104 protein-coding genes and 1 pseudogene (1 of these 105 cut by a window edge) are annotated in these 101,480 nt (G+C 68.5%); 60 read left to right on the forward strand and 45 right to left on the reverse strand.

The features are described 5' to 3' along the window. A protein-coding gene (locus AC3A6G_RS15150; RefSeq protein WP_487860087.1) for a YihY/virulence factor BrkB family protein crosses the window boundary here: on the reverse strand, nucleotides 1-48 show its start. Its footprint begins 945 nt before the window's first position; 48 of the gene's 993 nt are visible here — the first part of the coding sequence; its start codon is at nucleotides 46-48; the stop codon falls past the left edge of the window. A 541-nt stretch (nucleotides 49-589) separates the two neighbouring features. Between AC3A6G_RS15150 and AC3A6G_RS15155 the strand changes: the two genes are divergently transcribed. Continuing rightward, nucleotides 590-1,132, forward strand: coding sequence for an SLOG cluster 4 domain-containing protein (locus tag AC3A6G_RS15155; RefSeq protein ID WP_487860086.1), 543 nt, complete (start codon nucleotides 590-592; stop codon nucleotides 1,130-1,132). An 88-nt stretch (nucleotides 1,133-1,220) separates the two neighbouring features. On the opposite strand, the gene AC3A6G_RS15160 is transcribed toward AC3A6G_RS15155, so the two are convergent. The 4 genes from AC3A6G_RS15160 to AC3A6G_RS15175 all read right to left on the reverse strand — a co-directional run bounded on the left by AC3A6G_RS15160 (nucleotide 1,221) and on the right by AC3A6G_RS15175 (nucleotide 6,094). Beyond that, nucleotides 1,221-2,012: a DUF3750 domain-containing protein gene (locus tag AC3A6G_RS15160; RefSeq protein WP_487860085.1), complete on the reverse strand. Its 792-nt coding sequence runs from the start codon at nucleotides 2,010-2,012 to the stop codon at nucleotides 1,221-1,223. A gap of 85 nt (nucleotides 2,013-2,097) precedes the next feature. Beyond that, a complete protein-coding gene (locus tag AC3A6G_RS15165) occupies nucleotides 2,098-3,849 on the reverse strand; it encodes a carboxylesterase/lipase family protein (protein WP_487860084.1) in 1,752 nt (583 codons plus the stop codon). 13 nt (nucleotides 3,850-3,862) lie between these two features. Then, a complete protein-coding gene (locus tag AC3A6G_RS15170; protein ID WP_487860083.1) occupies nucleotides 3,863-4,843 on the reverse strand; it encodes a Bug family tripartite tricarboxylate transporter substrate binding protein in 981 nt (326 codons plus the stop codon). A 33-nt stretch (nucleotides 4,844-4,876) separates the two neighbouring features. Beyond that, nucleotides 4,877-6,094 (reverse strand): CaiB/BaiF CoA transferase family protein, encoded by a 1,218-nt coding sequence (locus AC3A6G_RS15175; protein ID WP_487865547.1) that lies wholly within the window; start codon nucleotides 6,092-6,094, stop codon nucleotides 4,877-4,879. 88 nt (nucleotides 6,095-6,182) lie between these two features. On the opposite strand from AC3A6G_RS15175, the gene AC3A6G_RS15180 reads away from it, so the two are divergent. Then, on the forward strand, nucleotides 6,183-7,118 hold the full coding sequence (locus AC3A6G_RS15180) for a LysR substrate-binding domain-containing protein (protein ID WP_487873935.1): 936 nt from the start codon (nucleotides 6,183-6,185) through the stop codon (nucleotides 7,116-7,118). Between the two features lie 28 nt (nucleotides 7,119-7,146). Here AC3A6G_RS15180 and AC3A6G_RS15185 read toward each other — a convergent pair whose 3' ends face one another. Genes AC3A6G_RS15185 through AC3A6G_RS15200 form a run of 4 tightly spaced genes read right to left on the reverse strand, consistent with a single transcriptional unit; the run spans nucleotide 7,147 to nucleotide 9,675 of the window. Then, nucleotides 7,147-7,575 carry a hypothetical protein gene (locus tag AC3A6G_RS15185; RefSeq protein WP_487860080.1) on the reverse strand — a complete coding sequence of 143 codons (429 nt, stop codon included), beginning with the start codon at nucleotides 7,573-7,575 and terminating at the stop codon, nucleotides 7,147-7,149. Further along, the gene (locus AC3A6G_RS15190) at nucleotides 7,572-7,913 is read right to left on the reverse strand and encodes a DUF3817 domain-containing protein (protein WP_487860079.1); all 342 of its coding nucleotides are present in this window, start codon (nucleotides 7,911-7,913) and stop codon (nucleotides 7,572-7,574) included. Before AC3A6G_RS15190 ends, AC3A6G_RS15185 begins: the two co-directional genes overlap by 4 nt. Then, a complete protein-coding gene (locus AC3A6G_RS15195; protein WP_487860078.1) occupies nucleotides 7,910-8,695 on the reverse strand; it encodes a creatininase family protein in 786 nt (261 codons plus the stop codon). Before AC3A6G_RS15195 ends, AC3A6G_RS15190 begins: the two co-directional genes overlap by 4 nt. Then, nucleotides 8,692-9,675: a tripartite tricarboxylate transporter substrate-binding protein gene (locus AC3A6G_RS15200; protein WP_487860077.1), complete on the reverse strand. Its 984-nt coding sequence runs from the start codon at nucleotides 9,673-9,675 to the stop codon at nucleotides 8,692-8,694. The genes AC3A6G_RS15195 and AC3A6G_RS15200 overlap by 4 nt, the downstream gene beginning before the upstream one ends. Before the next feature lie 221 nt (nucleotides 9,676-9,896). Here AC3A6G_RS15200 and AC3A6G_RS15205 point away from each other — a divergent pair, with 221 nt between their 5' ends. The 9 genes from AC3A6G_RS15205 (at nucleotide 9,897) to AC3A6G_RS15245 (ending at nucleotide 18,482) form a co-directional block, all read left to right on the forward strand. Then, the gene (locus AC3A6G_RS15205) at nucleotides 9,897-10,856 is read left to right on the forward strand and encodes an AraC family transcriptional regulator (protein ID WP_487865549.1); all 960 of its coding nucleotides are present in this window, start codon (nucleotides 9,897-9,899) and stop codon (nucleotides 10,854-10,856) included. 11 nt (nucleotides 10,857-10,867) lie between these two features. Beyond that, nucleotides 10,868-11,260, forward strand: coding sequence for a RidA family protein (locus AC3A6G_RS15210; RefSeq protein WP_487873936.1), 393 nt, complete (start codon nucleotides 10,868-10,870; stop codon nucleotides 11,258-11,260). Next, a complete protein-coding gene (locus AC3A6G_RS15215; RefSeq protein WP_487873937.1) occupies nucleotides 11,257-11,982 on the forward strand; it encodes a DJ-1/PfpI family protein in 726 nt (241 codons plus the stop codon). The genes AC3A6G_RS15210 and AC3A6G_RS15215 overlap by 4 nt, the downstream gene beginning before the upstream one ends. Nucleotides 11,983-12,097: 115 nt before the next feature. Then, the gene (locus AC3A6G_RS15220) at nucleotides 12,098-12,400 is read left to right on the forward strand and encodes a YlcI/YnfO family protein (protein ID WP_487874008.1); all 303 of its coding nucleotides are present in this window, start codon (nucleotides 12,098-12,100) and stop codon (nucleotides 12,398-12,400) included. Next, on the forward strand, nucleotides 12,397-12,708 hold the full coding sequence (locus AC3A6G_RS15225; protein ID WP_487873938.1) for a type II toxin-antitoxin system RelE/ParE family toxin: 312 nt from the start codon (nucleotides 12,397-12,399) through the stop codon (nucleotides 12,706-12,708). The genes AC3A6G_RS15220 and AC3A6G_RS15225 overlap by 4 nt, the downstream gene beginning before the upstream one ends. Nucleotides 12,709-12,855: 147 nt before the next feature. After that, a complete protein-coding gene (locus tag AC3A6G_RS15230; RefSeq protein ID WP_487873939.1) occupies nucleotides 12,856-13,362 on the forward strand; it encodes a sigma-70 family RNA polymerase sigma factor in 507 nt (168 codons plus the stop codon). Nucleotides 13,363-13,381: 19 nt separating this feature from the next. Next, nucleotides 13,382-14,368: a FecR domain-containing protein gene (locus AC3A6G_RS15235; RefSeq protein ID WP_487865552.1), complete on the forward strand. Its 987-nt coding sequence runs from the start codon at nucleotides 13,382-13,384 to the stop codon at nucleotides 14,366-14,368. A gap of 135 nt (nucleotides 14,369-14,503) precedes the next feature. Next, nucleotides 14,504-16,969: a TonB-dependent siderophore receptor gene (locus AC3A6G_RS15240; RefSeq protein WP_487873940.1), complete on the forward strand. Its 2,466-nt coding sequence runs from the start codon at nucleotides 14,504-14,506 to the stop codon at nucleotides 16,967-16,969. 55 nt (nucleotides 16,970-17,024) lie between these two features. Next, nucleotides 17,025-18,482, forward strand: coding sequence for a PepSY-associated TM helix domain-containing protein (locus AC3A6G_RS15245; protein WP_487865554.1), 1,458 nt, complete (start codon nucleotides 17,025-17,027; stop codon nucleotides 18,480-18,482). A 53-nt stretch (nucleotides 18,483-18,535) separates the two neighbouring features. On the opposite strand, the gene AC3A6G_RS15250 is transcribed toward AC3A6G_RS15245, so the two are convergent. The 3 genes from AC3A6G_RS15250 to AC3A6G_RS15260 form a co-directional block, all read right to left on the reverse strand. Beyond that, a complete protein-coding gene (locus AC3A6G_RS15250) occupies nucleotides 18,536-18,892 on the reverse strand; it encodes a helix-turn-helix domain-containing protein (RefSeq protein ID WP_487860067.1) in 357 nt (118 codons plus the stop codon). Beyond that, nucleotides 18,885-20,237, reverse strand: coding sequence for a type II toxin-antitoxin system HipA family toxin (locus AC3A6G_RS15255; protein WP_487860066.1), 1,353 nt, complete (start codon nucleotides 20,235-20,237; stop codon nucleotides 18,885-18,887). The genes AC3A6G_RS15250 and AC3A6G_RS15255 overlap by 8 nt, the downstream gene beginning before the upstream one ends. Nucleotides 20,238-20,329: 92 nt before the next feature. Beyond that, on the reverse strand, nucleotides 20,330-22,552 hold the full coding sequence (locus tag AC3A6G_RS15260) for a TonB-dependent receptor (RefSeq protein ID WP_487873941.1): 2,223 nt from the start codon (nucleotides 22,550-22,552) through the stop codon (nucleotides 20,330-20,332). Between the two features lie 268 nt (nucleotides 22,553-22,820). On the opposite strand from AC3A6G_RS15260, the gene AC3A6G_RS15265 reads away from it, so the two are divergent. Then, on the forward strand, nucleotides 22,821-23,960 hold the full coding sequence (locus AC3A6G_RS15265) for a hypothetical protein (protein WP_487873942.1): 1,140 nt from the start codon (nucleotides 22,821-22,823) through the stop codon (nucleotides 23,958-23,960). 127 nt (nucleotides 23,961-24,087) lie between these two features. On the opposite strand, the gene AC3A6G_RS15270 is transcribed toward AC3A6G_RS15265, so the two are convergent. Then, a complete protein-coding gene (locus tag AC3A6G_RS15270) occupies nucleotides 24,088-24,888 on the reverse strand; it encodes an extracellular solute-binding protein (protein WP_487873943.1) in 801 nt (266 codons plus the stop codon). A gap of 449 nt (nucleotides 24,889-25,337) precedes the next feature. Here AC3A6G_RS15270 and AC3A6G_RS15275 point away from each other — a divergent pair, with 449 nt between their 5' ends. Both AC3A6G_RS15275 and AC3A6G_RS15280 read left to right on the forward strand, forming a co-directional pair. Continuing rightward, complete coding sequence (locus tag AC3A6G_RS15275) at nucleotides 25,338-25,733, forward strand: GNAT family N-acetyltransferase (RefSeq protein ID WP_487873944.1); 396 nt, start codon at nucleotides 25,338-25,340, stop codon at nucleotides 25,731-25,733. A 20-nt stretch (nucleotides 25,734-25,753) separates the two neighbouring features. Beyond that, the gene (locus tag AC3A6G_RS15280; protein WP_487873945.1) at nucleotides 25,754-26,374 is read left to right on the forward strand and encodes a hypothetical protein; all 621 of its coding nucleotides are present in this window, start codon (nucleotides 25,754-25,756) and stop codon (nucleotides 26,372-26,374) included. Between the two features lie 116 nt (nucleotides 26,375-26,490). On the opposite strand, the gene AC3A6G_RS15285 is transcribed toward AC3A6G_RS15280, so the two are convergent. Together AC3A6G_RS15285 and AC3A6G_RS15290 are read right to left on the reverse strand one after the other, a co-directional pair. Next, the gene (locus AC3A6G_RS15285; protein WP_487873946.1) at nucleotides 26,491-26,880 is read right to left on the reverse strand and encodes a DUF1428 domain-containing protein; all 390 of its coding nucleotides are present in this window, start codon (nucleotides 26,878-26,880) and stop codon (nucleotides 26,491-26,493) included. A 36-nt stretch (nucleotides 26,881-26,916) separates the two neighbouring features. Continuing rightward, nucleotides 26,917-27,603 carry a peptidoglycan DD-metalloendopeptidase family protein gene (locus tag AC3A6G_RS15290; RefSeq protein WP_487873947.1) on the reverse strand — a complete coding sequence of 229 codons (687 nt, stop codon included), beginning with the start codon at nucleotides 27,601-27,603 and terminating at the stop codon, nucleotides 26,917-26,919. Between the two features lie 611 nt (nucleotides 27,604-28,214). Between AC3A6G_RS15290 and AC3A6G_RS15295 the strand changes: the two genes are divergently transcribed. The 11 genes from AC3A6G_RS15295 (at nucleotide 28,215) to AC3A6G_RS15345 (ending at nucleotide 38,497) form a co-directional block, all read left to right on the forward strand. Beyond that, nucleotides 28,215-28,697, forward strand: a complete 483-nt coding sequence (locus AC3A6G_RS15295; RefSeq protein ID WP_487865560.1) for an Hcp family type VI secretion system effector — start codon at nucleotides 28,215-28,217, stop codon at nucleotides 28,695-28,697. Between the two features lie 5 nt (nucleotides 28,698-28,702). Then, nucleotides 28,703-30,961 (forward strand): type VI secretion system Vgr family protein, encoded by a 2,259-nt coding sequence (locus tag AC3A6G_RS15300; protein ID WP_487873948.1) that lies wholly within the window; start codon nucleotides 28,703-28,705, stop codon nucleotides 30,959-30,961. A 6-nt stretch (nucleotides 30,962-30,967) separates the two neighbouring features. Continuing rightward, a complete protein-coding gene (locus AC3A6G_RS15305) occupies nucleotides 30,968-32,293 on the forward strand; it encodes a DUF2169 family type VI secretion system accessory protein (protein WP_487873949.1) in 1,326 nt (441 codons plus the stop codon). Beyond that, complete coding sequence (locus AC3A6G_RS15310; RefSeq protein ID WP_487862981.1) at nucleotides 32,293-32,649, forward strand: DUF4150 domain-containing protein; 357 nt, start codon at nucleotides 32,293-32,295, stop codon at nucleotides 32,647-32,649. Before AC3A6G_RS15305 ends, AC3A6G_RS15310 begins: the two co-directional genes overlap by 1 nt. A gap of 7 nt (nucleotides 32,650-32,656) precedes the next feature. Further along, on the forward strand, nucleotides 32,657-33,844 hold the full coding sequence (locus AC3A6G_RS15315) for a hypothetical protein (protein ID WP_487862980.1): 1,188 nt from the start codon (nucleotides 32,657-32,659) through the stop codon (nucleotides 33,842-33,844). A gap of 26 nt (nucleotides 33,845-33,870) precedes the next feature. Continuing rightward, nucleotides 33,871-34,353, forward strand: coding sequence for a hypothetical protein (locus AC3A6G_RS15320; RefSeq protein ID WP_487862979.1), 483 nt, complete (start codon nucleotides 33,871-33,873; stop codon nucleotides 34,351-34,353). A 16-nt stretch (nucleotides 34,354-34,369) separates the two neighbouring features. Beyond that, nucleotides 34,370-35,359, forward strand: a complete 990-nt coding sequence (locus AC3A6G_RS15325) for a hypothetical protein (protein ID WP_487873950.1) — start codon at nucleotides 34,370-34,372, stop codon at nucleotides 35,357-35,359. Continuing rightward, nucleotides 35,352-36,884, forward strand: a complete 1,533-nt coding sequence (locus AC3A6G_RS15330) for a S8 family serine peptidase (RefSeq protein ID WP_487873951.1) — start codon at nucleotides 35,352-35,354, stop codon at nucleotides 36,882-36,884. The genes AC3A6G_RS15325 and AC3A6G_RS15330 overlap by 8 nt, the downstream gene beginning before the upstream one ends. 11 nt (nucleotides 36,885-36,895) lie before the next feature. After that, nucleotides 36,896-37,132 carry a hypothetical protein gene (locus AC3A6G_RS15335; protein WP_487862976.1) on the forward strand — a complete coding sequence of 79 codons (237 nt, stop codon included), beginning with the start codon at nucleotides 36,896-36,898 and terminating at the stop codon, nucleotides 37,130-37,132. Between the two features lie 53 nt (nucleotides 37,133-37,185). After that, nucleotides 37,186-38,100: a DNA/RNA non-specific endonuclease gene (locus AC3A6G_RS15340; protein ID WP_487873952.1), complete on the forward strand. Its 915-nt coding sequence runs from the start codon at nucleotides 37,186-37,188 to the stop codon at nucleotides 38,098-38,100. A 145-nt stretch (nucleotides 38,101-38,245) separates the two neighbouring features. Next, on the forward strand, nucleotides 38,246-38,497 hold the full coding sequence (locus AC3A6G_RS15345) for a DUF378 domain-containing protein (protein ID WP_487862974.1): 252 nt from the start codon (nucleotides 38,246-38,248) through the stop codon (nucleotides 38,495-38,497). Nucleotides 38,498-38,542: 45 nt separating this feature from the next. Here the strand turns inward: AC3A6G_RS15345 and AC3A6G_RS15350 are convergent, their stop codons facing one another. From AC3A6G_RS15350 to AC3A6G_RS15390, 9 genes are all read right to left on the reverse strand, one after another. Beyond that, a complete protein-coding gene (locus AC3A6G_RS15350; protein ID WP_487873953.1) occupies nucleotides 38,543-40,312 on the reverse strand; it encodes a tannase/feruloyl esterase family alpha/beta hydrolase in 1,770 nt (589 codons plus the stop codon). 144 nt (nucleotides 40,313-40,456) lie between these two features. Continuing rightward, complete coding sequence (locus AC3A6G_RS15355) at nucleotides 40,457-41,359, reverse strand: SDR family NAD(P)-dependent oxidoreductase (RefSeq protein ID WP_487873954.1); 903 nt, start codon at nucleotides 41,357-41,359, stop codon at nucleotides 40,457-40,459. 38 nt (nucleotides 41,360-41,397) lie between these two features. Further along, nucleotides 41,398-42,339: a 3,5-dioxohexanoate:acetyl-CoA acetone transferase gene (gene kce, locus AC3A6G_RS15360; protein ID WP_487862971.1), complete on the reverse strand. Its 942-nt coding sequence runs from the start codon at nucleotides 42,337-42,339 to the stop codon at nucleotides 41,398-41,400. Nucleotides 42,340-42,387: 48 nt separating this feature from the next. Beyond that, nucleotides 42,388-43,122 carry an ABC transporter ATP-binding protein gene (locus tag AC3A6G_RS15365; RefSeq protein WP_487873955.1) on the reverse strand — a complete coding sequence of 245 codons (735 nt, stop codon included), beginning with the start codon at nucleotides 43,120-43,122 and terminating at the stop codon, nucleotides 42,388-42,390. Further along, complete coding sequence (locus AC3A6G_RS15370; RefSeq protein ID WP_487873956.1) at nucleotides 43,119-43,877, reverse strand: ABC transporter ATP-binding protein; 759 nt, start codon at nucleotides 43,875-43,877, stop codon at nucleotides 43,119-43,121. Before AC3A6G_RS15370 ends, AC3A6G_RS15365 begins: the two co-directional genes overlap by 4 nt. Beyond that, nucleotides 43,874-45,157, reverse strand: a complete 1,284-nt coding sequence (locus tag AC3A6G_RS15375; protein ID WP_487873957.1) for a branched-chain amino acid ABC transporter permease — start codon at nucleotides 45,155-45,157, stop codon at nucleotides 43,874-43,876. The genes AC3A6G_RS15370 and AC3A6G_RS15375 overlap by 4 nt, the downstream gene beginning before the upstream one ends. A gap of 4 nt (nucleotides 45,158-45,161) precedes the next feature. After that, the gene (locus AC3A6G_RS15380) at nucleotides 45,162-46,103 is read right to left on the reverse strand and encodes a branched-chain amino acid ABC transporter permease (protein ID WP_487873958.1); all 942 of its coding nucleotides are present in this window, start codon (nucleotides 46,101-46,103) and stop codon (nucleotides 45,162-45,164) included. A gap of 5 nt (nucleotides 46,104-46,108) precedes the next feature. Further along, nucleotides 46,109-47,359, reverse strand: coding sequence for a branched-chain amino acid ABC transporter substrate-binding protein (locus tag AC3A6G_RS15385; protein WP_487873959.1), 1,251 nt, complete (start codon nucleotides 47,357-47,359; stop codon nucleotides 46,109-46,111). Between the two features lie 41 nt (nucleotides 47,360-47,400). Further along, entirely contained in the window at nucleotides 47,401-48,192 is a 792-nt protein-coding gene (locus AC3A6G_RS15390; protein WP_487873960.1) for an SDR family oxidoreductase, read from the reverse strand. 160 nt (nucleotides 48,193-48,352) lie between these two features. Here AC3A6G_RS15390 and AC3A6G_RS15395 point away from each other — a divergent pair, with 160 nt between their 5' ends. The 4 genes from AC3A6G_RS15395 (at nucleotide 48,353) to AC3A6G_RS15410 (ending at nucleotide 52,249) form a co-directional block, all read left to right on the forward strand. Next, nucleotides 48,353-50,359: a helix-turn-helix domain-containing protein gene (locus AC3A6G_RS15395; protein WP_487873961.1), complete on the forward strand. Its 2,007-nt coding sequence runs from the start codon at nucleotides 48,353-48,355 to the stop codon at nucleotides 50,357-50,359. Between the two features lie 98 nt (nucleotides 50,360-50,457). Continuing rightward, nucleotides 50,458-50,919 carry a surface-adhesin E family protein gene (locus AC3A6G_RS15400; RefSeq protein ID WP_487873962.1) on the forward strand — a complete coding sequence of 154 codons (462 nt, stop codon included), beginning with the start codon at nucleotides 50,458-50,460 and terminating at the stop codon, nucleotides 50,917-50,919. Nucleotides 50,920-51,077: 158 nt separating this feature from the next. Beyond that, nucleotides 51,078-51,950, forward strand: coding sequence for an SDR family oxidoreductase (locus tag AC3A6G_RS15405; protein ID WP_487862962.1), 873 nt, complete (start codon nucleotides 51,078-51,080; stop codon nucleotides 51,948-51,950). 92 nt (nucleotides 51,951-52,042) lie between these two features. Then, complete coding sequence (locus AC3A6G_RS15410) at nucleotides 52,043-52,249, forward strand: DUF3606 domain-containing protein (protein WP_487862961.1); 207 nt, start codon at nucleotides 52,043-52,045, stop codon at nucleotides 52,247-52,249. Here AC3A6G_RS15410 and AC3A6G_RS15415 read toward each other — a convergent pair. The 4 genes from AC3A6G_RS15415 to AC3A6G_RS15430 all read right to left on the reverse strand — a co-directional run bounded on the left by AC3A6G_RS15415 (nucleotide 52,238) and on the right by AC3A6G_RS15430 (nucleotide 55,909). After that, nucleotides 52,238-53,287 carry an SDR family oxidoreductase gene (locus tag AC3A6G_RS15415; protein ID WP_487873963.1) on the reverse strand — a complete coding sequence of 350 codons (1,050 nt, stop codon included), beginning with the start codon at nucleotides 53,285-53,287 and terminating at the stop codon, nucleotides 52,238-52,240. The genes AC3A6G_RS15410 and AC3A6G_RS15415 overlap by 12 nt on opposite strands. A 122-nt stretch (nucleotides 53,288-53,409) precedes the next feature. Continuing rightward, complete coding sequence (locus AC3A6G_RS15420) at nucleotides 53,410-53,871, reverse strand: DUF1810 domain-containing protein (RefSeq protein ID WP_487862959.1); 462 nt, start codon at nucleotides 53,869-53,871, stop codon at nucleotides 53,410-53,412. Between the two features lie 9 nt (nucleotides 53,872-53,880). Then, on the reverse strand, nucleotides 53,881-55,077 hold the full coding sequence (locus tag AC3A6G_RS15425) for an acyl-CoA dehydrogenase family protein (RefSeq protein ID WP_487862958.1): 1,197 nt from the start codon (nucleotides 55,075-55,077) through the stop codon (nucleotides 53,881-53,883). Between the two features lie 13 nt (nucleotides 55,078-55,090). Further along, the gene (locus tag AC3A6G_RS15430; protein WP_487873964.1) at nucleotides 55,091-55,909 is read right to left on the reverse strand and encodes a VOC family protein; all 819 of its coding nucleotides are present in this window, start codon (nucleotides 55,907-55,909) and stop codon (nucleotides 55,091-55,093) included. Nucleotides 55,910-56,002: 93 nt separating this feature from the next. Between AC3A6G_RS15430 and AC3A6G_RS15435 the strand changes: the two genes are divergently transcribed. The 6 genes from AC3A6G_RS15435 to AC3A6G_RS15460 all read left to right on the forward strand — a co-directional run bounded on the left by AC3A6G_RS15435 (nucleotide 56,003) and on the right by AC3A6G_RS15460 (nucleotide 62,276). After that, nucleotides 56,003-57,187 (forward strand): CaiB/BaiF CoA transferase family protein, encoded by a 1,185-nt coding sequence (locus tag AC3A6G_RS15435; RefSeq protein WP_487873965.1) that lies wholly within the window; start codon nucleotides 56,003-56,005, stop codon nucleotides 57,185-57,187. Between the two features lie 45 nt (nucleotides 57,188-57,232). Further along, nucleotides 57,233-58,030, forward strand: a complete 798-nt coding sequence (locus AC3A6G_RS15440; RefSeq protein ID WP_487862955.1) for an enoyl-CoA hydratase-related protein — start codon at nucleotides 57,233-57,235, stop codon at nucleotides 58,028-58,030. A gap of 13 nt (nucleotides 58,031-58,043) precedes the next feature. After that, entirely contained in the window at nucleotides 58,044-58,814 is a 771-nt protein-coding gene (locus AC3A6G_RS15445; RefSeq protein WP_487862954.1) for an SDR family NAD(P)-dependent oxidoreductase, read from the forward strand. A gap of 17 nt (nucleotides 58,815-58,831) precedes the next feature. Continuing rightward, entirely contained in the window at nucleotides 58,832-59,650 is an 819-nt protein-coding gene (locus AC3A6G_RS15450) for an enoyl-CoA hydratase (protein ID WP_487873966.1), read from the forward strand. Between the two features lie 72 nt (nucleotides 59,651-59,722). Beyond that, entirely contained in the window at nucleotides 59,723-60,445 is a 723-nt protein-coding gene (locus AC3A6G_RS15455) for a GntR family transcriptional regulator (protein ID WP_487873967.1), read from the forward strand. Nucleotides 60,446-60,608: 163 nt separating this feature from the next. Next, nucleotides 60,609-62,276 carry an AMP-binding protein gene (locus AC3A6G_RS15460; RefSeq protein WP_487873968.1) on the forward strand — a complete coding sequence of 556 codons (1,668 nt, stop codon included), beginning with the start codon at nucleotides 60,609-60,611 and terminating at the stop codon, nucleotides 62,274-62,276. Nucleotides 62,277-62,297: 21 nt separating this feature from the next. Here AC3A6G_RS15460 and AC3A6G_RS15465 read toward each other — a convergent pair whose 3' ends face one another. Then, nucleotides 62,298-63,542, reverse strand: coding sequence for an acyl-CoA dehydrogenase family protein (locus AC3A6G_RS15465; protein WP_487873969.1), 1,245 nt, complete (start codon nucleotides 63,540-63,542; stop codon nucleotides 62,298-62,300). 38 nt (nucleotides 63,543-63,580) lie between these two features. Continuing rightward, nucleotides 63,581-64,039 carry a MaoC family dehydratase gene (locus AC3A6G_RS15470; protein WP_487873970.1) on the reverse strand — a complete coding sequence of 153 codons (459 nt, stop codon included), beginning with the start codon at nucleotides 64,037-64,039 and terminating at the stop codon, nucleotides 63,581-63,583. A 172-nt stretch (nucleotides 64,040-64,211) separates the two neighbouring features. Here AC3A6G_RS15470 and AC3A6G_RS15475 point away from each other — a divergent pair, with 172 nt between their 5' ends. Then, complete coding sequence (locus AC3A6G_RS15475; protein WP_487873971.1) at nucleotides 64,212-65,435, forward strand: enoyl-CoA hydratase-related protein; 1,224 nt, start codon at nucleotides 64,212-64,214, stop codon at nucleotides 65,433-65,435. A 33-nt stretch (nucleotides 65,436-65,468) separates the two neighbouring features. Here AC3A6G_RS15475 and AC3A6G_RS15480 read toward each other — a convergent pair whose 3' ends face one another. The 4 genes from AC3A6G_RS15480 to AC3A6G_RS15495 all read right to left on the reverse strand — a co-directional run bounded on the left by AC3A6G_RS15480 (nucleotide 65,469) and on the right by AC3A6G_RS15495 (nucleotide 69,715). Continuing rightward, complete coding sequence (locus AC3A6G_RS15480; protein ID WP_487873972.1) at nucleotides 65,469-66,473, reverse strand: metal-dependent hydrolase; 1,005 nt, start codon at nucleotides 66,471-66,473, stop codon at nucleotides 65,469-65,471. Between the two features lie 9 nt (nucleotides 66,474-66,482). Further along, nucleotides 66,483-67,856: a HipA domain-containing protein gene (locus AC3A6G_RS15485; protein ID WP_487873973.1), complete on the reverse strand. Its 1,374-nt coding sequence runs from the start codon at nucleotides 67,854-67,856 to the stop codon at nucleotides 66,483-66,485. A gap of 69 nt (nucleotides 67,857-67,925) precedes the next feature. After that, nucleotides 67,926-68,624, reverse strand: coding sequence for a hypothetical protein (locus tag AC3A6G_RS15490; protein WP_487873974.1), 699 nt, complete (start codon nucleotides 68,622-68,624; stop codon nucleotides 67,926-67,928). Between the two features lie 17 nt (nucleotides 68,625-68,641). Next, nucleotides 68,642-69,715, reverse strand: coding sequence for a phosphotransferase (locus AC3A6G_RS15495; protein WP_487873975.1), 1,074 nt, complete (start codon nucleotides 69,713-69,715; stop codon nucleotides 68,642-68,644). 136 nt (nucleotides 69,716-69,851) lie between these two features. Here AC3A6G_RS15495 and AC3A6G_RS15500 point away from each other — a divergent pair, with 136 nt between their 5' ends. The 4 genes from AC3A6G_RS15500 to AC3A6G_RS15515 all read left to right on the forward strand — a co-directional run bounded on the left by AC3A6G_RS15500 (nucleotide 69,852) and on the right by AC3A6G_RS15515 (nucleotide 73,936). Further along, on the forward strand, nucleotides 69,852-70,757 hold the full coding sequence (locus tag AC3A6G_RS15500) for a LysR family transcriptional regulator (protein ID WP_487862943.1): 906 nt from the start codon (nucleotides 69,852-69,854) through the stop codon (nucleotides 70,755-70,757). Nucleotides 70,758-70,789: 32 nt separating this feature from the next. Next, nucleotides 70,790-71,749, forward strand: a complete 960-nt coding sequence (locus tag AC3A6G_RS15505) for a LysR family transcriptional regulator (RefSeq protein ID WP_487873976.1) — start codon at nucleotides 70,790-70,792, stop codon at nucleotides 71,747-71,749. Nucleotides 71,750-71,819: 70 nt separating this feature from the next. Beyond that, nucleotides 71,820-72,905 (forward strand): adenosine deaminase family protein, encoded by a 1,086-nt coding sequence (locus tag AC3A6G_RS15510; protein ID WP_487873977.1) that lies wholly within the window; start codon nucleotides 71,820-71,822, stop codon nucleotides 72,903-72,905. Between the two features lie 20 nt (nucleotides 72,906-72,925). Beyond that, nucleotides 72,926-73,936 carry a Bug family tripartite tricarboxylate transporter substrate binding protein gene (locus tag AC3A6G_RS15515; RefSeq protein ID WP_487873978.1) on the forward strand — a complete coding sequence of 337 codons (1,011 nt, stop codon included), beginning with the start codon at nucleotides 72,926-72,928 and terminating at the stop codon, nucleotides 73,934-73,936. On the opposite strand, the gene AC3A6G_RS15520 is transcribed toward AC3A6G_RS15515, so the two are convergent. Then, nucleotides 73,923-76,082: a tetratricopeptide repeat protein gene (locus AC3A6G_RS15520; RefSeq protein WP_487873979.1), complete on the reverse strand. Its 2,160-nt coding sequence runs from the start codon at nucleotides 76,080-76,082 to the stop codon at nucleotides 73,923-73,925. The genes AC3A6G_RS15515 and AC3A6G_RS15520 overlap by 14 nt on opposite strands. A gap of 267 nt (nucleotides 76,083-76,349) precedes the next feature. On the opposite strand from AC3A6G_RS15520, the gene AC3A6G_RS15525 reads away from it, so the two are divergent. From AC3A6G_RS15525 to AC3A6G_RS15565, 9 genes and pseudogenes are all read left to right on the forward strand, one after another. Continuing rightward, complete coding sequence (locus tag AC3A6G_RS15525) at nucleotides 76,350-77,603, forward strand: ABC transporter substrate-binding protein (protein WP_487873980.1); 1,254 nt, start codon at nucleotides 76,350-76,352, stop codon at nucleotides 77,601-77,603. Between the two features lie 16 nt (nucleotides 77,604-77,619). Beyond that, nucleotides 77,620-78,873, forward strand: coding sequence for an ABC transporter substrate-binding protein (locus tag AC3A6G_RS15530; protein WP_487873981.1), 1,254 nt, complete (start codon nucleotides 77,620-77,622; stop codon nucleotides 78,871-78,873). Between the two features lie 2 nt (nucleotides 78,874-78,875). Continuing rightward, a complete protein-coding gene (locus AC3A6G_RS15535) occupies nucleotides 78,876-80,834 on the forward strand; it encodes an ABC transporter permease (protein WP_487873982.1) in 1,959 nt (652 codons plus the stop codon). Further along, nucleotides 80,831-81,361 (forward strand): annotated as a pseudogene (locus tag AC3A6G_RS15540) (ABC transporter ATP-binding protein); the annotation flags it as partial. The gene AC3A6G_RS15535 and the pseudogene AC3A6G_RS15540, both read left to right, overlap by 4 nt. A 144-nt stretch (nucleotides 81,362-81,505) precedes the next feature. Continuing rightward, nucleotides 81,506-81,607, forward strand: coding sequence for an ABC transporter ATP-binding protein C-terminal domain-containing protein (locus tag AC3A6G_RS15545; protein WP_487874009.1), 102 nt, complete (start codon nucleotides 81,506-81,508; stop codon nucleotides 81,605-81,607). Beyond that, nucleotides 81,600-82,304 (forward strand): ABC transporter ATP-binding protein, encoded by a 705-nt coding sequence (locus tag AC3A6G_RS15550; RefSeq protein ID WP_487873983.1) that lies wholly within the window; start codon nucleotides 81,600-81,602, stop codon nucleotides 82,302-82,304. The genes AC3A6G_RS15545 and AC3A6G_RS15550 overlap by 8 nt, the downstream gene beginning before the upstream one ends. Before the next feature lie 43 nt (nucleotides 82,305-82,347). Continuing rightward, a complete protein-coding gene (locus tag AC3A6G_RS15555) occupies nucleotides 82,348-83,496 on the forward strand; it encodes an acyl-CoA dehydrogenase family protein (protein ID WP_487873984.1) in 1,149 nt (382 codons plus the stop codon). Further along, a complete protein-coding gene (locus tag AC3A6G_RS15560) occupies nucleotides 83,493-84,701 on the forward strand; it encodes an acyl-CoA dehydrogenase family protein (RefSeq protein WP_487873985.1) in 1,209 nt (402 codons plus the stop codon). Before AC3A6G_RS15555 ends, AC3A6G_RS15560 begins: the two co-directional genes overlap by 4 nt. Before the next feature lie 20 nt (nucleotides 84,702-84,721). Further along, complete coding sequence (locus AC3A6G_RS15565; RefSeq protein WP_487873986.1) at nucleotides 84,722-86,347, forward strand: AMP-binding protein; 1,626 nt, start codon at nucleotides 84,722-84,724, stop codon at nucleotides 86,345-86,347. 6 nt (nucleotides 86,348-86,353) lie between these two features. Here AC3A6G_RS15565 and AC3A6G_RS15570 read toward each other — a convergent pair whose 3' ends face one another. The 3 genes from AC3A6G_RS15570 to AC3A6G_RS15580 all read right to left on the reverse strand — a co-directional run bounded on the left by AC3A6G_RS15570 (nucleotide 86,354) and on the right by AC3A6G_RS15580 (nucleotide 87,258). Next, nucleotides 86,354-86,647 (reverse strand): type II toxin-antitoxin system RelE/ParE family toxin, encoded by a 294-nt coding sequence (locus AC3A6G_RS15570; protein WP_487873987.1) that lies wholly within the window; start codon nucleotides 86,645-86,647, stop codon nucleotides 86,354-86,356. A 3-nt stretch (nucleotides 86,648-86,650) separates the two neighbouring features. After that, nucleotides 86,651-86,935 (reverse strand): CopG family transcriptional regulator, encoded by a 285-nt coding sequence (locus AC3A6G_RS15575; RefSeq protein WP_487873988.1) that lies wholly within the window; start codon nucleotides 86,933-86,935, stop codon nucleotides 86,651-86,653. An 86-nt stretch (nucleotides 86,936-87,021) separates the two neighbouring features. Further along, nucleotides 87,022-87,258, reverse strand: coding sequence for a hypothetical protein (locus AC3A6G_RS15580; RefSeq protein ID WP_487873989.1), 237 nt, complete (start codon nucleotides 87,256-87,258; stop codon nucleotides 87,022-87,024). A gap of 121 nt (nucleotides 87,259-87,379) precedes the next feature. On the opposite strand from AC3A6G_RS15580, the gene AC3A6G_RS15585 reads away from it, so the two are divergent. Both AC3A6G_RS15585 and AC3A6G_RS15590 read left to right on the forward strand, forming a co-directional pair. Then, a complete protein-coding gene (locus AC3A6G_RS15585) occupies nucleotides 87,380-87,721 on the forward strand; it encodes a hypothetical protein (RefSeq protein ID WP_487865808.1) in 342 nt (113 codons plus the stop codon). Nucleotides 87,722-87,873: 152 nt separating this feature from the next. Beyond that, the gene (locus tag AC3A6G_RS15590) at nucleotides 87,874-88,248 is read left to right on the forward strand and encodes a response regulator (protein WP_487873990.1); all 375 of its coding nucleotides are present in this window, start codon (nucleotides 87,874-87,876) and stop codon (nucleotides 88,246-88,248) included. A 32-nt stretch (nucleotides 88,249-88,280) separates the two neighbouring features. Here the strand turns inward: AC3A6G_RS15590 and AC3A6G_RS15595 are convergent, their stop codons facing one another. Further along, nucleotides 88,281-89,108, reverse strand: coding sequence for an HDOD domain-containing protein (locus AC3A6G_RS15595; protein ID WP_487873991.1), 828 nt, complete (start codon nucleotides 89,106-89,108; stop codon nucleotides 88,281-88,283). A gap of 316 nt (nucleotides 89,109-89,424) precedes the next feature. On the opposite strand from AC3A6G_RS15595, the gene AC3A6G_RS15600 reads away from it, so the two are divergent. Then, complete coding sequence (locus tag AC3A6G_RS15600) at nucleotides 89,425-89,814, forward strand: response regulator (protein ID WP_487873992.1); 390 nt, start codon at nucleotides 89,425-89,427, stop codon at nucleotides 89,812-89,814. 63 nt (nucleotides 89,815-89,877) lie between these two features. Here AC3A6G_RS15600 and AC3A6G_RS15605 read toward each other — a convergent pair whose 3' ends face one another. After that, nucleotides 89,878-90,138 (reverse strand): hypothetical protein, encoded by a 261-nt coding sequence (locus tag AC3A6G_RS15605; protein ID WP_487873993.1) that lies wholly within the window; start codon nucleotides 90,136-90,138, stop codon nucleotides 89,878-89,880. A gap of 131 nt (nucleotides 90,139-90,269) precedes the next feature. Here AC3A6G_RS15605 and AC3A6G_RS15610 point away from each other — a divergent pair, with 131 nt between their 5' ends. Continuing rightward, the gene (locus AC3A6G_RS15610) at nucleotides 90,270-90,866 is read left to right on the forward strand and encodes a GNAT family N-acetyltransferase (RefSeq protein ID WP_487862923.1); all 597 of its coding nucleotides are present in this window, start codon (nucleotides 90,270-90,272) and stop codon (nucleotides 90,864-90,866) included. A gap of 36 nt (nucleotides 90,867-90,902) precedes the next feature. Here the strand turns inward: AC3A6G_RS15610 and AC3A6G_RS15615 are convergent, their stop codons facing one another. Continuing rightward, nucleotides 90,903-91,511: a hypothetical protein gene (locus AC3A6G_RS15615; protein ID WP_487873994.1), complete on the reverse strand. Its 609-nt coding sequence runs from the start codon at nucleotides 91,509-91,511 to the stop codon at nucleotides 90,903-90,905. A 166-nt stretch (nucleotides 91,512-91,677) separates the two neighbouring features. Here AC3A6G_RS15615 and AC3A6G_RS15620 point away from each other — a divergent pair, with 166 nt between their 5' ends. Beyond that, nucleotides 91,678-92,055 (forward strand): hypothetical protein, encoded by a 378-nt coding sequence (locus AC3A6G_RS15620; protein WP_487873995.1) that lies wholly within the window; start codon nucleotides 91,678-91,680, stop codon nucleotides 92,053-92,055. Beyond that, nucleotides 92,055-92,714, forward strand: a complete 660-nt coding sequence (locus tag AC3A6G_RS15625) for an ATPase (protein ID WP_487873996.1) — start codon at nucleotides 92,055-92,057, stop codon at nucleotides 92,712-92,714. The genes AC3A6G_RS15620 and AC3A6G_RS15625 overlap by 1 nt, the downstream gene beginning before the upstream one ends. Nucleotides 92,715-92,805: 91 nt before the next feature. Here AC3A6G_RS15625 and AC3A6G_RS15630 read toward each other — a convergent pair whose 3' ends face one another. Beyond that, nucleotides 92,806-92,994 (reverse strand): hypothetical protein, encoded by a 189-nt coding sequence (locus tag AC3A6G_RS15630; protein ID WP_487865818.1) that lies wholly within the window; start codon nucleotides 92,992-92,994, stop codon nucleotides 92,806-92,808. Nucleotides 92,995-93,175: 181 nt separating this feature from the next. Here AC3A6G_RS15630 and AC3A6G_RS15635 point away from each other — a divergent pair, with 181 nt between their 5' ends. The 3 genes from AC3A6G_RS15635 to AC3A6G_RS15645 all read left to right on the forward strand — a co-directional run bounded on the left by AC3A6G_RS15635 (nucleotide 93,176) and on the right by AC3A6G_RS15645 (nucleotide 94,928). After that, on the forward strand, nucleotides 93,176-94,015 hold the full coding sequence (locus tag AC3A6G_RS15635; protein ID WP_487873997.1) for an oxidoreductase: 840 nt from the start codon (nucleotides 93,176-93,178) through the stop codon (nucleotides 94,013-94,015). A gap of 75 nt (nucleotides 94,016-94,090) precedes the next feature. After that, nucleotides 94,091-94,549, forward strand: coding sequence for a carboxymuconolactone decarboxylase family protein (locus AC3A6G_RS15640; RefSeq protein ID WP_487873998.1), 459 nt, complete (start codon nucleotides 94,091-94,093; stop codon nucleotides 94,547-94,549). Between the two features lie 112 nt (nucleotides 94,550-94,661). Beyond that, nucleotides 94,662-94,928 (forward strand): hypothetical protein, encoded by a 267-nt coding sequence (locus tag AC3A6G_RS15645; RefSeq protein ID WP_487865821.1) that lies wholly within the window; start codon nucleotides 94,662-94,664, stop codon nucleotides 94,926-94,928. Here the strand turns inward: AC3A6G_RS15645 and AC3A6G_RS15650 are convergent. The 3 genes from AC3A6G_RS15650 to cml form a co-directional block, all read right to left on the reverse strand. Then, the gene (locus AC3A6G_RS15650; RefSeq protein ID WP_487873999.1) at nucleotides 94,925-95,887 is read right to left on the reverse strand and encodes an AraC family transcriptional regulator; all 963 of its coding nucleotides are present in this window, start codon (nucleotides 95,885-95,887) and stop codon (nucleotides 94,925-94,927) included. The two genes, AC3A6G_RS15645 and AC3A6G_RS15650, sit on opposite strands and share 4 nt — an antisense overlap. Before the next feature lie 68 nt (nucleotides 95,888-95,955). Next, complete coding sequence (locus AC3A6G_RS15655; protein ID WP_487862913.1) at nucleotides 95,956-96,468, reverse strand: hypothetical protein; 513 nt, start codon at nucleotides 96,466-96,468, stop codon at nucleotides 95,956-95,958. 196 nt (nucleotides 96,469-96,664) lie between these two features. Then, nucleotides 96,665-97,864 carry a CmlA/FloR family chloramphenicol efflux MFS transporter gene (cml, locus tag AC3A6G_RS15660; protein WP_487874000.1) on the reverse strand — a complete coding sequence of 400 codons (1,200 nt, stop codon included), beginning with the start codon at nucleotides 97,862-97,864 and terminating at the stop codon, nucleotides 96,665-96,667. 298 nt (nucleotides 97,865-98,162) lie between these two features. On the opposite strand from cml, the gene AC3A6G_RS15665 reads away from it, so the two are divergent. Both AC3A6G_RS15665 and AC3A6G_RS15670 read left to right on the forward strand, forming a co-directional pair. Further along, complete coding sequence (locus AC3A6G_RS15665; RefSeq protein WP_487874001.1) at nucleotides 98,163-98,534, forward strand: DUF4440 domain-containing protein; 372 nt, start codon at nucleotides 98,163-98,165, stop codon at nucleotides 98,532-98,534. 1,942 nt (nucleotides 98,535-100,476) lie between these two features. Further along, the coding region (locus tag AC3A6G_RS15670) for an Ig-like domain-containing protein (protein ID WP_487874002.1) at nucleotides 100,477-101,480 on the forward strand (1,004 nt) is incomplete at its 3' end.

The raw sequence follows: 101,480 nt of genomic DNA on the forward strand, positions 1-101,480 counted from the left end.
CTTGGACGGCGCAGAAGAAGAGGAAGAGGACGACGTGGTCTTGTCCAAGAGATCGCTCCAGAGCACCGCCACTCTGGCACCTTGGCGGCGCGCTGTCGTGCGCGTGCGCCGTCCGAAAGGGTAGCCGCGAACCTACAGAAAGCCCGGCCACCTGCGCAGCGGCAGCGCGTGAGCGTCGTCCGCTGAATACGCATGCTGGGCCGGATCATCGCGGCGCCGCCCGACCGCCTCAACTACCTCGCAGGTCATTGCCGGCGCTGATCCGCCGGCGTAGGCCACTGCCCGCCGAGCTTGTACGATTTGCGTCACCCCAGGGACGTACGCTCCTGCGCGGCACCAGCAAGAAGGAATCCACGTTGAACCAGAGTACGGACCCTGCCGCGCGCTGTACGTCGCCAAGCGCGACGGCCGCAACCGCGTGCGCCACGTCGAGGGCTGGTCCTGATCATCGGCAGCGTATGCGCACTGACCGCTTGGAACTGGCTAATATTTCTTTCATCCTTCGACGCACTCCGAAGTCAAAGAATTCTCGGTGCACCACCTTGTTTCCGTACTTGCCCCCCATCCTCAAGAGACCTGACGCTCGACCATGACACCACAAGTATCTCGACGCCCTCAAATCTGCGTACTTGGCAGCGCCGAATCGGGCTCTTCGGCGTACGAATGCGCCGCGGAGGCGGGTGAGCTGTTGGCTTCACTTGGCATGACCCTGGTGAGCGGTTGCGGCAGCCCCGCAACGAGGGTCGCTGCAGAGCGTGCAATGGCGGCGGGCGGCCTGGTATTGAGCATCGTCCCGCCTGATCACATGCCGCCCCCGGATTGGCCTGCAACGGTGGTTGTGCCTTGCGGCATGGGTGATGCCCGTAACTTGCTGATGGCCTTGTCCGGCGATGCCTGCATCGTCATCGGCGGGAGAGCCGGCACTATTTCGGAGGTTTGCCTTGCGTGGCTGCATGGCCGTCCACTGCTGCCCCTCGTAGGTCACGGAGGATGGTCTGACGGTCTGCCGTCGAATCCGCCGGACGAGCGCAAGAAATCTCAGATCTTGCCTTGGACCAACATGGCAGAGCTCGAGGCGCAATTGCGAAACCTCGGGTTGGTGCCAGGCGCAGGGTGGCTTCCTCAAGGATAAATGAGGATGTGCAGGAGTTGACGCAGCCCCAGAGTCGCATTCAATCCAAGCACCAGAACACGTCCAACGACTTTGAATGCGAACGACATCACGGCAGCCGGCCAAAACCTGGCAACCGCAAGGCCTGATCGTCGACGTCGATTCCGAAGCCAAGGCCCAGCAGGTTCAATTCCAAGCCCTCATCGCGGGCCACCGTCACACCGACCAGCCCCGCCAGCGACAACTGCCAGCCCGTGCCGCTGGGCGCATGGTCGATGAACGTGGTCGCGCCCAGATAGTCCTTGCCGATCGCGGTGGGTGGCAGGTCCAATCGCAGCGCAGGCACCTGCCGGGCCACCCAGGCCACGAACGTATTGCTGTTGGGGCCGGGCCAAAGGCGGTAAGACTCGCGCCATGGGTAGGCCGCCACGGCCGATTCGATCTGCTCGATCATGGCTTCTGCCTGGATGCCCCGGTGGTCCGCAAGCAATTGCGGATAGGCGCCATACCAAAGCATGTCCGGCGCGTGCACTTCGCTGGTGACCAAGGCATCTCCGCCGCGGCGGGCCCGCCAGCCGACGATGTGATAGGTGGTGTAAAGCTCCGAGCCAGCGCGTTTCACCGCGATCCAGGGATGGATGCCGAAGGCGCCGCGCCATCGAACGATCCGGGCGCCGTAGACCTGCACCACCGCACCGCGCTCGACCGAAGGGTCGGGTGCTTGCCCGGTGCTGTCCCGACTCCTCATGTGCCATGGCGTGTCGAGATCCAAGCTACCGGAGGCCAGCACGCCGATCGGGCCGAGCATCAGCATCGCAAGCAGGCACAACAATCCCAGTGGCCAACGCGCCCAGCGAGGCACGCGCTTGCGGACCAGGAGAGAAGACGGTGCATCGGTCATTGCGCCAGTATGCCCGCGGCGCACCCGCCATCCAGGCGATGCGCAGCGATGAGGAGCTTGGCGACGACTTCGAGGCGCGGCTGCGCTACTTCGCCGATACGCGCGCGTTCGCGTCGTCCGCATCGAACACGATGCGTGACGGCCAAGGCGCCCACGTGGCGCCGAGCCCCGGGTGCACGGGGCTGCCGTCGCGCGCGAACGCGCCGAGGCTGCGCATCATCTGCGCAGACAGCGCCAGCCGGCCGGGCCGGTTCTGCGCCGTGAAGAGGATGTTCGCGTAGAGCGACGGCCCGAAGTTGCCGAACACGAACGGCAGGTCGAAGGTGTGGGCAGCGCCGAAGACCATGTCGAACGGCGGCGGCAGGCGGTCCCAGTCGAAGTCGTAGGCCCAGACTGCCTGCTGGCGCGAACGCAGCGCATCGAGCACGTCGTTGCGCATCGCGTCGAACCAGAGGCGGTCGAGCGCTGCGGTGCGCGCGATGAAGCCGGTGCCGGGCCGGTCGACCGGCAGGTAGGCCTGCGGAATCCACTGCCCAATCGACGTGGCGGGTGGCGCGTCGGGCGCGTAGCGCGACACCAGCGCGAACACCGCCGCATCGTCGAGCAGCCGCCCGCTCACGCCGCCGAACGCGGGGCGCATGGCGAGCAGTTGCGGGAACAGGCGGGTCTCGTCGCGCGTCTTGCCCGCGAGCACGGGCACCGCGAGGTAGCGTCCGTCGCGGATGGCGTGGATCGGGTCCTGCGCGACGACCCAGCCGTCGGGAATGGGGTTCGATGCGGCCATGCCCTTGGACGCGAGGCGGGTGCGCACGACCGACAGCAGTGCGTCGGCCGGGCGGCCGCGCAGGTGGGCGGCCATGGCGGGCGTGCCGCGCGCGGCGCTCACGCGCTCGCGGGCGGCCGCTTCATCGGCGGCCACGCCATCGGCGATGAGCGACTGCAGCAGCAGCTGTTCACCGCGCTCGGCCCAGAGGGCCCGGGGCTGGATCGCGGCGATGGCGCCCGCGGGCAGCGTGGCGGGCGTGGAGATGCCGCCGCTCAATGCGACGAGCCGGTGGAACAGCGGCGGCGCGGGGCGCGCCACGAGCATCGGCGAGGTGAGGAGCGCATACACGTTCACCGCGCCGGCGGACTGGCCCATCAGGGTGACGCGCGACGGGTCGCCGCCGAAGGCCGCGATGTGACGCTGGACGAACTCGAGCGCCTTCACGATGTCGAGCAGCGCGAAGTTGCCGGCGTCCTCCCCGGCGTTGCCGGTCTTGAGCGCGGCGAGGTCGAGGAAGCCGAAGATGCCGAGGCGGTAGTTGACCGAGACCACCACCGCGTCCTGGCCGCGCGCGAGCGCGGCGCCGTCGTACACCGGGTCGGCGGTGTAGCCCGTGATGTTGCTGCCGCCATGCACCCAGACGATCACCGGCCGCGGTGCGGCTGCGGCAGCAGCGCGCGAGGCCGGCGCCCAGATGTTCAGGTAGAGGCAGTCCTCGGCGCCGAGCGTCTGCCCGAGCGTCTCGCCGATGGTCTCGTCGTAGCGGTTGTGGCGCCCGGGGCCGTAGAGGCGGCCGGTCTGGACGCAGGCCGGTGCGAAGTCGAGCGCCTGCCGCGGCGCCGTCCAGCGTTCAGGGTCCGCGGGCGCCTTCCAGCGCAGTTCGCCCACGGGCGGCTTCGCGAACGGAATGCCCTTCCAGCTGAGCGTGCCGGCGCCGTCGTCGCGGCCCACGACCGGGCCGAGCGCGGTCTCGCGCACCACGCCTGCGGGCGCTTTTGTCGCAACGCCGACGCAACCCTGGAGCAGCACGAGCGCGATGGCTGCGGCAAGGCCGTAGTGAAATCGGTTCATGTTCGGCTGGCGTTCATTCGGCCGTGATGTTCGCGGCCTTGATGATCTGCGCCCACTTGCGCGTCTCGCCCGCGATGAAATCGGCGAAGGCCTGCGCCGTGCCGCCGCGCAGTTCCAGCCCCGCGGCCTCGGCCTTCTTGCGGATCTCGGGGTCCGCGAGCGCGGCATTGATCTCGGTATTGAGCCGCTCGAGGATGGCCGCCGGCGTGCCCGCGGGCGCCATCAGCCCGTACCAGCCATAGCCGACCACGTTGGCGAGCCCGAGTTCGCGCAGCGTCGGCGCGCTCGGGTAGACCGGCGTGCGTGCCTCGGTGCTGACCGCGAGCACGCGCAGCTTGCCGGCCTGAATGTGCGGTACCGCGGTCGACACGGCGGTGAGCGTGGCGTCGATGCGCCCGGCCAGCAGTTCAGCATAGGCGGGCGCGTCGCCGCGGTACTGCACCACGATGCCCGGCGTGCCCGATTGCCGAAGCAGCATCTCGGCCGTCAGGTGAGGGGCTGAGCCGGCGCCCGGCGAGCCGAAGGTCAGCCCCTTGGACGAGGCCTTGCCGTGGCGGATGAACTCGGCCAGCGTCTTGTACGGCGCCGCGGTGTTCGTGACGAGGAACAGCGGCGCGATGGCGGTGCTCACGATCGGCGCGAAGTTCTTCTTCACGTCATAGGGCAGCTTGGGGTACAGCGCCTCGCCGATCGCGATCGGTGCGGCCGCATGCAGCAGCGTGTAGCCGTCGGGCGGTGCGTGCGCGATGTACTCGTTGGCGATGCGCGTGCCCGCGCCGGCCTTGTTCTCGATGACCACGCCCTGGCCGAGACGGCGCGCCAGATGGTCGCCGAGCAGCCGCGTGAGGATGTCGTTGGAGCCGCCCGGGCCGTAGGGAGACACCAGGCGCACCGGCCGCGCGGGCCAGGCCTGGGCGTAGGCCGGCAGGCCGGCGATGGAAGCCGCAAGGCCCGCGGCTGCGGCGCCGAGCATCCGCCTTCTTTGGGGAATCATGGGGTGTCTCCTTCTTTTCGGGTTCGATGGTCGTCAGGCCACGGCGCCGGCGCTGCGCATCGCTGCGACCTGCGCCGCGTTGTAGCCGAGTTCGGCCAGCACCGCATCGCTGTCGGCGCCGCAGGCCGGTGCGGCCGGTGGCGCTGCAGGGGGCGCGTCGCCGAGCCGATAGGGCAGGCCGAGCGCCTGGTAGCGCGCACCGTCGGCGCCCACCGCGTCGACCAGCAGCCCGCATTCGTTGAAGTCGGGCGATGCGCGCACCTGGCTGTAGCTGCGCACCGCGCCCGAGACGATCTGCTCGCGCCCGAGCAGCGCCACGCACTGCTCGCTGCTCAGGCCCGAGAGGCACTCGCGCAGCACCGCACGCAGCGCAGGCCGGTTCGCGACGCGCAGCGCATTGGTGGCAAAGCGCGCGTCGGCCACCAGCGCCTCGCGGCCGACCACGCGGCAGAAGCGGGCCCAATGTTCCTCGGCGTAGGCCGACAGCACGATGTGGCCGTCGCGCGTGGGCACGACCTCGGCCGCCGGTGCGTTGTGCGGCTGCCCGTCGCCCCGGCGCACGGGTTCGGGCGCGCCGCCGAGGTAGTCGCTCCAGCTGGTCGCCTGCAGGTGCAGCGCCACCTCGAACAGCGAGGTCTCGAGGGTCTCGCCGATGCCGCTGCGCTCGCGACCGTACAGCGCGGCCAGCACCGCCTGCGCGCCGAGGTGCGCGGCGGCCGCGTCGACGATCGGCACGCCGACCTTCTGCGGCGGCCGGTCGGGCTCGCCCGTGACCGACATCAGGCCGCTTTCGGCCTGCGCCGCGATGTCGTAGCCCGGTCGGTCGCGCGACGGGCTGCGCGCCGGAAAGCCCGAGATCGAGAGGTACACGATGCGCGGAAAGCGCTCGCGCACCGCGCGCGGGCCCAGCCCGAGCGTGTCGACCACGCCGGGGCGCAGGTTCTGGATCACCACGTCGCTGGCAGCGACCAGGCGCCAGGCGGCTTCCTTGCCGGCGTCGCTGCGCAGGTCGAGCGCGATCGACCGCTTGCCGCGGTTGTAGGCACGGATCATCGATTCGCCGTAGCGGCCGATGTGCCGCGCCTGGTCGCCCGCGAGCGGCTCGACCTTGGTGACGGCGGCGCCGAGCTCGCGCAGCACCATCGCCGCGCCGGGGCCGGCGATGTACTGCCCGAGGTCGAGCACGCGCACGCCCTGCAGGGGCGGTATCGCGTGCGCCGTTGCGGAAACCTTGTCTTGCGCCATGTTCATGCGACGGACAATAGCGCCCGGCAGTATTCCTGAAAATTCAAAAATCGTGAGGTGGCGATCACTCAACGTGATCGCCCTGGAGACACATATGGCCCCTGGCACCGACTATCTGCTGCGCCGCCTTCGGTTGCGGCACCTCGAACTGCTGGTCACGCTCGGCGATGCCGGCACCGTGCGCGGCACCGCGACGCGCCTCAGCCTGAGCCAGCCCGCCATCAGCAAGATGCTCGGCGAGATCGAGGGCGCCCTCGGCGCGCGGCTCTTCGAGCGCAGCCACCAGGGCGTGCGTGCCAATGCGCTCGGCCTGGCGGCGATCTACCGTGCGCGCGTGGTGCTGAACGAACTCGGCCGCATCGGCGACGACCTGGCGGCGCTTGGCGACGGCGCCACCGCGGTGCTGCGCCTGGGCGCGCCGTCGGTCACGGCGACCGTGCCCGCCGCCATCGTGCAGCTGCGCGCGCGCATGCCCGGCACCGCGGTGCGCATCACCGAGGGCCGCGTGCGCGAGCTGATCCAGCGCCTGCTCGACGGCGAGCTCGACTGCGTCTTCGGCGCCATCACGCCCGAGCTCATGGCCGGCGACCAGCTGCCGCTGCTGCAGTCGGAGGTGCTGGTGGAAGACCAGCTCTGCGTGCTGGCGGCCGCGTCCAACCCGCTCGCGCGGCGGCGCGGCCTGCGCTGGTCCGAGCTGCGCGCCGCCGCCTGGGTGGCACCGCCGAAGGAGACGCTGGTGCGCCAGGCCTTCATGACCGCGTTCCTCAACGAAGGCGTCGATCCGCCCGAAGCGGCCGTCGAGGCGATGTCGTCGGTCACCATCGGCGCGCTGCTGCGCCTTGACGCGACGCTGCTCTGCGCGGTGCGCCTCGACCATGCCCGCGACGAGGTCGCGCGCGGCGACGTGCGGCGCCTGCGCGTGGGGCCGGTCGTGGCGCTGCCGTCGCTGGGGCTCTTCACGCGGCGCGGTGCGGGCCCGCAGCCGGCGGTGGTGCAGGCGTTTGCGCGGGCGGTGCGGAAGGTGGGTTGATCGCTCCAACCTTCGCATGTGCAGACTGCTAGCGCGGCTTGATGACCGCCAGGCCGATGGCGCATGCAGCCAGCACAAGAACGGCAATGGAGAGCAGCGGCGACCCCTCGTCGGCCGCCGATGCAACCGCTTTCCGGAGCTTCCCGGTGAAATAGCCGTAGAGGCCGGCCAGGGCGAGCGCCAGCACGACCTTGGCCAGCAGCCATGGCGCGGGCGGCCATTCGCCGAGCCGCGCCAGTGTCAGCCCCAGCAGCCATGCCAGCGCGAGCCCCGGCGTTGTCACGAAGCGATTCCAGCGCACAACCGACAGCACGAACCGCCTTGCCGCGGGATCGAGCGTGGCCCCAGGCTGTCCGACCCGCAGCGCCCATGCGGCCAGCAGCGTGCCGCTGAGCCAGGTGAACACCGCCGCCAGATGCGCGGCCTTCAGCGCCATGTAGTACGAACCCGCGATCATCGTTGCACCGGCGAAAGCGCCCACAGGCGTGCTCGGATGAGGCCATCGTTGAGCCACGCGCCGAACGGCAGCAAGGCCCCTGCGGCCAGGCGCCATGCTTGCCGCTTTGCCCAGAGGCCTGCCCCGATGGACTGCACCAGCGTCCAGGCGTACACGAGGAAGGCAACCCCATGCAGCGGCCCGACGAGGGAAACGAGTCGCGGCTCATCTGCCAAGTGCTTCAACGGCACGGCCAGCAGCACCAGCACGACGAGCGTGGCGCCTTCGAACAGGCCGGCCCAGCGCAATCGCGACAGCAGCGCCAGGTGGAGCTTGGCCGTCTCGTCGGCAGGGCTCATGCAGCGCTTCCTTCAGGCCAGAGCGAGCCGTCGCTGACGGCGGCCGCGAGCGCATCGCCGGCCGCATCGAGCAGGCGCTCGCCCTTTTCTGCCGAGGCCGAGCGCGGTGTGCCCACCACGCCGCTGCAGGACCAGTGCCCGATGGGCCGCCAGCGGTGTGTCCCGAGCGGCTCCAGGAAACCGCGTGCGGGCGCACGCACCGCCTGCGCCGCGGACGCATCGACCAGATCGGGGCGCAGATGCATGAGCATCGAGGTCTCTGCCTCGCAGGCATGCAGCAGGTTGTCCTGCGAGGTGAGGATGCGGCCGAACGCGGCTGCCGCCACCATCCAGTAGGTTGCGCTCGCCACGGGGAGCGAGGTCTCGATGGCCAGCAAGTCGACGATGGTGTTCAGTGCCGAGATGTTGCCGCCATGCCCGTTGAGCAGCAGCACGCGCCGATAGCCTTGCCGCTGCAGCGACACCACGACACAGCGCACAAAGGCGTGCAGCGTGGCGAAGTCGAGCGTGAGGCTGCCGGCCATTCCCATGTGGTGCTCGGCGAGCGAGATCCACAAGGGCGGAAGGACCAGCACTGGCGTGGATGCAGGCACACGGCGCGCCGTGCGCAGCGCAACCTCCGAAGCGAGCAGCGTATCGACCTGCACGGGCAGGTGCGGCCCGTGCTGCTCGGTCGAGCCGATCGGCAAGATCACCACGCAGCGCTCACGCGCTTCGGCAGGAAAGTCCGGCGTCTTCAGGTCGCTCCACAGAACCGGGCGCCCGTTCGCTGCCGCGCTCATTGGGGCTTGTACCCGACTGCGGCGATCAACTGCCGGACCTGCGCGGCGGATTCGCGGTAGCGCGCATCCATCTGCTCGGGCGTGCCCGAGCGCGGCTGCAGGCCATGGGCGCGGATCTTCTCGATCACGGCGGGCATCGCCAGCACCTGCCGGATCGCATCGTTGTAGCGTTGCACGTTGGCATCATTCATCCTGGCCGGCGCGTAGACCGCGAGAAAGTCGCTGGCCGCGAGCTCCGGCAGCCCGAGGTCGCCGAACGCCGGCACGCCCGGCAGCAACGGCGTCGGGCGGGTGACGGCCAGCGCCGTGATGCGCCCGGCCTTCTGGTACGGCAGCACATCGCCGACCGGCAACACCGCCGCGACCACCTGGCCGCCCAGCAGGTCCTGCACCGCGGGCGCCGCGCCGCGGTAGGGCACCGGCTGCACGTCGGCCTCGAGCAGCTGGGCCATGCGCCCCACGATGAACTCCGGTGTGCTGCCCGGTGCGGGCACGGCGATGAGGCGTGCGGTGGGCGTGCGGGCGAAATGCGCCATCAGGTCGCGCAGGCTTTTCGCGCCGGAGGCTGGATGGGCCACGAGCGCGAGCTCGAAGTCGGCGACCTGCGCCACCGGGCGCAGATCGGCCGCGGTGTCGAATCCGGCCGACTTCAGCACCTGGGGCACGGTGACGACCGTGTGGCCGTTGGTGAGGAAGAGCACCGATCCGTCGGGCTTCGCAGCCTTGACGTGGCGCGCGGCGATCTGCCCGCCGGCCCCGGCACGGTTGTCGACGATGACCGGCTGCCCCAGCAAGGGTGACAGCTTTTCCGCGAGGATGCGCGCGCCGAGATCGGCAGTGCCGCCGGCGGGAAAGCCGACCACCAGGGTGATCGCTCCGGTGTGCGCCTGCGCCGACGCAGGACTGTGCAGCAGCATCAGCAGCAGCGCGGTCGCGATCAGCAGGCGGGCAAGGATGGAAGTGGCGTTTAAGTGGTGCATGGAGCCTCCGTACGAGTCGCGCTGGGGATGTGTCGACTCGCGGTGGACTCTAGGTTTCGCATGCGCGGGCGCTGCCTGATGCGTGCGAAGCCGATCCGGTTTCGGCAGCGCTTTCGCTCGTTCGAAGCATGCGGCTGCCGATCGGCGGCCTTGTCTGCCGATTCGGGCATGCCCCGGCGGCAGCCGGCGCAGAATTGCGCCAGCTGCACAAGGAGTCGCGAATGCACTACCGCACTTACACCAGTTCGTCGCTCGAAGAAGGTTCGGGCATCCTGAACCGGGAGTGGTCCGCCCACTCGGTGACGCTGGCGCGTGGCGAGGCGCTGCGCCTGCGGTTCTCCATCCGCAACCTCACGGACGATGTGTCCGTGAGCCAGCTGGCCTATGGTGCGTCGGCACTCGTGCGTCCCGAGGAACGGGCCGAGGTGCTGCTGGTGCAGATGCCGCAGGCCGGCAGCGGTGTCGCCAGCTATGCATGGGGCAACAACCCGCTCGACGGGCGCCACTTCGGCCTCGTCGACGTGCGGCGGGTGAGGCAGCTGCAATGCAGTCCGCACCTGGACGCGCTGGTGCTGCGCGTGCGGATCTCCAGGCTGCTCTCCTGGCTGGAGCAAGCCCTGGGCCGCAAGCCGGTGCGCGAACTCGTGTTCCAGCCATCGATCGACGAGGGAACCCCGGCATGGGCTGCGTGGGCGCCCGTCGCCGGGGCGCTGGAGGCGCTGCAGCGCCACCCGCAGGGCGAGGTCCCCGCGCCCGCGCTGAAGGCGCTCGAGGAGATGGCGGTGGCTACCATGCTGCTGGCCCTGCCCAACAGCTACAGCGACGAACTCCGGCGGCCCGCTGCGCCTGGCGCGCCGCGGCACGTGCGTCTGGCCGAAGAGCTTGTCCAGCGCTCGCTCACGCGCGCTGTCAGCGTCGAGGAAATGGCGCGCCATGCCCAGGTGAGCGTGCGCACCCTGTTCGACGGCTTCCGGCAGTATCGCCAGACCACGCCGGCCGCCTATGTGCGGCAGGCGCGCCTTGCCGCCGCGCGGGAGGATCTCCGCAAGGGCCACGACAGTGTGGGCGACGTCGCACGGCGCTGGGGCTTCCTCCATGCGGGGCACTTCGCCGCGCAGTACCAGCGCCAGCACGGCGAGACGCCGGCGCAGACGCTGCGATCGTTTTTTTCCACCCTCTAGAAACCTTCACCATGCCAACCATCGAGTACTTCCCGGCTGCGGCCGACATGCCCACACCGCCCCTGTCCGCTGCCGCGCGGGTGGGCGACCTGTTGTTCGTCTCCGGCACGCCCGGATACCACCCGGGAGGCGGCATCGACACGGGCGACTTCGGCAAGCAGTTCGATCAGGCGGTAGCGAACCTGCAGCAGATCCTGGCGCGCGGCGGCGCCTCGATGCGCTCCATCGTCAAGGTCAACATGCTCCTGACGCGCGCGGAGGATGTACCGGAAATGAACGAGCGCTACGCAAAGGCGTTCGGCCCTGCACCGTACCCTGCGCGCACCACCTGCGTGGTGGCGGCGCTGCCCGATCCCAGGATGCTGCTCGAGATCGAGTGCGTGGCTGCGGCGGAGGGCGCGTGAGCAGCGAGGCTCACCAGCCGGGCGCCGGGTCCCCGGCATTCCAGATCGGCATGGTGATCTTCGAGGGCATGACGGCGCTCGACTTCGCGGCGCCGCTCGATGTGTTCGCCCGCATGCCGGGCGCACAGGTCCATGTCATCGGCAAGACGCTGGCACCGGTGAAGACCGATCTCGGCTTTCAGGAAACGCCGACGACCACCTTGGCTGGCGCGCCGAAGCTCGATCTTCTGTTCATCGGCGGCGGACCGGGCGTCACTGCGCTGATGGAGGACGAGGAGGTGCTGCAATTCTTCGCCAGCCGGGCGTCCGAGGCGCAATGGGTCACTTCGGTGTGCACCGGCGCGCTGGTGCTCGGGGCGGCCGGGCTCCTGCGCGGCTACAAGGCCGCCACCCACTGGGCTGCGATGGAGGTGCTGCCCCTGCTGGGCGCCGAGCCGGTCGACGAGCGCGTCGTGATCGACCGCAACCGCATCACGGGCGGCGGCGTGACCGCGGGCCTGGACTTCGGCCTTGTGGTAGCCGAGCAGCTGCATGGCAGCGGCCTTGCGCAGGCCATGCAGCTGGCGATGGAATATGACCCGCATCCGCCCCACAACGTCGGCTCGCCGAGGCTTGCGCCGCCCGAACTGGTTGCCGGCGTCCGCGAGAAGCTGAGGCCCGCCACGCAGGCGAGGCTGGCTGCGGCGAGGCGTGCGGTGCAGAAGGCGGGCTGGTCGGCATGATGCGGCCGGGCGCGTCAGCCACTGCTGAGGATCACCTCTTTCAGGATCCTCGAATGCCCAGCGCGCGCGGAGCCGGGCAGGCGGAGAAGCATAGCAATTGCTATACAATTTGCCGATGAAGACCGCTCAACTTCCTCCGGTTCGCGTGACGGCTGCGGTTCGAGCAGAGATCGAGGGCGTGCTGCTCGAAGGCGAAACGCTGTCGCATTTCGTCGAGCAGGCCGCGACGGATGCCGCTCGGCGTCGCAAGGCACAACAAGATTTCGTGGCGCGTGGCCGTGCCTCGCTCGCCCGCGCACTCGAATCGGGCGAGTTCTATGCGGCAGACGAGGTTCTCGAGGCGATGAAATCCCGGCTCGACACCGCGCGCGAGGCGGCCGGGCAGAGCGGCAGTGATCTCTCCAAACGGGCCGCGTGACTTATGCCGTGCGCTTGACGCGCGAGGCGTTGGAAGACCTCCAGCGTCTTGAAGCCTTTCTCCTGGAAGCTGCTCTCAAGCACGCAGACTGGGATCTGCCGGACCGCGCACTGCAGGCCATCCGAAGAGAGTTCCGCATCTTGGAGTCCAACCCTTTCACGTGTCGAATTGCCTTCGACGACCGCTTGGAGCGAGAACTCGTGATCCCATACGGCGCCTCGGGCTACGTCGCCTTGTTCCATATCGTCAGTGAGCGGGAGATCGTGGTGTCGGCCATCCGGCATCAGCGAGAGGACGACTATCACTGAGGGAGGCCGGAGCGAGGGCCCGGCCCGATGGAACACGGGGCAGAGAAGTGCCGCCTGATCGCCGGATCCGATGAAATCCCGAGTCGCGCAATATAATTGCAAACGATTCTCATCCACTTTCACGGGACCGCCTCGCGGAACCCCTCCATGTCCGCGGCGCGCCCACCCCTCGAGCCCATCGAAGTTCTCTACAGCGACCACCATGGCTGGCTGCTCGCGTGGCTGCGCCGCCGGCTCGGCGATGCGTGCGATGCGGCCGACCTGGCGCACGACACCTTCGTGCGGCTGATGTCGTCCTCGCGCAGCAGCGCGAGCCTCGGCGATGAACCGCGCGCCTTCCTGACCCATGTCGCCAAGGGGCTGGTGGCGGACCACTGGCGCCGCCGCGAGGTGGAGCGGGCGTATCTCGAAGCGATTGCACACCTGCCCGAGCCCGAGGCGCCGTCGCCCGAGGCGCGGCTGCTGATCGTTGAATCGCTGCTGCGCATCGAGGCGATGCTTGCGAGCCTGCCGGAGCGCACGCGCCAGGTCTTCCTGCTCGCGCAGTTCGACGAACTCACGCTGCAGCAGATTTCGGAGCGCATGGCCATGCCCGTGATCACGGTGCGGCGCCATGTCCACAAGGCGCTCGTCGCCTGCATGTCGGTCGCGTGAGCGCCGGCCGCATTCCACGATGAAGGACCCGCAGCCGTCGAACGCGCCGGACCCTGCGCTCATCGGCGAGGCCGCCGACTGGGTGATGACGCTGCGCTATGGCGGCGATGCCGCGAAGGTGAACGGCGACTTCGAACGCTGGCGCCGGCAGAGTCCCGCGCACGCCGAGGCCTGGTCGCGGGCCGAGGCGACGCTCGGGGTGTTTGCGCAAGTGCCGCCGGCCATCGGCAAGGATGCGTTTCGCGCATTGCAGCGGCCCGGACGCCGCCGTGCGCTCGGCGCGCTGGGGCCGCTGCTGCTGCTCGCCGTGCCGGCCGGCTGGCTCGCGTGGCAGCGCATGCCCTGGCAGGAGTGGACGGCGGATGTCGCCACGGCCCGCGGCGAGCGCCGGTCGATGACGCTGGCGGATGGCTCGCGGCTGGTGCTCAACACCGCGAGCGCGGTGGACATCGTCTTCTCGGCTGCCGAACGGCGCATCCGGCTGCATGCGGGCGAAGTGCTGGTCAGCACGCATGCCGATCCGTCGCCAGTCACGCGGCCGTTCCTGGTGCAGACGCCGCAAGGCACGGTGCGCGCGATGGGCACCCGCTTCAGCGTGCGCCGGCTCGACGACAGCACCACACGCGTGGCGGTGTTCGAGAAGGCCGTCGAGATCCGCGCCGCGGATGGCGCGACGCGCGTGCTGCGTGCCGGCGGGCAGGCCGACTTCGATGCCGGGCGCATCGGTACTGAAGCGCCCGTCGACGACAGCGCCGCGCTCTGGGAGCGCGGCATGCTGCTCGCCAGGAACATGCGCCTGGCCGATGTGCTGGCCGAGATGAGCCGACACCGCAGCGGCGTGCTGCGCTGCGACCCGGCGGTGGCCGAGCTGCGAGTGTCCGGTGCCGTGTCGCTGGCCGACACCGACGCCGGCCTGGACCTGCTCGCGCGCTCGCTGCCGCTGCGCATCGAGCGGACCACGCGCTACTGGGTCACGGTGGGGCCGCGCCCGGCGTCCGCCGAATGAATGAAAGCGCAGGCAGATAAAAAAATGCCGCGAGGGTGATCACTTTTCCTGTCTCGTCCGGTGAGTGAGGGAATGACGCATCGAGGCCGATGCGTCTCACCACCACCGCAGACATCGTTACAGGAGTCAGACGCCATGGGAGCGCAGCACGCAGGCCGCAAGCGGCACATCGAGAAATTCACAGCCGCCATCGCGGGCACGGCCTTGCGCGCGGTGGTGCTGGGCGCGGCCGGTGCGGGCGCGCTGGCGGTGGCACCGGCCGTGTTCGCCGCCGAGCCGGCGGGCGCTGCCGCGCGGTCGTATGCCATTGCAGGCGGCATGCTGGCCGACGTGCTGGCGCAGTACGCCGCCGACACCGGCGTGCAGCTGGTCTTCGAGCCCGGCATGCTCGCCGGGTTGCGCAGCAATGGCCTGCGCGGGCGCTACACGGTGCAGCAGGGCTTCGCGCAGGTGCTGCGCGGCAGCGGCTACGAAGCGGTGGGGCAGGGCAGCGGCGCCTACGCCCTGCGCCCGTCGGCCGCACCGGTGGCGCGCGACGCCGCTGCCGGCGCGGCCACGCTCGCACCCGTCACGGTGACCGCCGCGGTCGAGCGCGAGACCCCCACCGGCCGCGTCGACGGCTACGTGGCCAGGCGCAGCGCGACCGCGACCAAGACCGACACCGCGCTGATCGAGAACCCGCAATCGGTCTCGGTCATCACCGCCGACGAGATCGGCGACCGCAAGGCGGAGTCGCTCGACGAAGTGCTGCGCTACACCGCCGGCGTCACGCCGAACCTGAAGCCGTGGGCGGTCGACGAGTTCTCGCTGCTGCGCGGCTTCGAGCTCGGAACGGGCGGCGTCTTCCTGGATGGGCTGCTGACCTCCGGGCGCTCGTATGCAGCGCCGATCGAGCCCTACGGCCTCGAGCGCCTCGAAGTGCTGCGCGGCCCCGCATCGGTGCTCTACGGCAAGATGCCGCCCGGCGGCATGGTCAACGCCGTGAGCAAGCGGCCCACGGCCGAGACGCTGCGCGAGATCGGCGTCGAGTACGGCTCGTACAACCGCAAGCAGCTGAAGGCCGACCTCGCGGGCGCGTTCGATGCCGAGGGCGAATGGACCTACCGCCTCACGATGCTGGGCCGCGAAGCGGGCACCCGGCTTGACGATGACCGCGACAACCGGCTCTACATCGCGCCGGCGCTCACCTGGCGGCCCAGTGCCGACACCCGCCTCACGCTGCTCGGGCGTTACCAGAAGGACAACCAGGCCTATGCCTGGCAGAACCAGTTCGAACAGCCCGGCGTCTTCGGCCAGGCCAGCCCGCGCGTGAACGTCGGCGGCCACGACAACCGCTGGCGTCGCGACAACAAGATGCTCGGCTACGAGTTCGAGCACCGCTTCGACGACACCTGGACGGTCCAGCAGAGCATGCGCTACAGCGACTTCGACCGCGCCGAGACCAACGTGTTTCCGCGCGGGCTGCGTGCCGACGGCTACACCCTCGAGCGCAGCTTCTCGCCGCGCGAGACCCACTGGAAGGGCCTGCAGCTCGACACGCGCGTGCAGGCGCGCTTCGACACCGGCGCGCTGGCGCACACGCTGCTCGCGGGCGTCGACTACACGAGGGCGCGCACCACCGACGAATTTCCCTATGCCCGCCCCGCGCTCTCGCCGCTGAACCTGCTGACGCCCGCGTACCTGCACGAGCGGCCCACGCCCTCGAACAATCCGTATGTCTACCGGGTGCCATCGAAGCAGCTCGGCCTCTACCTGCAGGACCAGGCCAAGTGGAACCGCTGGGTCGTCACGGCTGGCGTGCGCCACGACAAGGCGGATGCGTCCGGCACGAGCACGTTCGGCCTCACGGGCAGGCGCAGCACCGACTACGACACCTCGGCCAGTGCCACCACGGGCCGCATCGGCGTGGTGTACCTCTTCGACAGCGGATGGGCGCCCTATGCGAACTACGCGACCTCGTTCTCGCCGGAGATCGGCAACGACCTGAACGGCAACCCGCTGAAGCCCTCCAAGGGCCGGCAGGTCGAGGCGGGCCTGCGCTTCCAGCCGGCTGCGGGCGACGCGAGCTACACCGCGTCGGTGTTCGACATCGTGCGCAGCAACGTCACCACGGCCGCGCCAAATGCGCCCGGCGAGGTGATCCAGACCGGCGAGGTCCGCGCGCGCGGGCTCGAGCTCGAGGCGCGTGCCGAACTGACGACCTGGCTCAGCATGGTCGCCCAGTACACCTACCTCGACACCCGCATCACGCGCAGCAACGACGGCGACCTGGGCCTTCAGCAGATGAGCGCGCCGCGGCACAGCGCCTCGGTGTGGGCGCGCTACGCGTTCCCGGTCGGCGAGTCGGCGCGCGGCTTTGCCGCGCTCGGCGTGCGCCACCTCGGCAAGTCCCGCTCGGCCTGGGACACCGGCAATGCCAACCTCATGAACCCCGGCATCACCATGGTCGACCTGGCGCTCGGCTTCGACCGCGGTCCGTGGCGCTTCACGTTCAATATCAACAACCTGCTCGACAAGCAGGTGCTGACGGATTGCAACGGCGGCCTCTGCTACCGCAGCGCCGAGCGCACGGCCAACGTCAGCGCGCTCTACCGTTTCTGATGCACGCAGGCATCGGCCAGTGACCGGCGAAGCGCCCCGGCGCTTGCGGCCGGCCATGGCCCGGCTCCACACCTGGACCGGGCTGTTGTTCGGCTGGATGCTCTACGCGATGTTCCTCACCGGCGCCGTGAGTTACTTCCGCGAAGAAATCTCGCAGTGGATGCGGCCCGAGATCCTCACGCTTGCGCAGCCGCCCGACAGCGCCACGAGCGCTGCGCTGGCCATCGCTGGCTTGCAGCAGCTCGCGCCCGGCGCGTCGCAGTGGGTGATCGACCTCGTCGACGAACGCGACAACACCGTCGGCGTGTCATGGCGCGCGGGCGACGCGCAGGGTCGCGCGATGCTGGACCCGCTCACCGGCAAGCAAGTGCGCGCGCGCGAAACTCACGGCGGCGAGTTCTTCTACTACTTCCATTTCTCGCTGCACTACCTGCCGCGCACGGCAGCGCGCTGGCTCGTGGGGCTGGCAACGATGTTCATGCTGGTCGCGATCGTCAGCGGCGTGCTCACGCACAAGAAGATCTTCGCCAGCTTCTTCACCTTCCGTCCCGGCAAGGGCCAGCGCTCATGGCTGGATGCGCACAACCTGCTGTCGGTGACCGCGCTACCGTTCTACTTGATGATCACCTACACCGGCCTGGTCACGCTGATGACGCTGTACATGCCTTGGGGTGCCGACAGCGCCTCGGCGTCGCAGCCGATGCAGCGCCAGCTGCTGCGCGCGGAGATGACGGCGCTGGTGCCGCCCGCGCCGGCGAGCGGCATCGCGGCGCCGCTGCCCGAGGTGGCGCCGATGCTGCACGAGGCCGAGCGGCGCTGGGGCACCGGGCGCGTGGCGCGGCTGATCGTCGACAACCCCGGCGACGCCGCATCGCGTGTGCGCGTGGTGCGCGGCGACGAGGGCCGTGTCTCCGTCAGCCCGCGCTACCTGGTGTTCGATGCGCACAATGGCGCCTTGCGCGAGGCCAGGGATCGTTCGCCGCCCGTGGCCGAGACTTGGGGCGTGCTCTATGGCTTGCACGTGGCGCGCTTCGCCGGTCCCGCGGCGCGCTGGTTGTTCTTTCTGTCGAGCCTGGCGGGTGCCGCGATGGTCGCGACGGGGCTCGTGCTGTGGACGACGAAGCGGCACGAGAAGCAGGCCCGCGATGGGCGGCGTTCATGGTTCGTGCTGCTGGTTGCACGACTCAACGTCGCGGCCGTGGCGGGGCTCCCCGTGGCGATGGCCGCGTTCCTCTGGGGCAACCGGCTGCTGCCGGTCGGGTTGGCCGATCGCAGCGCGTGGGAGGTTCACGTGTTCTTCATCGCCTGGGGGCTCATGGTGCTGCATGCGATCGCGCGCCCCGTCCATCGCGCGTGGCGCGAGCAGTTCTCGATCGCCGCTGTGCTGTGCGCGGCGCTGCCGCTGTGGAACATGCTGGCGGGGCATCGTCTTGCGGGCTTCGAATTGACGCTGCTTGCAGTGGCGGCGGTCCTGGCCTTCGTGGCATTCAAAGCGCGACGGCACGGCGCATGACGCCCTGGCGGTGATGCGCCGCCGTGCAATGTCGCCATCGGCATGGGAGCGGACTATTCTGCACCCGATCCGGATTGGGAAGAGGCCGCAGCCTGTGTCTTCTGCGCGAGATCGCGCCACGACACCTGCTCGTCGCTGTGGGGCACGAAGCCGACATGCAGCCCGAAGATGTGCGCGATCTTGTTCAGTGTGTCGACGGTCGGGTTGGCCTTGTCCGCTTCGATCAGCCGCAGGCTCTGCACGCTGAGGCCACGATGCTTCGCGAACTCCGGTTGCGTCAGCTTGCTGATGCGGCGCATCGCCGCGACGGCCTGGCCCACGGACATGCTGCCCGAGGCGATGGCCGCGTAGAACTCGCCGCGGAGCCGGCGCTCGAGCTCGGGGTCGGTATGCCTGCGCCGTTTATCCACGACCGCGCTCCCTCGTTGGGTTGCGGGGGACGAGATCGGCAAGCGCCAGCAGCTGGTCAGCCTGTTTGTCGATGGTCGCGCGACATGCCTCGATCACGTTGGACTCGATCCCGCAGTCCCGGGCGAACTCGGGCAGGTTGGCGACGATCGGCGCAAAGTCGTGCAGGGCCGTGGCAATGGCGCCGCGCTCGGGGTCGTCCACCTCGAGGCTTTCCAGCACGGCCGTCCAGTTGTCCTGGGTCTTTCCGACGGCATCGCGCCAGTGGCAGCCGCGGACGACGACCTCGCTGTCGAGGAACATGGGTGCAAAGTCGAACACCGGCGTGAGCTGCACGGTGCCGTCGACGAGCCGCTGCACGGCCGTGTTGCGCGCGTGGTTGTCGGTGTTGCGCATCGCCAGGTTCAATACGTCGCGCCGGATGAACTCGATGGTCTCGCCGAGCGGATCGAAGACGACGCGGCGCAGCCCCTTCAGCAGCGCTTGTTGGCTTCTGGGGATGCCGAATCCCCGCAGATCGCAGAGGCTCGCGAGGCTCTCCTGGTGAAGCCTGTGGACATGACCGTCGATGACCTGGCGATCGAAGCGCCGGACGAACAGGAGCTCGCCATGCAGGTCGGGTGCCGCGAAGGTTCGCATGCCGCAGGCGGCGGCGAGCCGCAGGTAGCCTGCCTCGTTGCGGAGGACGGCACGGTCTTCTTCGCTCCTGCCGCGGGGAAGCTTCACGAGCCAGTGGGCCTGGGCGCGGTCGTCGGCCAGCGCCATGTCGGCAAACCATCGTTCATCATGGTCGACGCTCAGCAGGAACTTCGGCGCGACCCCCTGCACACCCGTCGTGCCCGACGCGAGCATCGCGTGCAGTGAAAGGTGGTCGAGAAAGTCCTGACTGCGCTCGAGCACGTCGCCGATGTCGAAACCCCGAGCCGTTGCGGGGTCGGGATTCTTGCGGGCCTGGTCCACGAAGAAGGCGAGGGCGCTCTCGAAGCGCAGGCTGCCGATCGGGTTGAATGCGCCGGCCATCACCAGCGGCACGACCAGGTTGTCGCTGTCCGCGAGGCTCAGCGCCTCGAGCAGGTACCTGCGGCCCTTGCCCTGCGGCACGAGGTCATAGAGAAACGCCGGCGCGCGACGATCCACCTCGCGGCCGGTAGGCCCTTCGATGAACCGGTCCGGCGCCATGCCGATGGGCAAGCCCAGCGCGACCGGCCAGGGATCCGGCGCACCGAAGACATATTCGGGCAGGTACTCGAAGCGGCATTTGTCGGCGCCGAGCGGCTGGAGGGTCGCAGCGGGATGCCACGCGCCATCGCGGTGGATCTGGATGGTGGTGGCGGCCGAAGTGGTCATGAATTGACCATCATGGTACCCAAAAAGCCAGCTTGTAGGTCGCTATTTGGTTAGTTTGATAGACAGATCGACGGACGCCCTCGCACCGCTGCTCAGAAGTCGATGCTCGCCGAAAGGCTCACCGTGCGCGGCGACCCGACGAACAGGTAGCCCGCCGTCGACGTGCCCCAGTAGTTCTTGTCGAGCAGGTTCTCCACGTTCATGCGAAAGGTGACGGGCTTTCCGCCGATACGCGTCGCGTAGCGCGCACCCGCGTCGAAGCGGTTCCAGCCGGGGATGTGCAGCGTGTTGGCGGGATCGACGGCACTCCTGCCGGTGTGGATCATCCGGCCCGTGAGCGTCAGCCCGGGCGCGAACGGCAGGTCCCATTCGGCGCCGAGATTCAATTGCCAGTCGGGCACGCCGATGGCCTTCTTCCCTTCGAGTGCAGCCGTCGCCGCCTTGGTGATCTCGCCGTCGAGGTAGGTGACGCCGCCCAGCACGCGCACGCCGCGCGTTACCTCGCCGGCCAGCGTGGCTTCGACGCCGCGGTTGCGCTGCTCGCCGAAGACACCGAAGGTCGAACCCGAAACGCCTGCGCTGGGTTTTGTCAGCTCGAAGAGGCTGACCGCCGCCACCATGCCGCCGTCGAGTTCGAACTTGACGCCGACTTCCTTCTGCTTCGACTTGTAGGGCGGCATGACCGCGCCCGGGTTGCTGATCGCCGCGCTGATGGGCGCGACGTCCCCGCGCGACAGGCCCTCGATGTAGCTCGCATAGAGAGAGATGTCGGGCCGCAGTTTGTAGACCACGCCGGCCACGGGCGTGACCGCGCTCTCGTCGTAGGCGTCGCCGCTCGGCCTGCCGGTGGAGAAGTCGTAGTCCTGGCCGGCCACCTGCTGCCGGCGCAGGCCCAGCGTCACGCGCAGCCGGTCGTCCATGAACGACAGCGTATCGGCGAGCGCTACGCTCGTGAGCTTGGTGTCGAGGTACGGGCGCAGCGGGTTGCTGATGCCGGCGGTGGATGGCGTCGGGAACAGCAGGCCGGCATAGAGGTTCGAACTGCCGCCCGGGTAGCCCGTGTAGAAGCCCAGGCCCTGTTCCTGTTCGAGGCGCGAGAGGCTCAATGCCACTTCATGCTTCACGGGACCGGTCGAGAAACGGCCTCGGAGGCCCGCGTCGAGCGACTTGCTTTCCACCGACATGCGCTGCCAGCCGCCGAAGAAGGCGTAGTCGCCCGCGGTGTTCAGGATCACCGGGTTCGACGCGATCGCGTCCCAGTTCAGCTTGCGCTGGCCGTAGCTTGCATAGGCGGTGAGATTGTCGCTGAAGTCGTACTCGGCCTTGAACACTGCCGAGCCGTTGCGCCCATCGGTCCAGCCCAGGCCCGGGTACGGGTAGGTGTTGTCCGGCGCGCGCGGCACGGCAGTGAGCGCCGGACCCGCCTGGAACTGCCGCACCACGTTGTCGATGCGCTCCTGCTGCGCCAGCAGGTCGAGCGAGGCGCGCAGCGCGCGGCCGCGGTAGTCGAGCGCGACGGCGCCCAGGCTCTCGCGCGTGGACTGGCCCTTGATGGCCGTGTCGCCTTCGCGCTGCACCGCATTGACGCGCACGCCGAAGGCGCCGTCCGGCCCGAAGCGGCGGCCGATGTCGACATGCGCGCCGAAGACCGCGTCGGACGAGAAGCTGCCGGTGATGCGCGTGATCGGTTCGCTTTCCGCGCGCTTGGGCACGAGGTTGACCACGCCGCCCACGCTGCCGCCGGGCGTCATGCCGAACAGCGACGCCGACGGCCCCTTGATGACCTCGACGCGCTCGACGGCTTCCAGCGGGGCGCGCCAGTAGGGCGTGACGCCGAACACGCCGTTCAGCGCGAAGTCGCTGCTGGGCACGCTGAAGCCGCGGATCGTGACGTCTTCGTTGATGTTCGATCGCGCACTGCCCATGCGCACCGATGGGTCGGCCGCCAGCACGTCGGCGACCGAGCGTGCCTGGTCGTTCTCGATCGTCTGGGCGGTGTAGCTGGTGACGCTGAAGGGCGTTTCCATGACCGCGGCGTTGCCGAGGATGCCCATGCGCGCGCCACGGCCCACCTGGCCGCCCTGGATCGCGGGGGGTGGCGCGTCGATCGAATCGCGTTGCTCGGTGGCCGTGACGAGCGGCAGCGTCGCGGCGGACGGCGCGGGGTCGTTCGCCGCTGCGTTCGGATTCCCGGTCTGCGCCAGTGCTGCGCCTGCGCCCCACACCGCGCTGGCGGCAAAGGCGGCCTGCACAGCCGCGGCCAGCCTGGTTTTCTGTCTTGCCCCGCGCGGGGCTTTCCACTGAAGGTCGGTCATAAACACGCGATCGTTAATGTAATGAGAATTGTTTGCATCCGCATCGCAAAATGTCAAGCGCCAGACGGCGAGCAGCGGCCTCGCCAGCGGAGGTGGGACACCGCGCTTGATGCGGTGGAAGCGACCGGCTACATTGCGCCAGAAGCGGCTGTGGCCGAGTGAACAAGTGATGAATCGGCTTGATCAGACGTTCTGAATTCCGCTGAGGTCAAGTGCTGCCGAGCACGGGAGGAATGATCCGGCGACAAGACACGAGAGGGAATCTTCTATGGTCAACCGGTCCCTGTTCACCGACGTGGAGAACCTGTTTCTCAAGCGATCGGTCGCCCTCAAGGAGCACGAGCGGCAGCTGAAGTCGGAGGTTGGGCTGCCGGGCGAACACAAACCACACGCTTACGCACGCCATGGCCACCAAGCGGGCTGGGAGCAGCAGGTCATCCGGGCGGCGACAGGCATCACGCCCGACCAGTCGTTCGACCCGACAGGAACGGGCGCCAGCATCCGCACATGGCGGCTTGCCTCCCTCGGCGGCGTGTTCGGGTCGGTCTACACGAGCCTGCCGCCCATCGGCGAATACAAGACCGGAGGTGGCAACGTCGCCGGTGGGTTTGCCACGCCCGAGGCGCAACAGGATGCCGTCCTCAAGGTGAAGACCAAGCTGGCTGTTGTCGGCCAGAACACCTGGGCCGAGTTCAAAGACAAGACGACCAACAAGAAGGGCATGTTTCCCATTGGCTGCGTGGTGCTCGTGGAGCCGGCTGGAGCGGCTGGGGACGGCAGATTCTTCGGCCTGGGATTCGCCCGGCGCAACGCCGACCATTACACGCCTACGAGCCGGGAGTGTGTCGACGCCCTGATCGCCGCTTACCGCGCCGGCACCACGGTTGCCGCCATGAGGAATCAGCTCGCCGCGTTGAACCCACCGGTCCGGGTGCGGATGGTGTTGCTGAACAGGGCGCCCACCAAGCCGCTGTGCGAGTCCGTCGATGAATTGCTCGATCTGCTCAGCCTGGACGTGGTATCACAGAAGGCGGTGTCGGGCGTGTTTCGCCGCGCGTACAGCTATGGCCGCAAGGGGCAGGCGAAGGTGGACCCGATCCCTTACAACAGGGCGACGGGCCAGAAATTCGTGCCAGGCACGCCCGAGATCGTGCCGGTGGCGCCCGAGTTCAACAGCCCCTGGGGGCAGATCACCATGTTCCCCAGCACCGACGAGCCAGGCTGGGCCCCACAGCTCCCCAAGTCCTTTCAAGAGACGGTCTCCTCGGGCCTGATCACGGTGGACCCGAAGGATGCCCTGAAGACGGCGGGCATGAGCTGTGACGTGAACAACTATGTGTGGACAGGCCGAACCAGGGACACCGCGCGGGTCGTCAGGACGCATGTGGTGCCTGCCTGGGCGAAATAGCCGTGGCCCCCAGGCGGTCGCCGAGCGCGCCCACCGCCGTGACGATTGACTCCTGTTCCGAGCATCGCAGCTCAACACCGCGGTCGGCGAAGCCTGCGTGAGGTCGGCTCGACGCGCGCCCCTGGGATCACGGCGGAAGAAAACCCGCCTGGCGCAGCGCGCTCTGGCCCGCGCCGCTCACCAGCGAATCCGCGAAAACCAGTGCCTCAGGGGCAGCGCCTTGCCGAGCAGTGAGGCCGTACTCGGCGCTCACGTTGATGCGCGAGGGCACTTCGATCACCTGCAACGCCGGCGCTTCGGCAACGGCCGCGGCGGCGCCGGTGCAGTAGGTCAGAAAAACGTCGGCCTGGCCGGAGGCCACCAGCATGCCGTAAACATTCCGGCCGGGCGGTGGCGGCGGCGAGTTCGGCCCCCCGGTCAGTTGCAATGCCTTGGCAGCCAAGGCATTGGCTGAACCAGGCGCCGCGGCGCCCGTGCGTTCGACCTTGTCGAACAGTTCGAACGCATAGTCGCCCGACGGATCGGCCTTCGGTGTCGACGTCCCGAGCTTGACGCCTGGATCCAAGAGGGTGGCTACCAGCGTTTCGCGCGTGATGGCAAGACCCGGTCGCGCCAACGCGCAGAGTGCATTGCGGGCGAACGCCCGGGTACTTCCATAGCCGCCTTCGGTGCTGAGAGACTGGGGATGCGCCATGTTCGCGGAGGCGAAGACATCGGCCTTGTGGCCGGCCGCGATGCGGTCGCGCAGCAAGCCCGATGCACCAAAGCTCAATACGACGCGCGTGCCGGGGTGCGCCTGCTCGAATGCCCGCGCTGCCTGCGTTATCGGGCCGCGCAGGCTGCCAGCCGCAAAGACCGTGACCGTCGACTCCTGTGCCACCGCCGATATGGAAGATGCTGCGGATGCGAGCGTCAGCGTCAATTCCACTCCACGGCTTGTCCGACTATTTCGTTGCATTTGGAGAGCTGAAGGAGCCCCGTCCCACGACGTGCCAAGTTCTTGGAGAGCCTCAAGCGGAGGAATAAAGGTGAGCGAAGACCAAGCGACCGACATGCGCGACAGAAGGCATCGGTTGGGGCGCAGGCAATGCACGACCAGCCCTCCAACTCGCCGATCGTTGTCGCGTTGCATGTCGTCCCGAATCGAAGTACTGTGCGGACCTTCAACGATTTTGGGGCAGACCTCATGACAATACCTGGCATCCAGATTGTCGAGGCGGCCGATGAAGCCCGCGCCGTTGCTGCCGTGGTGCTGGCGTTCGGCTCGGACCCGGCGGCGCGCTGGACATGGCCTGAACCCGAGCAGTACCTCCGGCACTTCCCGGCGTTCGTCCATGCCCTCGGGGGCAAGGCATTTCCCATAGGAGCGCCTATTGCATGGACGACCATGCAGGCGCGGCGCTGTGGCTGCCACCGGGAGTCAGTCCGGACGAAGAAGCGCCAATGGCCCTGCTGCAGCGCACGGGCTCGGCGGGCTTCAGACGGGACGGCCCGGCGGTTTTCGAGCAGATGGGGCAGTATCACCCGCAAGAGCCGCATTGGTATCTCCCGTTCATCGGGGTCGATCCCTCCCGTCAGGGCGAGGGGTTCGGTGCGGCCCTGATGAAACACACGCTCGCTCCGTGCGACCGTGAGGGCGGGTTGGCTTACCTCGAATCGTCCAACCCGAAGAACATTCGGCTGTATGAGCGGTATGGGTTCAAGTTGCTGGGTACGATCCAGGTGGGAACCTCGCCTCCCATCTTCCCGATGCTGCGCACGCCGCGGCGGTGAGCGCACCCAAGGAGTGCCGCATGGATGAACGGTCCGAGCGATCCGATCTGCTGGCGGCCCTGACGACGGAGCATTTCGTGCTGCAGACGGCGAACAACTCGACGTACTCGGAGGCCGCCGCCCGAAGCACGCTTTATGTCATGGCGCTTTCGAGCTCGCTGGTGGGCATCGGTTTTGTCGCCGGCTCCACGGACCTGCTGATCCCGTTCGCTGCGATCGTGCTCCCCGTGGTGTTCCTGCTGGGCATCTTCACCGTCGTGAGGCTCGTGGAAACCGCCCTCGACAGCATGGACTGCATGCAGGGTATCGCGCGGATCCGTGGCTACTACCGCAGCCTGGGCCCGGAGGCAGCCCACTTTTTCGCAGTCGAACACGGCCGTTGGCCCGAAACGGAAGGTTCCGCGCTCAGACAGGGGTTGGTGTTGGCCTGCTTCGGCACCACGGCGAGCATGATTGCGGTTATCAACAATGCGGTCGCCGGCGCAGGCGTCGCATTCCTCCTGCGCTTCCTGCTGCCCTCGGCGTCCTACTGGGTCACCGGCTTGTCCGGCATCTTCACCGCTGTGGTGCTGACGTTGCTGTTTTACGCGTACCAGCGCTGGCGCATCGAGGAGCGGTATGGAACGCGGCCGTCCGAGTGACCACATGAATGGTATGCGGTCAATGAACCCCGTCCTTGAGCCGCAGGCTCGGCGCCGCGTACAAGGGCGTTGATCTAGCTGCAGGTGACATCTGATGCGGACCGAGGACGACGGCTCTACAGCATTGGAAGAAATCCGCCGGCAATCAGGCGTGAGCCATCGAATACAGGCGCTTGCCCGTCGAACTGCATTCGCGGGTCGGCCGTCAACTTTGCCATTCCCGCATCCCTCGTGGCTTTGTCTGGCCATTCGACCCAGGACATCACTACGGTTTCGCCGTCGTGGACGCCGGCTGCTTCGAAGAAGCCGCTGTATCCATGTTCTTCAAGACGGGCAGTTTCACCATGGTACGAGGATGCCTGCGGCCCGCTTTCATCCAGCCAACACTCCATGGTGCGCAGTGCACCATGTTCCCGCAGCACCTGGGCGGACAGCCTAGCCATCTGTTGGTACGCCGCCTTGTTCGCCCGTGGCACAGGCACTAGATAGCAGTCGATGTAGTTCACTTGGGATTGGCCCGGGGAAAGCGCGTGTGGGGCCGGCTATTTTGTCGGCAGATAGAGCCGCGGATCGACGGCCTTGCCGCGGTAGCGAATCTCGAAGTGCAGCTTGGCGCGGCCGCCCTGCTCCGGGCCGATCTCCGCGATCTTCTGGCCGCGCTGCACGCGCTGACCCTGCTTCACGCCGACAGTGCCCACGTTGGTGTAGATCGACATGTAGGAGCCGCCGTGGTCGACCATGATGACGCTGCCGTAGCCGCGCATGTTTTCGGTCGCGGCCACCGACCCGGCGCCGATCGCCTGCACGGCCTCGCCGGGGCTGCCGCCGATGTCCAGGCCCTTGTTGCTGTTGCCGTTGAAGCCGGCGATGACCGGGCCCTGGGACGGCCAGCCCCAGTCGCTGCGCCGCGAGGCGGGCGGGACCACGGGGTCGGGCTCGCGGGGTGCGGGCGCAGGCCGGGCTTTTCCGGTACTGCTGCTGCTGCGCGGCGGAGAGGCCGCAGCCGCCGAGCCAGCACCGCCGGGCGGCACCATGCGCAGCACCTGGCCCACTTCGAGCTGGTCGGGGTTCCTGATCTGGTTCCAGCGCGCGATCTCGGCCGTCGTCCGGCCGGCACGCTGCGCGATGCGGTAGAGCGTATCGCCCGGCTGCACGACGTATTCACCGGGGCCCGCCACCGGCGTCCCGGGCGTGGTGGTGGAGCATGCGCCCACCAGCAATGCCGCCATCAACGCGGCGCATGCGCCCCTCCTTCTCCCGATCAAAACCACGCGTTGGTCCTTTCCTGAATCATCCGAATCGCGCCACCTCGCAGTCCGAGGCGCGCATCGACAACCCGGCAAGGCTACCAGCCTGCCTAGCGTGGATCGGCCCGGTCCTCGCGCGGCAATCGGGCGTCGAAGGCCGCATGCTGCGAAATGAGCTGCGGCTTGCCGCATTTGCCGCAGCGGTAGAAGCGCAGCCAGGGCAGCATGCGCATCCAGGGCCGGCGACGCACGCGCGCCAGGTGATGAGCGTCGCAGGTACACGCGGAAAAAAGGGATGGCATGGGTTCGTCCGATTCGATAGGCGTCGTTCGTGCCCCGCTGCCAGTCGCCGCGTGGGGTCTTGCATCGAGGATGCAAGGTGCAATTTTGTCAACGAATTGTGACCAGCGCATTCTTTGGCTCGAAAAATAGAACTTATGAACTGTTTTTTTGTTGCACCTGGGAGCCCGAAGAGCACGAGCACAAGAAATTGCGCGACGTTGCGCCGAATTCCATCGACTTGTCACAGTGGGGTCTGAACATCGCCTCTCCAAGCCGCCCGTCGGGCTGCAACCACAGAGGAACGATCCACCATGGCAGTAGACATGTTCATGCGCGTCGAAGGCGCGAACGGCGAATCCAAGGACGCGAACCACAAGGAGTGGACCGACATCAGGTCGTTCGCCTGGGGCGCCACGCAGCCCGGCAACATGGTCAGCGGCGGCGGCGGCGGCGTCGGCAAGGCCAGCTTCAACGACCTGCAGGTGGTCGCGCGCATCGACAAGGCCGCCCCGCCCGTGCTCAAGAACTGCGCGAGCGGCAAGCACCTGAGCAAGATCGAGGTCTCGGTGTGCAAGGCCGGCGGCGCGCAGGTCGAGTACACGCGCATCACGCTCGAGGAAGTGCTGGTCACCTCGGTGCAGTACACGGCCGACCAGGACAGCGACGCCGTGCTGGTGCAGTACGCGTTCCAGGCCGCCAAGGTCAAGCAACAGTACTGGGAGCAGACCGACAAGGGCGGCAAGGGCGCCGAGACCGTGCTGGGCTGGAACATCAAGGAAAACCGCGAAGGCTGATCCCGATGCTCCCCGGCGCTGCGCTTGCGCGCGTGCTGAGCGTCTCGTCGCCGGCCATGCCCGCGCTGGGCGGCGAGCCGGCGCTCGAGCCCGTCGCGATCGAGGGCGACGAGGGGCTGAGCACGCTGTTTCGCTACACCCTCACCCTGGCCACCCCCGAGCAGCCCGGCTACAACGAGCGCCAGGCCGCCAACGTCGCCATCAAGCAGCTCGTGGGCGAGCCGCTCACCGCGCACATCGTGCTCGACGGGCGCCCGGGCAGCGGCCCGGCCCAGCGCCATCTCTCGGGCCTCGTCACGCGCGTGCGCTTCCTGCGCCTGGAGAACCGGCGCGCGCTGTACGAAGCCGTGATCGAGCCCTGGCTCACGCTGGCCACGCGCACCAGCGACTACCGCATCTTCCAGAACCAGAACGTGCTGGACATCGTGCGCGAGGTGCTCGGCAAGTACGGGTTGGCGTTCGATGTGCGCGCCACGCGCAGCTACCCGCCGCGCGAGTTCCAGGTGCAGTACGGCGAGACCGACCACGACTTCGTCGCGCGCCTGCTGCACGAGTGGGGCCTGTACTACTACTTCGAGCATGCGCAAGACAGCCACCGGCTGGTGATCGTCGACGACATGGCCTCGCACCAGCCCTTCGCGCATGCGGGCTACCAGCGCATTCCGTTCCACGCGGCGGAAGCCACCGTGCGCGAGGAGCACTGCGACCGCTTCAATGCCTGCGAAGAGCTGCAGAGCGGCCGCTGGGTGACCGACGACTTCGACTTCCAGCGCCCGCGCGCCGAGCTGCAGCAGGTCAGCGCGATGCCGCGCAAGACGGCGCAGGCCAGTTGGGAGCGCTATGGCTGGCCTGGCGACTACGTGGTGGAGTCCGAAGGCGAGCAGCTGGTGCGCACGCGCATGGAAGAGACCGGCAGCCAGGGCGAGCGCGCGAGCGGCGCGGGCAACCTGCGTGCGGTGGTGCCCGGCTGCCTGGTCGCGCTGGAGCGCCATCCGCACAACGAGTCGAACCGCCAGTACCTGGTGACCGCAGCGCACCTGCGGCTGCAGGACGTGGGCGACGCGAGCGCGCAGCAGCCGTTCGAGTGCCGGGTCGATTTCGAGGTGATCCCCGCGAGCAAGGTGTTCCGCGCGACAGCGCCGCCGGTGCCCAGGCCGCGCACCACGGGGCCGCAGACGGCGATCGTCACGGGCCCGGCGGGCCGCGAGATCTGGACCGACGAATACGGCCGCGTGAAGCTGAGCTTCCACTGGAACCGCTACTGCACGAAGGACGAGAACAGCTCGTGCTGGGTGCGCGTGTCCTCGCCGTGGGCCGGCACCCAGTTCGGCGGCATTCAGGTGCCGCGCATCGGCCAGGAGGTGGTCGTCGACTTCGAGCACGGCGACCCGGACCGGCCGATCGTGACGGGGCGGGTCTACAACGCCGACAACATGCCGCCCTGGAAGCTGCCGGACAACGCCACGCAGAGCGGCATGCTCACGCGCAGTTCCGAAGGCGGCAGCGGCGAGAACGCCAACGCGCTGCGCTTCGAGGACAAGAGGGGCCAGGAGCAGGTGTGGCTGCATGCCGAGCGCAACCAGGACATCGAGGTCGAGCGCGACGAGACGCACTGGGTGGGGAACGACCGCAGCAAGACCATCGACCACGACGAGACCGTGCATGTGAAGCACGACCGCACCGAGACCGTCGACCATGACGAAACCATCACGGTGCACAACGACCGCACCGAGACGGTCGATGGCAACGAGACGATCACCATCCACAAGAACCGCACCGAGACCGTGGACCTCGACGAGACCATCACGGTGCACCAGAACCGGAGCGAGACGGTCGATCTCGACGAGACCATCCGCATCGGCATGAACCGCAGCGAGCAGGTGGGGCTCGACGAGACCATCGACATCGGCAAGCACCGCACCGTGACCATCGGCGGCGCGAAGATGGAGACCGTGGCGCTGGCCAAGGCCGAGACCATCGGCCTGGCCAAGGCGCTGACCATCGGCCTCGGCTACCAGGTCAGCGTGGGTGCGGCCATGAACACCAGCGTGGCGCTGATGCAGACCGAGCAGGTGGGGCACTCCAAGCGCGTGGACGTGGGCCGGACGCTGACCCTGCAGGCCGGCGACCGCATCGAACTGGTGTGCGGCAGGAGTTCGCTGGTCATGACCTCGGATGGCGCGGTCAGCATCCAGGGCGCGTCGTTCGATTTCACGGCCAGCGGCCCCGTGCAGATCAGCGGCAACGACATCGACCTCAACTGAGAAGCCGTGGCGTTTCGCAACCTCACGCCTTTCGACGCGATGTGCTTTCGCGCCGCGACGCCGAACGACCGCGAGTACCGCGTGGTTGCGATGAAGGTCGGCTACCGGCTCGTGCGCGGGCGTCACGGCCAGTGGCAGGCCGAGGTGAACGACCGTGACCCGGTGCCCCTGACGCTGGCCGACGCGTACTGGGGCGAGGAGGGCGCTTCGAGCCCGCGCGAGGAGAGCGACCTCGCACCCTTCAAGCCGCGCTGCGACGTGATCGTGAATGCCACGGCCCATGCGCCCGGCGGTGCGCCTGCGGCCGAATGGGAGGTGCGCGTGAAGGTGACGGCCGGCCGGCAGTGGCTGCAGCCGCCCGAGCCGCCCAGACCGGTGCACCCCGGTGCGCGGCTGACGCCGCGGCAGCAGGCCGCGTGGCATGCCGAGCAGCAGCGCGCCGAGGCCCTGGCCGCGCCGCGCGCGGTGCTCGACAAGCGGCTGTGCATCAGCGGCCCCTCGGTGCTCCATCTGCGCAACGGGCGCGAATGGACGCGCACGGCATCGCAGCCCATCGCGAGCCTGCCGGTGCGCTGGGAACATGCGCTCGGCGGCCGCAGCATCGTGCGCCGACCGGATGCGCAGGCAGACGCGCCACCGTGGCTCGACGAGGTCTGCTTCTCCAACCCGTTGGGCTGCGGCTGGATCGAGCAGCGCGAACTCGAACAGGCGCGCGGTGCAGGCCGGCCCGCGATCGAACGCATCGCAGCGCCGCAGATCGAAGCGGCCGGAACCCGCATTGCGCAGCCGGTGATTGCGCGGCACGCGCGCGCCGGCCTCGATGCGCGCGCCATGGGCGAGGCGGCCTGCAGCTACGGCGCGACGCCCGCCGGGCTGGGCGTGGTCGGCCGCGCCTGGGCGCCGCGGCTGGCGCTGGCCGGCACCTACGACGATGCCTGGCTGGCGCAGCGCCATCCGTGGCTGCCGACCGATTTCGACTTCGGCTACTGGAATGCCGCCCCGATCGACCAGCAGATCCCTTACCTGCCCCCCGATGCGTGCATCGCGCTCTGGAACCTGAGCGATCCCGCATCGACGCCCGACGGGCATTTGTCGGTCACGCTGCCGGGACACCGTGCGCTGGTGCTCGCCAGGCTCGACAACGGCGCGCTCCTGCCGCTGCCGATGGTCACCGACACGCTGCTCGTCGACGCCGAGGCCCTCACGCTGTCGCTGGTGCACCGTATCTGGATCCCGTCGGACGCGCCCGTGCGCGTCGTCGAGGCGCGCTTCGAGACCGATCCGCAGGCGCCGCTGGTGCGGCCCGTGCGTGCGGCATCAGGGGTGCATTGATGAGCGCGAACGTCGCGGCCCGCAAGGAAGGCAGCTGGCGCGTGGTGAGCCTCGCGCCCGACGTGTGCAAGACGCCGATGGGAAGCGCGGTGCCGCCCGTGCCGTACCCGGTCACTGCGCAGCTGCAGACCACCACCGCGGTGGCGAACAGCGTGCGCGCCAACGGCCATCCGGTGGTGGTCTACGACATGAGCGTGGTGCCCACCACGCTCGGCGATGCGGCAGGCGTGGCCAAGGGCGTGAAGAGCGGCACCGTGCAGGGCAAGTGCTACCCCAAGGACCACAGCGGCACCGTGCGCGCCGAGGGCAAGCTGCTCGTGCGCCATGACGATCTGTTCTGGATGAACGGGAAGTAGGGCGCAGATGGCGGTCACCATCGACATCACACCGGCCTTCACCCGGCAGGTCGGCGGGGGCGGGCGGCTGGTCGGCTACAACCATGCCGACGCCGTGTCGATGCACTACTTTGCGTCCGAACTCGGCCCGGCGGAGCAGACATGGCATATGTCGCACGAGCAGTACGACGAACTCCGGGCCGCCCAGCCGACGCTCGAACTGCCCGAGCTCAAGCCGCGCAAGCCGGGCACGAACGCCAACGGCAACACGCTCGGCGCCGTGGTCGGCGAAACGCCCTCGGCCGCCGCCAGCGCGAAGCAGGCCAACCCCGAGGTGAAGCCCGAGACGCCCAAGGAAGAGGGCTGGTGGAGCAGCTGGGGCAGTGCCGTGGTGCACACGGTGCTCGATGTCGGCGGCGTCATTCCGGTGGTGGGCATTTTCTCGGACGGCCTCAACGCGGGCATCTACGCGGCCGAAGGCGACATGACCAATGCCGCGATCTCGGGCGCGTCGGCCGCCGCCAACCTGATCCCGGGCGGCGGGGCCGCCACCAAGGCCGGCAAGCTGGCCTACCGCGGCGGCAAGATGGCGCTCGAGGCGGCCGAGAAGGAAGTGGCCGAGAAATTGCTGAAGGAGCGCCTCGAGAAAGAGGCCGCGGAAAGGCTGGCCAGGGAGAAGCTCGAGAAGGACACCGCGCGCAAGGCCGAACCTGGCGGCGGCGGTTCGAAGAAAAAGGATTCGCAGGTCAAGAAGAAGGTCAAGCCCAAGCCCAAGTGCGGGCAGAAGGGGCCCTACAAGGACCGCTCGCAACACGACAACGAAGGGATGAACTGGGACCACATCCCGTCGCAGAAGGCGCTGCTCGAGCGGGCCGCCGAGATCAAGGGCGCGCCGCTCACCAAGGCAGAGAAGGGCGCCATCGTCGACAGCGCGCCGACCATCGCGACGCCGACCGCGCTGCACCGCGACCACAGCGAGTCCTTCGGCGGGCGGCAGCACCAGAAGGTCGATGGCATCCGGCGCCCGACGCGGGATGCACAGGACTTGCAGCGCGCGGCGAAGGAGAACACCGACAAGATCCTCGAGCACATCGACAAGTACGACCCCGGCTGCAAGGGAAAGTACCGCGAGGCCGCCGAGGAGATCACCCGGATGACGCACGACGAATGGACCAAGTGGCTGAAGCAGGCCATGAAATCGGCTAGAAAGAAGTGACTGAAAGAAAGCACAGGAGCACACGCATGACACTGAACGACCTCTTGCCCTTCCTGGGACATTCCGAACTCGACGCGAACTTCGAGCAGCTCCTGAAATCCGCGGGCGCCAGCATGCAGTCGCTGTCGGCCAAGACGCTGCGCGCCGAAGGCTCCGACGCCATCGAGCTCAAGCCGCTGGGGCTCGAACTGGCGTTCTGGGAGCGCGAAGGCTATGAGCAGAAGATGGGCGCACCGAAGGACGCAGGCCAGGCGATCCTCGCGGCGGTGTTCGCCTACGGCCCGGGCGGCAAGCGCTTCAAGCCCTACACGGGGCCGATCCCCTTCGGCAGCGGCCCGATCGCCGGGCGCGAGGAGGCGCTGGCCGCATTCGGCCTGCCGGAGACGACCGAAGAGGACGACGATGTCGTCGAGTGGGACCAGTGGACCCGGGACGGGCTGCAGGTGCGCGCCACCTACAACGACGATGGTTCGCTGTGGAACCTCTCTTACTCGGTGCCCTTCAAATGACTGCCTGCGCGACGTGATGATCGACACCCCGGCGCACGCCTTCGACACCGGCAGCCATCTGCTGGGCCACGCCTGGGAGAGCGAGCGGGTGCAGGCGCTGGTCGACGGCTGGGAACAACGCGAATGGATCGACCCTGAGGCACTGAAGCAGGCGCGGGCGGACCACCGCCTGTCACTCATCAACCGCGCGCAGGGGATCTACCTGTTCTTCACCGATGCGGACAGCTATGCGGCGCGCTACGGCAAGCCGTTTAGCCAGGGCAGCCTCGTGCTGAGCCGGGTTTCGCTGCTGCTGCACGTCGGTTCGCCATGGACGCCGTATGCCGGAACCCTGCCGCTCGGGCTGCACGCGGACGACCGGGCCGGCGACGTATTGCAGCGACTCGGGCCGGCCGCGGACCTGTGGCGTGCCGGCGCGGAGGTCTCGAAGGCGCGCTGGTCGTCGCCCGAGGCCGAGATCGACGTGGGCTTCGAGCGCGGCACGGGCCGGCTCAGGCTCGTGACGATGGCACGGCCCGCGGTGGTGCCGCCGGTGTCCGCCGTCGCCGTGCCCTCGCCCGAACAGCTCGCCAGCCACTTCGGCCACCCGCTCGAACAACTGGCGGCGGATGCCGCCTTCGCGCCCTTTGCGCTGGGCAGCAAGGCGCGCGAGATCGCAGCGTACGGCGAGGCCGACTGTTCACGCGAGCTCGGCATCGAGCTCTACTTCAAGCACGGCGCCGAGATGGCCGATGCCGCGCCCTGCCTGAGCGGCGTGCGCTACCGTGCCGACCTCGATTTCCAGAGCAGCGGCTACACAGGTCCGCTGCCGTGGGGCCTGCGCATGAGCGACACGATGGATGTCGCGATGGCGAAGGCTGCATCGCGCCCGTTGAAGGAGGCGCTGGACGGCGACGACGGCTATCAGCTCTGGCGTACCGCGCTCTGCGACGTGCATGTGCTCTACAGCTTTCTGGAAGACCGGATCTACCGCGTCACCTTGCTGGCGCACGGATGCCATGACTAGAACCCCCGGGTCCGACGGCGAGAAGATCGCTCGTTTGCTGCAGCAGCTGCGCCTGCGCCGCATCGCTGCGGAGGCGCGGTTTTCCGACGACCTCATCGTCTGGCCGCCCAAGGGCGCCGCATCCGGCAGCGCCGAGCTGGCGGCGCTGGGCGCCATGCAGGGCGTGCCAGGCCGCGGTGCGCCCCGGATGGATCTCGTCAGGCAGCTCGACGGCGCGTCGGTGATGAAGGCCAACGCATCCGCCTTGCTCGCGCTGCGCCGGAACACGCCGGGCCTGCGGGTTGCGCCCGCCGCATGGGCCTACCTTCAATACACGCGGCCGCTCGGCGACGAACTGGACGCCAGTGCAATCCAGGTGGCGGCCGGCGCCAAGGTGCGGCGCTTCGAGTTGCGCCTTGCCGATCCGCAGGGCCATCCCGTGCCGGGCGTCCGGGTCAAGGCGCTCGTCGACTGGGACGGCGCGCACGTGCCTGGGGTGACCGACGCCCGCGGCATCGCCGCGCTCGGAATCCCGGTGCTCTATCCGCGCGTGGAAATGATCCTGGTCGAGCCGGAGCACACGCACTGGTCGGTCTTCGTGAAGGGATTCGACCGCGTCGCGGCACCGAAGCGCCTCGAGGTCCGTGCCATGCCGCTGGTGCCCGATGCGTTCCGGCTGCTGTCGCACTACGCGCCCTGGGCTCCGAAGGCGGGCGCCGGCGTCACCGTCGGCGTGATCGACAGCGGCGTCGGGCCGCATGCCGACATCGCCGTGGCGGGTGGCGGCTGCTTCGTCACCGGCGAAGACGCGGCGGACTTCCTCGACAACGGCATCGGGCATGGCACGCACGTCGCGGGCATCATCGCGGGCAGGATGGCCGCGGGAACCGGCATCCATGGCCTGGCGCCGGCCTGCCGGCTGCTGGCCTACCGCGTGTGCGCGAGGACCGGCGACCGCGGGCGCGCGAAATCGAGCGACATCGCCAGCGCGCTCGAACGCGCGATCAGCGACGGCTGCCACATCGTCAACATCAGCATGGGCAGCCTCGAGCCCATGCCGGAAATGCCCGACATTCTCGACAAGGCGCGCAACGCCGGCATGGCCGTGTTCGCGGCCACCGGCAACGACGGGCAATCGCTGCTGCGCTATCCGGCCCGGTACAGCCACACCCTGGGTGTCGGCGCGCTCGGCCGCGACGCGACCTTCCCGGCGGATTGCCCCGAGAGCTTCCAGGAGAGCGAGATCCGCCGCAAGAAGGAGTTCGTCGCGGAGTTTTCGAACCACGGGGTGTCGACCGATTTCATCGGCCCCGGCGTCGCCGTGCTGTCGGCGTTTCCCGGCGACCGGTACGCGATGATGTCGGGCACCTCGATGGCCACGCCGTTCACTTCGGGCATGGCGGCCCGTCTGTTGTCAGGGAATCCGAAGCTGCTTAACATGCCCCCGGGTTCTGAAAAGGCCGACGCCATCGTCCAGATGCTGTCGCAGGGCGCCCGCAAGGTGGGCTGGCCCGCCGAGTACGAAGGGTTCGGAGTTCTGAAGTGACAAGCGTGGTATTGACCTACATGGGCAGTCCAGACCGGCAATCGTCCGCCGAGGCGCGCCTGCGGCGCTGCGTGCCCGGCGCGGTCCTGACGCCCAAGACGGGCACCCTGGTCGAGGCCCAGGTCGACGATGCGCAACTGGCCGCACTCGAACGCAACCCCGAATGGGCCGTGTCCCGAGCGGCCTTTGCGGAAATCCGCAAACCTGTCTTCAATCTGAAAAACGCACGCGCCAAGCTCGGCAAGTAGCCGAGAGGCGCCCCCGGCCGATGGCGGCCACGGGTTTTTCGGAGAGAAGTTCCATGTCCGATGCAGACATCCAGGTCGTGAGCAGCTCCTGGGCGGGAATCCAGCGCGTGGCGACCACGCCCAAGCCGCTGGAATTCTTCAGGGGCCGGCGCGGCTACGCGCCCGATTTCCTTGGCAGCGACGCCAGTGTGGACCTGCCGTCGATCAACGATGCGATCGCGCTGGACGACATCGCAGCGCTCGAAGACGGCTCCATCGAGCTCAAGTACCAGCACTTCAGCACGGTGCAGTGCATCTCGCGGCGCATGCCGCTCTATTCCGCCTGCAATGTCGATGGCGCCACATCGAAGAACGTGCCGCGCCACGACACCTGGAACTACGACGGCCGCATCCGCAAGGACTACCAGATGCTGCGCGAGGCGTATGGGCCCGGACAGGACGGGAAGTTCTCCCGCGGCCACATGACGCGCCGGCAGGACCCGAACTGGGGCTCGCTCGCGACGGCGCAGCGCGCCAACATCGACACCTTCTTCGCGACCAATGCGTGCCCGCAGTGGCAGCCCTTCAACGAAGGGCTGTGGGGCGACCTGGAGGACTACATCCTCGGCCATGCCAAGGGCGACGACAAGCGCATCAGCGTCTTCACCGGGCCCGTGCTCCGACCGGACGATCCCGAGCGCTTCGGCATCCGGATCCCGCGCGATTTCTGGAAGGTGGTTGCCTTCCTCAGCGAGGCCACGGGCGAACTGACCGCCATCGCCTACGTGATGACCCAGGGCACCTACCTCGATGCGGGCGTCGCGCGCGACCTGGAGGACTTCGGCACCTCGCAGCGACCGCTTGCGTTCATCGAGGCGGAGATCGGGCTCCGGTTCGACAGCCTCCAGGGCCGCGACGTGCTCGACGGCGCTGACATCGCCTTCGTGCAGCCGATCCGGCGCTTCACCGACACCCGGCTCGCGGGCTGAGCTGCGCCGGCAGACGCCTGCGTGCCAACTCTGCAGTTGCCTGCGAGCGTGGGGCATCGCCTACAGCCCTTTGCGAATTCGCCCGGGTCCGCGCACCCGGGTGCTCCCGAGACTCGGGCTCTTCGTCAACCTTCAGGAGCCCGGCATGGCCACACTCAGTTCGAACACTTCCACCTCGCACGTGCAAGCCACGGGCTTCAATGCGCTCGACTGGATCGCATGGGCGCTCGTCGTCATCGGTGCGATCAACTGGGGCCTCGTGGGCGCATTCGGGTTCGACCTGGTCGCGGCCCTGCTTGGTGAGATGACGATGGCGAGCCGCATCGTCTATGTCCTCGTGGGCCTCTCGGGGCTCTATTGCATCAGCATTCCGTTTCGCAAGCGCGGCGTGCATTGAGTGGGCAGCGCAGCACCTGGCGAAACGGCCCGGCCGGGCCGGGTGTCAAAAGACGCACTGGAACGAAGCTGCCAGGTTGACGTCGCCCGTGCCCTTGTATTGCGGCCACTTCGGGTAGTCGCACAGCGGCCGGGTGCGCCCGGGCACGCCCGCGGTGTCGGTCGTGACCTGCGCGCTCGGCGCGCTGCCCTGCTCGGCCCAGGCCTCGAGCGCGGTCAGCGAGTCCCAGGTCGCGTTGAACACGCTGCTGATGGCATGGCCCAGGCCGGCCACTTCGTAGTAGCGCACGAAGGTATCGACCTCGGCCGGCCCCATCTGCGACTGCAGCCGCTGGTAGTACTGCTCGGTGGCGCGGGCGCTGACCAGCACGTCGGCGAGGCCGTGCGCGAGCAGCAGCTTGCCGCCGCGCGCCTTGAATGCCGAGATGTCGGTGCTCGCGTCGAGCTGCGTGCTCAGCGCGCTGATGCGGCTGGCCCACGGCCCCGGGTCTTCCGGATCGAGCGAGAGCGAATCGAAGCTCGGATCGCGCGTGACGGAATACTTGATCCACTGGTCGGTCAGCACGCTGATGTAGGGCGCGGTAGCGGGCATCGGGTTCGCGGGCTGCGTGGTGCCGAAGGCCAGGAAGGTCACGACCGGCTCGAGCGGCGAGGTCCAGGTGGTGATGCCGGGATCGGCGCCCCAGATGTTGTAGCCCGGGTACTGGGTCTCGCCGCTCGCTAGCGGAAAGCGGAACTGGGTCGCGGTGTCGATGCTCTTCATCGCGGCGATCTGCGCATCCGACAGGCAGCTGTCGCCGAGCTCGGCGCCGCCCGCGCAGCGCAGGGGCGCGCCCTTGACCATGGCGGTGGCCGGATCGAAGCGCGCATTGCACAGCGTCTGGTGGCTGATGAGCCCGTCGGCCACGCCGTCGAGCGCGTCGCAGGCTTCCATCGCGGCGTTGTAGAGCAGTTCGCGCTTGGCCGAATTCGGGTATGCGCCGGGCTGCGCGAGCGCGCGGCTCATGCGGTGGCCGCCGAGCAGCGCGGCGGCATCGTTCCAAGCCGGGTACCAGGCGATGGCGCCGTCCCAGTCGGCGGGCCAGCGCTGGACTGCGGTGACCGCCTCGCGCCCGCCCGTCGAGCCGCCCGCGAAGTAGGCCTTGCGCGGGCGCTCGGCGTAGCGTGCCTCGACGATCGCGAGAGCGGTGTCGTGCGTCTTCTTGAGCGCATCGCCGCCGAAGTTGCGCACGGCCTCATCGTTGAGGCCGAAGCGGCCGTCCTGCGAGCCGAGCGCATTGGCCTGGTGACCCGAGTCGCTCGCGAAGGTGGCATAGCCGCGGCCCAGCGGCGTGGGCCGGTCGACAGGGCCGTTGGACACGTTGCCCTTGACGTTGGGAATACTGCCGTTGAAGCCGCCGCCGCCGAGCATCATGACCTTCTGGTTCCAGGCCGTGGGCAGCGCGACCGCAAAGCGGATGTCGGGCGCGGTGGCATCGATCGGCGCGATCTTGCCCGCGACCTCGCAGTGTTCGGGCACGGCCGCTGCGCCGGTGCCGCTGGCGGCGACCGTCTTTGCGGCCGTGACGGTGGCGCCCATGGTGGGCAGGCCGATCGCCGATGCGGGCACGGCCATGCCGACCAATTGCTCGCAGGTGAGCGCAGCGCTGGGTGGTGGGGGCGCGGGCGGTGGTGGGGGAGGCTGTCCGGCCGAAGGCGGGGGCAGGAACGGAAAGCCGCTGCCGCCGCCACTCCCGCCGCCGCAAGCGACGAGCGTGGCGCTCACGGCGAGGCAGGCAGCGACGGTCAGGGCGAAATCTCGATGGCTGGATGTCATAGGTCTCCGATGTCGTTCGTTGTGGATGCGTGCGTCCCCAAGGGACTGCCGCAGTCTCCCGCGCCGCCCGGCGCTTGCCAATGTGCGGGCCCGACATTGCATCGGGCCGCCGTGTGTGTGCGCAGGATGCCGCGTAAACCCTGATTAGTGCGGCAGCGGCACCGCGAAGCCAGCCTTGGCCAGCTCGTGCTGGTACTGCTCGAAGCCGGTGCCGGGCACGCGCTCGCCGCGGCGCTCGCAGACTTCGTTCATGCGCGCGACGACCTGCTCGGCCACGCCGGTGGAGCCGTCGACGAAGATGCCTTCGGTCATGGTGACGTGCGCGCTCTCGAAGCTGCCGGCGCCCGCGAGCAGGATGGTTCGCCTGGGCGCGTCGTCGCCCACCAGCGCCACCAGCGCGGGGCTCACATAGGCCGGCTGCAGCCGCGCCAGCGCTTCGGGCGGCAGCACGCCCTCGGTCATGGCGGTGGCGGCGGTGGGCGCGAGACAGTTCACGTGCACGCCGTGGCGCGCGCCCTCGAGCGCGAGCGTCTGCATGAGCCCGACGAGCGCCATCTTGGCCGCGCTGTAGTTCGACTGGCCGAAGTTGCCGTACAGGCCCGAGGACGAGGTCGTCATCACGATGCGGCCATGGCGTTGCGCGCGCATGGTTTCCCACACGGCCTTGGTGCAGTGCACGCTGCCCATCAGGTGCACGTCCATCACCAGCCGGAAATCGTCGAGCGACATCTTCGAGAAGCTGCGGTCGCGCAGCACGCCCGCGTTGTTGACGAGGATGTCGATGCGGCCCCATGCCTCGACGGTGCGCGCGGCCATGGCTTGCATGGCGGCGAAGTCGGTCACGTCGCCGCCGTCGGCCGTGGCGGCGCCGCCGGCGCGTGCGATCTCTTCGACCACGGCCTGCGCGGGCGAGCCCGGGTGGATGCCCGCGACGTCGTTGACCACGACGCGCGCGCCGTGCTGCGCGAGTGCGAGCGCATGCGCGCGGCCCAGGCCGCTGCCGGCCCCGGTGACGATGGCCACGCGGCCGTCCAATAGCTTCTTCATGGATGCTCCTGATCGAGGGGAATGGAAATGAGCCGTCGTCAGAACGCGACCGCGTCGCGCCCCTTGAGGCCGAGCATGGCGCGCGCCTCGTCGGGCGTCGCGATCTCGAGCGAGAGTTCCTCGAGGATGCGGCGGATCTTGCGCACCTGCTCGGCGCACGACCGCGCGAGCTGGCCCTTGGCGATGTAGAGGCTGTCCTCGAGGCCCACGCGCACGTTGCCGCCCATCACCGCGCCCATCGTCAGGAGCGGCATCTGGTGGCGGCCCGCGCCGAGGATCGAGAAGCGGTAGCCGTCGCGGCCGAACAGCCGGTCGGCGGTGCTGCGCATCGTCACCAGGTTCTCTGGGTCGGGGCCGAGCCCGCCGAGGATGCCGTAGATGCTCTGGATGAAGAGCGGCCCCTTGACCAGCCCCTCGTCGACGAAGTGCGCGAGGTTGTAGAGATGGCCCACGTCGTAGCACTCGAACTCGAAGCGGGTGCCGCACTCGTCGCCGAGCACGCGCAGGATGTGCTTGATGTCGCGGAAGGTGTTGCGGAAGATCAGGTCTTCCATGCCCTCGACGTAGGGCTGCTCCCAGTCGTGCTTCCAGGCCGCGACGCGCCGCGCCGCCGGATGGATCGAGAAGTTCATCGACCCCATGTTGAGCGAGCACATCTCGGGCCTGGCCTGCAGCGGGTAGGCCAGGCGCTCCTCGAGCGTCATGCGGGTGCTGCCGCCGGTGGTGATGTTGATCACCGCGTCGGTCGCGGCCTTGATGCGCGGCACGAACTGGTCGAACACCTTCGGGTCGGCCGACGGGCGCCCGTCCCGCGGGTCGCGCGCATGCAGGTGCAGGATCGCAGCGCCTGCCTCGGCGGCTTCGATCGACTGCGCGGCGATCTGGTCGGGCGTGAGCGCCAGGTGCTCGGACATGGTCGGCGTGTGGACCGAGCCCGTGACCGCGCAGGAGATGATGACCTTGTCTTGGGTTCTTGCCATGGGGTGTTGTCGATGAATCTGAGGGAGCGAAGAAGCGGCGTGCGGGCTTCAGACCGCGAGCCAGTCGGCCACGAGCTGCCGGTCCGAGGTCAGCGCCTCGGGCGTGCCCTCGAAGACGATGCGGCCGTGGCCCATGACGCACACGCGCGTCGAGACCTTGAGCGCGATGGCGAGCTTCTGCTCGACCAGCACCACCGACAGGCCCTTGCGGTGCATGTCGGCGATGCACTCGCCCACCTGCGCCACGATCTTGGGCGCGAGACCCTCGGTGGGCTCGTCGATCAGCATCAGCTGCGGATTGCCGAGCAGCGAGCGGCAGATGGTGAGCATCTGCTGCTCGCCGCCCGACATGCTGCCGGCCTTGATGTTGCGCCGTTCCTTGAGCCGCGGGAAGTAGTCGAACATCTGCGTGATGCTCCAGCGGTGCGCGCCGGCCGTGGGCGGCTGCTCGCCCATGCGCAGGTTCTCGTCGACCGTGAGGTTCGCGAACACCTCGCGCTCCTCGGGCACGTAGCCGATGCCCGCGCGGCAGACCGCGTAGGGCCGCGCGCCGGCGAGCTCGCGGTCCGCGAGCCGGACGCTGCCGGACGTTGGCGCGGCCAGGCCCATGATGGCCTTCAGCGTGGTGGAGCGCCCGGTGCCGTTGCGGCCCAGCAGGCTGATCACCTCGTTGCGCGCGACGTGCAGGTCGACACCGTGCAGCACGTGGCTCTTGCCGTAGTGGACGTGCAGGTCGCGCACCGCGAGCAGCGCGTCGGGGACAGGCGCGGAAGGCGTGCTCATGCCGCCACCTCCTCGCCGAGATACGCTTCCTTCACGCGCGCGTCGGCGCGGATCTCGGCCGGCGTACCCGTCGCGATCACCTGGCCGTACACCAGCACGCTGATGCGGTCGGCGAGCGCGAACACCACGTCCATGTCGTGCTCCACGATCATCAGCGCGCGGCCCTTCGTCACCTCGCGGATCAGCTCGGCCGTGTAGTGCGTCTCTTCGCTCGACATGCCGGCCATCGGCTCGTCGAGCAGCACCACCTTGGGGTCGGAGGCCAGCGTCATCGCGATCTCGAGCGAGCGCTGCTCGGAGTAGGCCATCTCGCCCGCGGTCGTCGCGGCGCGGGCAGTGAGCCGCACCAGTTCGAGCAGGCGCTCGGTCTCGGTACGGATCGCGAGGTGGGCGTCGATGAACTGCCAGAAGACGTACTGCAGCCCGTGGCGGCGCATGACCGCGAGGCGGATGTTCTCGTACACGCTGAGCTTCGGAAAGATGTTGGTGATCTGGAACGAGCGCGCAATGCCGAGCCGGTTGATCGTCTGCGGCGTGCGCCCGCCGATCTGCTGGCCGTCGAACACGATCTCGCCGGCGGTCGGCGCGAGGTGGCCCGAGACCAGGTGGAACAGCGTCGACTTTCCCGCGCCGTTGGGGCCGATCAGCGCATGCCGCTCGGCAGGCCACAGGTCAAGGTTGACGCCGCGCATGATCTCGGTCGGGCCGAAGGACTTGCGCAGGTTGCGGATGCTGAGAATCGCGTCGTCGCTCATGCGAGGCCCCCGGTTTGCGCGCCCAGGGCTTGGGACGGCGCCGCGGCGGACTCCGCTTGCGCCAGCGCCCGGAAGCGCAGCCGGGCCATCTGCGCGAGCAGCGCGCCGACGGCGGCCAGGCCGAGCGGCACGGCCCAGGTCGCGGCCGAAGCCGGTGCCCAGGCGCGGCCCAGGTACTGGATCGGCGGCCAACCCTGGCCGGGGTTCAGGTTGGCGAGCGCACGGTAGTCCTGCGAGAACGCGCGCTGCAGCATCTCGATCGAGAAGGTGGCGCCCGCGGCCACCAGCAGCGCCGCGCCGAGCGACAGCAGCGCGAACGGCAGCAGCCGGCCCCATCCGAAGCGCTGGCGCAGGTGTGCGGTGTTGCCGACCAGGCCCGCCAAACCCGAAGGCATGAACAGCATCACCCCCACGAAAAGGATGCCCTGGTAGAGCAGCCACGAGCGCGTGAGGTCCGACACCGCATAGCCGAAGAAGGTCATGAGCGCCGCGCCGAAGGCCGGGCCCAGGAACACCTTGACCCCGCCGATGTAGGTATTGAGCACCACCGCGGCCGACAGCGCGGGGTCGAACACCACGTAGTTCGCCGATTCGTTGGACAGCACCTGCAGGCCGCCGGCGATGCCTGAGAACATCGCCGAGATCGCGAACACCCCGGTGCCCAGGCCGTGCACGTTGTAGCCGAGGAAGCGCAGCCGGTGGCTGTTCTCGCGCAGCCCGTAGGTGAGCCGGCCGAGCGGCGTGCGCGTGTAGAGGTAGATCAGCGCGAGCGACAGCAGCACCCAGCCGAGCGTCAGGTAGTAGACCTGCGTCGTCGAGCCGAAGTCCAGGCCCCAGGCCGGCATGCGCATGGTCGACATGCCGGCCTCGCCGCCGAACAGCCCCTTGAGGTGCGGCGCGAGCGAATGCACCAACTCGGCGATGGCGAGCGTAATCATCGCGAAGTAGGTGCCGCTGCGCTGGGTGGCGAACCAGCCGGCCACGGTGCCGAAGGCGAGCCCGCAGACCGCGCCGGCCAGAGGCATCAGTGGGGTCGGCAGCAGCCCGGCGCCGCCGATCCCGTTCATCGCGTGCACCGTGCCGAACGCGCCGACCCCGAAATAGGCCGCGTGGCCGAACGACAGCATGCCGGCCTGTCCGCACAGCAGGTTGTAGGCGCTCGCGAACAGCGCGGCGATCAGCATCTGCACGGCCGCGTTGAGCAGGCCCTGCGAGAGCAGGAATGGCAGGGCGGCCAGCAGCGCGACACCGGCCGCGACGAGGGCGAAGGCGGTCTTCATCGCATCAGCCCTTCTCGCCCATGAGCCCGCTCGGGCGGACCAGCAGGATCAGCAGCATTAGCGCGAACGGAATCGTGGCCGACAGACTCGAGAGCTTGAGCGTCATCAGCCCGCCGACGCCCCGCGCCCAGTCGCCCGCGCCCGACAGCGCGAACAGGTCGGCCAGGCTGTAGTCCACGCCCACGGCCAGCGAGGTGACCACCCCGATCAGCAGCGACGCCAGCATGGCGCCGCCGAGCGAGCCCAGGCCGCCGACCACCACCACCACGAACACCATCACGCCGAGTTCGAGCGCCATGTTGGGGTTGGTAGTGTAGAAGGCGCCGGCCACCGCGCCCGCCAGGCCGGCGAGCCCGGCGCCCACGGCGAACACGCCCATGAAGACCAGCGGCACGTTGTGGCCCAGCGCCTCGGCCATGCGCGGCTTGTGGATCGCCGAGCGCACCACGATGCCGACGCGCGTGCGCGTCAGCAGCAGGTAGATCGCGGCGAACATCGCGATGGCCACGCCGCCCATCAGCAGCCGGTAGGCCGGGTACTGCGCGCCGCCGATGCTGAAGGCCGGCACGTCGAGCGCAGCCGGGATGCGGTAGTCGACCGGGAAGTTGCCGAAGAACAGCTTGATCGTCTCGGCAATGATGAACGACAGGCCGAAGGTCAGCAGCAGCTCGTGCGCGTGGCCGTGGTGGTGCACGCGGCGCAGAAAGAAGCGCTCGACCACCACGCCGATCAGGCCGACCAGGATCGGCGAGGCGACCACCGCGGCCCAGAAGCCGATGGTGCCCTGCAGCGTGTACGCGAAGTAGGCGCCGAGCATGTAGAACGATGCATGCGCGAAGTTCAGCACGCCCATCATCCCGAAGATGAGCGTGAGGCCGGCGGACACCATGAACAGCAGCAGCCCGTAGACCACGCCGTTCATGAGGGAGACGATGAGCTGGTCCATGGGCCTCAGGCGGGACGCTTCATCGCGCAGCTGGACTGTGCGGGCGTCGAGGCTTCCTCGGCCGTGAAGCGCTTGACCGGCTTGAAGCCCATATGGGTGCCGTCCACCTTGTAGCGCGCGTCCTTGGCCACGGTCGACACCACGATCGGCAGCAGTGCCTGGTGGTCGGCGGCGCGCATGCGCATCTCGCCCATCGGGGTCATGACCTTCGCCGTCTCGATCGCGCGCGCCAGCGCATTCACATTCAGCGCGCCGTTCTCGGGTTTTGTGCGCTTGAGCGCGTCGGCCACCATGGCCATGCCGAACACGGTCTGCGGCTCGACGAAGGCGGGCGCATGGCCGGTCTTGGCGTTGTAGTCGGCAACGAAGCGCTCACCCTCGGCGCCACCGGCCTCGGCGTTGAAGGTGTGCGCGACGAAATGGCCCGCCGCGAGTTCGCCCGCGTTGGCGATGTTGCCCGGCTGGTCGAGGAAGACGGTGCCGAAGCGCACCTTCAGGCCCGCCGACTTCGAGGCCTTCATCAGCAGCAGCAGGTCGTTGGACCAGTTGCCGGTGATGACCGAGTCGGCCTTCGAGCCGCTGATCTTGGCGACATAGGGCGCGAAGTCCTGCACCTTGTTGACGTCGTGCAGTGTCTTCTCGACCACCTGGTAACCGCCGGCCGCCGCGTTGTCGACGATGGCGCGCTCCATGTCCTGGCCCCAGGAATAGTTCTGGTTGATCGAGTACACGCGGGTGCCGAGCGCGTTGGCCTGCTTCATCGCTGCGACCAGCGCCTTGGTGCGGATCTGCGCGTCGCCGCTGAAGCGGAAGTGGTGGAAGTTGCACTTCTCGCCGGTGAGCTCGAGCGCCTCGGCACCGACGTTGATGTAGATGATCTCCTTGCCCGGATTGCGCAGGTTGTGCTTGCGCACGTCCTCGGTGATCTGCCCGCCGATGGCCGACGAGGCGCCCTGCACGATCAAGTGCACGCCGTCGGCGGCCGCGGCCTTGAGCTTGTCGGCGGCGCCCGCGGGGCCGCCCTGGTTGTCGTACTCGAGCAGCTGCACCGGCTCGCCGTTCCAGCCACCGGCCGCATTGATCTGGTCGATGGCGAAGCGCACGGCCGTGCGGTAGGCCTGGCCCGACGAGGCCTGCGGGCCTGACAGCGTTTCGAGCACGCCGACCTTGACGGGCGCGGCCGATGCGGCGCCGAAGGCGAAGAAGCCGAGCGCGCAGGCGACGCCGGACTTGAGGGTTGCTTTGAGTTTGTGCATTGATGTCTCCATGCTTGTTGGTAAGTGAAGGAAGGCGGGGCTCAGAGGTACTCCATGTTCCCGTCGACGCTGATGGCCTGGCCGCTGAGGTTGCGTGCCGCGGGCGAGCAGAGGAAGAGCGCCATCGCGGCCACGTCGTCGGCCGTGACCATGCGGCGCAGCGAGATCTTCTGCAGATACTCCGCTCGCATCGCCTCCACGGAGACGCCGGCGTTGGCGGCGCGCGCGCCTATCACGCTGTTCATGCGGTCGCCTTCGACGGTGCCCGGAAGGATCGCGTTGACCCGCACCCCGTGGGGCCCGAGCTCGATCGCGAGCGACTTCATGAGACCGACGATGGCCCACTTGGTGGCTGCATACGGCGTGCGGAATGCATAGCCGAGCCGGCCCGCGACCGAGCTCATCGCGATCAGGCTCGGGTTCATCGTGGAGCGCTTGAGCAGCGGCACGGCCCGGTTCGCGAAGTAGAACTGGCTGTTCAGGTTGACCGCGACCGTGCGCTCCCAGTCGCCGCGCTGCAGTTCGTGGATCGGACCTGTGGGCCCCGCGATGCCGACGTTGTTGACCAGCACGTCGAGCCCGCCGAGCGCACCCTGCACGTCGTCGAAGACGCGGTCGACGTCGCCGGCTACCGAGGCATCGGCCATGCTCGCGGTGATCTCGGGTGCCTCGTGCGCGAGCCGGTCGAGCGCCGAGCGGTCGATGTCGCAGACGTGCACGCGCGCCCCCGTCTCGCGAAAGGCCAGGGCCACGGCCGCGCCGAGGCCCGATGCGCCAGCGCTGACCAGCACGCGCAGGCCGGGCGGCGGGCGCAGTGAATCGATGATGCTCATGGTTCCTGGGGTGTCTGTCCGATGCCCTGCAGTGTCGGAAAACGCAGCGCGCGCGCCTATGTGCGGCGCGCACACTGCCGGCCACGTCGCGATGTGATCACCCGCCTGGGGCTCGGACCCATGGGCATGGCGGCGCGCTTCTGCTAGCCTTCGCGGCCCTATGTCACTCCCCCCTTCCGAACGGCCGCGCAGCGTGGCGCCGAGCCCTGCCGCTGCATCGCTGGCGGCCGACGAGATCGCCGCCGAGCTCGTCAGCCTGCTGCACCGGAATGCGCCGGCCGAGGAGTTCGCGGCGCGGCTCGCACGCGTCGAGGCGCTGCCCGACGCGCTGCAGCGCAAGACCGGCCTGGTGGAACTGGTGCGCATGGCGATGGCGCTGCGCAACCGGCTCGAGGTGCACGAGCACCGCGAACGCGGCATGCTCGCGGTCATCGAGTCGGCGCAGGACCTGTCGAGCCGCCTCGACCTCGCGGGACTGCTCAAGGCGATCGTCGTGCGCGCGCGCAACCTCATGGGGTCGCACCTGTGCTGGCTCACGATCTACGACAACGACAGCGGCGAATTCCAGGTGGTGGTGGCCGACGGCGCGATCTCGCAGCGCACCGGCCGGATGACCGCGGGCCGGAGCCTCGGCGTCGCGGGCGTGGTGATGTCCACGCGGCTGCCGTTCTTCACGCCCGACTACCTGCACGACAACCGCTTCGTGCACGACCCGAAGCTCGACGACACCTTCCGCGACGAGGGCGTGGCCGCGCTCGTGGGCGCGCCGCTGATCTGCGACGACAACGTGATCGGGCTGCTCTTCGTGGCCGACCGCTACCACCGCACGCACACCGCGCTCAACGTGTCGATCCTGTGCACGCTCGCCACGCATGCGGCGGTCGCGATCAACAATGCCAAGGCCTTCGCCGCGTCGAAGGAAGCGCTCGAGAAGGCCGACCTCGCGCGCAGCGAGCTGGAGCGGCATGTGCGCGACGTGCAGGGCGCCGCCGAGGCGCACGAGCAGCTGACCTCGCTGCTGGCGCAGGGCGCGTCGCTCGGTGCGTTGTGCCAGTCGGTAGCGCAGCTGCTCGACGGCAGCGTGCTGGTACTCGACGAGGCCTTCCAGGTCATCGGCCGCGGGCGTGCGGCCGGTTATGCGGGCCGTGCAGCCGACGACTACGCGCCGCACGATGCGCACAGCGCGGCGCTTGCGAAGGCGCTGCGCGAGAGCCGCCGCGCGGGCCGCTCGGCCGTGGCATTTTCAGCAGGCGGCGAGCTGTGCCGCGTGATCGCGGTGCTCGGCGGCGACGACGTGCTGGGCGCCGTGCTGCTGTTCCGACACGAGGACCTGCGCGAGGTGTCGCTGCGGACCTTCGAGCGCAGCTCGAGCGTCATCGGCATCGTGCTGCTCTCGCAGGAACGCGTCGAGGCTGGCAAGAGCCGAGAGGTATCGGCGCTGCTGCGCACGCTGGTCTCGCCGCGGCAGGACGAGCCGGCCGTGACGCGCGACCGCGCCGAACGCTTCGACCTCGATTTGTCCCAGCCGGTGTCGCTGTTGCTCGTGGAGATGGCCGAACCGCGGCCGGGCTTCTGGGCCCGCCGCCTGCGTGCGGGCACGCAGCGCTTCGCGCATGTGCTCGACGAGGTCGACGGCGTGCTGGCGCTCGTGTGCGGTGCGACGCGGGCGCAGGACGTGCTCGCCGAAGTCACTGCGTTCGCGCGCGGCGAGCTCGGCGACGCCTACCGCGGCGTGCTCTCGCGGCCGGTGCGGTCGCCGGCCGAGCTGCCCGCGCTCTACGCGGCGCTGCGGCGCGCTCTGGCGGTGCTCGGGCGCCTCGGCATGCGCGGCAGCATCGTCGGGCAGAACGAGATGGCGCTCTACTCTGTGCTGTTCGAGACGCACGACCAGGCGAGCCTCAGTGCCTTTCTCGATGCGACCATCGGTGCGGTGATGACGCACGACCGCAAGCGCGGCTCGGAGCTGACTGCGACGCTGCTGGCCTACTTCGATTGCAACCAGAACGCCAAGTCCACCGCGGCGCGCATGGCCATCCACGTCAACACCGTGCGCCAGCGGCTCGCGACGATCGAGGAGCTGTTGGGGCACTGGGGCAGCGCGAGCCGCGCGCTCGAGATCCACATGGCGCTGCGGCTGTGGAGCATCGGGACCTCCGGCGAGGCCTGAAACCGCCGGTCGCGGCTTTTCGCTAAAGTCGGGCGGGGAACCGGATGGCGCGGACACGGGGTCTGCGGCCGCCGGAGTGACGGGACGAGGAGAGCAGCGTGAGGCAGTGGCGTCTGGCGGGAAGTCTGGCAAGGCTGGCGGGTCTTGCGAGTCTGGCAACGGGTTGCGGCCTGGCCGCGGCCGAGCCGGCATGGTTCACCGTCGCGGGCGATCCGCTCGACCGGTCCGCCGACACGGTGCAGGTCGATCTGAGCGGTGTGAAGCAGGGCGCCGCACGCTCCGAGGGCGGCATCGAGCTCGCCGTGCGGGTGAGCCGCTCGGCTCCGCGCTACAACTGGGACGGCATTCCCTATCGCTCCTACGAATCGCGCGTGGTGTTCGATTGCGGTGCGAAGAGCGCGGCTTACTTGCAGGCGCGCTACTACGCCGAGCCGCTGTGGCGGGGTGCTTCCCACCACGAAGCCGACTACGCGGAATCGCCGCGACCCATGCGTTTCGCCGGGATGTCGCCGAATCCGACGGCGCGCCTCGTGCGCGCGGCATGCCGCACGGGGCCTTGAAGGGGGCGGTTTCCGGGCATCGCGGGCGCGGGGTTCAGCGCCAGACGACGCGGCCATGCGCCCGGCGCCTACGCACCGGTCGAAGCGCGGCGCCAACCTGAGGGACCGGCCGGCGCCATGCCGTGCCTCTTTCTCTCTCTTGCCCAGGAGCCTCACCCATGACCCACCCCAAGGACGCAGGTCCGAAGCCACCCCTTCCCACGCCCGCGCAGCAGCCGCCGGGCCTCGAATCCGCCATGACGCCGGCGCCGGATTTCGGCGAGGACTCGTACGTCGGTTCGGGCAAGCTCGCGGGTAAGGCGGCACTCGTGACCGGCGGCGACAGCGGCATCGGCCGAGCGGTCGCGCTGGCCTTCGCCCGCGAAGGCGCCGACGTGGCGATCTCCTACCTGCCCGAGGAAGAGTCGGATGCGCAGGTCACCGTGCGCGTCGTGGAGGCCGCCGGCCGGCGCTGCCTGGCCCTGCCGGGCGACATCCGCGACGAGGCGCACTGCCGGCACCTGGTGCAGCAGACGGTCGAACGCCTTGGCGGGCTCGACGTGCTGGTCAACAACGCGGCCTTCCAGATGTCGCACGCATCCCTCGACGAGATATCGGCCGAGGAGTTCGAGCGCACCTTCCGCACCAACGTCTATGCGAACTTTTTCCTTTGCAAGGCCGCGGTGCCGCACATGAAACCCGGCAGCGCGATCATCAGCACCGCCTCGGTCAACGCCGACAAGCCGAACGCGACCCTCGTGGCCTACGCGGCGACCAAGGGCGCGATCCAGAACATGTCGGGCGGCATGGCCCAACTGCTGGCAGACAAGGGCATCCGGGTGAACTGCGTCGCGCCCGGTCCGTTCTGGACGCCGCTGATCCCCTCGACGATGCCGCCCGAGAAGGTGAAGGAATTCGGTTCGCAGACGCCGATGAAGCGGCCCGGCCAGCCGCGCGAGCTGCAGGCCGTCTATGTGCTGCTGGCGTCCGATGAGGGCAGCTACATCTCGGGCGCGACGATCCCGGTCACGGGCGGGGTGCCGTTCATCTGAAACGGGCCGCGTCGCGCAGGTCTCCGCTATTCCTACGGCGCACCACGCCGCAGGCCGACGCGGCGTGCCTGTGGCGCCCTTAGCCTGGAGCCATGAACCCGCAAGACACGACCACTCCCCAGACCGTCAACGCCGATGACAGCGCGGCCATCGAGGCATTGGCGAAGAAGCTCGACGCCACGCCCGAGCAGGTGCAAGAGGCGATCGGCGTCGTCGGCACCAAGGCCTCCGACATCGAGCTGCACCTCAAGGGCTCGCGCAGCACCACCAACGCCGAGCGCACCGCCTCAAAGAGCTGAGGGCCGCCGCGCGTTGCGCCGGCGGCGCCCCGAGCGGACCGCGACGGCCAGCAGCACCAGTGTTGCGCCGGCGAGGCCGAGTGTCGTCGCCTTGGTCGCCGGCTTCGATGCGGCGCGGAAGCCGCCGTCGATCGCATGCCCGCGCGAGGCATCGAACAGGTTGCCGTCGCTCGGCGCCACGGGCTGCGCGCGCCGCTGCAGCGTTTGCGTGAGCCAGCGCATCGAGCGCGCCAGCAGGTCGGGCGCGAGCGCGTGCGCCAGGATGCCCAGGCGCGCCGGCGCGCCGATGTAGGTGCGCCGACGCGGCCGCGTGGCGCCGGCCAGTTCGACCAGCGCGTCGGCCACGCGGCGCGGATCGACCATCGGCGGCGGCGGCCCCACACTGCGGCCGGTGTAGTTGGCGCCATGGGCCATGCCGGGGCTGTCGACGAAGGTGGGGAACACCTCGCAGACATGCACCTGCGGCATGTCGCGCAGCTCGGCGCGCAGCGCTTCCGAGAACCCGCGCAGCCCGAACTTGCTGGCGCTGTACGCGGTGGCGAACGGCGCCGACACCCAGCCGCCGATCGAGATCATGTTGATGAGCGTGCCGCCGCGGCGCGCCCGGAAGTGCGGCACGATCGCGTGCGCGCCGTGGATGTGGCCGAGCAGGTTGGTCTCGATCACGCGCCGATGGGCGTCCATCGGCGTGTCCTCGAACCGGCCCACCGCGCCGACGCCTACGTTGTTGATCCACACGTCGACGCGGCCGAAGCGCAGGATCGCGGTGCGCGCGAGTTCCGCCACGGCCGTGGCATCGGTTACGTCGGTGGGCACCGCCACCGCGGGCGCGCCGAGCGCCACGCAGGCATCGGCCACGGACTGCAGCGCGCCCGATGCGCGCGCCGCGAGCACCAGCGAGGCGCCCTGGGCGGCGAACGCGAGCGCGGCCGCATGACCGATCCCGCTGGAGGCACCGGTAAGGACGATGGTCTTGCCGCGCAGCGGCGCGGCGGGATGGCGGGTGGGTTCGGCAGACGTGGGGTTATCGGCTGACATGGGCGAGGTCTCCTACAATGGCCGGCAAGGCTCGACGCCGGCCTGATCCGGCATGCTCGGCGCTGCGCCGGCGGCCGCTTGCACGCCGGCCGCCCGAGTGCGGGTCGGACAAGGGCGAAGGGCTACGCCGCGGGCGGCTGAAGCCGCGCCGCATCGTCTCGCCCGAGAAGTTCTAGCGTGGCCGGGTCCCGCACGTCCTCGTAGAAGCGCGAGAGCACATCGCGGAACACCGGCTCGCCGGGTGCGACCGCCTCGAACAGCGTCATGCACGAACGCAGCTTCAGATCGTCGGGCGAACCGAAGACCGCGTGCGCGCTCCGGCCCTCGATGGCGAGCACCATCTGCGCGCACTGCCGCAGGCTCTGCGAGAGCAGCGGGTGCGCCCAGTAGGCGGCGGCCTCGTCCGCATCTTCGAGCCCGAAGAACCTGGCGGTGGCGCTGCGGCCGAGGGCGCGCAGTTGCGGAAAGACGAACCACATCCAATGGCTCTGTTTGCGCCCCGCGGCGAGCTCGGCGCAAACCTGCGCCCAGACGGGCGCCTGCGCCGCCACGAAGCGTTCGAGGTCCCAGGTGCCCGATGCCATGGCGCCAGCTTACAACCCCAGCTCCCGTTTGGCGATGATGTTGCGCTGGATCTCGTTGCTGCCGCCGTAGATCGACATCGCACGGCGCCAGAAGTAGTTGGGCGCCGCGCCATGCAGGCTCGCACCGAGGCCGTCGAGATCGCCGTCGCCGCGGGCCTCGGCCGCATCGAGCACCTGGCTCTCGGGGCCGGCCGCCTCGAAGACCAGCTCGGTGATGCGCTGGCCGATTTCGGTGCCGCGGATCTTGAGCGCCGATGCCAGACCCGCCCCGGGCGAGCTGCCGCTGCCCATGCTCGACAGCGCACGCAGCGTGGTCATCTCGAGCGCCTTCAGCTGTGCCTCGGTGGCCGAGACCTTGGCGCGGAACACCGGGTCTTCGATGAGCGGCCGGCCGCGGTGCAGGGTGGCCGAAGCGATGCGGTGCAGCCGGCGCATCGCGAAGGTGGAGAAGCCGATGTTGGAGTTTTCGACGCGCTCGTGCTCGAGCAGGAACTTGGCGTACGTCCAGCCCTGGCCCTCCTCGCCGACGAGGTTGGCCTTGGGCACCTTCACGTCGGTGAGGAATACGGCGTTGAACGAATGCGTCCCTTCGAGCATGGGGATCGGCTGCACCACGATGCCGGGCGTCTTCATGTCGATCAGCAGGAACGAGATGCCGTGCTGCGCCTTCGCCTCGCGGCGGGTGCGCACCAGGCAGAACATCCAGTCGGCATAGTGCGCGTACGAGGTCCAGATCTTCTGGCCGTTGACGAGGTAGTGGTCGCCACGGTCCTCGGCGCGGGCGGCGAGCGAGGCGAGGTCCGAGCCCGAGGCCGGCTCCGAATAGCCCTGGCACCACCACACGGTGGAATCGCGGATGCCTGGCAGGTGCTGCGCCTTCTGCGCCTCGCTGCCGAAATTGAAGATCACCGGCCCGACCATGCGCGGGCCGAAGGGCTGGATCGTCGGGCAGTCGAGCTCGGCGCTGATGGTCTCGAAGATGTAGCGCTGCGTCGCGCTCCAGCCGGGGCCGCCCTGCGTCACGGGCCAGGTGTACGCATGCCAGCCGCGGCGCCCGAGGATCTGCTGCCAGCGCATGAAGTCCTCGCGCTGCAGGTGCAGGTCGTGCGCCACGCGGCGCGCGATGTCCTGCGGCAGGTTGTCCTTGATGAAGGCACGCACCTCGTCGGCGAAGGCGCGTTCCGCGGGGGTGAAGGCGAGGTCCATCGTGTGTCTCCTCTCAGTCCATGTTGATCGGGCGCAGGATGAAGTGCACACCGCCGACATGCACGCCCTGCGCATCGGCACGCAGTCCGCGCGCGCGGGCCGCGGCTCGGATCGCGTCGGGGTCGCGCGCGTCCACCACGATGCCGCGCAGGCCCTCGCCGCGGCCGTCGTCGGCGCGCACGAAATGCAGCGTCGCGTTGTCCACACCGACCTCCCATCCCGCCGCCTCGTCGGCGCTGCGCGTGGCGGGCCGCGCGAGGATGCGCCCCCAGCGTTCGGCAAGTGCGGCGGGGTCGTCGGACTGCAGCACCGCGCCCGAGATGCCGACCACGCGAGTGCGCTGCACCGCCTCGCGCCAGTGCGGCCCCGCCGGCCAGTAGGCGCCCTGCAGGTCGGCGCCGTTCAACGTGGTGTTGATCTCGAGCAGCGCACCGCCGGTGTCGCGCGGATGCAGCTGCATGCCCTCGTAGTCGCCGAGCGCGAGCGGCGCGGCGATGCGCACGCCGACCTCGGCCACGTGCGCCCGCCAGCGCGGCAGGGCGTCGCTGTCGAGAATGACCATGTAGCCGCCGTCGCCGCGGCGCCGCTCCAGGTAGCGCCCGGCCGTGGTGGCTTCGGCGAGCGGCGCCACCACCTCGACGAAGCTGCTGCCGAACGGCATGAGCGCGTTGTGCAGGCCGAACTGGCCGACCTCCGGGTCGCGATGGCACACGCGCACATCGAACACCGCGCAAAGGTCTTCTTCGACGGCGGCCAGCTCGCGCGCCACCAGGCAGAGCTGGCGCAGGCGCAAGTAGCGTTCGGGTGGCGGTGCGGGCGGGGTGTTCGTCATCGAGGCTTGTCTCCTTTTTGCTCCGGATGCCCGGAATGCCATAGTTGTGAATATGATATAACAAATACAAAATCAACGGAGACAAGGCCACCCATGACATCGCTTGCCGGACTGCGCGTGCTCGACCTCTCGCGCTTCATCGCGGGACCTTACTGCGCCATGATGCTCGGCGACATGGGCGCCGAGGTGGTCAAGATCGAGCCGCCCGGCGAAGGCGAATATGCGCGCCGCGCGCTGCCGGCGGTGGAAGGCCAGAGCCTCTACAGCTTCGTGGTCAACCGCAACAAGAAGAGCCTCGCGATCGACCTGCGCCATGTCGACGGCCAGCGCGTGCTGCACGCGCTGGTGGCCGAAGCCGACGTGCTGGTCGAGAATTTCCGCCCCGGCACGATGGAGCGCATGGGCCTGGGTTGGGAGGCGGTGCACGCGCTCAACCCGCGGCTCGTCATGGCGCGGATCTCGGGCTTCGGGCAGGACGGGCCGCTGGCGGACAAGCAGTGCTTCGACGGCGTGGCGCAGGCGATGAGCGGCCTCATGGACCTGACGGGTGCCGCCGACGGACCGCCCACCATGCTCGGCTCGTTCATGTGCGACTACACCACCGGCATGTACGCGGCGCTCGGCATCCTCGCGGCGCTCAACGCGCGGCATGCCTCGGGCAAGGGCCAACTGGTGGACGTGTCGCTGCTCGAGAGCGCGGCCTCGATGCTCATGACCGCCATTCCGCAGCAGAAGCTCTTCGGCACCACGATGACGCGCGTGGGCAACCGCGACCGCTTCGTGGCGCCGTCGAACACCTTCGCCACCCGTGACGGCCGCTACGTGCTGATGGTCGGCGGCGACGACAACATGTTCCCGCGCGTGGTGCGGGCCATGAAGGCGCCCGCGCTGCTGGACGACCCGCGCTTTGCCTCGATGGCCTCGCGCCTCGAGCACCGCGGCGCGGTCGAGGGCCTGGTCGCCGAATGGATGCTGCAGCATGCGGCCGACGAGATCGTGGCGCGGCTCGAGGCCGAGGGCGTGCCGTGCGCCAAGGTCGCGACCATCGACGAGGTGGTCGACAACCCGCAGCTGCGCCATCGCGGCGCGATCGCCGAGATTCCGTTCGGCGCCACCTCGGTGCCGGTGCAGGGCGTGACCATCCATCTCTCGGACACGCCGCTCGCCATTCGCAGCGCGATGCCCGCGGTGGGCGCGCATGGCGACGAGGTGCTGCGCGAATGGCTCGGCTGGGGCGAAGAGCGCGTGCGCGCGCTGCATGCCGGCGGCGCGCTCTGAGATCCATCACCGCAAATCACACTTCACTCAGGAGAAAAAACCCTTATGGCCACCACCCAGGAGCTCGTCGAGCATTTCGAGCACGGCGTGCTCACGCTCACGCTGAACCGGCCCGAGCGCCTCAATGCGCTGACCGTGCCGATGACCGAGGCGCTGCTGGCGGCGCTGCGCCGCGCGGCGGTCGACACCGAGGTGCGCGCCGTCGTGCTGACCGGCGCGGGCCGCGGGTTCTGCGCCGGTGGCGACGTGAAGGCGATGGCCGAGGACGACGCCACGCGCCACACGCTCGAATCGCGCACGCTGCAGCTGCGCGAGCACATGGAATGCGCGCGGCTGCTGCACGAGATGCCCAAGCCCACCCTCGCCGTGGTGCGCGGCGCGGCCGCGGGCGCGGGCCTGTCGCTCGCGCTCGCCTGCGACCTGCTGCTGGCGAGCGACACCGCCAAGCTCACCTCGGCGTTCGCCAAGGTGGGGCTGTCGGGCGACTTCGGCAGCACCTACTTCCTGACCAAGCTGCTGGGCCCGCGTGCGCGCGCCTTCGCGTTGCTGTCGCCGGTGGTGAAGGCCGACGAGGCGCTGCAGATGGGGCTGGTCACGCGCGTGGTGCCCGACGCCGAGCTCGACGCCGCGGGCCGCGCGCTCGCGCAGCAGCTGGCCGACGGTCCGTCGATCACGCTCGGCCACATCAAGGCCAACCTGAACGCGGCCGAGCAGGGTGCCACGCTGGCGCAGGCGCTCGACCACGAGGCCATCCGCCATATACGCTGCGGCATGACCGAAGACCACCAGGAAGCGGCGCGCGCCTTCGTCGAGAAGCGCGCACCGAAGTTCGTCAACCGCTGAAGGAGACACCCGCATGGACCGCTTTTCGCTCAAGGGCAAGACTGCCATCGTCACCGGCTCGTCGCGCGGCATCGGCCGCGCAATCGCCATCGCCTATGCCCGCGCGGGCGCCCGCGTCGTCGTGACCAGCCGCAAGGCCGACGCCTGCGAGGCCCTGGTGGCCGAGCTGCGCGGCGAGGGGCTCGAGGCCACGGCGATCCCCTGCAACATCTCGAGCAAGGAGCAGGTGGCCGCGCTGGTCGACCGCACCGAGGCGGCCTTCGGGCCGGTCGACGTGCTGGTGTGCAACGCGGCGGTCAATCCGTACTACGGCCCGATGTCGGGCATCAGCGACGAGGCTTTCTCGAAGGTGATGGACGTCAACATCCGCTCCAACCTGTGGCTGGTGAACCGCGTGGCCCCGGGCATGGCCGAGCGCGGCGGCGGCTCCATCGTCATCATCAGCTCGATCGCGGGGCTCACGGGCTCACGCGTGCTCGGCGCCTATGCGATCTCGAAGGCGGCCGACATGCAGCTCGCGCGCAACCTGGCGCTCGAATGGGGCAAGCAGGGCGTGCGCACCAACTGCATCGCGCCCGGGCTGATCAAGACCGACTTCGCGAAGGCGCTCTGGGACAACCCGAAGACGCTGGCCGCCGCGCTCGCGTCGAGCCCGCTCAATGCCATCGGCGACCCGGAGGACATTGCGGGCGCGGCGCTGCTGCTGGGCTCCGACGCAGGGCGCTTCATCACCGGCACCACGATCGTGATCGACGGCGGCGCCACCATCGGCGGCGAGGCTTGACGCAGGGAGTTAAAGACATGACCTACCAGGACATCCGCATCGCCACCGAAGACCACGTGCTCACGCTCACGCTGAACCGCCCCGACAAGCTCAACGCATGGACGCACCGCATGGAAAGCGAGTTCCGCCAGGCGGTGGCGACGGCCGAGGTCGACGATGCGGTGCGCGCGATCGTGGTCACGGGCGCGGGGCGCGGCTTCTGCGCGGGCGCCGACATGGACATCCTCGAGGCGGGGGCGGCGGGGGCCGACGTCGGCGATGCAGCCACCGCGCCCGCGGCGCCGCCCGAAGGCGGCATAGAGGCCAACTACGCCTGGCGCTTCAGCTACCTGCTGCGCGTGCGCAAGCCGATCTTCGCGGCCATCAATGGGCCGATCGCGGGCATCGGGCTGTGCATGGCGGTGTTCTGCGACTTCCGCTACATGGCCGAAGGCCAGAAGCTCACCACCGCCTTCGCCAAGCGCGGCCTGATCGCGGAGCACGGTATCTCGTGGATGCTGCCGAGGCTGGTCGGGCCGACGAACGCGCTCGACCTGCTGCTGTCGGGCCGCACCGTCGTGACGGCCGAGGCCGCGGCGCTGGGGCTCGTGAAGCCGCTGCCCCCGCAAGGCTTCCTTGCCCAGGTGCAGGCGATGGCGCGCGAGATGACGCAGAACGCATCGCCGCGCTCGATCGGCGTGATCAAGCGCCAAGTGTACGACAGCCTGTTCCAGGACCTCGACACCGCATGGCGCCGCGCCGACGAGGAGATGCAGGCTTCGTTCTCGAGCGAAGATTTCCGCGAAGGCGTGGCGCATTTCCTCGAGAAGCGCCCGCCGGCCTTCACCGGCCGCTGACCGCACCCGAGACGACATAACATATACGCTATTTTCTGAAAGGCGCGCGTGCTGCGTGCCGACCCGTACGCCATGGAAGACACCCCCCTCACGCGCGACAGCCTCAACGCGCAGGCCTACAACCGCCTCTGCCGCGACCTCAAGGCCGGCCGCTTTGCGCCGGGCGAGAAGCTCAAGCTGCGCGACCTCGCCGCCGAGATGGGCATCAGCCCGACGCCGGTGCGCGAGGCCCTGGCCCGGCTGATTTCCGAACAGGCGCTCGAACAGGTCGGCCACCATTCGGTGCGCGTGCCCGTGATGAGCGAGGAGCGCTTTGCCGAGGTGCGCACGCTGCGGCTGATGCTCGAGGGCGAGGCCGCCGCGCGCGCCGCGCCGCGCGCCGGCACCGAAGACGTGAAAAAGCTCGAAGCCATCCACGAGCGCATGGCCGCGCTGCGCGAGGCCGGCGACACCGCGGGCGAGCTGCTCGAGGCCGAGCGCTTTCACATGGAGGTGTATGCGCTCGCGCGCATGCCCGTGCTGCAGCGCATGGTCGAGGGCCTGTGGCTGCAGTGCGGCCCTCTCATGAAGGCGCTGCAGACCCATGCGCTCGGCCAGCCGCGCAAGCAGCATCCGCAGTTGATGGTATTGCGCGGCCTGCGCAAGCGCGACGGCGACGTGGCGCGGCGCGGCATCCACGACGAGATCGACCGCACCACGGCACCGATCCTGGCCTACCTGCGCGAGCGCAGCGCCGAAGAAGAGGCGCCCCGCGTGCCTGCAAAACAAAAGGCGGCAGCGGGCCAGGCGGCCTGAACAATCCGCAGCGCGCTCCATGCAGCGCGCGGATGGATGTGCATGCCGAATATTCATCGGCATGCCTTGCCGCGGCGGGCGCGTCGCCGCATGATGGTGCACAAACCGGGGCCCTCGCGCAGGTGCCACCCGGACGAGCAGACCGACTCGGAGACAACCCAGCATGATCGCCTACCGCCACGGCCACCGGCCGCTGCACGAGTACCTGCGGCTGCACGCGCGCCGCACGCCCGACAAGGCCGCCGTGATCTGGTACGGCCGCGAAATCTCGTGGGCCGAGCTCGACGACCTGAGCGACCGCTTTGCGCAAAGCCTGCGCGACCGGGGCATCGGGCAGGGCGACGTGGTGGCGCTGTTCCTGCACAACTGCCCGCAGTACCTGATCGCGCACTTCGGCGTGCAGAAGCTCGGCGCCATTGTCAGCCCCTGCAACCCCGACGCGCAGGCCTACGAGCTCGAGCACCAGCTCAGCGAGCTCGACGCGAGCGCCATCGTCGCGGGCGAGGAGCTGCTCAAGGTGGTGCTCGGCTCGCATGCGATGCGCACCGTGGCGCACGTCTACGCGGTGCGCAGCGGCGCCATGCTGCCCGCTACACTGGCCGTGGACGTGCCGCCCTGCCTGCGCCTGCCGCACGAGGGCGCACCGCCGCTGCCGGCCTGCACCATCGACTTTGCCGATGCACTCGCCGCGGCCGGGCCGTTCGAGCCGCCCGACACCATCGCGATGGACGACGTGGCGCTGATGGCCTACACCTCGGGCAGCACCGGGCTGCCCAAGGGCGCGATGATCAGCTACGAGTGCGCGCTCTACAAGACCGCGGTGAGCGCTGACAGTTTCGGCGTCGGCGCCGGCGACGTGATGCTGGCCGACGTGGCGCTGCACCACATCTCGGGAATGATGACGGGCCTCGCGCTGCCCGTGTACGCCGGTGCCACCGTGGTCCTGCTCAACCGCTTCGACGCCACCGCGGTGCTGCAGGCGATCGAAGCCTGCAAGGTGACCTGGTGGTACACCATGGCGCCTTCGCTGCCCTCTGTCATGGCCTGCGACGATGCGGCGAGCTACGACCTGTCGACCCTGCGCACCACGGTGGGCACGAGCTTCGGCGTGCCGCTGTCGCAGGCGCTGGCCGCGCGCTGGAGCCGCTTCGCCAACGGCTGCCTGGTCTACGAGGCCGGCTACGGCCTGAGCGAGACCCACACCTGCGACACGCTGATGCCGCCCGACGCCATCAAGTGGGGCACCAACGGCAAGCCCGCGCCGGGCGTCGAACTGCGCATCGTCGACCTCGAGACCGGGCGCGACCTGCCGCCGGGCCAGCGCGGAGAGATCCTGCTGCGCGGGCCGATCCGCTACAAGGGCTACTGGCTGCAGCGCGAGGCCACCGAGGCGATGCTGAAGGACGGCTGGCTGCGCACGGGCGACGTGGGCGTGGTCGACGAGGAGGGCTACCTCACCTTCCTCGGGCGCACCAAGGAGATGATCAAGGTCTGGAGCTACAGCGTGTTCCCGGAGGAGGTCGAGGCCATCCTCGGCATGCACCCCGACGTGCGCCAGGCCGCGGTGGTCGGCCTGCCCGACCCCGACCGCGGCGAGGCGGTGCAGGCCTACGTGGTGCTGAAGGACGAGGCCGCCGCGCGCGTGCGTGCCGGCCAGACCAAGGACCGCGCCGACCAGAAGATCATCGAATGGTGCCTGCAGCACATGTCGCACTACAAGGTGCCGCGCAGCGTGATCTTCCGCAGCGGCCTGCCGTCGTCCGAAAACGGCAAGGTGCTGCGGCGCATGCTGCGGGAGGCGGGTGGTCCATCGCCGATGGCGCTGAACTGATGACCCGCCGCGCGGTGCGCTTCAGCGCGCCGCGGCCGGCACGCGGTAGTTCATGAGCTCCTGCTTGGCGATCGCGTTGCGGTGCACCTCGTCGGGGCCGTCGGCCACGCGCAGGTGGCGCGCGTACGCATAGAACGAGGTCAGCAGCGTGTCCTGGCTCAGGCCCGCGGCGCCGAAGGCCTGCATCGCGTCGTCGATCACCTGCACGCAGTTGTTGGGCGCGAGCACCTTGATCATCGCGATCTCCTTGGCCGCCACCTTGTTGCCCACGGTGTCCATGCGCCAGGCCGCATGCAGCACCATCCAGCGCGTCTGGTCGATCAGCATGCGCGCCTTGGCAATGCGCTCGCGCCACACGCCCTGCTCGGCCAGCGGCTTGCCGAAGGCCACGCGCGAGACCACGCGCTCGCACATCATCTCCAGCGCCGACTCGGCCATGCCGATCATGCGCATGCAGTGGTGGATGCGGCCCGGGCCGAGCCGGCCCTGCGCAATCTCGAAGCCGCGGCCCTCGCCGAGCAGCAGGTTCGACGCCGGCACGCGCACGTTCTCGAACAGCACCTCGGGATGGCCGAAGGGCGCGTCGTAGTGGCCCATGAGCGCCATGTCGCGCAGCACGGTCACGCCCGGGGTGTCGCGCGGCACGATGATCATCGACTGCTGGCGGTGCCGATCGGGGTTGTCGGGGTCGGTCTTGCCCATCAGGATGAAGAGCTTGCAGCGCTCGTTCATTGCGCCCGTGATGTACCACTTGCGTCCGTTGATCACGTAGTCGCTGCCGTCGCGGCGGATGCTGCATTCGATGTTGGTGGCATCCGACGAGGCCACGGCCGGCTCGGTCATCGCGAACGACGAGCGGATCTCGCCTTCGAGCAGCGGCTTCAGCCACTGCGCCTGCTGCTCGGGCGAGCCGTAGCGCGCGATGACCTCGGTGTTGCCGGTGTCGGGCGCGCTGCAGTTGAAGGCTTCGGCGCTCCAGTAGCGTCGGCCCATGATCTCGCACAGCGGCGCGTACTCGAGGTTGGTGAGGCCCGCGCCATGTTCGGCCTCGGGCAGGAACAGGTTCCACAGGCCGGCGGCGCGCGCCTTGGGCTTGAGTTCTTCCATCAGCGGCAGCGTGGTGTAGCTGCCGCCGTTCTGTGCGTTGAGGTACGAGCGGTGCGCTTCTTCTTCGCGGCGCTGCTCGTTCGGGTAGATGTGTTCGTCCATGAAGGCGAGCAGGCGCTCGCGCAGGTCTTGTACCTTGGGGCTGTAGGCGAATTCCATGGCGTGTTCCGGTTGAGATGGGTGTTGAAAGTGGGATGTCAGGACCAGGAGAACAGGCCCAGCGACACGGCCACGAGCGCCGGCTTGGCCTGGCCTTCGATCTCGACCGTGTTCTCGGTGCGCAGCAGCGTCCAGCCGTCGTCGCGCGGCTCGGCCGCGAGCAGCTTCATGTGGTTGCGCACGCGCGAGCCCGCGGGCACCGGCGATATGAAGCGCAGCTTGTCCATGCCGTAGTTCACCGACTTGGTGGCGTTCAGCCCGCCGAGCAGCTCGTAGGTGGCAATGGGCAGCAGCGACAGCGTGAGGAAGCCGTGTGCGACCGGCGCGCCGAACGGGCTTTCGCGCCGGGCGCGTTCCACGTCGAGGTGGATCCACTGGCGGTCTTCGGTGCATTCCGCGAATGCGTCGATGCGCGACTGCGGCACCTCGATCCAGGACGAGGTGCCGATCGGCTGGCCGACGTGGTCGAGCAGGTTGTCTTTGGTGAGTGAGGGCATAGCGATGCACCTGAAATGGGGATGCGCCAATGGTGCCGCTTGCCGGGCGCCGCGGGGCGGCGTGTGCATGAAGGCTTTTCATCGGGCGCATGCGGCTTGTTGATGCCGTGGCCGCGCGCGTGCATGAACATCGGCCATCGGATCTCTTGTGCCTCTGCCCCGAAAGGACACCGTGACCGCCAGCTACGAAGTGCGCGACGGCATTGCCGTTCTGACCATGGACAACCCGCCCGTCAACAGCCTCGGGCTCGGCAACCGGCGCTTCATCGCCGACGCGGTGCGCCGCGCCGAGGGCGACGCCGCCGTGCGCGCGGTCGTGCTCACCGGCCGCGGCCGCGCCTTCTGCGGCGGCGCCGACATCCGCGAGTTCAACCGCCCCGAGGCGACCGCGGCGCCCGAGCTCGTCGATGTCATCACGCAGGTGGAAGCCTGCGAGAAGCCGATCGTCGCCGCGATCCACGGCGTGGTGATGGGCGGCGGGCTCGAGCTTGCGATGGGCTGCCACTACCGCATCGTCGAGGCCCGCACGCAGGTGGCGCTGCCCGAAGTGCGCATCGGCATTCTGCCGGGTGCGACGGGCACGCAGCGGTTGCCGCGCCTGATCGGGCTCGAACCCGCGCTCAACATGATCGTGACCGGCGACACCGCGCTGGCCGAGGCGCTTTTCGCGCTGCCGGGCCAACGCCTGTTCGACGTGCTCGTCGCCGCGGATGTGGTCGCGCAGGCCGTGGCCTTTGCGCGCGAGAAGGCAGCGCTGCGCCCGCTGCCGCGCTCGCGCGAACTGCACGTCGTGCATCCCGATGCCGAGGGCTTTCTGCACTTCGCGCGCAACGCGGTCGCGGCCGGTTCACAGCACTGTCCCGCGCCGCTGCGCTGCCTCGACTGCGTGGCGCAGTCGGTGCGGCTGCCGTTCGATGCCGCGGTCGCGTACGAACGCGAGGCCGTCACCGACCTGGTGTGGACGCCCGAGAGCGCGGCGCTGCGCCATGCCTTCTTCTCGGAGCGTGCGGCGAAGAAGGCTGCGGGTCCCGGCGATGCAGCCATCGCCGAGCGCATGCTGGCACGCTACCGCGATGCGGCGCGGCAGTTGATGGCCGGCGGCGTGGACGCACGCGCGATCGACCGGGCGATGCGCGGATTCGGCTTTGCGCCCGAACTGGCGACGGAGGTGCCTGCAGCGCCCGCGGCTGCACGCCCCATCGACGACGACGCGATCGTGCAGCGGTTGATGCGCGCGATGGTGGAGGAGGGCGTGCGCCTGATCGACGAGGGCGCGGCCGCGCACGCGAGCCACATCGACCATCTGTTTCTTTCCACGCAGGGGTTTCCGCGTTGGCGCGGAGGGCCGATGTATGTCGGATCGCTGGCCGGGTGGTGCGCGCTGGCGGTGGGCTGATTCGCGCTGCGTGGAGCCTCCATCTTCAGCGCGTCACCTTGGCGCTGCGACGTTCGAACTCCAGATTCGCTCCCAGACCCACGCCAGCGCCCGCCGCACGTCCCCACGCGAACCCTCGTTGCGCGGGACCACGGGACGCCACGCCCCGCCTTGCGCCTCTGCGACGACGAATGAAAAGCTGTAGTTCGGCTCCTGACCCATGCGCAAGTCCGTGACCCATGCCCGCCCGCCGCGTGCATGCACCTTGTAGAAGCCGTGCGAGAACGCCGCGAGCCGCTGCACAGGCGGCAGCGTGCTCACAGACCCCGACACCGGTGGCGCAGCGAAACGCGTCCATTGAATCGGGCGGTCGCCGTCCAATAGCGAGCGGAAGCCCTCGTCGTAGTTCCCGTCCGGCCGCATGGCCACGATGCGCCACAGCAAGGTATTGAAGGGTGTTGGCGTCACCAGTATTGCCGCCGGCGGGACCGCCCCCGCGAGCGACGCCTGCGCCGTGGTGCGCACGTGCCATTGCGCAGCCGCACTCCACGCCAGGTAGGCAGTCGACAGCACAAGGCCCGCGTGCACCGACGGCAGGCCCCGCCAGTGGCGGCGCGTCACACCGATGACGACGCCTGCGAGCAAAGGCAGTGTGTAGAGCGGGTCGATGATGAAAATGCTGCCCACGCCGAAAGGGTAATCGGTGAACGGCAGCAGCAACTGCGTGCCGTAAACGGTCATCGCGTCCAGCAGGGGATGCGTCACCAGGACCAGCCACATCGCGAGCCACCAACGCCGGAATCCGGCTCGCTCGCCGTGCAGCCATGTCGGCAATGCGGCAAGAACGGGCGACGCAAGCGTCAACCAGAACAGGGAATGCGACTCGGCACGGTGAAGCACCATGTTGCGCAAGGCATCGCCCTGATCGATCAATACATCCAGGTCCGGCAGGGTGCCGGCCAACCCGCCCCACAGAGCGGCCTTCCAGGCGGCCGTGCGACGGCCCATGGTGGCCAAGCCAACCGATGCGCCCAAGACAAATTGAGAAAGGGAGTCCACGGGCCGAGGCTAACCCACGGACTGGCCATTCTCTGCCCCGCGCGCCGGAAGCAAAGGCGCAACAACCTCGGCAACCAGCTTGGCATTGCCCGCACTGATCTTGCGCATCGGCCTGGACAGTCTTTCATCAGCGGCAGCGGCCAGCCAGAAGGCATGTGCTGCCTCGAAGGCCTGTGCCCAGACGTCGGGCCTGGCACCCAGCGAACGGAACGAAGGCGCGACGGGCCGCAACGGCGGCTCGATGCCGCCGCCCACGGGCGCGTAGATCGTGGGGAGCATGTCGTAAGCCGGCGACACGTCGATCGGCCGCCCCCGCTCGTCGGTCATGAGCGAGAGATTCTCGAAGTGCCGGTCGACGTTCCCGATCAGTTCGGAAAAAGCGGTCAACACGAGGACTTGCCGCACCGAGCCGGGCCCGATCATTCCCGCTTCCTCGCAGCGCTGCGCGAACGAGGGCCAGTCGTCCCGCATGCCGAACAACGCGTCGTCGATCGCGCGGGCCGAGATCATCCCTCGTCGGCCGAACCGTCCCACGCGGTCGAAGCGCTCGACCTCGAGGTAGCCGTAGGCATCGTTTTCGAAGTAGCGCGCCGTCGCTGCATCCACGCCCGCTTCCGCGAGCGCGCGCAACGCCAGTTCCTCCAAAACGAGCATTTCCGAGGACCGCGTTCCGACGCGTGCGAACTTCACGATGAGATGGCCGCGACCCTCTGCCTCGCAGGTGAACTTGGGCTGCTCGCCGCCCGCGCTGCTGCCCGCGCCCGTCTGGCTCGTGGCGTTCGCCAGGTCGAGATAGGCCCTCGGAATGTCGGCGTCGGCGATCGGCGCGGTTTGCCGCGCTGCCATGTGGGCGGCGAACGAACTGGCACCCCACATGAGTGAGCCGGCCACGTCCGAACCGGCTGCGCACAGGAACTTCACCCGGTGGTCGTCCGACCAGTCGCGCAGCGACGACGGAACACCGAATTCCGCGGACACGATCTTCGCGATGCGCGCACCGAGGTAGCCCGACGGCGCGGCGAAGGCCATCGCCGGCGGCAGTCCTTCGTGGAAGCGGCTGTCCGGCCCGCCGAGATCGACCCAGGTGCCGCCGCGGAGAAAGCTGACGGCGCCGATTTCGGTGACCCGGCCGTCCTCGCCGACACGGAAGACAGGCTGGGGTGAGGCCACGGGTTCGTTGCGCACGAGCGCATAGCGCGGCGTGCGCACCCCCGGTTCTCGAAAACGGAGGACTTCCTTGCCAAAATTCTGAATAGTTCGTGAGAGAGTTGCCTGACTGACCTGCAGGAGCGTCAGCAATTCATCGACAGGTCGCGGTCCCTGGGAAAGCACGGTGCGGACGAGCGCTTCCCTTTCGCCATCGCCGCGGCTCCTTGCTTTCATTGGAGAGTTCATCGAATAAGATCGTGAATAGTTCGATGAATTATACGGGGCGTCGATGCGCCCGTTCGCCTACGCCCCAGGCCGCAGCACGAACCGGATGCCCAGCGCGTCGAACGCGGCGCCGCGCTGCCCCTCTCGCTGCAGCGCGACGCCGCGTGACGGCGCTTCGCGCAGCAGCCCGTCGAGATCGTCCACGCCGAGGTCGATGCCGGCCACCGTGGTGCGGCCATCGGCCGCGAGCGCGAAGCGCAGTTCGATCCCGTCGAGCGCGACGGCGGGCAGCCCCTGCGGGTTGCGCGCCGGCGGCGCATGGAACAACTGCGCCCAATGCAGCGCGACACGCTCGGGCGAGCGCACCGACAGCGTCAGGCCGCACAGCCGGGCCGCGCCGCGGGCGGCGTCTTTCATCGGCTGCGGTGCTTCCTGCAGGTCGACCGCGCAGGCGCCCGTGTCCACGGCCTCGAGCCGCAGGCACGGTGTGCAACCGAGCGCCACGCCATCGAGCGGCTCGATACCCAGGCGCTGCAGGTGCGTGCGCTGGCGTGCGAGGTCGCTGCATTGCAGGGCGAGCGTGTCGCCGGGCGCATCGCGCAGTTCGAGCCAGGGTCCGCCCAGGCGCAGCCGCGGCCCGTGTGTGCCGTCGCCGTGGTCCGGCGACAGTGCGAACACGCGTTCGAAGAGCGCGAGCGCCGCAGCGCTGTCGGCCCTGTCGGCGAAAGCCAGGCGCAGGCCGCGCAGGCGGGGCGTGAGCGGAAGGCCGGCCATCATCGCGTTCGGTGCGGTGCTCAGCCCGGCGCCACGCGCTGCCAGCCGAGCTCGGCCAGCTGCCGCGCCTGCCGTCCGGCGTCGAGCGCATGGGCGTTCGACGCGTTGCCCGCGAGCGCGCGGCCCATGATGCCCTGCGCGATGGCGGCGGCGCGGAACAGGTTGAAGGCGGTGTAGAAGCGCCAGGTCTGCGGCGCCACGGGCGCGAGGCCGCGGCGCTCGCAATAGCGCGCCACGTAGGCGTCTTCGCTCGGCAGGCCGCGCGCGGCGAGCTGCTGCGCGTCGAGGTCGCCGAGGCCGCGGAACGGCGGCGGCAGCTGCCAGGCCATGCAGTGGTAGGCGAAGTCGGCCATGGGGTCGCCGAGCGTCGAGAGTTCCCAGTCGAGCACCGCGACGACGCGCGGCGCATCGTGCGCGAACACCAGGTTGTCGAGCCGGAAGTCGCCATGCACGATGCGCGCGGGATGCTCGGGCGGCAGGTGGCGCGGCAGCCATTCGATCAGCGCCTCCATCGCGTCGATGCGCTCGGTCTCGCTCGCGCGGTACTGCTTGGTCCAGCGCGCGACCTGGCGCTCGATGTAGTTGCCGGGACGTCCGTAGTCGGCCAGGCCGATTGCAGCCACGTCGACGTCGTGCAGCGCGGCCTGCACCCGGTTCATCTCGTCGCAGATCGCCGCGCGCTCGGCGGGCGCGAGCTCGGGCAGCTTCGGGTCCCAGAGGATGCGGCCGTCGACGTGGTCCATCACGTAGAAGGCGGTGCCGATGACGGCCGGGTCCTCGCACAGCGCATGCACGCGCGGCACGGGCACCGGCGTGTCGGCCAGCGCGCGCATCACGCGGAACTCGCGCTCCACCGCATGCGCCGAGGGCAGCAGCACGCCCGGGGGCTTGCGCCGCAGCACGTAGCGCCGGCTCGGCGTTTCGAGCAGGAAGGTCGGGTTCGACTGGCCGCCCTTGAACTGCGAGATGCGCAACTGCACATTGGCGCCGGGGTCGACGCGCGCGGCGAACCAGTGCCGCAGCGCGGTCTCGTCGAAGCGGTGCTGGGCACGCACTTCGGTGGTGCCTGCGAACGGCTCGCTGGTCGTCGTCATGGGGTGCCTGTCTCCTCGGTGAATGCGCGCGCGCGGCGACTCGCGGCATGATGGTGCGCGTTCGTCCAGGCGACAGCCTAAGGGCAGGGGTGCCGCGGCGGCCAATGAATGCTTCGAATGGACCTGGATACGGCAAATGCATATCTCCCGCGTCGACCTCAACCTGCTCGTGGTGCTCGACACCATCTACACCGAAGGCGGCATCACCAAGGCGGCCGAGAAGCTGCACCTGACGCAGCCGGCCATCAGCCATGCGCTGGCGCGCCTGCGCGACCTGTTCAACGACCCGTTGTTCGAGCGCCAGGGCCACCGCATGGTGCCGACGCCGCTGACCAAGCGGCTGATCGACCCGCTGCGCGGCTCGCTGCAGTCGATCGGATCGCTGCTCAACGACACGCAGAGCTTCGAGCCCGCCACGGCGAAGAAGCGCTTCGTGGTCGGGCTGCGCGACTTCATGGAGTCGACCGTGATGCCGCCGCTCATGAAGGCGCTGGCCATCGAGGCGCCGGGCGTGGACGTGTCGAGCGTGCGCGCCAACCGCCGCAGCCTGGAAAGCGAGCTCGCGGCCGGCACGCTCGACGTGGCGGTCGATGTGCTGCTGCCGCTGTCCGACGCGGTGAAGGTCAAGCGCATCACCGTCGACGGCATGGCGGTGGTGGCGCGCCAGGGGCATCCGGCCATCGCCGACGGCGCGATCACGCTCGACAGCTACCTGGCCGAGCGCCACATCCTCGTCACCTCGCGCCGCCAGGGCCCGGGTTTCGAGGACATCGAGCTGCGTCGCATGGGCGTGCAGCGCCAGGTGGCGCTGCGCTGTCAGTTCTACTTCGCGGCCTGCCGCACGGTGTCGGAAACCGACCTGCTGCTGACCATGCCCGAGAGCTATGCGCACGTGGCGAACCGCCAGTTCGGCAACCAGGTGATGGCCTTCCCGGTGCCGCTGTCGTCGATGGACGCCTACATGTACTGGCACGCGAGCACCGACAACGATGCGGCCAACCGCTGGCTGCGCGCGGTGATGCTGCGCTGCATCGCGCGCTGAGTGCGGGCGCAGGTCTGCGGCACACTGGCGCGATGTCACTTCTTCCCGAGCCAGAAGGCGAGAGCGCACGGCGCCTGGACGAGCCGCTGCTGCGCTCCCTGCATGCGCTGCTCAGCGAGTCCGGCGTATCCCAGGCGGCGGCCCGGCTCGGCATCGACCAGTCCGCGATGAGCCGCCACCTTGCCGTTCTGCGCCGGCTGATCGGCGACCCGCTCCTGATCAGGGTCGGCAATCGCATGGTGCTGACCGAACGGGCGCAGGAACTGGTCGCGCCCACCCAACGGATCCTGGCGGACATGTCGCTGCTGGTCGCCCATGCGGTGGCGCGGCCCCTGCGCACTCTCCGCCGCAGCTTCCGGATCGCGACCTACGACTTCATGCCCAAAGCCTTCTTCGCCCACCTGGCCGAACGCATCGGCAGGGAAGCGCCCGATTGCGACCTGGTCATCCGCGGCCTGGGCTCACGCTTCGAGCACTACCGGCAACTCGCGGACGGCGACGTGGACCTGGTGATCACGGTCTGGCCGGAACTGCCGGAACATCTGCGCGCGACCAGCCTGCTCGACGAGCCGCTGGTCTGCGTGCTGCGCCCGGGCCATCCGATGGCCGAGGCCGGTGCCCTGACGCTCGAGAGCTTCCAGCACGCCAGCCACCTGACCTCGCTCGAGCACGTACCGGGGCGGGGCACCATCATCGATGCCCAGATGGCCGAACTGGGCGTGACGCTGCGCACCGTGGTGCACACGCAGTTCCTGAGCCTCGCACCGAGCATCCTGGCGCGCACCGACCTCGTCTTCACCACGGGCCGCCTGCTCGCCGAGGACTTCGCGCGCGAACGCGGCCTCGTCATCGTGCCGTTTCCCGCCAGCATCAAGCCGATGCGCTACCGGCTCGTCTGGCACGAGCGCACCCACACGGACCACGCCTTGCGCTGGCTGCGCGACGAGCTGACGTCGGCCGCGCGCGTGCTGGCCCAGCGGCCCGGGTCATGACAAGGCTGTCATAACCCAAGCCACGCAGCAGCCATGGGCCGGGTGCATGGCGGCCGATAAGGTCCGCTGCATGCAAGAACCCTCTCCAGACCCATTCGCGTCCAGTGTCCTCCCGCCGCAGTTGCTGGGGCGGCTGCCCAAGGTGGACCTGCACCTGCACATCGCCGGGACCCTGCGGCCCGCCACCCTGGCCGCGCTGGCGCAACGCCACGGGCTGCCCCTTCCGCGTCCGGTGGACCGCCTGTACGTCTACCGCGACTTCTACGACTTCATCGACGTGCTGCGGCTGGGCGCGCGCGCCGTGCGCAGCGCCGCCGACTTCGAGCGCATGGCCTACGAGGCGATCGAGGACGCCGCTGCCGCGGGCACGCGGCATGTGGAGATGTCCTTCAATCCGCAGTACTACATGCCCACGCAGGTGCCCTACCGGGTGCAGCTCGACGGCCTCGCGGCGGGGGTGCGGGCGGCCGAGCAGGATTTCGGCTGCTCGGCCTTGCTGATCGCGTCGCTGGACCGCGGCCTGCCGATGGACAGTGCCGAGCAAGCCATCTCGGACGTCGTTGCCCAGCCGCACGAGCTGGTCGTGGGCATCGGCCTAGACGGACCCGAGCGGGAAGGCCCGCCCGCCAGGTTCGCGCCGCTCTTCCAGCGTGCGGGCCGGGCCGGCCTTCGGCGCACCGCCCACGTGTGCGAAGACAACCAGACGCAGGCGGAAGCCCCGCCGTCCCACGTGCGCGACTGCCTGCATCTGCTCGGCTGCGACCGCCTGGACCACGGCTACAACCTGCTGGCCGACGACGACGGCGTCCAGCGGGCCAGGGACAACGGCGTTTACTTCTGCGTGTGCGGCATCACGAGCGTCAAGCGCAACCAGGCACGCCGCTTGCAAAGCATCCGCGCCATGCAGGAGGCCGGCCTCCGGCTGACCCTCAACACCGACGATCCCGCGATGTTCCACACCGACCAGGCCCACACCCTCGGCACGGTGCTCGAGGGCTGCGGCTGGTCGTGGAACGAGGCCTGCGCCTTCAGCCTGGCAGGCGTGGATGCCTGCTGGCTGGATGCGGACGCCAAGCGCACGCTGCGTCAGCGCTTCGAGCGCGAGATCGCCGCGCTCGCCGATGCGCCCGGCGACGGTGCGCCCGCCATTCAATGACCCATCACGCAGGAGCCTTCATGAAAACTCTCACCTTCCTCTCCCGCCGCGGTTGGCTCGGCGCCTGTCTGCTGGGTACGCTGTCGGCACTGGCAGCAACCGGTGCAACGGCGGCGGGTCCGGCATGGCCTGCGCAGCCCGTGACCATCGTCGTACCCTATTCCGCGGGCGGCAACGTGGATGTACTCGCCCGCTGGATCGTGCCCGAACTGTCCAGGCGTCTGGGCCAGCCGGTCGTCATCGAGAACCTGACCGGTGCCGGCGGCATCATCGGCACCGAGAAGGTCGTGCGCGCCAAGCCGGATGGCTACACCCTGTTGATGTCGGTGGAAAGTGCCGTGGTCATCGCAAAGATGGTGACACCCGCCACGGTACGTTACGACGGCCTGCGCGACCTTCAGCCCGTCACGCTGCTCGGCGCCCAGCCGCTGGCCCTGGTCGGCCGGCCGGGATTGCCCGCCAGAACGACCGGCGAGCTGTTCAAGGACATGAAGGACCATCCCGGCAAATACAGCTACGCCACCTCTGGCGTCGGCACCTCGTTGCATCTCGGTGGCGAGATGCTCAAGCAGATGGCCGCCGTGGACATGGTGCACGTGCCCTACCGGAACGGCCCGCAGATCGTCACGGACCTCAGCGGCAACCAGCTCGACCTGGCCGTGCTCCCGCTGTCGATGGTGATGCAGCAGGCACGCGCAGGGCAGGTGCGAATCTACGGCCTGATGGACGACAAGCCCTCGGCCGCGATGCCCGAAGCGCGGATGCTGGGCGACAGCGACTCCGCCCTGCGCGGCGCGAACGTCACCGTGTGGCAGGGAATCTTCGTGCCGAAGGGAACGCCCGCCGGCATCGTCGACCGCCTGGACGATGCATTGCGCGCCGTGCTGCAGGAGCCCGGCGTGCGCAAGAACTTCGCGGAGGGCGGCGTGGCGGTGATCGGGTCGGGCCCAGCAGAGTTCGCGCGCTTTCTGCAGCAAGAACAGGCCAAGTTCGGTGCGGTCGTTGCCAAGGGGCAGATCAGGGCCGAGTAGCGCAGGCGCGCACAGGGCCGTGAGAAGAGGGCTTTTCGCTGGCCGGATCAGCATGTGATCCGGCTGCAAGCTGGATGTGGTCCGGTGGCAAGCCGAGCCGATGGCGTTCGCCCATCGCCGCGAAGGCGGCTTCGATTCGCCTTGCGAACAGCGGCGTATCGAACAGCGGCGTCTCGGTGCGGCCGCAAGAGAGACGCCGGCGCAGCCCGGCGAGCGTCTCCGGTGAGCTTGCGAGGGACAGCGCTGCCGCCTCGTAGGCGCTCACGCTGCGCGTCACGAGTTCAGGAAGGCCCATGGTATTCAGCAGGCTCGCCGCCACCCGGGATGCGAAGGTGCGGCCAGCAAGCGTCAGCACCGGAAGGCCGGCCCACAGCGCATCGCTGCAGGTGGTGTGCGCGTTGTAGTGGAAGGTGTCCAGAAACAGGTCGGCGTGGGCGTGGCGCGCAAGATGCTCGGCGAGCGGAAGGCGCTCGGCCCAGACGATGCGGCTGGCTTCGACGCCGCGCGCAACGGCCTCGGCCTCGATGCCGGCTGCTGCGGCATCGCTGCCTCTCAGCAGCCACAGCACGCTGCCGGGCACGCGTCGAAGCAGCCGCATCCAGACTTCGAAGACGTCGGGCGTGATCTTGTAGATGTTGTTGAAGCAGGCGAAGACAAGGCCCTGCGGCGGCAGGCCCATCTCCTCGCGGTTCGGTGCCGCGTCGGCAATCGCCTTGGTGTGGTCGTTGGCTTGGTAGCAGCCGGGCAGCGTCACCACCTTCTCCGCGTAGTGACCATATTCGTCGGGACAGATCAACGTCGCGTCGGCAACGATGTAGTCGATGAAGTCGCAGCCCATCGACGCTGGAAAACCGAGATAGTTGACCTGTACCGGCGCTGCGCGGTGCGCAAAGATGCAGGGCCGCGCGCCCTCGGTGAAGCCGTTGAGGTCGACCGCGATGTCGATCCCCTCGGTCTGCGCCAGTTGCGCGATCTGCGCATCGCTTCGGTCGGCGCATTCGACGAAGCGGTCGAATGCGGCCGCGACCCGCTGCGTCATCGGGTCCGGCGCTGTCGGCCCGACGCTGAAGCCGAACCACTCGAAGCGCTCGCGGTCGTGGCATTCGAACAGTCGCACCATCAGCTGCGAGGTGGCGTGGTTGCGGAAGTCGGACGAGAAATAGCCGACGCGCAGCTTTTTCCGGCTGGACGCACGTGGCGCGGTTTGGGCGGCACCTTCGCGCGTGGGGCACTGGTCTTGCGCGTAGGTGCGCGCGCACGCCAGCAGCGTGGCTGGGCACGCGGGTGTCGCAAGCAGCGAGAACGGAACGGCGGCCTTCTCGCCGGCACGCACGCGCTCGAGTGTGTCGGCCACCATCGGGCCCCATGCCACCCAGCGGCACATCAACGTCGCGTTGTAGAGCCAGTGGCCGCGCTCGTAGCCGGTATCGGGCGGAAGCTTCGCGATATCGGCATGCGCGGCGAGCGCCTCGGCATGCCGGCCTAGGCATGCGAGCACGGTGGCGCGGGCCATGAGCGCACCGCCGTCCCGCGGCGCCAGCGCCAGCGCCCGGTCGACGCTTTGCAGGGCCTGCGGCCCGTGCCCGAGTTCGGCCAGTGCGAGCCCGCGCTCCGCCCACGCGCGCACCAGTTCGGGATCGGACGCGAGTGCGCGGTCGCAGTGGCGAAGCGCCTCGTCGAAGCGGGCCAGCTCGACCAGCGTGCGCGCGATGTTGGCGTGGAGCACGGGGGAGTCGCCGTCGATGTCCTGCGCGCGTCCGAAGGCAGCCAGCGCCCGCTCATGGTCGCCGAGCGCATCGTAGGCGACGCCCGTTTCGTGCCATGCCTCGAAGAAGTCTCCCCACGCAATGGCACGCCGGAACGACTTCAAGGCACCACGCACCTGGCCGCGCTGCAACTGCACCTTTCCGAGATAGAAGAGCGCCTCTGGCGAACACCCCGGCAAGCGCGATGCCTCGAGCAGGAGTTCTTCGCATTCCTCCAGTTGGCCGCGGTTGCCGCAGATGTAGGCCAGCAGCTCGTAGGCCTTCGAGACCGCGTTGCTCCGCCTGATGACCTGACGCAGCAGATCCTCGCAAGGCCGGATCTGTCCAGCTCGGAAGTAGCGATCGGCCAGGACGATTTTCTGGTGCGTGGATTGCGGCATTGACGTGTGCGGACGAAGGGCGCGTCGCGCCTGCGTCGACCTCTTCGAGACCGCGAAGCGCGAGCCGGACCCTTGTTCCTCGGCCGGGAGGATACAAATGGTTTCGGGTTCTGGCAACCGCAGCGCTGTTCGGTACCTCCTGCGCCTCATCCGGGTTTACGCCAGTGCATCTTCCTTCGCTCAGTCGTAATCTGTCATCTGTTATAACAAATACCGCTTTGAGCCAATCCCAACCGATCGGCCCGGCGCGTGACTCAGGAGACGAAGATGACTATGCAAAGGCGTCGATTCATCCAGGCCACGGCCGCCGCAGCGGCTGTGCTCGGCGGGCCTGTTTCGCGGCTGGCGCGTGCGCAGGCCGGGCCGGTGCGCATCGGCGTGATGCTGCCGATGAGCGGCATCGGCGCCGAGGCCGGCGCGGCCTGGCTCGCCGGGGCCAAGGTGGCCACCGAGCAGTGGAACGCGAAGGGCGGCGTGCTCAAGCGGCCGGTGGAGCTGGTGGTGCGCGACGACAAGTTCACCAGCGCCGGCGCCGTGGCCGCGGCGCGCGAGCTGGCCGGCAGCGGCGTCAACCTGCTGGTCGGCGGCTCGCAGTCGCCGATGGCGCTGGCCACCGCGCCGATCCTGCCCGAGCTCAAGGCGATGATGGTCGCGCCGTGCCCCACGGTGATGTCGCTCACGCACGAGAGCTTCCAGCGCAACTTCTTCCGCCTCTCGTGGAACGCCTATATCGCGTTCGCCGGCATCGGCAACATGCTGACCGAGCGCTTCGCGGAAGTGAAGACCTGGTCGTGCATCGTGCCCGACAGCGAGAACGGCCGGGACATGGCGCGCTTCTTCACGCTCGGCGTGCAGCGCGCGGCCGCCAAGGCAGGGCGCCAGGTGAAAGTGCTCGAGCCGGTGTTCGCGAGCCTCAACAAGGCCGACTACAAGGTCGAGATCAACAGCCTCATGAATGCGCCGTCGCAAGGCCTGTTCGTCGGCCTCACGGCCGCGCCCTGCATCAGCCTGCTGCAGCAGGGGCGCTCGGTGGGCATGGACAAGAAGTTCAAGGTGATCGGCGATGCAGGCACCGAACTGATGATCGCCAAGGCGATGCAGAAGTCGACGCCGGCCAACCTCTGGAGCATCAGCTACTGGGTGCCGGGCACCGAGGCCGGCAAGCGCAACCCGCTGAGCACGCCGCTCTACGACGGCTACGTGAAGCTCACCGGCGACAGGAACCCGCCGAGCATCGTGCAGTCGAGCCACCGCTGCGCGCTCGCGCTGTTCAACGCGGTGCAGAAAGCGGGCAACACCGAGACCGATGCGGTCATTGCCGCGCTCGAAGGCCTGACCTTCGACACCGCGGTGGGCAGCTACCACGTGCGCAAGGAAGACCACCAGGGCCTGGGCACGGCCTACATCGCCAAGGTGGGCGCGCGCGACGCCGATCCGGGCTACGGCATCGTCGATGCCATGGCCTACAACGAAGCCGACGTGGCGGAGCCGCCGACGCCGGGCAAAGCCATTGCGCTGTAAGGACCCGAGCATCACCATGACCATTCCACGCAGAACCCTTCTCCAGGCCGCGAGCGCGGCCGCCGTGCTGTGCGCCGCCGGCGCACGGCCGCTGCGCGCGCAGGGCGCGCCCATCCGCGTCGGCGCGATGCTGCCGATGAGCGGCATCGGCGCCGAGGCCGGCACCGCCTGGCTGCACGGCATCAAGGCGGCCCAGATGCAATGGAACGAGAGCGGCGGGCTGCTCGGCCGCCAGATCGAGATCGTGGTGCGCGACGACAAGTTCACGAGCGCGGGCGCGGTCAACGCCGCACGCGAGCTTGCGGGCGAGGGTGTCAACCTGTCGATCGGTGCGGGTCAGTCGCCGATGGCGCTGGCGATCGCGCCGATCCTGGCCGAACTCAAGAGCATGGTGGTGGCGCCGGCCCCGACGGTGATGTCGGTCACGCACGAGAACTTCAGCCGCAACTTCTTCCGGCTGTCGTCGAATGCGCTGATGCTCTACGGCGGCATCGGCAACCTGATGACCACGCGCTTCGCCGACGTGAAGACCTGGGCCGTGATCGCACCCGACAGCGAGAACGGCCGCGACGTGGCGCGCTACTTCAAGGCCGGTGCGATGGCGGCCGCGGCCAAGGCCGGGCGCCAGGTGAAGGTGGCCGAACCGGTGTTCGCGAGCCTCAACAAGTCCGACTACAAGATCGAAATCAACAACCTGATGAACTCGGGCGCCGAGGGCTTGTTCATCGGGCTCACGGCCGCACCCTGCGTGAGCCTGCTGCAGCAGGGCCGCGCGGTGGGGCTCGACCGCAAGTTCAAGGTCATCGGCGAGGCCGGCACCGAGCTGATGATCGCCAAGGCGATGCAGAAGTCGACGCCGAAGAACCTCTGGGGCGTGACCTTCTGGGCGCCCGAACTGGAGCCGTTCAAGAGCGAGTTCCCGGTCAGCAAGCAATTGAGCGAGTACATCCTGAAGGTGGCGGGCACGCCCTGGGTGCCGGGCATCGTGCAGGCCTCGCACCGCTCGGCGCTCGGCATCTTCCATGCGGTGAAGAAGGCCGGGTCGACCGAGACCGACGCGGTGATTGCGGCGCTCGAGGGCCTGCAGTTCGACACGGCGGCCGGCCCCTACCGCGTGCGCAAGGAAGACCACCAGGGCATCGGCTCGTTCTACTTCGCCAAGATCGGCGCGCGCGATGCCGCGCCGGGCTACGGCCTGGAGCAGGTGTTCCGCCTGGACGAGAATGAGATCGTCGAGCCGCCGTCGCCCGGCAAGAAGTACGAGGGCTGAGCGTGGTCAACGAACTCATGTTCGCGGTGTTCAATGCCGCCGCGTTCGGCATGGCGATCTTCGTGGTCGCGGCCGGGCTCACGTTGATCTTCGGGCTGATGCGCCTGCTCAACATGGCGCAGGGCGGCTTCTTCATGATCGGTGCCTACACCGCGTACTCGGTGATGGGACGCGACGTGCAGTCGCTGTGGATGTTCCTGCTGGCCGCGCTCGCGGGCGGCGTGGTGGTGGCACTGCTCGGCCTCGTCACCGACCGGCTGGTGCTGCGGCGGCTGCGCAACGTCGATCCGCACTACGTGCTGATCGCCACCTTCGCGCTCATGATGGTGTGCACCGGCGTGACCAAGCTGATCTGGGGCGTGGACTTCTTCTCGGTCAATCCACCGCCCGGCCTGGACCAGCCGCTCAACCCCTTCGGCATGTTCTTCTCGGCCTACCAGCTGTTCGTGATCGCGGCGGGCGTGGTGGTCTACATCGTGCTCGAGGTGGCGATCCACCGCATGTGGTTCGGCAAGCTGATGCAGGCGCTCGCGGCCGACCCGTGGATGTCGGGCGTGCTCGGGCTCAACGTGTCGTTCGGCATCGCGCTGAGCGTGATGGCGAGCTTCTTCCTCGCCGGCCTCGCGGGCGGGCTGCTGCTGCCGAACCAGAGCCTGTCGACGGGGCTCGGCGACTCGTACCTGATGTTCGCGTTCTTCGCGGTGATCATCGGCGGGCTGGGCAACATCCGCGGCGCGTTCATCGGCTCGCTGGTGCTGGGGCTGGTGCAGAGCCTCAACACGGTGCTGCTGCCTTCGGTGCCGGGCCTCGCGATCTACGTGGTGCTCGCGGGCTTCCTGCTGTGGAAGCCGAGCGGCCTGTTCCCGGCCGCCGGCGCGCAGGAAGAAAGCCACGCGGGCGCGCACGGCTCGGGCGGGCTGCACCGCCCGCGCATTCCGCGTGCCGTGTGGCAGGTGCTGGGTGTCGCGGTGGTCGGCGTGCTTGCCACGCTGCCGCTGTGGGTGAATGCCGGCCCGCTCTACGTGGTGGGCACGGTGCTGGTGCAGGTGGTGTTCGCGCTGTCGTGGAACATCCTCTTCGGCTACACGGGGCTGGTGTCGTTCGGCCATGCGGGCTTCTTCGCGCTCGGCGCCTACCTGGCCGCGCTGGCGCTGCGCCACATTGCGGGCGTGCCGTTCCTCGGCGTGCTGCTGGGCGCGGCGCTGCTCGGTGCGGTGGCCGCCTGGGTCATCGGTGTGCTGGCGCTGCGACGCATGAGCGGCGTGTTCCTCGCGGTGCTGACCGTGGCGCTGGCCGAGGCGTTGCGGCTGGTGATCGGCTTCTCTACCTTCCTCGGCCGCGAGGACGGCATCACCGACATCCCGCGCCCGGCCCTCGACTTCGGCCTGTGGCGCATCGACCTGTCGAGCTCGAACGCCTACTACTGGTTCCTGCTGGTGGCCACGGTGCTGATTACCGCCTTCCTCTGGTGGCTGCTGCACAGCCGCTTCGGCCGCACGCTGCAGACGGTGCGCCAGGACGCGGAGCGCGCGGCCTTCATGGGCACGAACGTGGCGCGCTACCGGCTCGCGGCCTTCGTCATCTCGGGCGCCGTGGCGGCGGTGGCGGGCGCGCTCTATGCGCCGTGGTCGCGCATCGTCACGGTCGAAGAGGTGCACTGGCTCGCCTCGGCGCAGCCGATGCTCAACACGCTGTTGGGCGGTGTCAGCTCGTTCTGGGGGCCGGTGGTGGGGGCGGGGCTGTTCGCGGCCATCACCTACGCCACGCGCACCTTGGTCGGGCTGTCGGAGCTGATCGTCGGCACGGGGCTGCTGGCGATCATCCTGTTGGCGCCGAACGGTGCGGTCGGGCTCTGGCGCAACCTCGAAGAGCGGATCTGGGGGCGGCGCAGCCCGCCGCCCGCGAAGGACCGGGCACATGTGCCGCCGGGCGCCACGCTCGAAACCGGAGGCATTCGATGAGCACCGCGGAGCTGCTGCGCGTGGACGGCGTGCGCAAGAACTACGGCCCGATCGAGGTGCTGCACGGCGTGAGCCTGTCGGTGGCGCGCGGCGAGGTGTTCGCGATCATCGGGCCGAACGGCGCCGGCAAGACGACGATGTTCAAGGTGATGACGGGCGAGGTGCCGTCCAACGGCGGGACGATCCACTTCGAGGGACGCGACGTGACGCGGCTGCCCGCGCACGAGCGGGTGCGCGAGGGCTTCGGGCGCACCTTCCAGGTGGCGCGCGTGTTCCACGACTTCACCGTGCTCGACAACGTGATCGCGGCGGTGGAGGCGCGGCGCCGCAACCGGCGCGAGCCGCTGGGTGCGCGCTGGCGCTGCGCGCCGTCGGCCGAGGTGCGCGACGAAGCCATGGCGCTGCTCGCGGACGTGCGGCTCGACCCGATGGCGGGCGAGGCGGCGCGCTTTCTGTCGCACGGCGACAAGAAGCGGCTCGAGTTCGTGATCGCGCTCGCGGGCCGGCCGAGCATCCTGATGCTCGACGAGCCCACGGCCGGCATGTCGCCGAGCGACCGGGCCGACATCGCACAGCTGGTGGCGCGCACGCGCGCGGAACGCGGCATCACGGTGGTGATGACCGAACACGACATGGACGTGGTGTTCGGCCTGGCGAGCCGCATCATGGTGATGAACTACGGCGAGGTGGTCGCCACCGGCAGCGTCGACGAGGTGCGACGCGATCCCAAAGTGCGCGAGGTCTACCTCGGCAAGGAGATGGTCGGTGCTTGAAGTCCGCGAACTCGATGCCTTCTACGGCGACAGCCACATCCTGCTCGGCGCCCAGATCTCGGTAGGGCCCGGCCAGCGCGTGGCGCTGCTCGGGCGCAACGGCGCGGGCAAGTCGACGCTGCTCAAGAGCGTGATGAACGCCGGCCCGCGCGTGCGCGGCACGCTGCGCTTCGGCGGCCGCGACCTGCAAGGCATGCCCACGCACCAGCGCACGCGCATGGGCCTGTCGCTGGTGCCGGAGGACCGGCGCATTTTCACGCACCTGACGGTGGCCGAGAACATCGCGATGGCGCGCTACGGCGCCTCGCCCGAGCGACCGGCGGTCACGGTGGCCGAGATCGTCGCGCGCTTCCCGATGCTGGCGCCACTGCAGCAGCGCTACGGCGGGCAGCTCAGCGGCGGCCAGCAGCAGCTGCTGGCGGTGGCACGCGCGATGGCCGCCAACCCGAGCCTGCTGTTGCTCGACGAGCCGACCGAAGGGCTCGCGCCGATCATCGTCGAGGAGATGGCGCGCGACGTGGTGCGCACCTGCACCGAGGGCAACGTCGCGCTGCTGCTGTGCGAGCAGAACATCTGGTTCGCGCGCCGTTGCACGCAGCACGTCTACGTCATCGACACCGGCCGCATCGTCTTCGAGGGCGACTGGGCCGCCTTCGACAGCCACCCGGAGGTGCAGCAGCGCTACCTCGCGCTGTGAGCGGCCCCGGCCCAAATCTCAAAGCCAACACGCCAGACATCCCATGGACCTTCAGTACACCCCCGAACAGAACCAGCTGCGCGAGAGCGTCGAGCGCTTCGTGCGCGACGAATACGACTTCGCCCACCGCCGCAGGCTTGTGGCGAGCGAGCCTGGGCACGACGAGCGCCACTGGCGCAGCTATGCCGACTTCGGCTGGCTCGCCGTGCCCTTCAGCGAGGAAGACGGCGGCATCGGCGGCGATGCGGTCGACACCGGCATCGTGATGGAGGGCGTTGGCCGCGGCCTGCTGCTCGAGCCGTACCTGGCCAATGTGGTGCTCGCGGGCGGCATGCTCGCGGCGCTGGCCAGCACGGCGCAAAAGGAGCGCTGGCTGCAGCCGATGATGGCCGGCGGCCACAAGCTGGCACTGGCCTATGCCGAGCCCGCCTCGCGCTACGAGATCGCGCACTGCGCCACCGCCGCGCGCCGCGATGCCGAAGGCTGGTCGCTCGACGGTGAGAAGGTGCTGGTGCATGGCGGTGGCGTGGCCGATCACTTCGTGGTGGTGGCGCGCACCGCGGGCGAGGTGGCCGACGACGCCGGGCTCTCGGCTTTCCTCGTCGATGCGAAGGCGCCGGGCGTCTCGGTGCGCACCTATGCCACGCACGACGGCAGCCGCGCAGCCGACCTGCGCCTCGCGGGCGTGCGGGCCAGCGCGGTGCAGCTGCTGGGCGACGAAGGCGGCGCGCTGCCCGCGCTTGAGTTGGTCGTCGACCAGGCGATCGCCGCCGTGGCCTCGGAAGCCGTCGGTGCGATGGCCATGCTGGTCGACATGACGCTCGACTACCTCAAGACGCGCCAGCAGTTCGGCCGGCCGATCGGCACCAACCAGGCGCTGCAGCACCGCATGGTCGACATGTACATCGCGCTCGACGAGGCGCGCTCGATGGCGCTGTACGGCGCGCTGATGCTGCGCGAGGCCGACCCGGCGGTGCGGCGCAAGGCGCTGTCGGCCACCAAGATCGAGATCGACCGCACCGCGCGCCGTGTGGGCCAGGAGGCGGTGCAGCTGCACGGCGCGATGGGCGTGACCGAGGAGCTCGCGGTGGGCCACTACTTCAAGCGCCTGTCGATGATCGGCGTGAGCTTCGGCGACGGCAGCTGGCACCTGCGGCGCCATGCGCTAATGGCCGAGGACGCGGCGGCATGAATCTCGATCTTTCGCCGGAAGAAAAGGCCTTCGAGGCGCAGGTGCGCGAATTCGTCGCGCGTGAGCTGCCTTCGGACATCCGCGAAAAAGTGCGGCTCGACCGCCACCTGGGCCGCGAGGACTACATGCGCTGGCAGCAGATCCTCGGACGCCAGGGCTGGTTCACCGGTGCCTGGCCGCGCGAGCACGGCGGGCAGGCCTGGACGCCGATGCAGACCATCATCTTCAACCGCATCGCGGGCGAGCTGCACGGGCCCGAGCTGCAGGTGTTCGGCCCGGCAATGGTCGGGCCGGTGATCTACACCTTCGGCACAGAGGAGCAGAAGGCGCAGCACCTGCCCGCCATCCGCGATTCGTCGGTGTGGTGGTGCCAGGGCTATTCGGAGCCCGGCGCGGGCTCCGACCTGGCGGCGCTGCAGACGGCGGCCGAGGACGACGGCAGCGACCACTACATCGTCAACGGCCAGAAGATCTGGACCTCGTTCGCCCACTTCGCCGACTGGATGTTCTGCCTCGTGCGCACCGGGCGAGAGGCGAAGCGGCAGCAGGGCATCTCGTTTCTGCTGATCGACATGAAGACGCCGGGCGTCGAGGTGCAGCCGATCCGCATGATGGACGGGCGGCACTACCTCAACGCGGTGTTCTTCAACAACGTGAAGGTGCCCAAGCGCAACCGCATCGGCGAGGAGGGGCGCGGCTGGACCTATGCGAAGTTCCTGCTCGAGCACGAGCGCGTGGAGAACGCCAACCTGCGCTTCATCACGCAGGAGCTGCAGAAGCTGCGCCGCGTGGCGTCGCAGGTGCGCAGCAGCGACGGCCGCCGGCTGGCCGAAGACCCGGTCTTCATGGGCGAGGTGGCGGCGGTCGAGGCGCAGTTCAAGGCGCTCGAGGTCGGCCTGCTGCGCACCTTGTCGGACATGCAGGCCGGCGTGCCCGCGGGACCGGGCAGGTCGTCGTTCATCAAGATCCGCGGTACCGAGATCGCGCAGCGCATCACCGAGCTGCTGGTCGAGGCGAGTGGACCCGATGCGCTGCGCTATCAGCCGGGGCCGCTGTTCGGCCAGGGCTCCGAACACGCGACGATCGGTCCCGCGCATGCGCTCGGGCCGGTGGCCACCTACCTCTTCTGCCGTGCGATGACCATCTACGGCGGCAGCACCGAAGTCCAGAAAAACATCATGGCCAAGCACGTGCTCGGCCTGTAGACCCACTTCACCCATTGCTCATGAACGACGACACCCCCGACTACCTGCAGGGCGAGAAGCCGCTGCACGAATATTTGCGCGGCCATGCGCGCACGCAGCCCGGCAAGGCGGCGCTGGTCTGGTACGGCCGTGCGATCAGCTATGCCGAGCTCGACCGCTGGAGCGACGCCTTCGCCCAGGCGCTGCACGAGCGCGGCGTGGGCAAAGGCGACCGCGTCGCGCTGTTCATGCAGAACTGCCCGCAGTACCTGGTCGCGCACTTCGGCATCCAGAAGATCGGCGCCATCGTGAGCCCGTGCAGCCCGATGTTCAAGGCGCACGAGTTCGCCTACCAGGTCGGCGACCTCGGCGCGAAGGCGCTGGTGGTGGCCGACCACCTGGCGCCGATCGCGCAGTCGCTGGGCGACCGGGTGAAAGTGCCACACGTGTTCAGCGTGCGCTATGCCGACCTGCTGCCCGATGCGCCGAACGTGCGTGTGCCCGACGAAGTGGCCGCGCGCAGGCCACTGCCCGAGGGCACGATCGACTTCCATGCGGTGGTGGTGCAGCGCGCCGATCCGGTGGTGGCGCCCGCGGTGGCGCTGTCGATGGACGACGTCTCGCTCATGACCTACACCTCGGGCACCACCGGCATGCCCAAGGGCGCGATGCTGAGCTACCGCAACGCGCTCTACAAGACGGCAGTGGGGCAGGAGATGTTCCGCATCCGCCAGGACGACGTGATGCTCGCGGTGGCGCCGCTCTATCACATCGCCGGCATGATCTGCGGCGTGACCATGCTGGCCTGCACCGGCGCCACGGTCGTGCTGCTCAACCGCATGGATGCGCTCGCGGTGCTGCAGTCGATCGCGCAGAACCGCGTGAGCTGGTGGTACGCCATGGCGCCGATGCTGGTCGCGGCCATGAACGAGCCCGAAGCGCGGCGCTTCGACCTGTCGTCGCTGCACACCACCATGGCCACGAGCTTCGGCATCAAGCTCACCGAGGAACTGGCCGAGCGCTGGAGCGCCTTCGCGAACGGCTGCCTGGTGTACGAGGCCGGCTACGGCCTTTCGGAGACGCACACCAACGACGTGCTGATGCCGCGCGACGGCATCCGCTGGGGCACCAACGGCGTGCCGGGGCGCGGCGTCGAGCTCAAGATCATCGACCTCGACGGCCGCACGCTGCCGGTGGGCGAGAGCGGCGAGATCGCGGTGCGCAGCCAGGGCGTGTTCCACGGCTACTGGAACCGGCCCGAGGCCACTGCCGAGGTGCTGCGCGACGGCTGGGTCCACACGGGCGACATCGGCCGCATGGACGCGCAGGGCTACCTGACCTTCATCGGCCGCGTGAAGGAGATGATCAAGGTCTCGGGCTTCAGCGTGTTCCCCGAGGAGGTCGAATCGATCCTGATCCTGCATCCCGAGGTGCGCCAGGTCGCGGTGATCGGCGTGCCCGACCCCGACAAGGGCGAGGTGATCAAGGCCTTCGTGGTGCCCGCCTCGGCCGCGTTCGATGCCGAGGCGATGCTGGCCTGGGCGCGCGAGAACATGTCGCACTACAAGGTGCCGCGCCAGGTCGAGGTTCGCGACTCGCTGCCTGCGAGCGGCACGGGCAAGGTGCTTCGGCGGTTGCTGAAAGAAGGGCACGCCGTGCCGGTTTGACGGCCGTCAGTGCTTGAACCCGGACTCGCGCTGTGCCCTCACGGCCAGGATGAACACCACGTCGATGTCGGCGAGGTACCGGTACAACGCGACATAGCCGCGCGCGCCCTTGCCGATGACGAGTTCTCGCTTGCCGTCCTTGACCGGCCTGCCAATCAGCGGGCTGTGGGCCAAAACCTGAATCGTTTCGAGAAGTTTGTCGACCCATTGCGGAACGTCCACCGCCTCGTGGCGCAGCGCGTGATCGATAAATCGCTCGAGGTCGTCGAAGACCCCAGGCGCCAATTCAATGCGGGGCATGCCTCAGGGCGCCGGAACCCGCGGCTGCGGCTTGCGCGGTTTTTCGCCTCTGGCACGCGCTTGCAGGTAGGCCTTCGCGTCGTCCCAGGGCACCGTCTCGCCAGTGTTCTGCAGCGCGGCCCAGCGTTCGTCCGCCACGCGATGGAGTTCATCGTCGAGTTCACTCCGCTCCACTGTGTCGGTGAGTGCATCGAGGATGAACGCATGCGACGACTTGCCGGCGCGCGCTGCGGCTGCGGCGATGCGCGCCTTGAAGGCGTCTTCGATGCGGATGGTGGTGGTGGGCATGGTCGGGGATGTCGGCTGAAAAGCCAATGTAGCACATTTGTGCTGCAAACGGTGTCCCACGAAGCGAACTGCTCCGCGCGGTGGCGTCAGCTGCGCCGCCAGGGGCGCCACCAGCGCCGGTCGGGTTCCCACGGCGCGAGCGGGCGCGTGTCGAGTTCGAGGTCGGCGGGCTGCGCGTGGCCGCGCTGCAGCTGCCGCACCTTCACCTCGAGCGCGTGGGCGATGCCGCGCGCCTGACGCTCGCCCCTGAGCGCACGGCGGCGCCATTCGGCCGCCTGTGCGGCGAGCGCCTGCGGGTCGTGATCGAAGGCTTCCACTTGCATGATGTTGCATTGTTGTGGGTGGCGGGCCGCCCGTTGTAGGCCGAAGGCGCACAGACGTGTACGAAAGGATACAAGTGAGTCTGTCCGGTGCCGCATCCCTGTGGACAGGGGTGTAAAAAGCATGCCGAAGCCGACGGTGCGGCTTACGATCAACGGGGACCCGAAGGAATACCGAATGCCACACCCGAATCCGCAAGAAGAGACCCGCGCCCATCCCGTCAAGCGCGCACTGGACAAGAGCAAGGACGTGAAGCAAGCCGTCGAGACGGCCGCGGACGAACTCGCCATTGTTCATGCCGTGCTCGACAAGGAGATCCCGGAGGTGGAACGTACCGACGAGGTTGACCGTGCGATCGTCCAGACCGAGCGCATCGAAAAGCGGCTGTCCAAATCGGTCGAAGCGCTCGAGAAAGTTGCCGACACGCTGGCCGCCGAACTCCAGAAGAAGTCCCCGGAAGGCTGACCCTCGCCGCCCGTGCGGCTGGCGCTGGTCCTCTGCACCTTCGGTGCATGGAGGAGCCGGCCTACAACCCGGAACAACCCACGTCGTAAAAAGGAGTCGACTCAGGTTCGCGTCTCCTCTCTGGCAAGGACGCATTCATTCAAAGAAAGCGTATGCAGCCACTCGCCACCATCCTCGTCGAGGACAGTGAGACCATCCGGAACAACCTGATTCCGGCGCTCGAAGAACTTGCGGGTGTGCAGGTGCTCGCCTCTGCCGTGACGGCGCAGGAGGCGATCACTGCGCTCGAGCGACATGCAGCGTGGCAGCTTGCCATCGTCGACCTCTTCCTCGCGGAAGGTTCCGGCCTGACCGTGCTGCGTGCGTGCCAGGGGCGCGCCGCCGGCCGATACGTGGTGGTGCTGACGAACTACCCCACTGCGGAGATGCGCCGCCGCTGCCTTGCGCTCGGCGCCGATGCGGTGTTCGACAAGTCGACCGAACTCGACGCGTTCTTCGCGCACTGCCTTCGCTTGCGCATCGCGTAGCTGGGTAGCTGAAGACCTGGGGTGGGCCTCGGTCAGGCGATCATCGATTCGAGGTCGGAGGCGAGTTCGCGCGGCGCCGGCATCGCTTGCACCGTCTCTTCCGACAGGCCGATGGCGTCGGCCGAGCGGGCCGGCCAGGCGTGCGCCGCGTCAGCGATGTGGAGCCCGGCGCGCTCGAGCGCCACGCGCCAGACCGCGAGGTGCAGTACGTTGGCGAGCGGGTCGGCCTGCGCGGCCTGCAGCGGGTCGGCAAAGCACCAGAGCGCGCTGACGAACTCGGGCGCGAAATCCCAGCCCGCGGCGAGCCGGCTGCTCACGTCGCCATAGTGGAAGCCGAGTTTCTGCTTTTCCACTTCGAGCCGGCCCATCACATCGAACGGGTGCACGGCGTTGAGCTCGGCCATCTCTTTCTTCATGGCGCCCGCCATGATGAGGTGCCCGATCGCATGCATGCTGCCCACGGTGAAAGCCAGGTTCTGGTCGACGCGTTGTGCCTTGCCAGCGAGGTAGCGGGCGACGGCCGCCACGCGCAGGCTGTGCGCCCAGAAGGCGGGCAGGTTCACACCATCGACCTTCTGGAAGGTGCCCTTGAGACCCGAACTCACGACCAGCGAGCGAATCGCCGAGAAGCCCAGCAGCTGGATCGCGTCCTGGATCGAGACGATCTTGCGGCGCAGCCCGAAGTAGGGGGAGTTGACCATCCGCAGCACCCGTGCGCTCAGCACCTGGTCGAGCTCGAGCTTGCGCGCCACCTTCGGTATGGAGGTGTCTTCACTGCGCAGGAGTTCGATCAGATCGAACACCACCTTCGGCACCGTGGGAAGCAGGTGGGCGTCGGCGAACAGTTCGTCCAGGGTCATGGCGATCTCGATGTTGGTTTTTTTCGCTGCGAGATTTTCGTGCAAACTTAAGGTTACATGTTGTTATCAGCCCCCATCAGGTCCGCAATGGCCTGCCAGAGTGCGTGTTTCCTGCAACAGCCGCAGCGGGTCTCCTGCATTCCCGGGATTGCGAATACGGTGGAATTGTGGCACTTCGGTCCGGAAAGCCGCCAGCCATCATGGAAAGCGTCCTCGTGGTCGCAGGCCTGTGGAGGCGTTCCTACATGAACCATCTGGTCGCACGCACGACCGGCTGCCAAGCTGCCCTTAGCTTTGCCAGCTTGGAGAGCAAACCATGGAACTTTGTATTTTTCTGGTCGAGGACAGCCGGCAAATTCGGGACAATCTGATTCCTGCGCTGGCTGACCTGGGGCTGGCCAGGGTTGTCGGCTTTGCGGAATCGGAAACCGATGCGACGGGTTGGCTGGCGCGGCACGGGCATTCCTGGGACATCGTGGTGATCGACCTCTTCCTGAAAGAAGGATCCGGTCTCGGTGTCCTGCGCTGGGTTCAGTCTCGGCGCAACGCCAGGCAGCACCTTGTGGTGCTGTCCAATTACGCGACACCAGTGATGCGCGAAAACTGTCGCGCATCGGGAGCGGATGCCGTTTTCGACAAGTCGACGGAGTTGGATGAATTTTTCGAGTATTGCCAGACAGCGGATCGCCACCGTGCCGAGGGCTAGTGCACAAATCGCTGAGCCAGCGCCAGGCGCCGTTCATACGCGTCAGCAGCTTGCTCGCCGAATTCAGGAACCGTTGGCCTCACCGCCGGGCAGTTGGAAGGAGTCGGGTCCCGGGAAACGCTCGTCAGGCCTGGGAATCGGGCGCTTGTGGAGGGATGCGAAGCTGATGCAGCATGCGGCTCCGATCACGGGAATCAGCCACACCAAGGTCAGTTGGAGCCTGCGTTGCAGCGGCGAGTAAAAATCGCTGCGCCATATCGTGACCGTTGCCATCAGATTGCCTGCGAGCACGGCGATCGCAACGAGAGCGAATATGAAGTACATATCTCTGGGCAAGTGGCTTCTCCAGGAGCTTCTGGGGGAATGTAGCCAGGGGTGCATGCCGGCGTCAACCGATCGGCATGTGTGCCATTCGGCGAGAGTGAGGCCTTCCGTTTTCACATGAGGAAGACGAAATGATCCAGCAATCGATCGATATCCGCAGTGCCACGTCCGATGAGATCCCGCGCGCCGTCGCAGCGATCGTGGCTGCCTTCCTCACAGACCCTCCTGCGCGATTTGCGTGGCCTTCGCCGCACGACTATCTCCTGGCCATGCCCGTGGCCACTGGCGAGTTCGCCGGCAGCAGCTTCCAGCATGGCACGGCTTATGTGTCCGTGGACTTCTGCGGCGCCGCGCTTTGGCTGCCCCCCGGCGTGGAGCCGGACGGCCAGGCTCTCGCCAAAGTGTTCCACGACACAGCAAAGCCTGAACACATGGACGATCTGCTGGCCACCTTCGAGAAGATGGAAGAGTCGCATCCTCGAGAAGCTCATTGGTACTTGCCGCAGATTGGCGTCGAGCCGAACGCACAGGGAAAAGGCATCGGGGCGGCGTTGATGCGTCATGCTCTCGCGCGTTGCGATCAGGAACGGTCGCTGGCATATCTCGAGGCATCGAAGCCGCAGAACATCCCTTTCTACCGGCGCCATGGTTTCGAGGTGATAGGCGAGATCCAGGTGGGTTCTGCACCGCTCGTCACGCCGATGCTCCGTAAGCCGCACCGACCATGACCTGATCCGCTTGCCACACGTTTGCGACGTCTTCGCCTATTCAAAAGAAAAGGTCACGAACTGGTCGAGCTCGTCTGCTGGGCGGTAAGGCTTGCTGCGTAGCGTCACAGAACGTGAGCTGAAACCCGGGGTCGCCGCCGGGTTCGCGCGAACTTTTCCCTTTGACGACGTCGTGCTGAAGCGATAGAGCGAAACCGCGATATTGTCGAAGGCCGCCTCGTCGGAGCGATATCGGCCCGGAGCGCCGTTCGCACGTTCGAACAAGCGCAGCACTTTCAGCGCATCGAGTGCAAAAACCAGCTGGCTCTCGAAACTTGCCTCCCTGTGTCGGGCCTCGACAGTAACCCCGTCAAGACGACCATCCCGGTACTCGAGCAGGATCGGCGTTTGTCCCGTGGTCAAGTTCTGTGTTGCAAAATTCGCTAGCTCCCGCGCTGCGAGCCTCATGGCGGCTATCGTTTCTGCCGACATGGTTGCGCCGCACTGAGCGATCACCTCTTCCGCATCAGACGCGACGGCCGCATAGGATTTCAGCGGACCCGGCTTTCCATAGAGGGATGCCACTGACGCGACCGCCCCCGGCGAAAGGCCGAAGGTAAGGCGTCCGATCCCATTGTGCGGAGTAATCAGCCAATCGGCGTTCAAATTCTCACCTTGGTGATTTGAGGGGGTTTTTCCAAGGAATCATGGGCGAGATCGTTGCTCTCATCAATAGATCCGGTGCCAGTGCCGCGTGCGCAGCCGCAGGCGATCTCCTTGCAGATGTCCAAAATGGGTAAAATGGGGAACATCTGTATTTTCAGGAGCCGCCATGGCCGTCAACACCGCTTCCGTCCGACCTGCCGCCGAGATCGAGCGCCTGACGCGCGACCTGCCTTCGTTTTCGGCCACCCGGCTGGCTTCGGGCATGCAGAGCGTGACCAGCACCGTGATGGCGCGCGGGGCGGTGGTGATCACGCGGCATGAGCAGCCCTCGATGGTGCTGATGTCGGTGGAACGCTATCTCAAGCTCGAGCAGGCCGCGGAGCCGAACCTCGAGGCGCTCACGTCCCGCTTCGACGACATGTTCGCGCGCATGCAGGGCGAGCCTGCCGCGCAGGCCATGGCCGACGCCTTCGCGATGACGCCGGCCGAACTCGGCGATGCGGCGGTGGCGCAGGCAGCAGCAACAACAGCGCCGCGCCGCTGATGCCCGCGCGCATCTTCGTGCTGGCCGGCGTCAACGGCGCCGGCAAGAGCAGCGTGGGCGGCGCTGCGCTGCTGCAGAAGAAGGTGCACTACTTCAACCCTGACCTGGCCGCGCGCGAACTCTGGGAGGCCGACCCGAGCCTGTCGTCGGAGGCGGCGAATGCCCAGGCCTGGGAACTTGGGCGTCAGGGGCTCGAGCGGGCACTGGCGCAGCAACTGAACTTCGCGTTCGAAACCACGCTGGGTGCGAGGACGATCCCGCAGATGCTTCTCGAAGGCGCCGAGCAGGGCGCCCAGGTCCATCTCTGGTACGCGGGGCTCGCCTCGCCGGAGCTTCATCTGCAGCGCGTGCGGGCCCGGGTGGCCGCGGGCGGACACGACATTCCCGAAGCGAAGATCCGCGAGCGCTACGAGACCAGCCGTGCCAACCTGATCCGGCTGCTGCCGCACCTGGCGAGCCTGCGCGTCTACGACAACAGTGCCGAAGGCGACCCCAAGGCCGGCCAGCGGCCGCAACCATTGCTGCTGCTGCACATGGAAGGCGGGCGCGTGGTCTCCCACATCGCGCTCGGCCAGGTGCCGCAATGGGCCAAGCCCATCATGGCCGTGGCGCTGGCGGGCCAAAAAAAACCCAGCACAGGGCTGGGCGGAAAGCGTTGAGGCCTCACGGCTTCAACAGCCCCGCACGCACAAGGAGTCGAGGCAACGGCAAATCGGGTTTCAGGACAGGCGATACCGGTCCAGCGAAAAACTAGGCGGCTTCGGTGATCGGCCTGAGCCACTGCACGGCTGCAGCCTCCGGGTCCATGGCGCGCAGCTGCTCGTCGCGGAACAGGTCGCGTGCCACATCCTCGAGCTCGCGCGCATCGACGGTGTGCCACTGCTGCTGCAGCCGGTGGGCGCAGGCGGCGATCCAGAGGGTGGCGGGGAGTCGGTCCATGCGCAGATTATGCCGCAAATACTGTATGAATTCACAGTATTCCGAGTTTGATCGGCGGTCGACGCACGCACGTCGGATCGGGCAAGTCCCCGCCAGGATCGTGCAAGGGCTGCGGGGCTGGGCTTCCTAGGATCAAGGCCATGTTCAACGGGCGCCCACGCGCCACAACATGGAGGCTGAAATGAGCAAGGTTTGGTTCATCACGGGGGCGGGTCGCGGAATCGGCGCACAGATCGCGAAAGCGGCGCTCGCCGCCGGCGACCGCGTGGTCGCGACCGGGCGCAACGTGGCGCAGCTACAGCAGGTGTACGCCGCGCATGCCGACCAAGTGGCTTGCCTCCCGCTCGACGCCGCGCGCGAGCAGGACGCGGCGGCCGCCGCCGAGGCCGCGCAGCAGCGCTTCGGCCGCGTCGACGTGCTGGTGAACAACGCGGGTTATGGTCAGCTCGGGCTGTTCGAGGAGATCGACAGCGCGGACGTCGAACGGCAATTCCACACCAACGTGTTCGGCCTGATGCACGTGACGCGCGCGGTGCTGCCGCTGATGCGGCGCCAGCGCAGCGGCCACATCCTGAACCTGTCGTCGATCGGCGGCTTCATGGGCTTCGATGGTTCGTCCGTCTATTGCGCAGCCAAGTTCGCGGTGGAGGGATTCTCGGAGTCCCTTGCGCTGGAGGTCGCGCCGTTCGGCATTCGCGTGACCATCATCGAGCCGGGCTTCTTCCGCACCGACTTCCTCGACAAGAGCTCGGTGCAGTACGGCTCGCGCCGTATCGCCGATTACGGGGGCTCGCCCGGCGCGCCGGCGCGCGCCACCTACGAAAGCTACAACCACAAGCAGCCGGGCGACCCGGAGAAGCTGGGGCGCGTCGTGGCCGAGCTCGCGGCGATGGCCGAGCCGCCGCTGCACTTCGTCGCCGGCACCGACGCCCTTGGTTTTGCGCGTGGCGCCTTCGAGCGCCGGCGCGCCGAACTCGAAGCCTTCGCCAGCCTGTCGGTCGCCACCGACGGTGCGTTCTGAGATCTGAACCACAGGAGATTTGCAATGCAACGACGATTCCATTCCCGATGCCTCGCGGCCGCGTGCCTCTTCACAATGGCGTTTCTCGCCGGCGCGACGGCGCAGGCGAACCCGGGTGCGACCGATGCCCGCATTGCGCGCGGCGAGCAGATGCTGCTCGAGCTCAACGGCGGCAAGCCGCAGCCGACCTACGAGGCGATGCGCCAGGAGTTCCCGTTCCTCGCCGAAGCCACGGCCGGCTATGCGCTCGGCAGCGTCTGGGATCGAAAGGTGCTCGATGCCCGTACGCGGCAACTGTCGGCGATGGCGGCCTTCGCCGCGCTGGGCCTGCGGCCGTTCTTCAAGATCCATGCAGGCTATGCGCTCGACGCCGGCGTGCCGGCCGACGAGCTCAAGGAGATCGTCTATCTCGTCACGGTTCCCGCGGGCTTCCCGCGTGCGATCGAGGCCTCGCAGGCGCTGCAGGAGCTGCTGCAGGAGCGCGGGCTGGCCGGCAGTGCCGCGGCGGCCGTGCCGCAGGCGGGCCGACGCTGAGCGGGGGACGGCGTCGGCGGCGCGCCGTCCTTCAAGTGGCGCCTCCGAGTGCCTGCAGCAGCCGCTGGGAAGGTCGTGCAAGATTTCCGCGAACTCCTCAGGCACAGCACCAATGACAGACAACAGCACACCCGTTTCCGACGGCCACTCCCTCGAATACCGCGGATTCCGCTTCGAGCTTCGCGCCGAGCCCGCACCCGGCGGCTACCGGCCGGTCGTCGTCGTTGTCCGCACGCCCGCGGACGAGGAAGAGACACAACTGCCGAACGATACGGATGAGATCGTGTATGGCTCCGAGGCAGAGGCAACCCGGCACGCAGAGCAGCAGGCGATGCGATGGGTTCATGACCGCACCGGCGACGGGCAGGGGCAGTTCTAGGCCAACGCGCGCAGGCGGGAGACATCCTTCGACGGCGGCACGCCGAAGAGCCTGCTGTACTCGCGACTGAACTGCGAGGCGCTTTCGTAGCCTACGCTGAAGCCCGCCTGCGAGACCTCCATGCGTTCGCTCAGCAGCAGGCGGCGGGCCTCCTGCAGGCGCAGCTGCTTCTGATACTGCAGCGGGCTCATCGAGGTCAGTGCCCTGAAGTGGTGGTGCAGCGACGAGGCGCTCATGCTGCATTCGCTCGCCAGCGCCTCGACCTTCAGCGGCTCCGCGAAGTTGGACTTGAGCCACGCGACCGCACGCATCACGCGCGCGGCATGGCTGTCGGCGCGTGCCACCTGCGCGAGCCGCTCCCCTTGCTCGCTGCGCAGCAGACGGTAGACGAGCTCCCGAAGCGCCAACGGCGCGAGCATGGCCGCGTCCTCGGGTGAATCGAGCAGTCGCATGATGCGGATCGCCGCATCGAGCATGTCGTCGCTCACGTTGTTGAGGAACAGCCCGCGTGCCGTGGCCGCCCGCGGCATCGCGGAGGTGCCGAGCTGCATCACGAGCTCCGACACTTCGGTCGGATCGAAGTCGAGCCGAAAGCAGAGGTAGGGCGCGTCGAACTTCGCGTGCACGACCTGGGCACTGACGGGCAGGTCCGTCGAGAAGACCAGGAAGCGCGAGGCGTCATAGGTGTAGACCTCGTCGCGCAGCATCACGCGCTTGGCGCCCTGCGCAATGATGCAAACTGACGGCGGATGCAGCGCGTGGATCAGCTCGTCGCCGGGTGCGGACAGCCGGATCGCCGACACGCGCGGAATCGGCGTGGCGCAGACGCCGTCCTGCGGCGCATGCCGCGAGAGCAGGCGCGCGAGCTCGCCGATCCGGCCGGCGCGCGGCGTTGCGGGATCGGCTGGGGCCGAGGCCGGTTCCGGGGCCGCGGATGGAGCAAGTGCTTGGGACGGCATGGGCGTACGTTACATCAGGCGCCCACCCCCCCGAGCCCCGCTGCCCCGGAGCCGGACCGGCCCGCCGCTCAGCGACCGTCCCGGTCGGAATCACCCGGGATGGCACGCTCCAGCGTGTCGCTCACGCGCTGCCAGGCGTCGCGCGAGGCATGCTTGGCATGCTCCCACTGCAGGTTCGACTTGCCGCGCGAGGTGTCCCAGTCTCGCCCGAGATCGCTCTCCACATCGTCGAAGGCCCGGCCCGGATGGCGGTTGTACGCCTCGGCGCCGTAGCGGTAGGCCGGGCCGTAGTCGTCGTAGCTGTGGCCATTGGCCACGTAGGGTCGCGTCGTGTAGTTGTCGCGCCAGTAGCTTTCCTCGAGGTCCGGGTCGGCCGTTGCCGCGACCCCGCGTCCGGTGAGCGCGCCGACGGCTGCGCCGGCTGCGGCGCCGACCGCAGCGCCCACCGGCCCGGTCATGCCGCCGATCGCCGCTCCGGCGGCCATACCGCCCGCGACGCCGCCTGCTGCTCCGCCGACGGCAGCGCCCACGCCTGTTGCGGCCTTCTTGGTTTTCTCATCGGTGATCTTGGAATCCGACATGTTCAGCTCCTTGGAAAGGTCCGCCGGATCGGCGAACGGAAAGCCCAGCTTAGGCACGCGCTGCCGAGGTGGCGTCGGCCATGTCTGATGGTGGTGTCGGGCATCGGCGCGGCCGGCGATTCGGCCGGACGAGCGATGCCCTGTGCCTGGCACGGCGCGCATGCACTCCGTCGTCCTGGGAACGCTCAGAACACGCTCACCGCTCATGCCTCGCCAGCCGATCCATCGCCATCGCAAGGAAGGTCGCGGTGGCCAGCGTCAGGCAATAGGCGATCAGGGGCCACGCGCTGTCGCCGGGAAGCACGACCGCCGCGGTGGTGCCGAGGCCCCCAACGATCAAGCTCTGAATGCAGTAATAGAGCGCCACGGCCGTGCCCGCGGCGTGGCTGAAGTCCTGCAACGCGCCGTTGGCCGTGACCGACACCACGAAAACGATGCCCACGGCGATCAGCCACATGGGAAGCACGAATGTCAGCACCGTGGGTTCGGCTGCGCGCGTGCATGCGCCGAGAATGCATGCGCCCGCCACGATGACGCACAAGTCGCGCATGAGGCTGCCAGCGATTCCCCAGCGCGACACGAAAGTTCGCGCGAAGCGCGTCGTCAAGATCATCACCAGGGCCACCGTGGCGAAGACGGCGCTGAACGCTAGCTGGGAGAGGCCCAGCCGCTCCATCAGCACCCGCGGCGCGGTGGAGAAAAACACGAAGAACGCCCCCATTGCCGTGCTGAAGCCGAGCGTGTGGATCCAGAACGATGCGCTTGCGAGGATGGAGCGAAGCACGCGGCGCTCTCCTGGCCCGCGGTGCGGGCGCGTTTCGTGCCATCTGGGCAGTGCGTGGGCGAATGCGAGCAATCCGAGGATGCCGAGCATCGTGAAGATCGCGCGCCAGCCGAGCCCGACGGCGACGAGGGCGCCGAGCATGGGGCCGAGCGCAGGCACGAAGGCCAGCATCGAACCGAAGAGGCCATAGATCACACCGCTCTGCGGGCTGTCGGCGTAGACGTCGCGGACCGTCGCGAAAGTGGCCACCAGCGCGGCCGATGCGCCGAGTGCCTGGAGGACGCGCAGCGCGAGGAAGGACGGCCCGCTGCTGGTCATCGCCAGCGCGAAGGATGAAACGGCAAAGAGGAGCGCACCGCCCAGGACCACCGGGCGTCGGCCGATGCGATCCGACAAGGGACCGAAGAGCACCTGTCCCAGGCCGAGCACGACCATGTAGACGCTCAGCGTGAGTTGGACCATGGCCGGCGACGTGCCGAGCGCCGCCGGCATCTGCGGAATGACCGGCAGATACACGTCCATGGCCAGCGAGGCGAGAAGGTCAAAGGGGGCCATCAGCAAGAGTGCCGAAGGCAGGGAGTACGCCCAGAGGGGCGTGGATTTGTCAGGCATGGCAAGTAGTCCGCACAGATGAAGAAATCTGGCGGCGACCTGCCTTCTGGTGAATCACTGAATCAGGGTAGATCGCCGCAACAACGACAAGGGCTGTTGCGGCTCAGCGGTCTGCGGACTTGCTGTCTCCCACGGGCGTTCCTTCGAGATGGGACCTGTTGATCAACGAGGGCCCGACGGAGCCCGTCGAGCGCGTTCGAGTGCAATGGTAGCGTAGGCACCGGCGGGGAAAGCGTGCGCAGCATGGCTCGTATGCCGCAGCCCGTCTTGTCCCGCATCCGTTGAACAGGAGACGCGCATGAACGACAACACCGCCGATGACGATCTGACGCTATGGCGCATGGAAGAGGCCTTCTGGCTTCAGGGCATCGAGGCATATCGTCGCGACATGCGCGACGATGCCGCCATGGTCTTTCCAGACCCCACCGGCGTGCTGATGGGCAAGGAGGTTCTCGCCGCGGTGGAGGCCGCGCCACGCTGGGTCGACGTGTCCATCAGCGAACGACGGATCCTGCGTGCAGGTTCCGGGGTGGTGGTGCTGGTCTACCGCGCGCTTGCGAAGCGCAAGGAAGCGCAATATCGCGCGCTGTGCAGTTCCTCGTACGCATCCAGTGGTGGCGCCTGGAAACTGGTCCATCACCAGCAGACCCCCGTGCAGGTCAATGCTTGAACCGCCGTCTGTGGATTGCAGCGCAATGCCTGTTCCGAGCGCGGCGAAGATTTCTGTGATGTATTCCCGCATTTTCGGCGTTGCATCCACTGTGTTTCACATCGTCCTACAGACCTGGATCGAGTGACCTTTTAGGTTCGCGAAGCGCGGCACGATGGCGGGGTACCTGCCCCGCCAGGACAACTTCCAGCGATGTCGCGAATCTAGAAAAGGAACCATGGATGCGACGAACTCCGAACACGCACAGCGCGACCGTCACGGTGATCCTGCCTGCCCACTTCGACGGTACGGAGGAGGTCTCGGCATTGCGTGCCGCTGGCGTGCCTGTGAATGACCACGGCGAAGTCGCTGACGGGTATCTCTTCAGGCGGTGGTATCGACAGAGCAATCGCATCGCCTTTCGTTGGTTTGCACGCACGCCCGGCCAAGCCTCGGCGCCCGAGCCTTCAATGACGCCTGGGGGACGGCAAGCGAGGCGGCAGGCAGGCTCGCCGGCTCCGGGGGCGTAGGAGAGTCGCTCTCAGCCGGATCGAAGCCCTGAACGCGGGCGCACAGCGCGTTGATTGGCTACGCCGCCGACAAGCGAGTCGGCCTCCGCACGCACAGAGAAGATGACGACGGCTCCCCAATTGGGCCTGGCCTCTCGGTGAGCCAGATGAACCATGGGGCTGCCTTGCCCTACCCGCATGAGACGTTTCCGCATCTGCCGCGACGGTTGTGCGTTTCGGACGCGGACGGTGGCTCGGCCGACGTCCGGCGCTATCCAAAGAGCCGCGCTCAGCGTCTAATTCGCCAACGTTCAACCCTAAAAAAAGACGCAATGGCCACCCTCGCTCGCATCGTTCACGTGGGACCTTCCAAACCAAGCAAAGTACGCAACAACTCGCTCTCCGCCCGAGAGACATGGTGGCGAGAATTCATAGGCGAATTCTGCAGGCTCTGCGGTAGGGAGATCGATCGAGAGTGGGTCGCCGGCTTGGCCGTCCTGCTCTACCCACTGAATACTGGCCGCTTGGGGCGTGATGCAGCGCAAATTGCCTTCGCGACGCGGGGTTACCAATTGCCTGTTCACCGTGAAGGTCGCGATGCCCGTCCAGCATCTGCCGTTGCCGGCACAACGGCTGCGCACTGAGCAGCGCTTTCCTCAAAGCAGACAGGTTTTTCTTTAGCCGCTGCGGAACGGGTCGAAAAATTTAGCGCACGCAGGCCGTAGCCACCTGTTGCCCGTCGAGGTCCGGGGTCCGACGTTGCGCAAAAGCGTCTCCGGCGCCTGCACTTTCACCGCCTCGATCCCGGTCGCAGGTGTCGCCGCGTGCCGGGTGTCGTCTACCCCGGCACAGCGCTCGCTGCGGGCCGGGGCCTGCGCTCGATGGGGCCTGATCCTTCGGGGCCCATCGCACCGCGGAGCGAATTGAGCTTCCTGCAATGCGCCAAGTGCCAATCTACCCCGGCAATCAAATCCAGATGGAACCGACCGACCGCAGTCCTTCGCGGAATTTCCACTGCAATCTTTGAATTAGTGCCTGCGGGCCTTGGCGGTGAATATCCGGCATAAATGGTCATAAACGGTCATAAAAAGTCAGGAATTACACAGGAAACAATTGGCGGATAGTTGCAACATCCGGTACGCCCGCTGTACCGAAACTGCAAGCACACATTCGTCGGCCGCGCCACATTAAAAAAGGCGTCACGAACTTTAGTAGCAGTTGCGACGACTGATGAGTTTCAGCAGCACAACGCTTTGACGCCGCGGACTATAAAACTGGCGAAAAGGCTGCCAAATATTTCACGTTTGTCTACATTTGCGTTCTTTCAAGTTGCAAATGAAGTGCATTGAATCAATAGCCGTGTAGCATTTGTATCGTCCCAGGATCAACCGGTTGGTTGATCTTCTCGTCCAGAAGTCGGAGTACTGCTGCCCCGACTCATTTCCACTCAAAAGATGAACCAAATTCAAGTTGTTCCCAAGGATGGTGGCGCGGTCGTCGACACGCGCGTCGAGGCACTCTCTCTCGACAAACCTTCTGTCATTCACCTGAAGATTGCACCGGAAAGCGTCGTCAGGTTCGAGCGTCGCGGCAGCGACTTGGTCCTGGCCATGCGCGACGGTAGCGCCACGGTCCTTCAGGGCTTCTTCAATGAGTATGCGCAAGGGGGCCGTAACGACCTCGTCTTGGAGGATGCAGCAGGCGTCCTTTGGTGGGGTCAGTACACCGGACCTTGGTCCGAGTTCCACTTCACCGAGATCGAATGGCTCGACGGCGTGCCCGTGGCCGCGGCGTCGGAAGGGCTGCCTGGCTGGCTCATCGCAGGGCTGGGGCTGCTCGGCATCGGGGCGGCGGCTGCCGCGGGTGGTGGTGGAGGAGGTGGAGGGTTCTCCCTTCCTCCGGTTGCGCCGCCACCTTTGAACAGGGCGCCCACGGGCGAAGCCGATCCGATCGCAGTGCGTGCGGGTCACAGCGGGAACGGCCAGGTGGTCGCTCGTGACCCGGATGGGGACACGCTGACCTATGTGCTGGGGGAGCCGCCAGCGCATGGCACGGTGGTGATCGATCCAGAGACGGGGGAGTACACGTACACGCCCGAAGCCGGATACGACGGTCCGGACAGCTTCACTGTCGTCATCACCGATGGCCGGGGCGGCACGACCACCAGCACGGTGGACGTGACGGTGCAGCCGAACAACGAACCGACTCTTCCGAACTACACGCTGACCACGCCCGAGGACACGCCCGTCGCGGGCCAGGTGACAGGCGTCGATCTGGATGGCGACAGCCTGAGCTACGTGGTGGGCACGCCGCCCGCCAACGGCACCGTCGTTGTCAATCCGGACGGAACCTACACGTACACACCGGGTGAGAACTTCAATGGCAGCGACAGCTTCACCGTCGTCGTTAGCGACGGCAACGGCGGCACGGCCACCAGCACGGTGGAAGTGACGGTCAG

The organism is Variovorax sp. Soil_C_26 (genome assembly GCF_057657075.1).

What these genes read in the sequence shown, in the direction of transcription:
- AC3A6G_RS15155 (WP_487860086.1), top strand. Translation starts at nt 590, where the DNA reads ATGACACCACAAGTATCTCGACGCCCTCAAATCTGCGTACTTGGCAGC.
- AC3A6G_RS15160 (WP_487860085.1), bottom strand. Translation starts at nt 2,012, where the DNA reads ATGACCGATGCACCGTCTTCTCTCCTGGTCCGCAAGCGCGTGCCTCGC.
- AC3A6G_RS15165 (WP_487860084.1), bottom strand. Translation starts at nt 3,849, where the DNA reads ATGAACCGATTTCACTACGGCCTTGCCGCAGCCATCGCGCTCGTGCTG.
- AC3A6G_RS15170 (WP_487860083.1), bottom strand. Translation starts at nt 4,843, where the DNA reads ATGATTCCCCAAAGAAGGCGGATGCTCGGCGCCGCAGCCGCGGGCCTT.
- AC3A6G_RS15175 (WP_487865547.1), bottom strand. Translation starts at nt 6,094, where the DNA reads ATGAACATGGCGCAAGACAAGGTTTCCGCAACGGCGCACGCGATACCG.
- AC3A6G_RS15180 (WP_487873935.1), top strand. Translation starts at nt 6,183, where the DNA reads ATGGCCCCTGGCACCGACTATCTGCTGCGCCGCCTTCGGTTGCGGCAC.
- AC3A6G_RS15185 (WP_487860080.1), bottom strand. Translation starts at nt 7,575, where the DNA reads ATGATCGCGGGTTCGTACTACATGGCGCTGAAGGCCGCGCATCTGGCG.
- AC3A6G_RS15190 (WP_487860079.1), bottom strand. Translation starts at nt 7,913, where the DNA reads ATGAGCCCTGCCGACGAGACGGCCAAGCTCCACCTGGCGCTGCTGTCG.
- AC3A6G_RS15195 (WP_487860078.1), bottom strand. Translation starts at nt 8,695, where the DNA reads ATGAGCGCGGCAGCGAACGGGCGCCCGGTTCTGTGGAGCGACCTGAAG.
- AC3A6G_RS15200 (WP_487860077.1), bottom strand. Translation starts at nt 9,675, where the DNA reads ATGCACCACTTAAACGCCACTTCCATCCTTGCCCGCCTGCTGATCGCG.
- AC3A6G_RS15205 (WP_487865549.1), top strand. Translation starts at nt 9,897, where the DNA reads ATGCACTACCGCACTTACACCAGTTCGTCGCTCGAAGAAGGTTCGGGC.
- AC3A6G_RS15210 (WP_487873936.1), top strand. Translation starts at nt 10,868, where the DNA reads ATGCCAACCATCGAGTACTTCCCGGCTGCGGCCGACATGCCCACACCG.
- AC3A6G_RS15220 (WP_487874008.1), top strand. Translation starts at nt 12,098, where the DNA reads ATGAAGACCGCTCAACTTCCTCCGGTTCGCGTGACGGCTGCGGTTCGA.
- AC3A6G_RS15230 (WP_487873939.1), top strand. Translation starts at nt 12,856, where the DNA reads ATGTCCGCGGCGCGCCCACCCCTCGAGCCCATCGAAGTTCTCTACAGC.
- AC3A6G_RS15235 (WP_487865552.1), top strand. Translation starts at nt 13,382, where the DNA reads ATGAAGGACCCGCAGCCGTCGAACGCGCCGGACCCTGCGCTCATCGGC.
- AC3A6G_RS15240 (WP_487873940.1), top strand. Translation starts at nt 14,504, where the DNA reads ATGGGAGCGCAGCACGCAGGCCGCAAGCGGCACATCGAGAAATTCACA.
- AC3A6G_RS15245 (WP_487865554.1), top strand. Translation starts at nt 17,025, where the DNA reads ATGGCCCGGCTCCACACCTGGACCGGGCTGTTGTTCGGCTGGATGCTC.
- AC3A6G_RS15255 (WP_487860066.1), bottom strand. Translation starts at nt 20,237, where the DNA reads ATGACCACTTCGGCCGCCACCACCATCCAGATCCACCGCGATGGCGCG.
- AC3A6G_RS15260 (WP_487873941.1), bottom strand. Translation starts at nt 22,552, where the DNA reads ATGACCGACCTTCAGTGGAAAGCCCCGCGCGGGGCAAGACAGAAAACC.
- AC3A6G_RS15265 (WP_487873942.1), top strand. Translation starts at nt 22,821, where the DNA reads ATGGTCAACCGGTCCCTGTTCACCGACGTGGAGAACCTGTTTCTCAAG.
- AC3A6G_RS15275 (WP_487873944.1), top strand. Translation starts at nt 25,338, where the DNA reads ATGGACGACCATGCAGGCGCGGCGCTGTGGCTGCCACCGGGAGTCAGT.
- AC3A6G_RS15280 (WP_487873945.1), top strand. Translation starts at nt 25,754, where the DNA reads ATGGATGAACGGTCCGAGCGATCCGATCTGCTGGCGGCCCTGACGACG.
- AC3A6G_RS15290 (WP_487873947.1), bottom strand. Translation starts at nt 27,603, where the DNA reads ATGGCGGCATTGCTGGTGGGCGCATGCTCCACCACCACGCCCGGGACG.
- AC3A6G_RS15295 (WP_487865560.1), top strand. Translation starts at nt 28,215, where the DNA reads ATGGCAGTAGACATGTTCATGCGCGTCGAAGGCGCGAACGGCGAATCC.
- AC3A6G_RS15300 (WP_487873948.1), top strand. Translation starts at nt 28,703, where the DNA reads ATGCTCCCCGGCGCTGCGCTTGCGCGCGTGCTGAGCGTCTCGTCGCCG.
- AC3A6G_RS15310 (WP_487862981.1), top strand. Translation starts at nt 32,293, where the DNA reads ATGAGCGCGAACGTCGCGGCCCGCAAGGAAGGCAGCTGGCGCGTGGTG.
- AC3A6G_RS15315 (WP_487862980.1), top strand. Translation starts at nt 32,657, where the DNA reads ATGGCGGTCACCATCGACATCACACCGGCCTTCACCCGGCAGGTCGGC.
- AC3A6G_RS15320 (WP_487862979.1), top strand. Translation starts at nt 33,871, where the DNA reads ATGACACTGAACGACCTCTTGCCCTTCCTGGGACATTCCGAACTCGAC.
- AC3A6G_RS15325 (WP_487873950.1), top strand. Translation starts at nt 34,370, where the DNA reads ATGATCGACACCCCGGCGCACGCCTTCGACACCGGCAGCCATCTGCTG.
- AC3A6G_RS15330 (WP_487873951.1), top strand. Translation starts at nt 35,352, where the DNA reads ATGACTAGAACCCCCGGGTCCGACGGCGAGAAGATCGCTCGTTTGCTG.
- AC3A6G_RS15340 (WP_487873952.1), top strand. Translation starts at nt 37,186, where the DNA reads ATGTCCGATGCAGACATCCAGGTCGTGAGCAGCTCCTGGGCGGGAATC.
- AC3A6G_RS15345 (WP_487862974.1), top strand. Translation starts at nt 38,246, where the DNA reads ATGGCCACACTCAGTTCGAACACTTCCACCTCGCACGTGCAAGCCACG.
- AC3A6G_RS15350 (WP_487873953.1), bottom strand. Translation starts at nt 40,312, where the DNA reads ATGACATCCAGCCATCGAGATTTCGCCCTGACCGTCGCTGCCTGCCTC.
- AC3A6G_RS15355 (WP_487873954.1), bottom strand. Translation starts at nt 41,359, where the DNA reads ATGAAGAAGCTATTGGACGGCCGCGTGGCCATCGTCACCGGGGCCGGC.
- kce (WP_487862971.1), bottom strand. Translation starts at nt 42,339, where the DNA reads ATGGCAAGAACCCAAGACAAGGTCATCATCTCCTGCGCGGTCACGGGC.
- AC3A6G_RS15365 (WP_487873955.1), bottom strand. Translation starts at nt 43,122, where the DNA reads ATGAGCACGCCTTCCGCGCCTGTCCCCGACGCGCTGCTCGCGGTGCGC.
- AC3A6G_RS15370 (WP_487873956.1), bottom strand. Translation starts at nt 43,877, where the DNA reads ATGAGCGACGACGCGATTCTCAGCATCCGCAACCTGCGCAAGTCCTTC.
- AC3A6G_RS15375 (WP_487873957.1), bottom strand. Translation starts at nt 45,157, where the DNA reads ATGAAGACCGCCTTCGCCCTCGTCGCGGCCGGTGTCGCGCTGCTGGCC.
- AC3A6G_RS15380 (WP_487873958.1), bottom strand. Translation starts at nt 46,103, where the DNA reads ATGGACCAGCTCATCGTCTCCCTCATGAACGGCGTGGTCTACGGGCTG.
- AC3A6G_RS15385 (WP_487873959.1), bottom strand. Translation starts at nt 47,359, where the DNA reads ATGCACAAACTCAAAGCAACCCTCAAGTCCGGCGTCGCCTGCGCGCTC.
- AC3A6G_RS15390 (WP_487873960.1), bottom strand. Translation starts at nt 48,192, where the DNA reads ATGAGCATCATCGATTCACTGCGCCCGCCGCCCGGCCTGCGCGTGCTG.
- AC3A6G_RS15395 (WP_487873961.1), top strand. Translation starts at nt 48,353, where the DNA reads ATGTCACTCCCCCCTTCCGAACGGCCGCGCAGCGTGGCGCCGAGCCCT.
- AC3A6G_RS15405 (WP_487862962.1), top strand. Translation starts at nt 51,078, where the DNA reads ATGACCCACCCCAAGGACGCAGGTCCGAAGCCACCCCTTCCCACGCCC.
- AC3A6G_RS15410 (WP_487862961.1), top strand. Translation starts at nt 52,043, where the DNA reads ATGAACCCGCAAGACACGACCACTCCCCAGACCGTCAACGCCGATGAC.
- AC3A6G_RS15415 (WP_487873963.1), bottom strand. Translation starts at nt 53,287, where the DNA reads ATGTCAGCCGATAACCCCACGTCTGCCGAACCCACCCGCCATCCCGCC.
- AC3A6G_RS15420 (WP_487862959.1), bottom strand. Translation starts at nt 53,871, where the DNA reads ATGGCATCGGGCACCTGGGACCTCGAACGCTTCGTGGCGGCGCAGGCG.
- AC3A6G_RS15425 (WP_487862958.1), bottom strand. Translation starts at nt 55,077, where the DNA reads ATGGACCTCGCCTTCACCCCCGCGGAACGCGCCTTCGCCGACGAGGTG.
- AC3A6G_RS15430 (WP_487873964.1), bottom strand. Translation starts at nt 55,909, where the DNA reads ATGACGAACACCCCGCCCGCACCGCCACCCGAACGCTACTTGCGCCTG.
- AC3A6G_RS15435 (WP_487873965.1), top strand. Translation starts at nt 56,003, where the DNA reads ATGACATCGCTTGCCGGACTGCGCGTGCTCGACCTCTCGCGCTTCATC.
- AC3A6G_RS15440 (WP_487862955.1), top strand. Translation starts at nt 57,233, where the DNA reads ATGGCCACCACCCAGGAGCTCGTCGAGCATTTCGAGCACGGCGTGCTC.
- AC3A6G_RS15445 (WP_487862954.1), top strand. Translation starts at nt 58,044, where the DNA reads ATGGACCGCTTTTCGCTCAAGGGCAAGACTGCCATCGTCACCGGCTCG.
- AC3A6G_RS15450 (WP_487873966.1), top strand. Translation starts at nt 58,832, where the DNA reads ATGACCTACCAGGACATCCGCATCGCCACCGAAGACCACGTGCTCACG.
- AC3A6G_RS15455 (WP_487873967.1), top strand. Translation starts at nt 59,723, where the DNA reads ATGGAAGACACCCCCCTCACGCGCGACAGCCTCAACGCGCAGGCCTAC.
- AC3A6G_RS15460 (WP_487873968.1), top strand. Translation starts at nt 60,609, where the DNA reads ATGATCGCCTACCGCCACGGCCACCGGCCGCTGCACGAGTACCTGCGG.
- AC3A6G_RS15465 (WP_487873969.1), bottom strand. Translation starts at nt 63,542, where the DNA reads ATGGAATTCGCCTACAGCCCCAAGGTACAAGACCTGCGCGAGCGCCTG.
- AC3A6G_RS15470 (WP_487873970.1), bottom strand. Translation starts at nt 64,039, where the DNA reads ATGCCCTCACTCACCAAAGACAACCTGCTCGACCACGTCGGCCAGCCG.
- AC3A6G_RS15485 (WP_487873973.1), bottom strand. Translation starts at nt 67,856, where the DNA reads ATGAAAGCAAGGAGCCGCGGCGATGGCGAAAGGGAAGCGCTCGTCCGC.
- AC3A6G_RS15490 (WP_487873974.1), bottom strand. Translation starts at nt 68,624, where the DNA reads ATGATGGCCGGCCTTCCGCTCACGCCCCGCCTGCGCGGCCTGCGCCTG.
- AC3A6G_RS15495 (WP_487873975.1), bottom strand. Translation starts at nt 69,715, where the DNA reads ATGACGACGACCAGCGAGCCGTTCGCAGGCACCACCGAAGTGCGTGCC.
- AC3A6G_RS15500 (WP_487862943.1), top strand. Translation starts at nt 69,852, where the DNA reads ATGCATATCTCCCGCGTCGACCTCAACCTGCTCGTGGTGCTCGACACC.
- AC3A6G_RS15505 (WP_487873976.1), top strand. Translation starts at nt 70,790, where the DNA reads ATGTCACTTCTTCCCGAGCCAGAAGGCGAGAGCGCACGGCGCCTGGAC.
- AC3A6G_RS15510 (WP_487873977.1), top strand. Translation starts at nt 71,820, where the DNA reads ATGCAAGAACCCTCTCCAGACCCATTCGCGTCCAGTGTCCTCCCGCCG.
- AC3A6G_RS15515 (WP_487873978.1), top strand. Translation starts at nt 72,926, where the DNA reads ATGAAAACTCTCACCTTCCTCTCCCGCCGCGGTTGGCTCGGCGCCTGT.
- AC3A6G_RS15520 (WP_487873979.1), bottom strand. Translation starts at nt 76,082, where the DNA reads ATGCCGCAATCCACGCACCAGAAAATCGTCCTGGCCGATCGCTACTTC.
- AC3A6G_RS15525 (WP_487873980.1), top strand. Translation starts at nt 76,350, where the DNA reads ATGACTATGCAAAGGCGTCGATTCATCCAGGCCACGGCCGCCGCAGCG.
- AC3A6G_RS15530 (WP_487873981.1), top strand. Translation starts at nt 77,620, where the DNA reads ATGACCATTCCACGCAGAACCCTTCTCCAGGCCGCGAGCGCGGCCGCC.
- AC3A6G_RS15545 (WP_487874009.1), top strand. Translation starts at nt 81,506, where the DNA reads ATGAACTACGGCGAGGTGGTCGCCACCGGCAGCGTCGACGAGGTGCGA.
- AC3A6G_RS15555 (WP_487873984.1), top strand. Translation starts at nt 82,348, where the DNA reads ATGGACCTTCAGTACACCCCCGAACAGAACCAGCTGCGCGAGAGCGTC.
- AC3A6G_RS15560 (WP_487873985.1), top strand. Translation starts at nt 83,493, where the DNA reads ATGAATCTCGATCTTTCGCCGGAAGAAAAGGCCTTCGAGGCGCAGGTG.
- AC3A6G_RS15565 (WP_487873986.1), top strand. Translation starts at nt 84,722, where the DNA reads ATGAACGACGACACCCCCGACTACCTGCAGGGCGAGAAGCCGCTGCAC.
- AC3A6G_RS15570 (WP_487873987.1), bottom strand. Translation starts at nt 86,647, where the DNA reads ATGCCCCGCATTGAATTGGCGCCTGGGGTCTTCGACGACCTCGAGCGA.
- AC3A6G_RS15575 (WP_487873988.1), bottom strand. Translation starts at nt 86,935, where the DNA reads ATGCCCACCACCACCATCCGCATCGAAGACGCCTTCAAGGCGCGCATC.
- AC3A6G_RS15580 (WP_487873989.1), bottom strand. Translation starts at nt 87,258, where the DNA reads ATGCAAGTGGAAGCCTTCGATCACGACCCGCAGGCGCTCGCCGCACAG.
- AC3A6G_RS15585 (WP_487865808.1), top strand. Translation starts at nt 87,380, where the DNA reads ATGCCGAAGCCGACGGTGCGGCTTACGATCAACGGGGACCCGAAGGAA.
- AC3A6G_RS15590 (WP_487873990.1), top strand. Translation starts at nt 87,874, where the DNA reads ATGCAGCCACTCGCCACCATCCTCGTCGAGGACAGTGAGACCATCCGG.
- AC3A6G_RS15595 (WP_487873991.1), bottom strand. Translation starts at nt 89,108, where the DNA reads ATGACCCTGGACGAACTGTTCGCCGACGCCCACCTGCTTCCCACGGTG.
- AC3A6G_RS15600 (WP_487873992.1), top strand. Translation starts at nt 89,425, where the DNA reads ATGGAACTTTGTATTTTTCTGGTCGAGGACAGCCGGCAAATTCGGGAC.
- AC3A6G_RS15605 (WP_487873993.1), bottom strand. Translation starts at nt 90,138, where the DNA reads ATGTACTTCATATTCGCTCTCGTTGCGATCGCCGTGCTCGCAGGCAAT.
- AC3A6G_RS15610 (WP_487862923.1), top strand. Translation starts at nt 90,270, where the DNA reads ATGATCCAGCAATCGATCGATATCCGCAGTGCCACGTCCGATGAGATC.
- AC3A6G_RS15620 (WP_487873995.1), top strand. Translation starts at nt 91,678, where the DNA reads ATGGCCGTCAACACCGCTTCCGTCCGACCTGCCGCCGAGATCGAGCGC.
- AC3A6G_RS15625 (WP_487873996.1), top strand. Translation starts at nt 92,055, where the DNA reads ATGCCCGCGCGCATCTTCGTGCTGGCCGGCGTCAACGGCGCCGGCAAG.
- AC3A6G_RS15630 (WP_487865818.1), bottom strand. Translation starts at nt 92,994, where the DNA reads ATGGACCGACTCCCCGCCACCCTCTGGATCGCCGCCTGCGCCCACCGG.
- AC3A6G_RS15635 (WP_487873997.1), top strand. Translation starts at nt 93,176, where the DNA reads ATGAGCAAGGTTTGGTTCATCACGGGGGCGGGTCGCGGAATCGGCGCA.
- AC3A6G_RS15640 (WP_487873998.1), top strand. Translation starts at nt 94,091, where the DNA reads ATGGCGTTTCTCGCCGGCGCGACGGCGCAGGCGAACCCGGGTGCGACC.
- AC3A6G_RS15645 (WP_487865821.1), top strand. Translation starts at nt 94,662, where the DNA reads ATGACAGACAACAGCACACCCGTTTCCGACGGCCACTCCCTCGAATAC.
- AC3A6G_RS15650 (WP_487873999.1), bottom strand. Translation starts at nt 95,887, where the DNA reads ATGCCGTCCCAAGCACTTGCTCCATCCGCGGCCCCGGAACCGGCCTCG.
- AC3A6G_RS15655 (WP_487862913.1), bottom strand. Translation starts at nt 96,468, where the DNA reads ATGTCGGATTCCAAGATCACCGATGAGAAAACCAAGAAGGCCGCAACA.
- cml (WP_487874000.1), bottom strand. Translation starts at nt 97,864, where the DNA reads ATGCCTGACAAATCCACGCCCCTCTGGGCGTACTCCCTGCCTTCGGCA.
- AC3A6G_RS15665 (WP_487874001.1), top strand. Translation starts at nt 98,163, where the DNA reads ATGAACGACAACACCGCCGATGACGATCTGACGCTATGGCGCATGGAA.